Origin of the sequence: Enterococcus raffinosus, assembly GCF_019175485.1 — a bacterium.
Taxonomy (GTDB): Bacteria; Bacillota; Bacilli; order Lactobacillales; family Enterococcaceae; genus Enterococcus_A; species Enterococcus_A raffinosus.
In genome coordinates this window covers 1,037,041-1,152,383 of record NZ_CP072889.1, presented here as the reverse complement: position 1 = coordinate 1,152,383, position 115,343 = coordinate 1,037,041, and the positions used below count along the sequence as shown (strand labels likewise).

112 protein-coding genes, 5 pseudogenes and 2 riboswitches (2 of these 119 only partly in view) are annotated in these 115,343 nt (G+C 39.4%); of the genes and pseudogenes, 57 read left to right on the top strand and 60 right to left on the bottom strand.

The features are described from left to right. Positions 1-1,240, bottom strand: partial view of a metallophosphoesterase gene (locus J9537_RS20170; protein ID WP_218257534.1) — the 5' end (the start) only. 1,313 nt of this gene lie to the left of the window's left edge; the window shows 1,240 of its 2,553 coding nt (coding positions 1-1,240); the start codon lies at positions 1,238-1,240; its stop codon lies off the left edge, out of view. After that, positions 1,224-2,480 (bottom strand): class I SAM-dependent methyltransferase, encoded by a 1,257-nt coding sequence (locus J9537_RS20165; RefSeq protein ID WP_218257533.1) that lies wholly within the window; start codon positions 2,478-2,480, stop codon positions 1,224-1,226. Before J9537_RS20165 ends, J9537_RS20170 begins: the two co-directional genes overlap by 17 nt. Before the next feature lie 108 nt (positions 2,481-2,588). Between J9537_RS20165 and J9537_RS20160 the strand changes: the two genes are divergently transcribed. Further along, positions 2,589-3,791, top strand: coding sequence for a WYL domain-containing protein (locus J9537_RS20160; protein WP_218257532.1), 1,203 nt, complete (start codon positions 2,589-2,591; stop codon positions 3,789-3,791). 1 nt (position 3,792) lies between these two features. Beyond that, positions 3,793-4,746: a WYL domain-containing protein gene (locus J9537_RS20155; RefSeq protein WP_218257531.1), complete on the top strand. Its 954-nt coding sequence runs from the start codon at positions 3,793-3,795 to the stop codon at positions 4,744-4,746. 35 nt (positions 4,747-4,781) lie between these two features. Here the strand turns inward: J9537_RS20155 and J9537_RS20150 are convergent, their stop codons facing one another. Next, the gene (locus tag J9537_RS20150) at positions 4,782-5,726 is read right to left on the bottom strand and encodes a permease prefix domain 1-containing protein (RefSeq protein WP_218257530.1); all 945 of its coding nucleotides are present in this window, start codon (positions 5,724-5,726) and stop codon (positions 4,782-4,784) included. A 3-nt stretch (positions 5,727-5,729) separates the two neighbouring features. Beyond that, a complete protein-coding gene (locus J9537_RS20145) occupies positions 5,730-6,056 on the bottom strand; it encodes a PadR family transcriptional regulator (protein WP_218257529.1) in 327 nt (108 codons plus the stop codon). 196 nt (positions 6,057-6,252) lie between these two features. Here J9537_RS20145 and J9537_RS20140 point away from each other — a divergent pair, with 196 nt between their 5' ends. Beyond that, on the top strand, positions 6,253-7,362 hold the full coding sequence (locus J9537_RS20140; protein WP_218257528.1) for an NAD(P)/FAD-dependent oxidoreductase: 1,110 nt from the start codon (positions 6,253-6,255) through the stop codon (positions 7,360-7,362). A gap of 15 nt (positions 7,363-7,377) precedes the next feature. Here J9537_RS20140 and J9537_RS20135 read toward each other — a convergent pair whose 3' ends face one another. From J9537_RS20135 to J9537_RS20125, 3 genes are all read right to left on the bottom strand, one after another. Then, positions 7,378-7,941, bottom strand: a complete 564-nt coding sequence (locus J9537_RS20135; protein ID WP_218257527.1) for a YdeI/OmpD-associated family protein — start codon at positions 7,939-7,941, stop codon at positions 7,378-7,380. 1 nt (position 7,942) lies between these two features. Next, a complete protein-coding gene (deoC, locus tag J9537_RS20130; RefSeq protein WP_218257526.1) occupies positions 7,943-8,644 on the bottom strand; it encodes a deoxyribose-phosphate aldolase in 702 nt (233 codons plus the stop codon). Between the two features lie 145 nt (positions 8,645-8,789). Beyond that, positions 8,790-9,695, bottom strand: coding sequence for an AraC family transcriptional regulator (locus J9537_RS20125; protein ID WP_218257525.1), 906 nt, complete (start codon positions 9,693-9,695; stop codon positions 8,790-8,792). 305 nt (positions 9,696-10,000) lie between these two features. Here J9537_RS20125 and J9537_RS20120 point away from each other — a divergent pair, with 305 nt between their 5' ends. From J9537_RS20120 to rarD, 11 genes are all read left to right on the top strand, one after another. Beyond that, positions 10,001-11,032 (top strand): galactose-1-epimerase, encoded by a 1,032-nt coding sequence (locus tag J9537_RS20120; RefSeq protein ID WP_218257524.1) that lies wholly within the window; start codon positions 10,001-10,003, stop codon positions 11,030-11,032. 1 nt (position 11,033) lies between these two features. Continuing rightward, positions 11,034-12,203 carry a galactokinase gene (locus J9537_RS20115; RefSeq protein WP_218257523.1) on the top strand — a complete coding sequence of 390 codons (1,170 nt, stop codon included), beginning with the start codon at positions 11,034-11,036 and terminating at the stop codon, positions 12,201-12,203. A gap of 128 nt (positions 12,204-12,331) precedes the next feature. Further along, complete coding sequence (locus J9537_RS20110) at positions 12,332-12,544, top strand: DUF3955 domain-containing protein (RefSeq protein ID WP_245001340.1); 213 nt, start codon at positions 12,332-12,334, stop codon at positions 12,542-12,544. Between the two features lie 139 nt (positions 12,545-12,683). After that, on the top strand, positions 12,684-13,154 hold the full coding sequence (locus tag J9537_RS20105; protein ID WP_218257521.1) for a hypothetical protein: 471 nt from the start codon (positions 12,684-12,686) through the stop codon (positions 13,152-13,154). Positions 13,155-13,287: 133 nt separating this feature from the next. Continuing rightward, a complete protein-coding gene (locus tag J9537_RS20100) occupies positions 13,288-13,437 on the top strand; it encodes a hypothetical protein (protein ID WP_010743699.1) in 150 nt (49 codons plus the stop codon). A 155-nt stretch (positions 13,438-13,592) separates the two neighbouring features. After that, positions 13,593-13,850 carry a hypothetical protein gene (locus J9537_RS20095; protein ID WP_218257520.1) on the top strand — a complete coding sequence of 86 codons (258 nt, stop codon included), beginning with the start codon at positions 13,593-13,595 and terminating at the stop codon, positions 13,848-13,850. 157 nt (positions 13,851-14,007) lie between these two features. Continuing rightward, positions 14,008-14,187 carry a hypothetical protein gene (locus J9537_RS20090; protein ID WP_218257519.1) on the top strand — a complete coding sequence of 60 codons (180 nt, stop codon included), beginning with the start codon at positions 14,008-14,010 and terminating at the stop codon, positions 14,185-14,187. A 49-nt stretch (positions 14,188-14,236) separates the two neighbouring features. Continuing rightward, entirely contained in the window at positions 14,237-14,668 is a 432-nt protein-coding gene (locus tag J9537_RS20085; protein ID WP_218257518.1) for a GNAT family N-acetyltransferase, read from the top strand. 121 nt (positions 14,669-14,789) lie between these two features. Then, positions 14,790-14,966, top strand: coding sequence for a hypothetical protein (locus J9537_RS20080; RefSeq protein WP_218257517.1), 177 nt, complete (start codon positions 14,790-14,792; stop codon positions 14,964-14,966). 94 nt (positions 14,967-15,060) lie between these two features. Beyond that, a complete protein-coding gene (locus tag J9537_RS20075; RefSeq protein WP_218257516.1) occupies positions 15,061-15,579 on the top strand; it encodes an HdeD family acid-resistance protein in 519 nt (172 codons plus the stop codon). Between the two features lie 130 nt (positions 15,580-15,709). Then, complete coding sequence (gene rarD, locus J9537_RS20070; protein WP_218257515.1) at positions 15,710-16,600, top strand: EamA family transporter RarD; 891 nt, start codon at positions 15,710-15,712, stop codon at positions 16,598-16,600. A 42-nt stretch (positions 16,601-16,642) separates the two neighbouring features. Here rarD and J9537_RS20065 read toward each other — a convergent pair whose 3' ends face one another. The 7 genes from J9537_RS20065 to J9537_RS20035 form a co-directional block, all read right to left on the bottom strand. After that, positions 16,643-16,807, bottom strand: a complete 165-nt coding sequence (locus J9537_RS20065) for a hypothetical protein (RefSeq protein WP_218257514.1) — start codon at positions 16,805-16,807, stop codon at positions 16,643-16,645. A gap of 316 nt (positions 16,808-17,123) precedes the next feature. Beyond that, positions 17,124-18,023, bottom strand: coding sequence for an NAD(P)-dependent oxidoreductase (locus tag J9537_RS20060; RefSeq protein WP_218257513.1), 900 nt, complete (start codon positions 18,021-18,023; stop codon positions 17,124-17,126). Between the two features lie 183 nt (positions 18,024-18,206). Continuing rightward, on the bottom strand, positions 18,207-19,652 hold the full coding sequence (locus tag J9537_RS20055) for a PTS mannitol transporter subunit IIBC (RefSeq protein ID WP_218257512.1): 1,446 nt from the start codon (positions 19,650-19,652) through the stop codon (positions 18,207-18,209). 13 nt (positions 19,653-19,665) lie between these two features. After that, positions 19,666-20,097, bottom strand: coding sequence for a PTS sugar transporter subunit IIA (locus J9537_RS20050; RefSeq protein ID WP_218257511.1), 432 nt, complete (start codon positions 20,095-20,097; stop codon positions 19,666-19,668). Positions 20,098-20,106: 9 nt separating this feature from the next. Next, on the bottom strand, positions 20,107-21,252 hold the full coding sequence (locus tag J9537_RS20045) for a mannitol-1-phosphate 5-dehydrogenase (RefSeq protein WP_218257510.1): 1,146 nt from the start codon (positions 21,250-21,252) through the stop codon (positions 20,107-20,109). Positions 21,253-21,261: 9 nt separating this feature from the next. Beyond that, the gene (gene hxlB / locus J9537_RS20040; RefSeq protein WP_218257509.1) at positions 21,262-21,819 is read right to left on the bottom strand and encodes a 6-phospho-3-hexuloisomerase; all 558 of its coding nucleotides are present in this window, start codon (positions 21,817-21,819) and stop codon (positions 21,262-21,264) included. Between the two features lie 13 nt (positions 21,820-21,832). Further along, positions 21,833-22,528, bottom strand: coding sequence for a ribulose-phosphate 3-epimerase (locus tag J9537_RS20035; RefSeq protein ID WP_218257508.1), 696 nt, complete (start codon positions 22,526-22,528; stop codon positions 21,833-21,835). A 279-nt stretch (positions 22,529-22,807) separates the two neighbouring features. Between J9537_RS20035 and J9537_RS20030 the strand changes: the two genes are divergently transcribed. Further along, positions 22,808-23,557 (top strand): DeoR/GlpR family DNA-binding transcription regulator, encoded by a 750-nt coding sequence (locus J9537_RS20030; RefSeq protein WP_218257507.1) that lies wholly within the window; start codon positions 22,808-22,810, stop codon positions 23,555-23,557. A gap of 33 nt (positions 23,558-23,590) precedes the next feature. Here J9537_RS20030 and dapF read toward each other — a convergent pair whose 3' ends face one another. The 5 genes and pseudogenes from dapF to J9537_RS20005 all read right to left on the bottom strand — a co-directional run bounded on the left by dapF (position 23,591) and on the right by J9537_RS20005 (position 30,316). Next, positions 23,591-24,418, bottom strand: a complete 828-nt coding sequence (dapF, locus tag J9537_RS20025; protein WP_218257506.1) for a diaminopimelate epimerase — start codon at positions 24,416-24,418, stop codon at positions 23,591-23,593. A gap of 24 nt (positions 24,419-24,442) precedes the next feature. Beyond that, on the bottom strand, positions 24,443-25,741 hold the full coding sequence (lysA, locus tag J9537_RS20020) for a diaminopimelate decarboxylase (RefSeq protein WP_218257505.1): 1,299 nt from the start codon (positions 25,739-25,741) through the stop codon (positions 24,443-24,445). A 15-nt stretch (positions 25,742-25,756) separates the two neighbouring features. Then, on the bottom strand, positions 25,757-26,911 hold the full coding sequence (locus tag J9537_RS20015) for a M20 metallopeptidase family protein (protein ID WP_218257504.1): 1,155 nt from the start codon (positions 26,909-26,911) through the stop codon (positions 25,757-25,759). Between the two features lie 321 nt (positions 26,912-27,232). After that, a pseudogene (locus J9537_RS20010) lies at positions 27,233-28,777 on the bottom strand (IS1182 family transposase); the annotation flags it as partial. A 144-nt stretch (positions 28,778-28,921) separates the two neighbouring features. Then, positions 28,922-30,316: a glycoside hydrolase family 1 protein gene (locus J9537_RS20005; protein WP_218257502.1), complete on the bottom strand. Its 1,395-nt coding sequence runs from the start codon at positions 30,314-30,316 to the stop codon at positions 28,922-28,924. A 186-nt stretch (positions 30,317-30,502) separates the two neighbouring features. On the opposite strand from J9537_RS20005, the gene celB reads away from it, so the two are divergent. Together celB and J9537_RS19995 are read left to right on the top strand one after the other, a co-directional pair. Next, entirely contained in the window at positions 30,503-31,774 is a 1,272-nt protein-coding gene (gene celB / locus J9537_RS20000) for a PTS cellobiose transporter subunit IIC (RefSeq protein WP_218257501.1), read from the top strand. Positions 31,775-31,873: 99 nt separating this feature from the next. Then, the gene (locus J9537_RS19995) at positions 31,874-32,593 is read left to right on the top strand and encodes a GntR family transcriptional regulator (protein WP_218257500.1); all 720 of its coding nucleotides are present in this window, start codon (positions 31,874-31,876) and stop codon (positions 32,591-32,593) included. Between the two features lie 60 nt (positions 32,594-32,653). Here J9537_RS19995 and J9537_RS19990 read toward each other — a convergent pair whose 3' ends face one another. Genes J9537_RS19990 through J9537_RS19980 form a run of 3 tightly spaced genes read right to left on the bottom strand, consistent with a single transcriptional unit; the run spans position 32,654 to position 36,287 of the window. Then, positions 32,654-32,893: a hypothetical protein gene (locus J9537_RS19990; protein ID WP_010743720.1), complete on the bottom strand. Its 240-nt coding sequence runs from the start codon at positions 32,891-32,893 to the stop codon at positions 32,654-32,656. Continuing rightward, entirely contained in the window at positions 32,887-34,620 is a 1,734-nt protein-coding gene (locus J9537_RS19985) for a hypothetical protein (RefSeq protein ID WP_245001339.1), read from the bottom strand. The genes J9537_RS19990 and J9537_RS19985 overlap by 7 nt, the downstream gene beginning before the upstream one ends. Positions 34,621-34,634: 14 nt before the next feature. Continuing rightward, positions 34,635-36,287: an LPXTG cell wall anchor domain-containing protein gene (locus J9537_RS19980; protein WP_218257499.1), complete on the bottom strand. Its 1,653-nt coding sequence runs from the start codon at positions 36,285-36,287 to the stop codon at positions 34,635-34,637. Between the two features lie 623 nt (positions 36,288-36,910). On the opposite strand from J9537_RS19980, the gene J9537_RS19975 reads away from it, so the two are divergent. Together J9537_RS19975 and J9537_RS19970 are read left to right on the top strand one after the other, a co-directional pair. Then, complete coding sequence (locus J9537_RS19975; RefSeq protein WP_218257498.1) at positions 36,911-38,542, top strand: malolactic enzyme; 1,632 nt, start codon at positions 36,911-36,913, stop codon at positions 38,540-38,542. Positions 38,543-38,680: 138 nt separating this feature from the next. Then, on the top strand, positions 38,681-40,003 hold the full coding sequence (locus J9537_RS19970) for a 2-hydroxycarboxylate transporter family protein (protein ID WP_218257497.1): 1,323 nt from the start codon (positions 38,681-38,683) through the stop codon (positions 40,001-40,003). Between the two features lie 59 nt (positions 40,004-40,062). On the opposite strand, the gene J9537_RS19965 is transcribed toward J9537_RS19970, so the two are convergent. The 5 genes from J9537_RS19965 to J9537_RS19945 form a co-directional block, all read right to left on the bottom strand. After that, on the bottom strand, positions 40,063-41,355 hold the full coding sequence (locus J9537_RS19965) for an MATE family efflux transporter (protein WP_218257496.1): 1,293 nt from the start codon (positions 41,353-41,355) through the stop codon (positions 40,063-40,065). Positions 41,356-41,507: 152 nt separating this feature from the next. After that, positions 41,508-41,954, bottom strand: coding sequence for a GNAT family N-acetyltransferase (locus tag J9537_RS19960; RefSeq protein ID WP_218257495.1), 447 nt, complete (start codon positions 41,952-41,954; stop codon positions 41,508-41,510). Between the two features lie 120 nt (positions 41,955-42,074). After that, positions 42,075-43,610: an MFS transporter gene (locus J9537_RS19955; RefSeq protein WP_218257494.1), complete on the bottom strand. Its 1,536-nt coding sequence runs from the start codon at positions 43,608-43,610 to the stop codon at positions 42,075-42,077. Positions 43,611-43,663: 53 nt separating this feature from the next. After that, a complete protein-coding gene (locus J9537_RS19950) occupies positions 43,664-44,197 on the bottom strand; it encodes a PadR family transcriptional regulator (RefSeq protein WP_010743728.1) in 534 nt (177 codons plus the stop codon). Positions 44,198-44,425: 228 nt separating this feature from the next. After that, positions 44,426-46,105 (bottom strand): metallophosphoesterase family protein, encoded by a 1,680-nt coding sequence (locus tag J9537_RS19945; protein WP_218257493.1) that lies wholly within the window; start codon positions 46,103-46,105, stop codon positions 44,426-44,428. 262 nt (positions 46,106-46,367) lie between these two features. Here J9537_RS19945 and J9537_RS19940 point away from each other — a divergent pair, with 262 nt between their 5' ends. Next, entirely contained in the window at positions 46,368-46,520 is a 153-nt protein-coding gene (locus tag J9537_RS19940) for a hypothetical protein (protein WP_218257684.1), read from the top strand. Between the two features lie 61 nt (positions 46,521-46,581). Here the strand turns inward: J9537_RS19940 and J9537_RS19935 are convergent, their stop codons facing one another. The 9 genes and pseudogenes from J9537_RS19935 to J9537_RS19900 all read right to left on the bottom strand — a co-directional run bounded on the left by J9537_RS19935 (position 46,582) and on the right by J9537_RS19900 (position 57,017). Next, positions 46,582-49,314, bottom strand: coding sequence for a cation-translocating P-type ATPase (locus J9537_RS19935; protein WP_218257492.1), 2,733 nt, complete (start codon positions 49,312-49,314; stop codon positions 46,582-46,584). Positions 49,315-49,511: 197 nt separating this feature from the next. Next, a complete protein-coding gene (locus J9537_RS19930; protein WP_218257491.1) occupies positions 49,512-50,792 on the bottom strand; it encodes an SLC13 family permease in 1,281 nt (426 codons plus the stop codon). A 196-nt stretch (positions 50,793-50,988) separates the two neighbouring features. Beyond that, on the bottom strand, positions 50,989-52,155 hold the full coding sequence (locus tag J9537_RS19925) for a sialidase family protein (protein ID WP_218257490.1): 1,167 nt from the start codon (positions 52,153-52,155) through the stop codon (positions 50,989-50,991). Between the two features lie 14 nt (positions 52,156-52,169). Further along, positions 52,170-52,622: a NanQ anomerase/TabA/YiaL family protein gene (locus tag J9537_RS19920; RefSeq protein ID WP_218257489.1), complete on the bottom strand. Its 453-nt coding sequence runs from the start codon at positions 52,620-52,622 to the stop codon at positions 52,170-52,172. 12 nt (positions 52,623-52,634) lie between these two features. Next, the gene (gene pdxA, locus J9537_RS19915) at positions 52,635-53,636 is read right to left on the bottom strand and encodes a 4-hydroxythreonine-4-phosphate dehydrogenase PdxA (RefSeq protein WP_218257681.1); all 1,002 of its coding nucleotides are present in this window, start codon (positions 53,634-53,636) and stop codon (positions 52,635-52,637) included. A gap of 40 nt (positions 53,637-53,676) precedes the next feature. Next, positions 53,677-54,573 (bottom strand): 4-hydroxy-tetrahydrodipicolinate synthase, encoded by an 897-nt coding sequence (gene dapA / locus J9537_RS19910; protein WP_218257488.1) that lies wholly within the window; start codon positions 54,571-54,573, stop codon positions 53,677-53,679. 20 nt (positions 54,574-54,593) lie between these two features. Then, a pseudogene (locus tag J9537_RS20900) lies at positions 54,594-55,127 on the bottom strand (iron-containing alcohol dehydrogenase); the annotation flags it as partial. Between the two features lie 36 nt (positions 55,128-55,163). Beyond that, positions 55,164-55,727: pseudogene (locus J9537_RS20895) on the bottom strand (iron-containing alcohol dehydrogenase); the annotation flags it as partial. A 54-nt stretch (positions 55,728-55,781) separates the two neighbouring features. Beyond that, positions 55,782-57,017, bottom strand: coding sequence for a four-carbon acid sugar kinase family protein (locus J9537_RS19900; protein ID WP_218257486.1), 1,236 nt, complete (start codon positions 57,015-57,017; stop codon positions 55,782-55,784). A 168-nt stretch (positions 57,018-57,185) separates the two neighbouring features. Here J9537_RS19900 and J9537_RS19895 point away from each other — a divergent pair, with 168 nt between their 5' ends. Both J9537_RS19895 and J9537_RS19890 read left to right on the top strand, forming a co-directional pair. After that, positions 57,186-58,970: a sigma-54-dependent Fis family transcriptional regulator gene (locus J9537_RS19895; RefSeq protein ID WP_218257485.1), complete on the top strand. Its 1,785-nt coding sequence runs from the start codon at positions 57,186-57,188 to the stop codon at positions 58,968-58,970. 168 nt (positions 58,971-59,138) lie between these two features. Beyond that, positions 59,139-59,423, top strand: coding sequence for a porin (locus J9537_RS19890; protein WP_218257484.1), 285 nt, complete (start codon positions 59,139-59,141; stop codon positions 59,421-59,423). A 31-nt stretch (positions 59,424-59,454) separates the two neighbouring features. On the opposite strand, the gene J9537_RS19885 is transcribed toward J9537_RS19890, so the two are convergent. Then, positions 59,455-59,793: a hypothetical protein gene (locus J9537_RS19885; RefSeq protein WP_245001338.1), complete on the bottom strand. Its 339-nt coding sequence runs from the start codon at positions 59,791-59,793 to the stop codon at positions 59,455-59,457. A gap of 255 nt (positions 59,794-60,048) precedes the next feature. On the opposite strand from J9537_RS19885, the gene J9537_RS19880 reads away from it, so the two are divergent. The 4 genes from J9537_RS19880 to J9537_RS19865 are packed head-to-tail and all read left to right on the top strand — an operon-like array spanning position 60,049 to position 63,749. Continuing rightward, entirely contained in the window at positions 60,049-60,759 is a 711-nt protein-coding gene (locus J9537_RS19880) for an ABC transporter ATP-binding protein (RefSeq protein ID WP_218257482.1), read from the top strand. A gap of 17 nt (positions 60,760-60,776) precedes the next feature. Beyond that, the gene (locus J9537_RS19875) at positions 60,777-61,556 is read left to right on the top strand and encodes an ABC transporter permease (protein ID WP_218257481.1); all 780 of its coding nucleotides are present in this window, start codon (positions 60,777-60,779) and stop codon (positions 61,554-61,556) included. Positions 61,557-61,608: 52 nt separating this feature from the next. Further along, complete coding sequence (locus tag J9537_RS19870) at positions 61,609-62,298, top strand: response regulator transcription factor (protein ID WP_218257480.1); 690 nt, start codon at positions 61,609-61,611, stop codon at positions 62,296-62,298. Next, positions 62,295-63,749 (top strand): HAMP domain-containing sensor histidine kinase, encoded by a 1,455-nt coding sequence (locus J9537_RS19865; RefSeq protein WP_218257479.1) that lies wholly within the window; start codon positions 62,295-62,297, stop codon positions 63,747-63,749. Before J9537_RS19870 ends, J9537_RS19865 begins: the two co-directional genes overlap by 4 nt. Before the next feature lie 265 nt (positions 63,750-64,014). Here J9537_RS19865 and J9537_RS19860 read toward each other — a convergent pair whose 3' ends face one another. Continuing rightward, a complete protein-coding gene (locus J9537_RS19860) occupies positions 64,015-65,601 on the bottom strand; it encodes a C40 family peptidase (RefSeq protein ID WP_218257478.1) in 1,587 nt (528 codons plus the stop codon). A 295-nt stretch (positions 65,602-65,896) separates the two neighbouring features. Between J9537_RS19860 and J9537_RS19855 the strand changes: the two genes are divergently transcribed. Next, positions 65,897-66,811, top strand: a complete 915-nt coding sequence (locus J9537_RS19855; RefSeq protein WP_245001337.1) for a GIY-YIG nuclease family protein — start codon at positions 65,897-65,899, stop codon at positions 66,809-66,811. 70 nt (positions 66,812-66,881) lie between these two features. Continuing rightward, positions 66,882-67,376, top strand: a complete 495-nt coding sequence (locus J9537_RS19850; protein WP_028020873.1) for a GyrI-like domain-containing protein — start codon at positions 66,882-66,884, stop codon at positions 67,374-67,376. Positions 67,377-67,889: 513 nt separating this feature from the next. On the opposite strand, the gene J9537_RS19845 is transcribed toward J9537_RS19850, so the two are convergent. Continuing rightward, the gene (locus J9537_RS19845; RefSeq protein ID WP_218257476.1) at positions 67,890-68,504 is read right to left on the bottom strand and encodes a histidine phosphatase family protein; all 615 of its coding nucleotides are present in this window, start codon (positions 68,502-68,504) and stop codon (positions 67,890-67,892) included. Between the two features lie 356 nt (positions 68,505-68,860). On the opposite strand from J9537_RS19845, the gene J9537_RS19840 reads away from it, so the two are divergent. Further along, positions 68,861-69,121 carry a DUF6442 family protein gene (locus tag J9537_RS19840; RefSeq protein WP_010743741.1) on the top strand — a complete coding sequence of 87 codons (261 nt, stop codon included), beginning with the start codon at positions 68,861-68,863 and terminating at the stop codon, positions 69,119-69,121. A 99-nt stretch (positions 69,122-69,220) separates the two neighbouring features. Then, a complete protein-coding gene (locus tag J9537_RS19835) occupies positions 69,221-69,955 on the top strand; it encodes a YdcF family protein (RefSeq protein WP_218257475.1) in 735 nt (244 codons plus the stop codon). A gap of 31 nt (positions 69,956-69,986) precedes the next feature. Here the strand turns inward: J9537_RS19835 and J9537_RS19830 are convergent, their stop codons facing one another. After that, a complete protein-coding gene (locus J9537_RS19830; RefSeq protein WP_218257474.1) occupies positions 69,987-70,403 on the bottom strand; it encodes a hypothetical protein in 417 nt (138 codons plus the stop codon). A 189-nt stretch (positions 70,404-70,592) separates the two neighbouring features. Next, positions 70,593-70,847: a hypothetical protein gene (locus tag J9537_RS19825; protein WP_010743744.1), complete on the bottom strand. Its 255-nt coding sequence runs from the start codon at positions 70,845-70,847 to the stop codon at positions 70,593-70,595. 334 nt (positions 70,848-71,181) lie between these two features. Here J9537_RS19825 and aspD point away from each other — a divergent pair, with 334 nt between their 5' ends. The 3 genes from aspD (at position 71,182) to J9537_RS19810 (ending at position 74,293) form a co-directional block, all read left to right on the top strand. After that, the gene (aspD, locus tag J9537_RS19820; RefSeq protein ID WP_218257473.1) at positions 71,182-72,777 is read left to right on the top strand and encodes an aspartate 4-decarboxylase; all 1,596 of its coding nucleotides are present in this window, start codon (positions 71,182-71,184) and stop codon (positions 72,775-72,777) included. Positions 72,778-72,936: 159 nt separating this feature from the next. Next, complete coding sequence (thiD, locus tag J9537_RS19815) at positions 72,937-73,755, top strand: bifunctional hydroxymethylpyrimidine kinase/phosphomethylpyrimidine kinase (protein WP_218257472.1); 819 nt, start codon at positions 72,937-72,939, stop codon at positions 73,753-73,755. Next, complete coding sequence (locus J9537_RS19810) at positions 73,745-74,293, top strand: ECF transporter S component (RefSeq protein WP_218257471.1); 549 nt, start codon at positions 73,745-73,747, stop codon at positions 74,291-74,293. The genes thiD and J9537_RS19810 overlap by 11 nt, the downstream gene beginning before the upstream one ends. 118 nt (positions 74,294-74,411) lie before the next feature. Here J9537_RS19810 and J9537_RS19805 read toward each other — a convergent pair whose 3' ends face one another. After that, a complete protein-coding gene (locus J9537_RS19805; protein ID WP_218257470.1) occupies positions 74,412-74,804 on the bottom strand; it encodes a nuclear transport factor 2 family protein in 393 nt (130 codons plus the stop codon). A gap of 186 nt (positions 74,805-74,990) precedes the next feature. On the opposite strand from J9537_RS19805, the gene J9537_RS19800 reads away from it, so the two are divergent. From J9537_RS19800 to J9537_RS20845, 7 genes and pseudogenes are all read left to right on the top strand, one after another. Then, positions 74,991-75,731 (top strand): LytR/AlgR family response regulator transcription factor, encoded by a 741-nt coding sequence (locus J9537_RS19800; RefSeq protein ID WP_218257469.1) that lies wholly within the window; start codon positions 74,991-74,993, stop codon positions 75,729-75,731. 15 nt (positions 75,732-75,746) lie between these two features. Beyond that, on the top strand, positions 75,747-77,141 hold the full coding sequence (locus tag J9537_RS19795; protein ID WP_218257468.1) for a sensor histidine kinase: 1,395 nt from the start codon (positions 75,747-75,749) through the stop codon (positions 77,139-77,141). A gap of 110 nt (positions 77,142-77,251) precedes the next feature. Beyond that, positions 77,252-78,325, top strand: a complete 1,074-nt coding sequence (locus tag J9537_RS19790) for a CPBP family intramembrane glutamic endopeptidase (protein WP_218257467.1) — start codon at positions 77,252-77,254, stop codon at positions 78,323-78,325. A gap of 312 nt (positions 78,326-78,637) precedes the next feature. Next, positions 78,638-78,784, top strand: coding sequence for a hypothetical protein (locus J9537_RS19785; RefSeq protein WP_010743752.1), 147 nt, complete (start codon positions 78,638-78,640; stop codon positions 78,782-78,784). A gap of 516 nt (positions 78,785-79,300) precedes the next feature. Then, positions 79,301-80,830, top strand: coding sequence for an ABC-F family ATP-binding cassette domain-containing protein (locus J9537_RS19780; protein WP_218257466.1), 1,530 nt, complete (start codon positions 79,301-79,303; stop codon positions 80,828-80,830). 251 nt (positions 80,831-81,081) lie between these two features. Then, a pseudogene (locus J9537_RS20850) lies at positions 81,082-81,213 on the top strand (helix-turn-helix domain-containing protein); the annotation flags it as partial. A gap of 114 nt (positions 81,214-81,327) precedes the next feature. Continuing rightward, on the top strand, positions 81,328-81,672 hold the full coding sequence (locus tag J9537_RS20845) for a hypothetical protein (protein WP_311855567.1): 345 nt from the start codon (positions 81,328-81,330) through the stop codon (positions 81,670-81,672). Positions 81,673-81,715: 43 nt separating this feature from the next. Here J9537_RS20845 and J9537_RS19770 read toward each other — a convergent pair whose 3' ends face one another. Beyond that, on the bottom strand, positions 81,716-82,156 hold the full coding sequence (locus J9537_RS19770; protein ID WP_218257464.1) for a hypothetical protein: 441 nt from the start codon (positions 82,154-82,156) through the stop codon (positions 81,716-81,718). A 163-nt stretch (positions 82,157-82,319) separates the two neighbouring features. Between J9537_RS19770 and J9537_RS19765 the strand changes: the two genes are divergently transcribed. Next, positions 82,320-83,891, top strand: a complete 1,572-nt coding sequence (locus J9537_RS19765; protein ID WP_218257463.1) for an Nramp family divalent metal transporter — start codon at positions 82,320-82,322, stop codon at positions 83,889-83,891. Between the two features lie 40 nt (positions 83,892-83,931). Here the strand turns inward: J9537_RS19765 and J9537_RS19760 are convergent, their stop codons facing one another. Further along, on the bottom strand, positions 83,932-84,648 hold the full coding sequence (locus J9537_RS19760; protein ID WP_218257462.1) for a DUF5131 family protein: 717 nt from the start codon (positions 84,646-84,648) through the stop codon (positions 83,932-83,934). Between the two features lie 133 nt (positions 84,649-84,781). On the opposite strand from J9537_RS19760, the gene J9537_RS19755 reads away from it, so the two are divergent. The 3 genes from J9537_RS19755 to J9537_RS19745 all read left to right on the top strand — a co-directional run bounded on the left by J9537_RS19755 (position 84,782) and on the right by J9537_RS19745 (position 87,192). Further along, the gene (locus J9537_RS19755; RefSeq protein WP_010743760.1) at positions 84,782-85,051 is read left to right on the top strand and encodes a hypothetical protein; all 270 of its coding nucleotides are present in this window, start codon (positions 84,782-84,784) and stop codon (positions 85,049-85,051) included. Positions 85,052-85,093: 42 nt separating this feature from the next. Beyond that, a complete protein-coding gene (locus tag J9537_RS19750) occupies positions 85,094-86,014 on the top strand; it encodes a DNA/RNA non-specific endonuclease (RefSeq protein WP_218257461.1) in 921 nt (306 codons plus the stop codon). 161 nt (positions 86,015-86,175) lie between these two features. Beyond that, a complete protein-coding gene (locus tag J9537_RS19745) occupies positions 86,176-87,192 on the top strand; it encodes an LPXTG cell wall anchor domain-containing protein (RefSeq protein WP_218257460.1) in 1,017 nt (338 codons plus the stop codon). A gap of 39 nt (positions 87,193-87,231) precedes the next feature. On the opposite strand, the gene fsa is transcribed toward J9537_RS19745, so the two are convergent. Then, positions 87,232-87,879 (bottom strand): fructose-6-phosphate aldolase, encoded by a 648-nt coding sequence (gene fsa, locus J9537_RS19740; RefSeq protein ID WP_010743763.1) that lies wholly within the window; start codon positions 87,877-87,879, stop codon positions 87,232-87,234. 240 nt (positions 87,880-88,119) lie between these two features. Here fsa and J9537_RS19735 point away from each other — a divergent pair, with 240 nt between their 5' ends. Continuing rightward, positions 88,120-88,491, top strand: a complete 372-nt coding sequence (locus J9537_RS19735; RefSeq protein ID WP_010743764.1) for a YxeA family protein — start codon at positions 88,120-88,122, stop codon at positions 88,489-88,491. A gap of 76 nt (positions 88,492-88,567) precedes the next feature. Here J9537_RS19735 and J9537_RS19730 read toward each other — a convergent pair whose 3' ends face one another. Then, entirely contained in the window at positions 88,568-88,993 is a 426-nt protein-coding gene (locus J9537_RS19730) for a universal stress protein (protein ID WP_028020691.1), read from the bottom strand. Continuing rightward, positions 88,983-90,566 carry an Nramp family divalent metal transporter gene (locus J9537_RS19725; RefSeq protein ID WP_028020690.1) on the bottom strand — a complete coding sequence of 528 codons (1,584 nt, stop codon included), beginning with the start codon at positions 90,564-90,566 and terminating at the stop codon, positions 88,983-88,985. The genes J9537_RS19730 and J9537_RS19725 overlap by 11 nt, the downstream gene beginning before the upstream one ends. A gap of 463 nt (positions 90,567-91,029) precedes the next feature. Continuing rightward, positions 91,030-91,196: riboswitch (M-box (ykoK) riboswitch) on the top strand. 83 nt (positions 91,197-91,279) lie between these two features. Here J9537_RS19725 and J9537_RS19720 point away from each other — a divergent pair. From J9537_RS19720 to J9537_RS20740, 3 genes and pseudogenes are all read left to right on the top strand, one after another. After that, positions 91,280-92,403: pseudogene (locus J9537_RS19720) on the top strand (LCP family protein). 90 nt (positions 92,404-92,493) lie between these two features. Beyond that, a complete protein-coding gene (locus tag J9537_RS20745; RefSeq protein ID WP_060789657.1) occupies positions 92,494-93,177 on the top strand; it encodes a helix-turn-helix domain-containing protein in 684 nt (227 codons plus the stop codon). After that, positions 93,114-94,076 carry an IS3 family transposase gene (locus tag J9537_RS20740; protein ID WP_245001366.1) on the top strand — a complete coding sequence of 321 codons (963 nt, stop codon included), beginning with the start codon at positions 93,114-93,116 and terminating at the stop codon, positions 94,074-94,076. Before J9537_RS20745 ends, J9537_RS20740 begins: the two co-directional genes overlap by 64 nt. A 230-nt stretch (positions 94,077-94,306) precedes the next feature. Here J9537_RS20740 and J9537_RS19710 read toward each other — a convergent pair whose 3' ends face one another. Further along, complete coding sequence (locus J9537_RS19710; protein ID WP_028020855.1) at positions 94,307-95,197, bottom strand: LysR family transcriptional regulator; 891 nt, start codon at positions 95,195-95,197, stop codon at positions 94,307-94,309. 300 nt (positions 95,198-95,497) lie between these two features. After that, a riboswitch (M-box (ykoK) riboswitch) is annotated at positions 95,498-95,664 on the top strand. Positions 95,665-95,721: 57 nt separating this feature from the next. On the opposite strand from J9537_RS19710, the gene J9537_RS19705 reads away from it, so the two are divergent. Both J9537_RS19705 and J9537_RS19700 read left to right on the top strand, forming a co-directional pair. Next, the gene (locus J9537_RS19705) at positions 95,722-97,479 is read left to right on the top strand and encodes an ABC transporter permease subunit (RefSeq protein WP_028020854.1); all 1,758 of its coding nucleotides are present in this window, start codon (positions 95,722-95,724) and stop codon (positions 97,477-97,479) included. A gap of 79 nt (positions 97,480-97,558) precedes the next feature. Continuing rightward, complete coding sequence (locus tag J9537_RS19700) at positions 97,559-98,338, top strand: ABC transporter ATP-binding protein (protein WP_028020853.1); 780 nt, start codon at positions 97,559-97,561, stop codon at positions 98,336-98,338. Positions 98,339-98,416: 78 nt separating this feature from the next. On the opposite strand, the gene J9537_RS19695 is transcribed toward J9537_RS19700, so the two are convergent. The 4 genes from J9537_RS19695 to J9537_RS19680 form a co-directional block, all read right to left on the bottom strand. Continuing rightward, positions 98,417-100,975 carry an ABC transporter permease gene (locus J9537_RS19695; RefSeq protein WP_218257459.1) on the bottom strand — a complete coding sequence of 853 codons (2,559 nt, stop codon included), beginning with the start codon at positions 100,973-100,975 and terminating at the stop codon, positions 98,417-98,419. Then, on the bottom strand, positions 100,972-101,658 hold the full coding sequence (locus tag J9537_RS19690; RefSeq protein WP_028020851.1) for an ABC transporter ATP-binding protein: 687 nt from the start codon (positions 101,656-101,658) through the stop codon (positions 100,972-100,974). Before J9537_RS19690 ends, J9537_RS19695 begins: the two co-directional genes overlap by 4 nt. An 84-nt stretch (positions 101,659-101,742) precedes the next feature. Then, positions 101,743-102,732 (bottom strand): sensor histidine kinase, encoded by a 990-nt coding sequence (locus tag J9537_RS19685; RefSeq protein ID WP_028020850.1) that lies wholly within the window; start codon positions 102,730-102,732, stop codon positions 101,743-101,745. Then, positions 102,725-103,405, bottom strand: a complete 681-nt coding sequence (locus J9537_RS19680) for a response regulator transcription factor (protein ID WP_028020849.1) — start codon at positions 103,403-103,405, stop codon at positions 102,725-102,727. The genes J9537_RS19685 and J9537_RS19680 overlap by 8 nt, the downstream gene beginning before the upstream one ends. Before the next feature lie 116 nt (positions 103,406-103,521). On the opposite strand from J9537_RS19680, the gene J9537_RS19675 reads away from it, so the two are divergent. Further along, positions 103,522-103,710: a DUF6713 family protein gene (locus J9537_RS19675; RefSeq protein ID WP_035019681.1), complete on the top strand. Its 189-nt coding sequence runs from the start codon at positions 103,522-103,524 to the stop codon at positions 103,708-103,710. A gap of 125 nt (positions 103,711-103,835) precedes the next feature. On the opposite strand, the gene sstT is transcribed toward J9537_RS19675, so the two are convergent. Next, on the bottom strand, positions 103,836-105,071 hold the full coding sequence (sstT, locus tag J9537_RS19670; RefSeq protein WP_028020848.1) for a serine/threonine transporter SstT: 1,236 nt from the start codon (positions 105,069-105,071) through the stop codon (positions 103,836-103,838). Between the two features lie 457 nt (positions 105,072-105,528). Between sstT and J9537_RS19665 the strand changes: the two genes are divergently transcribed. From J9537_RS19665 to J9537_RS19640, 6 genes are all read left to right on the top strand, one after another. Then, positions 105,529-105,843: a PadR family transcriptional regulator gene (locus J9537_RS19665; RefSeq protein WP_010743767.1), complete on the top strand. Its 315-nt coding sequence runs from the start codon at positions 105,529-105,531 to the stop codon at positions 105,841-105,843. Further along, a complete protein-coding gene (locus J9537_RS19660; protein WP_028020847.1) occupies positions 105,840-106,424 on the top strand; it encodes a DUF1700 domain-containing protein in 585 nt (194 codons plus the stop codon). Before J9537_RS19665 ends, J9537_RS19660 begins: the two co-directional genes overlap by 4 nt. Continuing rightward, positions 106,421-106,588 carry a hypothetical protein gene (locus J9537_RS19655; RefSeq protein ID WP_010743769.1) on the top strand — a complete coding sequence of 56 codons (168 nt, stop codon included), beginning with the start codon at positions 106,421-106,423 and terminating at the stop codon, positions 106,586-106,588. Before J9537_RS19660 ends, J9537_RS19655 begins: the two co-directional genes overlap by 4 nt. Positions 106,589-106,754: 166 nt before the next feature. Next, positions 106,755-107,294 carry a GNAT family N-acetyltransferase gene (locus tag J9537_RS19650; protein ID WP_010743770.1) on the top strand — a complete coding sequence of 180 codons (540 nt, stop codon included), beginning with the start codon at positions 106,755-106,757 and terminating at the stop codon, positions 107,292-107,294. 64 nt (positions 107,295-107,358) lie between these two features. Further along, positions 107,359-107,991, top strand: coding sequence for a pentapeptide repeat-containing protein (locus J9537_RS19645; protein WP_218257458.1), 633 nt, complete (start codon positions 107,359-107,361; stop codon positions 107,989-107,991). 177 nt (positions 107,992-108,168) lie between these two features. Further along, positions 108,169-109,470 (top strand): ISL3 family transposase, encoded by a 1,302-nt coding sequence (locus J9537_RS19640; RefSeq protein WP_218257457.1) that lies wholly within the window; start codon positions 108,169-108,171, stop codon positions 109,468-109,470. Between the two features lie 83 nt (positions 109,471-109,553). On the opposite strand, the gene J9537_RS19635 is transcribed toward J9537_RS19640, so the two are convergent. The 7 genes from J9537_RS19635 to J9537_RS19605 form a co-directional block, all read right to left on the bottom strand. Further along, positions 109,554-110,165, bottom strand: coding sequence for a hypothetical protein (locus J9537_RS19635; RefSeq protein WP_028020648.1), 612 nt, complete (start codon positions 110,163-110,165; stop codon positions 109,554-109,556). A gap of 239 nt (positions 110,166-110,404) precedes the next feature. Then, positions 110,405-110,830 carry a transcriptional regulator Spx gene (gene spx, locus J9537_RS19630; RefSeq protein ID WP_028020649.1) on the bottom strand — a complete coding sequence of 142 codons (426 nt, stop codon included), beginning with the start codon at positions 110,828-110,830 and terminating at the stop codon, positions 110,405-110,407. A gap of 517 nt (positions 110,831-111,347) precedes the next feature. Further along, positions 111,348-112,214 carry an ROK family protein gene (locus J9537_RS19625; protein ID WP_028020650.1) on the bottom strand — a complete coding sequence of 289 codons (867 nt, stop codon included), beginning with the start codon at positions 112,212-112,214 and terminating at the stop codon, positions 111,348-111,350. Between the two features lie 188 nt (positions 112,215-112,402). After that, positions 112,403-112,714: a PTS lactose/cellobiose transporter subunit IIA gene (locus J9537_RS19620; RefSeq protein ID WP_028020651.1), complete on the bottom strand. Its 312-nt coding sequence runs from the start codon at positions 112,712-112,714 to the stop codon at positions 112,403-112,405. Positions 112,715-112,727: 13 nt separating this feature from the next. Then, complete coding sequence (locus J9537_RS19615; RefSeq protein WP_028020652.1) at positions 112,728-113,042, bottom strand: PTS sugar transporter subunit IIB; 315 nt, start codon at positions 113,040-113,042, stop codon at positions 112,728-112,730. A gap of 5 nt (positions 113,043-113,047) precedes the next feature. Further along, entirely contained in the window at positions 113,048-114,484 is a 1,437-nt protein-coding gene (locus J9537_RS19610) for a glycoside hydrolase family 1 protein (protein WP_028020653.1), read from the bottom strand. A gap of 3 nt (positions 114,485-114,487) precedes the next feature. Continuing rightward, positions 114,488-115,343, bottom strand: partial view of an ROK family protein gene (locus J9537_RS19605; RefSeq protein ID WP_218257456.1) — the 3' portion only. The gene runs 11 nt beyond the window's last position; only the last 856 of its 867 coding nucleotides appear in the window; its start codon lies beyond the right edge, outside the window; the stop codon is at positions 114,488-114,490.

Genomic DNA, 115,343 nt, shown 5'->3' with positions numbered 1-115,343 from the left:
TTCCATATACAGCTCCAGTATCGATCCCATATTTATTTTTTATTCGATAAATTCCATGAGACGCAATATGACCAAATACATGAACTGGTAAATTATACATGCTCTCTTCCTCTAACCATTGAAGCTGTTCCTGTACAGTTTTGTCTCGATTCAAACGAAAATTCCGCTGATTTCGCAATGAAACACTATCCATTTTCCCCAGATATTGCTGATGACAAGGGGCGTGTGTAACGATAAAAGATTGCTTTTCATTACCAATTCGCCGTAAAAATGGCTGACTTCGTTCAACTAATTGATTAAACTTTGCTAAAACTGTCGATTCTTTCATCAAATAACCGATTGAAGTGAAATGCTGATTGATTGTCTCCTGATCGGCTCCCTTGATTTCACCTTTTAAGTAATGGTAAACAAAATTTTCATGATTTCCTAATACAAACTGGAAATGTTGCTGATTATGATAAAGAAATTCAACCATTTCGGCTGTTTGATGTCCCTTATCAATCCAATCCCCTAGCAATATTAAGGATAACGGATTGTTTCCAGCGATAGTCATTTCATTTCCATTTACTCGATAGCCCAATTTTGAAACCAATTTTTTTAAATCTGCTACAGATTCGTGAACATCGCCGATCACAGCATAATCCTGTTCATTGGACAATAGGGTGCCTAGATAGTCTTCCTTCCTTTCTATCTCAACGCTAAATTCTTGAAAATCCTTTTGTTTGATCCGATGAACCGCTGCATAATTCTCCTTCGCCAGCTTTGGTAATACTTCGCGCTTTAAGCGGTCTACATGTTTGTTAATCAATACCTTGGAACGCTCTGATGCGTATAAATCTTCTCTAGGATAGTCAAAAATGATTACCTCAACACGATAGTGATTTTTATCCGCGATTGCCTTTACTTCCTGACGAAAATCTTCAGCTAGTCCGATGGTATCAACAATTATAAATTCCGCATTGATTGGATAGCTGGTTAAAAAATCCAACTTAGCCTTCAAATAAGGAAATGTTACACCTGATGCTTCTAACATACTTGCGGCATATTTGTCATAATCTCGTCCTAATAGTTCTCTACGCATATCATCGGAAGACAAATGATGAATATTGGTTTCAAAATTTTTCTGTTTATCCCGAAAAGCCAACTGAGGAATCAGTATATCCTTAGCGAAAGTTGTCTTTCCTGATTCTGTAGGTCCAATTAGCAAAAAGATCGTATGGACTTTAGTAGTGATTTTCATGATAAGTCTCCCTTCTTTCAATCATTGCGCCTTGAGTAGTAGCAATCCTGTTAACTTGGTCTCCTGTTGAAAAAAAATGAATCGTAAATTCATTACCAACAGTCTCTGTAAGCCACTTCTGAAAAACACTCGCTTCCAGTTCAAATTTATGATCTTCATGACGCATTTGATTATTAGATAATCCATAAAATACATTAAAACCTTTATTGGGTGTGGATAAAATCAGACGATGAAACGGATTTTTCAACAAACGCTGCAATAAATCTGTTGCTTCCTTTAAAGACATATGTTCAATAACCTCCATCAATAGAATATCCATCCCCTCTTGAAAAAGGACTTCATCTAATGAAGAGAACAGTTGAATATTTTCTAGTCCCATCCGCTCCTTGCGATCTGCGGCATAAGCCAAAACTTCAGAATCAATATCCACTCCTATATAGGACTCAACCTTATCTGCAAACCTGAAATATGCACCTTCCCCACAGCCAACATCCAAAATACTGTGCTTCATATCTAAAAGTTCCCTAACCTTTTCAATTCGTGAATAACCCGTCCCACGATAAGAAAAAACAATTTCTTCTCGACCATTTTTTTCAGTTGCTTCTTTGTATTTAAAAAAGGACTCTTTCTTATACAAAAATTTTCGAACAAACAAATTTCTCAAATAATACGGCGCTTTAATGCTTTGAAGCGCTTGAATACCACGCTGAATCAATGAGTCACTTTCATCTAAAAAAGTACTACTTTCCTTAGCTAACAGCAGCAAAACTAGATAGGTCCCTTGTAAAAGCTGGTAGAGTGAATCAGCTGTCACCTTCACTTGATAAAAGCCATCTATCACTACTTCTTCTGTGATTCTAAACTCTGGTAATATTCGACAGATTGATAGAAACATTTCGTATTTTTTTATTTCTATCATCGAAATAACTAATTGATTGTATGATTTTCCTGATTCTTGTATTTTCATTGCCGACTTCAAAAACTCCGTCATTAAGGATAAATAGACCTGTGGCGCCGAATACTGCTTCACATTTAGATAATGCTGCTGTTCCTCTCTCGTCGAACGAAACGACAGATTCGTTCCATAATCTTGAAAATACATGCAGTATGTTTCTAGAGATTCATACCAGCCGAAACCAGTTCCATTACGAATCCTCCTCAATTGCAAACCACCTTCCGGATGCTTCTTGATTAACTGTGTGAATTCCGGATGATCGGAAGTAAGAGTTAGAATTGCCATGATTGCTCCTCCTTATGTTTTCTTGTTTTTATCTTAACGAACTATTAAAAATAGTTCTTTTAAAAAAGGGTGCGAGCTTGATACAATAAGAGAAATAAGGAGAAAAAAATGGCAAAAAAATTTCAAGAATTGGTGAAGAATTTCACTACATTAAGAAACTACACTCGTGAATTCCTGATTTATGGCTTTAAAAGTCGTGAAGAAATCACACTCTCCAGTCCTCGTACCTATGACAATGAGCGACGCCGGTTAGAGAGCCTGCTTCATAACTATATCGAATCGGAAACCCTCAACAATAAAAAAATCTACCGCTTAGTATTGCCGGCAAACCAGGCTGATAATCCGCTGCATATTTTATGGCAAACAAAATCGTTTACCCGAAATGATATTTTTCTGCACTTTGTCATTTTGGATATTTTAACTCAAGAATCTGCCTTGACTGTCAATGAAATCGTTCAAGCGATTGATGACTATCTGTCTCTTTTTGATGACGACTACCTGATTGATAGCTTAACCATTCGTAACAAGCTGAATGAATATGCGGATTTAGAAATTTTACGGAGGCAAAAACAAGGAAAACAGTGGCTATATATAATAAATAAGAAGACTGAGCTTACGACTAAACAAATCCGAGCAATACAATTCTATAAAGAAATCGCTCCAGCTGGTGTGATTGGTGAGCTTCTACTGCAACGATATGATACTCCTCCTTCACCTTTTTGTTTTAAACATAAATATGATAGCCAAACATTGGATAGTGAGATTTTATTATTTCTTTTGCAAGCAATTAAACAAAGAAAAAGAGTGAAATTAATTAAGACTAATGGTGTGGAAATCAATTTGACACCCTTAAAAATCTATTCTAGCAGTGAGAGTGGTCGTCAATATTTAGCAGGAAGACACTCTGGAAGACTATACTCTCTGCGATTGGACTATTTGGAAAGTGGAAAATTATTAGGACCTGCTGAAAATTATTCCCAAGGGTTGGCAAAGTTGAACGAAGCCGAAGCAACTACTTGGAACTGCTCTTTTGCCTCTCGCAAACCTGTCACCTATAATATTTTGTTTCATTTACCAGAACACTATTTATACAAACGGTTGCTTCGAGAAAAAAGGCAAGGCATCGTGGAACAGGTTGGAGAAAATCTTTATCAGTTTTCAATTGATTTAGTAGATCCGAAAGGTATAGAGCCTTGGCTAAGAACTTGGATTGGTCGGATCGTACAAATTAATTCAACGAATCGTACTTGGGAAAATCAATTTTGGACAGATATTGAAAGTCTGAATAAGTTATACGGACTGGAGGAATAGAATGGAACTTTTTTCGGAAATAAATAGTTTATATTATCAGCTGATGACTAAAATCTTGCAGACCGTAAGTCTTGAACAACAACAACAATTACTGGAGCAAAATGGCTTTAAAGAAACACCATTTGAGATGGTTAACTATTTAAAAGATAGCGAGGAAGGCTGGCACTTACTAAAAGGGCATCAATCCATTCTAAAAAAGCGTCCTCAACCGTTCCCGTTGACAAAATTGGAAAAAGCTTGGTTAGCCGCAATCCAACAAGATCCGAAGTTTAATTGTTTAGGAGAGGCTTTTGATTTAGAAACAATTGAACCTCTTTTTGATTGGCAGGATTATCATTATTTTGATCAGTTTGTCAGTGAGGATCGATTTGAGAAAAACTATATAAAAATTATCCAGCAATTGTTAGAAAGCATTCAAGAAAAAAAGGTGGTGTCCTTAACCTACCAATCAGCAAAAAAAAGAACCACTACAGAACATCTATTTTTACCTCTAAAGCTTGAATATTCTACAAAAAACAATAAATTTCGGGTTTTAGGCAGGCGAAAATCAAATAGTAGCTGGAAGGAAGTTGTTTTTAATTGCTCGAATATCCAACACGTCAGTCCAACAAAAGAATCTTTTCCTAATGATATTGTTCAAATGAACACAGAACTTTGCTGCATCGTTTGCGAATTGAAGGATGAACGCAGTGCTCTTGAACGCGCAACCTTTCATTTTTCGAATTATCGAAAAATATTAGAACGTTTAGACAAATCGCTTTATCGTATGACTATTTTCTATGAAAAAAAAGATGAAACAGAGCTGTTGATCAACGTGTTATCCTTTGGCGCTCGTGTAAAGGTAATCAAACCGGATCAATTTGTGGATTTGATAAAACATAGACTACTTTTACAGCAGCAGCTTATCCAAAAGAAATCCCTTATAAACAAAAAAAACGTTCCAAACATTGAATAAATGCTTGGAACGTTTTTTTGTTATGAAAGCCTACGCTACTTTTTTACAAAGATAGCCTCCAATACACTGTAAAAAATTCCTGCCATCACAAAAATCATCCAGCTGAATCCCCATGAATGTGTCAAGAAAGACCACCCAAAATAGATCATTGCTACCAGCGGCCAATAGACTCTTGCCAACAAATGTTTAGTACGAGCAGATTCACCATATTTTTCATGCATCGCATTAGGACCCATTTCATCCTCATCTGCAATAAAATATTTTTCCTTGATAAATTTATCAAAGCTACTGTAGTTAATACTTCCGTAAATGATCAAAAATACTCCTATCGCTAAAAAGAAAAACATTACCGGGATACCATATTCTGCATATGTAAACATCTGAAAGAAGAAAATTGGAGAGACGCTTAGTACACATAAACAAATTCCGAAAACTAAACTAACTTGAAAGCTTTTTTGGTACCCTTGTTTTAATTTTTGTGCCTCTTTATTCAATTCAACCGGAATATAACGATCATTCAATACCACACTATTCTTTGAAAATTGCATGCCATTATAAATAATCACCCCAACACTAATGGCAATAAGAATGAAGAATAGTAAGAAGCCCATCATTTCCGCACCGCTGATACTTAACCCAATCAGTGTTCCGACAGCTAGCAAACACCCGCTGATCCCTAAACTCAGGCCTTTTGCGTCTTTTTTTCGTTCGGTTAAATAATGATACATTTCTTCTTCCTCAATGCCATTTTCAGGCTCTCGTTCACGCGTTGAAAATTCCAGTTCCTCACGTAGCTCATCCACCGAGCCAAACTCACTAATCACCTGACCGATGGCTTCGTGCTCACTTTTTCCTTCATCCAGTAAAGCTAAATAGTGATCTTCCATAATTGTTAAAATTTCTTGTTTTGCTCGCTGGACTTCCTTCGTATTTGGAAATTCGAGAAACAATGTCTCTACATAATTTTTGATCGTATCCATTTTTTACCCTTCTTTCATAAATCGGTTCACAACTTTTTTAGTCTGCTTCCATTCATCCCGCTTCTCTTCTAAAAAAGTCAAGCCTTTGTCTGTTATTTGGTAGTACGTTCGTTTCTTCCCATGAGTAATCTCTCCTGGGTAAGAAAGGATGTAGCCATTTTTCTCTAAACGGTTGAAGGCGGAATAAAGTGTCGTTTCTTTAATGACATATATTTCTTCACTTACTTCCCGAATCTTTTGAGAAACAGCGTAACCATAGGAATCGCCATCTTTTAGTACGGACAAAATGATGACATCATTGTACCCGCGAATTCCATCGCTCGAAATCATTTTGCCACCTCCTAAAATTACTTCATCTGTCGTTGTAATCATTGTACGACAATTACTACGACAGGTAAAGTAAAAATTTCCAGATCTGTTGAAAAATAATTTTCGTTATGGCAAAATCATCAGCAGAAGCTTCCAGTTTACTTAACTTATGGAATAGTATTTCGCAATTATCTAAAAAAAGAAAGAAGTCACATATATGCAGAAACTCGCTATTATTGGCGGCGGCATCATAGGTATGACGTTGGCAAATTATTTAGATCAAACAAAATATCAAGTCACTTTATTTGATGATCCTACAGGTCAAGCAACAAAGGCCAGTGCAGGGATTATCTCCCCTTGGTTATCAAAACGGCGAAACAAGCAATGGTACAATCTAGCAAGAGATGGCGCCGCCTTTTTTCCAAAGCTGATTCAGGATTTCCAATTGGATCAGAACATCTATCAACAATCTGGCACCTTGCTTCTGCGACCCGAAAAACAGCTTGCGGAGCTTTTGAAGTTGGCAGAAGGGCGAAAAAAAGAGGCGCCTGAAATTGGTACGATTAAATTGCTTACGGGGGTACAAACGCAAAAAGAATTACCGTTATTAGAACCTTTACCCTCAATCAAAATCAGCGGTGGCGGCCGATTAGATGGAAAGGCCTATTTGACTCATTTGCAAAAAAGAGCAGAAGAAAAAGGAGTTACTATTATTCAAGAGCATGTTCAGCTGACAGATGATCAGACCATTAGCTATGGCGAAAACAAAGATGTCTTTGACCAAATCGCCTTAACTGCCGGCCCGCATTTGAAAGAGCTGCTCGCTCCCTTAGACTATCGGGTAGATTTACGTCCACAAAAGGGGCAACTTTTGGTCTTCCAAACTGCACTCAAAAAAAGCGGAGATTTCCCAGTTGCCATGCTAGATGGTGAAGCGGATTTGATTCCCTTCTTAAACGGCAAAATTCTATTAGGCGCGACGCATGAAAATGAATCCGGCTGGAACTTAGATGAAACCACCACTGCTTTTGAACAGCTGACTGCTGGTGCTCGTAATTTTTTAGCTGAACCCGAAAAATTACTTGGCACACCGTTTCATTATCGCGTTGGTACACGTGCGTATACTTCTGATTTTGCGCCATTTTTTGGGCCGTTAAATGACCGGTTGATTGTTGCTAGCGGTTTGGGTTCCTCTGGTTTAACGACCGGTCCCTATATCGGCTATCTAATGGCTGACTATTTAAATACTGGAATTGCAAAGTGGCAGGAGTACCAAAAAGAGCTAACAACTTATATTCAACAAGAAGAAACGCTGAAACCTTATTAGGATTCCAGCGTTTTTTTACATCGGCTTTAAGTTTTTTTCTAGACGTTCCATCATCCAAGCCAAGCGGCTAGCTCTTCCAGCCTCTGTTTTCGCATCAAAGTAAGCACGCGTGTAGGTTTTTCTAACAGATGGAGACATGTTGGCAAAATTCTTTGCGGCTTCGGCATTTTCTGTTAGTAGTGCGGCGACTTCCGCAATCTGTTCATCCGTGACCGCTGAAGGACGTGTGGCGTTTTCCCACTGTCCATTTTCCTTCGCTTCCGCTATCTTTTCACGTCCCAAGTCAGTCATCCGTCCTTGTTCTTCCAGCTTTGCCACAATTTTTTTGTTTTTTTCTGACCACTTGCTGTTTTTGCGCCGTCTAGCAAAATATTTCAAGTAGGAATGCTCATCCACTTTTTTCATAACACCATCAATCCAGCCAAAACACAAAGCTTCCTCCAGCGCTTCCCCTGCCTTCAGAGTTTTTACTTGTTTCGTTTTTCCGAATATTAGCCAAACACCCTCGCTAGTCGTCGCATTTTCTGTTAGCCAGACACGAAATTCCTGACGTGTTTCAAATTGTAAGCAATTATCCATACTATTCCTCTATTCCCAAAACAACGGGCGTAGATTTAAAGCCGATTCCCATGCGATCAATCCCCATATCGATTAATTCTAAGAAATGTTCACGTGTTCGAATTCCCCCGCTGCCTTTGATTTTAATGCGGCCTTTGCATTGATCCATCATAATTTGAATCACTTCATTTGTCGCACCTTTGCTTTCATAACCGGTAATAAACCCCGTACTTGTCTTAACAAAGTCCGCATTTGCAGCAATCGCACATTCGCAGGCTTGACGGATTTGCTCTTCATTTAATGTGTCCGTTTCAAAAATTACTTTAACCGCTGTTCCATGAGCATGACAGGCTTCAACAATCACCAGAAGTTCTTTCGTCACCTCTTCATATTTTCCGCTGCGGATCCACCCAAAATTTGCAACGATATCGAGTTCATAAATATCCTCTCGTTGACAATACGTTTCTGCCTGAAGAACTTTGGAGGCCGTCGTACTAGTTCCAAATGGAAAATCACACACCACACAAATTTTTGTGTTTGTTCCCTTTGTCATCTCCGCCGCAATATCCAAAGAAGATGGATTGACACAAACAGTGGCACAATGATAATCGATCCCTTCTTGAATATACTTGCGAATCTCTGCTTCGGTAAAATCTGGCTTCAGTACAGATTGATCAATGTAGGCACCTAGTTCTTCCACTGTCATCTCGCTTGCTTTTTTCATGGTGAATCCCTCCTGCTTTTTTATTTGATTGCTTTCTCTGCACTTATCAATTTTATGCAAGAAAAATAACCATATATCTTATATTTTAAGTATAGAATATCCGCTATTCATTGTAAACGCTCACTTTGCTAAGTTTTTCACTTTATTAGGTAGCACGATTCACTACTGTTTGCTTTTCTAATTGGCTCTTTAATTCATTTAACGAAATATTTTTAAAATCCCCATTCTTCATTCGTTTTCGATAAGCCGAGGCTGTCTCCCCAGTTAATTTTTTAAACATTCGACTAAAAACAACCAGACTATTAAACCCAACTTGTTCTGCAATTGATTCGACAGATTCGTCAGTCATAGACAATAGAAATGCCCCGTGATTAATCCGTACTCCTAAAATATATTCTTTCATGCTAATAGCCATATGCGTGCGAAAGACTCGAGATAAATGGCTGCGATTCACCGATAAATGCTGCGCAATCTCTTCCACGGTCAATTGCTCTGCGTAATGTGCTTCAATATATTCCACGGCAGCTACAGCTAACGGTGAATAATTTTTTTCATCGCCTAAATGAATTTTTCCTCCATCAGATAATAGGTCCGCTAAAAAATGATATGTTAATCCATTCAACTGCAGCTCATTTTCTAGTGTTTCATCCGCATAAGACAAGCAGTCTAAGATTGTCTCACTATATTTTTGAATATCTGAAGAGATCATCGTATACTGGGCTTCTTTAAAATGAGATTGACGGATGATTTCATTTGCTGCAGAACCACCGAAAGAAAGCCAGCAATACATCCACGGCTCCTCTCCATCTGCTAAATAGAAAGTTGAATCCCCCGGACGAATTAAGAACAGATCTCCTTTTTTTAGATGATAATGATGATTTTTCACATGATAAGTTCCCTTGCCCTCCATCACGACATGCAAAATATAATTCTGCCGAACTGCTGGACCAAAAGAATGAAAAGGAAGTGTTTTAGAAATACCGCAAAAATCAAAATGCAAATCTGTTTGTATATAGTGCTGCTTCTTTTTCAAAAAAATCGTTTGTTCCATTGCCTGTTCCTCCATTTCAGCTTCCCCTTAAATTATACATGAAAAAGTTAAATCCATTCAAAATATTCTCTAAAATTGCTTTGATGGACCACTACTATCAACCTTCTATCTTTTTATTTCTTAAAAATATATGCAACAAAAAGTTAAATAGTCGTCACAGAAATACGTAACACAGAAAACGATTACTTGTTAAGATAGCTTTAGACTTAATAATAAAACTTCTAGTCCTTGTCACTTTCTCCATATATCGGTAAAATTACAAAGACACGTGAAATTGAATAATTCTTATGAAGAGAGGTTTTTTAATGCACATTACAGAAAAAGATTTTGGACAAGATTATCATTTGATTACCCTTAGAAATGAAGACGGTTTCCAAATGGCTGTGACTGATCTAGGAGCTCGAATTGTCAGTCTTGGCAAGGATAAGGAACTGATTTTAGGTTTTGACTCTGCTCAAGAATATTTAGAAAAGGATCCTTTTATTGGCGCAACAATCGGTCGAACAGCCGGACGAATCGAGAAAGGTCAATTTTCACTTGATGGAAAAGACTACCAAGTGTCCACAGACCCAGCAACTGGACATTCTCTTCATGGTGGAAAGCCGGGATTTGAGGAAAAAAAATGGGCCTATACGATCGAGAAGGACGAAAGTGAAGCCTCGGTTATTTTTACCATGCTCAGCCCTGATGGTGAACATGGGTTTCCAGGAAACTTAGAGGTTGAGGTACGCCATACGTTGACAAATGATAACATTTGGCGCGTAACAACTGCTGGAATTAGTGACCAGACAACACTGTTTAATCCAACCAACCATGTGTACTTTAATTTGACTGGCGACGTGACTCAAGCAATTGATGAACATAAGCTTTGGCTAAATAGCGACTCCTTTGCTTACCTTCGTCCAGATACCATTCCAACTGGTGAAAAAATGGATACAAAGGACACAGCCTTTGATTTTCAAACCGAAAAAGCATTGGCAGAGGTATTTGCCAGTGACTTTGAACAAAAGAATTTGTGTAACGGACTCGATCATCCTTTCTTCTTAAATGAAAGCAATTTGGATATCCCAGCAGCAAAATTAACGAGTCCCGATGGGAAGATCGAATTATCAGTGTCCACTGACTCATCCAGTGTTGTGATTTTCACCGCAAACTTTGGTGATGAAGGCCCAGAGATTCGTGGGAAGAAATTAGCAAATCATGGGGGAATTACGTTTGAGACACAAATCGCCCCTGGTGCGGAACAATATGCTGCCTTTGGTTCAATCGTCTTACCTGCCAATGAACCCTTTAAAACAATTACTGAATACAAAATAATTTTGAAAGAAGCGGATTGAAATGGAAATTAAACGCGAATTAAATATGAAATTTGCTGAAGTATTTGGTCCAAGAGAGACGACCCAATATTTTTCTCCTGGTCGAATCAATTTGATCGGTGAGCATACGGATTACAATGGCGGGCACGTCTTCCCCGCTTCAATCACTTATGGAACCTATGGCGTCGCAGCACCTCGTGAAGATAAAAAGGTGTTGGTTTATTCGACAAATTTTGATGATATCGGTGTGATTTCCTTCGATATTGACCATTTAGAGTACGATAAAAAAGACAATTGGGCGAATTATGTAAAAGGCATGGTCTTAAAACTAAAAGAAGCCGGACATACGATTGATCATGGCTTTGAACTGTTAGTCGAAGGAACGATTCCAAATGGTGCCGGCCTTTCTAGCAGTGCCTCACTAGAATTATTGGTTGGCGTGATGCTGGAGGACTTATTTAATTTGAAAACGGATCGACTTGAGTTGGTTCAAACAGGAAAAAAAGTCGAAAATGAATTTATTGGTGTAAACTCTGGCATCATGGATCAATTTGCCATTGGATTTGGTGACGTGGATCAGGCTATTTTATTAGATACCAACACATTGAAATATGAAATGGTCCCAGTAAAACTCGATGGGTACGCCGTTGTCATCATGAACACCAACAAACGCCGTGAACTTGCGGACTCTAAATACAATGAGCGCCGTAGCGAATGTGAGGAAGCTCTTGCTCGTCTACAAAGAAAATTAGACATCCAGTCTTTAGGTGAACTAGATGTGGCAACTTTTGAAGCGAATAGCTCTTTAATTGCCGACGATACTTTAACTCGCCGAGCACGTCACGCAGTAACTGAAAATCAACGAACCTTAGAAGCCAAGGCTGAATTGGAAAAAGGAAATCTAGCAGCTTTCGGAAAACTGCTCAATGACTCTCACCATTCTCTGCGTTATGACTACGAAGTTACTGGAATCGAACTGGATACACTCGTTGATGCCGCACAGGCACAAGAAGGTGTAATTGGTGCTCGCATGACTGGTGCAGGATTTGGAGGATGTGCAATCGCCTTAGTCAAAGAAAAAAATATTGCCACCTTCAAAAATAATGTCTATGACGCGTATCTAAAAATTGTCGGCTATGCCCCAGATTTTTATGTCGCCCATATTGGCAGCGGAACAACAAAAATTGGATAATTACTCCCCACAAAGAAACTCCCCCATCTATTTTAGGTAGGGGAGTTTCACCGTTTTTGAGGATATCACTTACATTTTTGTCATGCTTACCTTTTCTTAATTATTTTTTTATATGATATTAAAAAATTATGGAGGTATTTTTAGTGAAGAAGTATGGATTATCCTTCTTATTTCTTTTTTTAAGCATTTTATTATTTTCACTTTCTACCCTTATTGGTTCTTATATTGATTCCAATGGTATGCTGATTGAGCCCGCATTCTTTTGCATCCCTTTTGGTTTTTTCTTGCTTATACTATCTATTTTTACCGCGATTTACGCATTCACTAAGCAAAAATTTTAAAACGACGCTCTCACAAGACTGCAGTTTTGTAAGAGCGTCATTTTTTATCAGCGAAGCAGTTTCACTTGATTGCCTTTGAATGTGTGTCGCTGGATTTTCTTTTTTACTTAAGCTATCATTTCTTTAAAAAGGTGATATTATGGATTTTTTTATTGATTTATGCGGTCTTCTAGGTGTATGGCTTTTGTTTACGTTTCCTCTTTATCAAGCCTGTCTGGAGTTATCTGCTCAAGCTATTGCCTTTAAAAAGCAAGTAACTTCAAAAATAGCAAGTAAAAAAATCTCTCCCTTATACTGGATTTTCCCGCCTCTCAAAATCCACAAAGAGAAAAATAGAGCTGTGTGTATTTTTAAAAGCTTGCATCTAAGTGATGACACATTACGTCAAATGCTGCTTTATTTTGACAAAGCGACTGCTTGGTTTTATGTTTCTCTTGCAGGATTACTCAATAGTATTTATTTTTCCTATGACTTATTTGAAAAGTATCATCCAATGCATCCGAGTTTCTTCTTTCTATTTCTATTTTGCATGATAGTTTTTTGTATTTTGAACGTTATCTATCGAATGGATCAAAAACGGATTCAGAAAAAAATAGATGCTTTAAAATAAAAAAATTTTTCAATCTAACTTTATGAGCTTGCTTATTAGGGAAAATTTCTGATTTGTGGTATACTAAGTTTTGGAATTTCGTTATGAACGTTTTAGTTGCCTTTCGTCACTAAATGAGAAAGGAGAATGCTCTATGACATTCACTAACAACAAATTGGAATACCGCGTAACTTTAGATACTAACTTAAATCTATTTATCGTTTTCGACAAACAAGACGAAAACAAATTTGCGACAGGTACGACAATTGAAAATGCAGTACAAGAATTAGCAAAAATCGCATAAGGAGTGTAATTCTCTAATGGACAATTACTGTTCGTACTGAAAGCATCTACTGTAAACAACGGTAGGTGCTTATTTTTTGTTGTTTCTATCTTTCCTACTGATTTTGCTGAAATTATAAAGTGAGATAATGTATAATAAAATCGGAGGTGCTTATTATGTTAACGAAAGATATTGTTGCTTTTGCCCTTTGTGCACTAGGTGCTATTTTAGGCGCCTATACAATTGCTTTGTCGGAAAAAAGACCCTCTTTGTTTCAAATGCTCGCTGCGTGCTTCTTCTCTGGCGGATCATTGGTGTTTTATTACTATTACTTCGAAAGCTTCCAGTCGCCTTTCCTACCTGTTTTGTATTACACAATTGTAATTGGTTCTGCTATTTTATTTTCACGATTCAAAGACAAATCAAAATCGTAGTCATTCAAAAAACTGGATGGCTTCTTTACAACCTTTCTCGAATTTCATTCTAAAGTCCTATTTCTACCAATATTTTCAATATGTATACTTATATTAAGGAAAGTTGCTGAAACCACCAGCATCTTATCCTAACTATTTTAGTACAGGGGACGATTACATGAAATGTATGAACCAAGTAAAACCTAATGGCTTTTTTTACATCGGCATCATCATTATGATATTTACTGCCGTTTTTTGGGATTGCAACATTTTGCTGACGATGATTGGCTCTGCACTTGTCTTCTTTTCTGATACGATTACAAATTCAATGAATAGCTGCTTAAAAGCCAATGATTAATGATTGGCTTTTTTTGTTGTGCTATACTTGTTAAAAAACGGAGTTCTTTATGATTAAGAAATTTGAAAAATTACCTGCGGATGACCTTGATAAAATTGCTGACATTTGGCTGAAGAGTAATTTGTCCGCCCATCATTTTATTGATACAAGCTATTGGCTAGACAATTACGCCTATGTTAAGGAAGCCTTCCTAACTGCAGATATTTATTTGTATTATTACGAGAATGAAATTGTTGGATTTCTTGGAATCGTCGATCATTACATTGCAGGTATATTTCTGCTGGAAGAATTCCAGTCGCTTGGAATTGGGACGCAATTACTTAAAAAAGTACAGTCTGAATACACAAAACTTGGCTTACATGTCTACGAAAAAAATAGTCATGCGGTTCAATTTTATCTGAAAAATGGGTTTATCATTCAAAAAAAAGCGTTGGATACAAATACAAACGAGATTGAATTATTTATGGAATGGACGGCCTAATCTTGGATTAGCTGTCCATTTTTTCATTTTGCAATCTTCCCACAGATATAGTCAGTATTTGGAGCCTCTATTTTGACCTCAGGGAAATCTAGGAATATACTCCCAGAAAGAGGTGTTCACAATGAATTTGAGAGATTTCAACAATATGTACACTTATTTGGCGATTTCCTATTTTTTTGTCTCACTTTTTTTCGCCGTTCAAGATGGAAAAATACTTAAATTAGCAAGCTTCTTTTTTCTTATTTCTTTCGGTATCAATGCCTTTAAAGCAATAAAGGAAGCACAAAATCGACAATAATTTGAGGACTCTCCTTGAAATAGACTTTTATCTGATCATTTTCTTTTCATATTTTTTCAGAAAGTGATAAGATTTTCTCAAGGAGGTGAAGGAAATGGAAAGAAAATCTAGCTTTAGCTGGCCTTATTTTCTAATGGGCATCCTTTTTATTCTCGTTGCTTTAATCTCATTTAGAGATCCCCAAAGTAGCTTACTTGCAATCGTTTATATTTTTGCGGTTTCCGCAATTTTAAAAGGTGTCTTCGAATTATTCTTTAGACGGAAAATCCATGAATTTACAAATCAAAAATCAACACTTTTAATCGTTCTTGGTATCTTTGATTTATTGGTTGGTATTTTCTTCTTATTCAATATCTCTGCCGGATTAATCGCTTTGCCTTTTGTCTTTGCGATTTGGTTCTTAGTTGACTCTATCGTGGCTCTATTGACCGCAGGAATTTATAGGCTTGAGAGTACGGGTTATTACTGGTTCCACATCATTCTTAATGTCATCGGAGTTATTCTAGGTTTCATGCTTTTATTTAACCCAGTAACTTCAGCATTAACACTCGCTTTCTTAGTCGGCTTCTACTTTATGATGGCCGGGATATCACTGATCGCCTACGCATTTTAAGAACTTCAACTAGAGACGATATCGTCTCTAGTTTTTTATTGTTTTGAAGCGGCATAAATTCTTTATTTCTGAAAATTTCCTTAATGATTTGTGCTAAAATGATAAGACATTATTTATTTAGGAGGTTCCAATGAAAAAAGAATCTGGATTGACTTATGGGTTTGGCGCGTATATTATTTGGGGCATCCTGCCGCTTTATTGGAAATTATTAGGAAATGTCGGTGCTGTCGATATTTTATTTTACCGAATTATTTGGTCGTTGATTTTTATGACTCTCTACTTAGTCATATTACGAAAAATCCCCTTGTTTATCAAAGAGGTCACAGAGCTTCTGAAGAGCCGACGCAATACGTTAGCGATCATAATCGCCGCTATCTTTATTTCATTAAACTGGGGAATCTATATCTATACCGTGTCGATCGGCCAAGTGCAGCAGGCTAGTCTCGGGTACTATATTAATCCATTGATGAATGTACTGGCTGGTGCACTCTATCTAAAAGAACCACTATCTAAACAGGCAAAGCTTGCTAGTCTTTCCGCATTAACAGGGGTAGTGCTGCTGACGATTCAAACAGGTGTTTTTCCTTTCAACTCGATCTTCTTGGCCGCTAGCTTCTGCCTATATGGCCTAACAAAAAAACAACTGAAGTTAAGTGCAGCTACTAGTATTACTTTGGAAACCTTGATCATCGCGCCTTTTGGATTAATTTATTTATTCTTTCTTTCACCAACGGGCTTTATGAACTACTCGTTAAACACAAATTTATTATTGGTAGGTGCCGGCATCGTCACGGCGATTCCTTTACTGCTTTTTGCAACGGCCGTAAAAAAATTATCTTACATCACTCTTGGCTTCCTACAATATGTTAATCCTACCATTATGCTAGCAATGGCCATCTTTTTATTTCATGAACCGTATGCCTTACCCCAATTCATCGCTTTTGCCTTTATCTGGTTAGGTATTCTTATTTTTGTATTGGGCAATCTTATTGACTCACGAAAGAAAGGGATCCGCTTATAATAGGCGATCCCTTTCTTTTTACTCTGTTTTCAAGCAGATGTTTTAATAATTAAACTCATGCACGACTTCTCCTGATTTAAATACTTTGCTTGCTTTGACTATTCCATAATTCGTTGCATAACAGAGCGCTTCCCGATGTGTCTCAAACGTTTCCTCGATCATTTCCCCTACGATCGTTTTCACCTGAACTACATATTGATCCTCCATATTTCGTCCCCATTTCTTTTCAACCATCATCTACTTAAAACGTCAACTAGTTTATATTTTTATCATACCTAGCTTTTCTTAGAGATTCAATAACCTATGTTATATTTTATGACATAATAGTAAGGTTTTTTCAAAAAGAAGACAATAAACGTCACATTTAGTTACATGGTTATGACTTGTACTCAAAAAGGAGCTTGTGAGAGAAGTGGCCAGTTTCAAGAAATTTCGGCTTATTTCCGAAGAATTGGCTTATGGAACACCGTTTATTCAAAAAAAAGGTGTGACAGGTCTTTTGTCACACCTCCTCACAGAAGATTTAGTTATTCTTTTGAAATTCTTCGATATTTTGGATTACTTTTTGCGCTAAACGTACTTTTGCCATCGAGGTTAGACCTGCATTTGTTTTACCTGCAAAAACATTCGGCAACCCAATCACTTCCTCACCCAAACCAGCTTCAGTATCACTGAAAGCATAGTTTCCTGGCTGGTCTAACAATTTTCTTAGTGCAGATACCTCATGTGAGGGAGCAATCGAAACATTCATCAAAATTTTCCCATTGCCAAATTTTTGAAATGCTGCTTCATCTAATAACACGACATTTTTATTCAAACATGTAATTAAAATATCTACTTCGTCTAACAGCTGATCCAAAGGTAAGTACGCCATTCCGACTTCCTCTTCCATTTCAGGTTTACGCGTTCGACTATAGTAATTGACATCCATCCCAAAGAAATTCATTGTTCGCGCTAGTAAACTGCCGACGGTGCCCATTCCAACAATCCCGACTTTCACATCTGTCAGTTCCATAGGTTCATCTTTCCACATCGCTGATCCACGTCCTTGTAATAAACGAACCAATTCGCTGATCGCGTATTCTTTTACGCCTTCATCCCCGTAATCCCGTACACCTGTTACAACGATTCCTTTCTTCTCCGCATGACGAATATCAACATTTGCATTTTCTGGTGCATACAAACTTGCGCAAATACCGATATAGCGAATGTTGGGACAAGCATCCAAAACTTCCTTATCAATAAAACTTGTAAAGCTTAACATTACACAATCTGCATCACCGATACGGTCAATGATGACTGCGGACTCAGTTGGAATATCTTCATAAAAAATCGCTTCTTCCGCCAATTCCTTTAACTTTTCATCCCATTCCGGTAATAACTTGGTTGGCTCGATTGCCACCATCTTCTTAAATTTTATCATGTCAGCCTCCTAGATAATCGTATTCACTTCATGATACGACCTGTGAATTTTCACGTCAACGAAAATTAATTATCGAAAGGAATAGCGGCTTATTTGAGAACCTTTCTTGGTATTCTGCTTCGTTTAATAATGATTTTCTTCCTATAATAAAAACACCGATAAAATTTTACCGGTGTCATGCTTTTATTCTTTCGCTTTAGCTGCAACGATTTCATCGACTAATTGATCGATTGCTGGATCCTGCAAATAATTCTTCAACGTAACAATCATCATTTGTGGATGTGCCTTACGGGTCCGTTCTTCTAAGTCTCGATGAACGACCACCATGTCACTATCTTTCGGTACGTCTTCGATTCGATAATTTTTGACTTCGATATCGGTGATGCCCGCTTTTTGCAATTTTTTCTTGAAAGTTGTAGCCCCCATCGCACTGCTGCCCATTCCCGCATCACAAGCAAAGGAAACCTTTCTCAAGTTTGCGATTATACTGTTCGCAGACTTGCTGCTCTCACTATTTAGTAACTCTTTTCCTTCTGATTTCATTGCTTTTGATTTTTGAACAGATTCTTCAAAACTTTCATCCTCGTCAGAAGTCTTATCTGCCTTCAGAATCACCGAAGTGACTAAGAACGAAACAACTGTTGCGATAGCTACTCCTGCAATCACTCCAAAGAAATTGCCGCGAGGCGTCAAAGCGAGATAAGAAAAAATGGAGCCGGGACTTGGTCCAGCAACTAATCCCACATTCAACAATTGGAAAGTCAGCGTCCCAGCCATTCCCCCTGCAATCATTGCCAAAATAGTAATCGGTTTCATCAGTACGTACGGGAAATACATTTCGTGAATCCCACCGAAGAAATGGATGATGATCGCACCAGGAGCTGTTCGTTTCGCCACTTTCTTTCCGAAGAAAGAATAGGCTAAAAGTAAGCCCAAACCAGGCCCAGGGTTGGATGCCACCATAAAGTAAATGGACTTTCCAGCTTCTAAAGTCTGCTGCATTCCTAGTGGATAATAGACTCCTTGGTCGATTACATTGTTCAAAAACAACACTTTTGCCGGTTCATTGATCAACGAAAGCAACGGGAGGAACCCCGTCGAAACTAACGCTTCAATCGCGCTCGTTACAAATTGATTCGCCGATTGGATCGTTGGACCGATCACCAAATAAGACAAACACATCAAAATAAAACCAATAATACCAATCGAAAAATTGTTCACGACCATTTCAAAGCCTGCAGGAATTTTTCCCTCAAGAAAATCATCCGTTTTCTTCATAATCCAGCCACCTAAAGGGCCGATCACCATGGCTCCCATAAACATTGGAATATCTGACCCAATAATCAAGCCGATCGTTCCAATAGAACCCAATACTGCACCACGATGACCTCCGATCATCCGGCCGCCAGTATATGCTAGTAGTAATGGCAATAAGTAACTAACCGTCGGACTAACCAATTCATTCAACGATTCATTTGGAAACCAACCTGTTGGAATGAACAACGCGGTCGCGATCCCCCATGCAATAAATGCGCCGATGTTTGGTAACACCATATTCGTTAAAAATCCGCCAAATGCCTGGACTCTCGCCCGCATTGATACTTGTTTCCCTTCATTCGTTACATCCATTTCCTTCTCTCCTTTATTCCTTAACCAAATCCAACAACGCTTCTTCTGTCTCTACCTCAAATAATTTCTGATATAATTTCTCATCACTTAATAACTCGCCTAAGTTTGCGATTAACTCTAAATGTCCGTCCGGTGAATCTGACGAAAGGGTAAATAAAACTTTTACAGGTTCGTCTCCAGGAAATAGTACTGGCTGATCCAAATGTAAAAACGTCATTCCAATACCATTGCTGCCGGCTTCTGGTCGTGCATGCGGCATCGCCACTTGAGGTAATAGAATAATATAGTTGCCGTTGTCCAATACATTTTGGATCATCGCGTCTACATAGGCTTCTTCGATAATTTCTTGCGTTAAAAGCGGCTTAGCTCCTAATCGAATGGCTTCTTGCCAAGACCCAACCGTTTCAACAAATTTTGTATTCCCTGTTAATTGCTCTTTTAACATTTGTTCCTCCTATACCAGTGTTGCCGTCTCATAAGCGGCAATCACTTCATCAAGCAACGCTCCATCTAGTTTAGAAATCGTCTTGATCGTGGCTGCTAATCCCTCTTCTTCAATCATCTCAGCCAGCTTGTCAGCCTCTGGATCAGCAGCGTTTCGATAATGGTAACCTGCTGCGATTACTTTGACACCTGCTTCATGAGCGAGTTTCAAGTCTGCTAGCTTTGCCGTTGGAGCAACCAAACGATCAGTTGGACCCAATTTTCTGATGGGTGAACCGCCAACACGGGAAATCTCATCTGAAAGCTTCTGATTGCTCTGTCGCTTCAGTGTTTTTTCAATAAAACCTGTCAGCTCCTCCCGATCAAACGAATATTTCTGTACAAAATATTCCAGGTTCTCAGCTAGAAACTGATTGACCACCTGTAGAATAGCTTGATCTTGAATGGCTGTTTGAATCGTTTGATACTTTTTCAACGCTCCCAGATAGGCAATTGCGGCATGGGCGGCGTTGACAATATACAGTTTTCGTTCGATATACGGCTGCATCTCATCGACTAAAACCACTTTTTTAAGTTTATAGGAGGTTGCTGGATCAAGCTGTTGCCGATTGATTACCCATTCAAAGTACGGCTCTACAACAGCAATTGATTTTCCATCAACCGTTTTTCCAAGGGATTGCCGATCAATGGCCGTATTCACAAAATAAGCAAACTGGTTAAAGCTTATTTTTTCTTCTTCTGACAGCAACTCATAGACTTTATTTTTCAAGCTATCACTGGCATTGATGACATTTTCATTAGCCAAAATATTGATGCTGCGCCTCTGTTCAAAACGTTTCCTTAGCCCCTTTGTGATCAACGGTGCGATCTTTGCCAGATTATTCGCACCCACGGAAGTAGTTAAAATATCTGCTTCTTCAATCGCTGAAACCACTTTTTCTGTCTCAGTCAAACTATTCAACGCCGTCACCTGATCCACAAAATCCCTTGACGCCTTTTCATCAATGATCTCAACCAAATATCCATCGTCTTGATTCAATTGTTGAATCAGTTCTTCATTTGTATCAACGAAACAAACCTCAAAATCATTTTGATGTAAGAGCTGACCGATAAATCCCCGACCGATATTCCCTGCGCCAAAATGTACTGCTTTCATCCTCATCACCTACTCTAAATTGGCATGATACTGCCATAAACTATGCATATCAATCGCTTTTTCCTCCACCATCATCAAAGCGATACTATCCCCTAGTAAAAGAAGGCATTGTTCAAATAGACTCGTCATTGGTTGAACGGAAGGTATCTCACCTGGCAAAGCCAATTTTGTTTGAACCGGTATTCTTATAAACAAATCCGTGTACTCTTTCATTGAGCTATTTCCGTTCGATCCAATATGTGCCACCGCTGCCTTAAAGCTTTTCGCTTTTTTGGCAATCGCTAACGGAAATGAGCTCTCGCCACTGCCAGATCCAACAATTAATAGATCCTTTTCGGTGATTGCCGGCTCAGTAATTTGTCCTACCACCACCGTTTTGATACCTAGATGCGCCAAACGCTTCGCAATGCCTTCTAACGATAGCAATACACGACCGACACCAACGAAAAATACCCGATCGGCCTTTTCAATCTCCGCTACAAGTTCTTCAACCTCTTCTACGGCAATATTATCTAATGTCGCTGCAATCTCATCGACGATTTTCTGTTCCACACTTTTAAACCCCAACGTCGTTTCCTCCCTATCTGACTAATATCGATTTATTCACTGCTTCAGACAATAATTGACGATTTTCTGTCAACGTATTTCCTGCAATGAACAGGCTTGTACTTCCTAACACTAAGTTTGTCGCACCCGCATCTAACAAATCTGGAATTGTTACTAGTGAAACGCGCCCATCCACTTGAAGATCAACCGCTAATTCTTGCGTATCAATCAACTTACGAAGATCGGCAATTTTCTTTAAGGCGTAAGGAATCTGCTTCTCTGCCTTATTCGTCGCAAAGCCGGGATTAATCAACATTAAACACACACGATCAATCTCAGGTAAAATATAATCCAAAACATTTAGCGGTGTTGCCGGATTCAACGCTACCCCAACTTTTGTCCCTGTATTCTTGATTAATTGAATATAGCGATCAATATGCAAGCTCGTTTCCTGGTGGAAAGTGATTCCTTCAACACCAACCTTCAGCATCTCATTAATAAAAAATTCATTATCATTTGACATGATATGCACATCAAAGGCCATCGATGTGATTTCCCGCATTCGTTTAATCGTCTCGATTCCCAAAGGCATGCTTGGGCTAAACGACCCATCGATCACATCGATATGCAAAGTATCCATACCCACAGCTTCTAACTCACTGATACTTTTTTCTAGATTCACCAAATCGCCGCACATGATTGAAGGCGATAAAATGATTTTCTTTTCCATAAATGTTCTCCTCATTCATTTTAATGACACTACTATTCAATTGAACATTCTGCAGATTGTAATTGAAAGGTTTTGTAAACGTTGGTCGTTAGTAAAACAGTGTCCTTCATTTACAAGCTCATTGTAACCGCTTAACAAGTACAAGTCAACACAAACATGCAAATAAATTAATTCTATTTGCATGTTTGTGCACGTTAACTCGTATAACTATAGCTAACGTTGACATAAAAACGCATACATGGCATGATAAACAGGAGAAAACAAGAAGGAGTGCGCAAGATGTTAAAAGAAGAACGTCACCAGAAAATTGTCGATCTATTAAATATTGAACAAAAAGTTATCGCCAGCGATTTAAGCCAGCGATTCAACGTTTCAGAAGATACAATTCGTCGTGATTTGAAGGAATTAGATGGACAAGGTCTTTTAAAAAGAGTCCATAGCGGGGCTTTACGTGTAGGTCCTCCCATTACGGATTTTAATTATCGAGAAACTGTAGCTAGTGAACGAAAGAAAGAGTTAGCACAGAAAGCACTGCCCTTTCTAAAAGAAGACTCCGTGATCATTATTGATGGCAGTACAACAAACTTAGCTTTAGCCAAAGAAATCCCGCAAGACTTCCGGGCAACCATTATTACGAACAGCCCTCCGATCGCTATTGAATTAGCACAGCATCCGAATATTGAAATTATAAATATTGGTGGTGTTTTTTATAAGCAATCCATGATTAACATCGGTGTGCAAGCCTACAAGCAGCTGAGAAATATTCGCGCAGATCTTTACATTATGGGCATCTACAATCTAGATATAGATGCCGGGACCAGTGTTCCAACTACTCAGGAATCTGAAATAAAAAGAGAAATGATCCGTATCTCTACTGAAGTTCTTGGAATGATTACGAATGACAAATTTGGAACAATCAGCAACCATATTGTGGGACCGGTTGACGACCTCACTTATTTAATTTCTGAGGAAATTCCAGATAAGGTGCGTAAGGAATACAATAAGCAAAAAATTGTTCTGATCGATTAACTAAAAAAGATGACCAGATTCGGTCATCTTTTTTTACGCTAAGTCTTCATCCAATATTGTGCCTTCAGCCACGATATTGGTATCCCCTATTAAATAAAGTTCTTCGTTCACAACATTCACTTTTAGCTGTCCACCTAAAACCTCTATTACGACTGGATCCGTTGCAATTAAGCCTTTTTTTGTTAAGGCGTATGCCGTTGAACCTGTACCTGTTCCGCAAGCCAGCGTGAAATCCTCTACCCCTCGTTCATAGGTGCGCTCCACGACCGTTTGATCAGATAAAATATCATAGAAATTTACATTCGCTCCCTTTTCAAAAGCGGGATGATTTCTCAGCTTTTTAGCAAACTCAATAATTGTTTCTAATTCTGTCATTGCAAGATCCGGTATATGAACAACTAAATGAGGAATTCCTGGATTCCCCAATTCGACATAATCAATGCTGACCTCTTTTCCATCAACTAAAAGCTGCTTATCTGCTTCGAAAACAGTCGGAGAATTTAATTGTACACGATAGGTTCGAGTATCCAATCGTTCAGCGGGAACATTGCCAGCAATCGTTTCAATAACCATTTTATCTTTTGCTACTCCGGTCTCATAAGCCCAACGAGCAACACAACGAGCTCCGTTTCCACACATCTCTGCTTCAGACCCATCTGCATTAAAGAAGCGTGCATAAAAGTCGCCATCTTCACGAGCATTTTCAATTGCAATCAGTGTGTCTGCGCCAACTGAAATACGTCGAGTGCAAACACGCGCTGAAAAAATCGCTAATTGCTCACTAGAAAATTTTTGTTTTTGATTATCGATTAAAATAAAATCATTTCCAGCACCTTGCATTTTATAAAAAGGAACCTTCATGCTCTAGCCTCTCTTTCAGTGTTTCTAGTTTAAGAAACTTGGAATTTCTTCATTTTGAATAATTTGATCTAATGTTTGTCTTTTGACAATCAGTTCTGCCTTTCCTGCTTTTGTTAATACAACTGCTGGAATAGCAAGCTTATTGTAATTACTAGCCATTGAATACCCGTAAGCTCCTGTTGAGAAGGTAGCAAAAATATCTCCTGTCTCAACTATTGGCAACGCGATATCTTTCACTAAAATATCAGTATTTTCACAGGCTTTCCCTGAAACAGTCACTTTTTCGACAGCTTTTTCCTCAGCCTTATTCGCTAAAATCCCGGTGTATTCTGCTTCGTAAAGCCCTGGGCGGATATTATCTGTCATTCCACCGTCGATGCTGACATATTTCCGCAAACCAGGAAGCTCTTTGATCGCGCCAATTTTGTGCAAACTGATTCCTGCTTCTGCTACAATACTGCGTCCCGGCTCAATAACGACTGCGGGTTGAGAAAAATTCTCCTCCTCACAAAACGCTAAAACTTTCTCCATCATTGGATCAGTAAAATAGCTAAAAGGCTTCGGCTGATCCGCGTCTGTATAACGAACACCAAACCCACCACCAAAATTCAACTCTTTTACGGTATAAGCAAAGCGTTCTTTCACCATTTTAACCAAATCCAACGCGATAGCTACTGCAGCAAGGTGTGCTTGGTTATCAAATAATTGACTGCCGACATGAAAATGAAAGCCTAGAAAGTTCACTTCCGGTGTCTCAATCGCCTGTTGAATCTGCGGGAATAAAATCGCTTCATCAATCGGAATCCCGAATTTTGAATCCTTTTGCCCAGTCGAAATAAAGGAATGGGTCTGTACATTCACTTCCGGTGTAATTCGAAATAGAATGTCCACTGTTTTTTGTTTTTCTTTGGCAATCGCCGCAATCAGATCCACTTCCTGCAGACTATCAATGATGATTCGGCCAACACCATAATCAATCGCCATTTCCAGTTCTTCGATAGATTTATTATTACCATTCATTTCAATATGTTCAGCCGGAAAATCCCCTTTGATCGCTGTGTAGAGCTCTCCATCAGAGACAACGTCTAGAGAAAAGCCTTGCTGCTGAATAATTTTCAGCATCGCTAACGTAGAAAATGCCTTACTAGCAAATGCTACCCGAACATTTTCATACTTATCTACAAAATCTCGCTGCAGTTCTTGGCATTTTTCTTCAATCATCGTTTGCGAAAAAACATAAAGCGGTGTACCGAATTTTTCTGCCAAAGCAACTGTGTCACAGCCATCCCACATCAAATGTCCATTTTTTGTTTCAAATTCCATTGTAAGCCCCCTCAATTAGTTATCATTCAATCCAGCAATCAAATTTACATAGGTCTGAATTCCCAAAAGCAGATTTACTTCATCGAATTTCATCTTTCCACTATGTAGTGGATACGTATAGCCTTTTTCCTCATCTCGAATACCCAAGAAGAAAAACATCCCAGGAATTTCTTGCTGATACATCGAAAAATCTTCCGCAATCAAATATGGCGATGTTTCTACATAATAATCCGCCGCAACCTTTTCCAGCTTCTCAACCATTTTCGGATCATTATCCACCACCCGATACATATGGTTAAAATCAACTATTGCCTCGCAGCCATAGCCCTTCGCTATTTCTCCAGCCAACAGCTCCGTTCGACGAACCACCTCATCATAAACTTGATCATCAAAGGCTCTCATAGTTCCATGCAAAACGACTTCCTTCGCTACGATATTCATCGCTTCTCCGCCGTGAATCGTGCCGAAAGTCAAAACGACATTGTCTAAGGGACCAATATTTCTGGCTAAAATACTATTTAGCCCTGAAATGACGCCGCCTGCAGCAACAATCGCATCTTCTCCAAGCTGTGGCTGAGCACCATGAGTGCTGACTCCTTTGATCGTGATCGTCACCTCGGCATTACGAGCCATCATCGGTCCTGGCCGACAAGAAATTTTCCCCGCTGGCAAATCTGGAAAGACATGCAAACCAACGATTTCTTCTACACCTAATTTTTGCAAAATCCCCGTTTTCATAATCAATTCTGCGCCGCCAGGTCCTTCTTCAGCGGGTTGAAAGACAAAAACGAGTGTCCCCTGAACTTTTTCCGGGTGCTTATGCAAATAAGCGATAAACCCCAGTAACGTTGCCATATGACCATCATGCCCGCAAGCATGCATTTTCCCCGCTGTTTTTGAAGCAAACTCATAGCCTGTCTGTTCTTCGACCGGCAATGCATCAATATCTGAACGAAAAGCCAATGTTTTCCCTGGTTTTTCTCCTCGTAGGACTGCAATCGTACCTGTTTCAATGACTTCATACGTTTCACTGACACCATAGGATGCCAATTTTTTTCGAATATATGCAGCCGTTTGCTTTTCTTCCAAACCTAACTCAGGGATTTGGTGCAGCTCTCGACGCATGGTAGTAACTAACTCTTCTAGCTCTTTGACTTCCGTATCGATCATCGTCTCACTCATTTCCATAGAAATTCTTAGAATAATGCTCTTTAAATTAGAATCTCATTGATAGTTTCTCATATTATAGTATAGATTGCTTCTTTGGTCATCAATTTGTTTCGCAAATTTTCAGTATGTAGAAAGAAAACTTCTCAATTTTGTCTACTTAGAACGTTTGTGTTAAAACGCAATAAACTTTTCTTCTATTAATATAAAGAACTAGAGGCCGTGACATAAGTCATAGTCTTTAATAGGAAAAAATTGGCGTCCATAAATCAGTAAATGATTTATGGACGCCAATTTCTATGTACCCAAGGTGCCCAGCCGTTTCATTGCCGCTAACTTTCTCATATTCAATGCCATGATAAGGATGCCCGTTTCCTTTTTCATCTTTTCCATGCTTCGAACATGGTACCGAGTGAAATGCAAACAAGCCTTCATCCATCCAAAAACAGGTTCTACGTCAATTTTTCTTTGTGCGTAGATTTTTCCATTTTCAGGTTCTGAAAGCAAGGTGCGTTGTTTGGCTTTAAAATATTCTAACGAAGGATTGACCTTAATGATGCGTGTATTTCCCCCTTGGGTCAACGCTTCTTGAATCACTTCTTTGTTTTCTGTGTATTTCTCTGCTTTGTATTCTTTAAAATCTCGGACAAACCCATCGACTTTATCCGTCTCTGTTCTGTACGCATTGAAATTAAAACGAACACCTTTTGGATCAAGATAATAATCCTCTTGTTCGTTGTACGTCCAATTCATCACTTTTCGTTCGTCCGATTGCCACTTCTTACTCTGTTCTTTCAACATCGTTGAGTAAGGGATCAATGCAGTGTGGTTCGGTAGTTCATCTTCAAGGTACCGATAATTTTGTTCTGAACCATACCCTGCATCCGCGACAATATGCATTGGGAGGCGATTCGCCACGTTCAATTTTTTTATAAACGTGGGAAAGGTTTTGGTATCCGTTGGATTTTGATAGACATCATAACCCAAAATGAACTGATTACTGGTGGCTATTTGAAGATTGAACGCAGGTTTTAATTGCCCATTGCGCATAGGATCTTCTTTGACACGCATAAATGTGGCATCGTTATCTGTTTTTGAATAGCTATTGCGGGCACCACAAATAACTAAGCGCTGTTGATGATCGACCATTTTTTCACGCCGTTCATTTAGTTTTCGTGTTTGTGCTTTTAATAAACGGCGCTGCTGTTTGGCTGGATTTGGTGAAACCTTTCTGGTTTCAAGTACTTCTTGTTCCAATTCTTCTAGCCGTATTTCCAACCTCGTCAGTACTTCATCTATCATATCTAATGTGAGTGAGGTTCCTTCAGGAACGTGACTCGCTAAATGTGCCTCTTTCAGTTCAGACATCAAAGAGACGATCTGCTCACGATTCATTTTGTCATAGTTGAGCGTGGTCTTTTTCCAAACAAAACTGTATTTATTGGCATCTGCGAGGAGCTTCGTTCCATCGATAAAAATCGAATCATTAATCAATTGTCGCTCTCTTAAATAATGGACCAACGAATCCAACCCTTTTTCGATCAATGTTTCTAACTCATTGGAAACACGAAAGCGGGCAATGGTTCGATAGGTAGGCATCTGTTCTTGGGTCAACCAACGAGCCGGTAGGCTTTCTTCTGCCAACTGTTCAATTTTCCGACTGCTAAACACACTACGGGTATAGGCAAAAAGAACCAGTTTTAACATCGCACTCAAATCATAGTTCCGGGGACGACCAAAAAGATAGGAATCCGTGATTTCAAGAGATTCAACGAGTTCATTAATAAACCAAGCAGTGCTGTCTTTTTTTGGAATATAAGAAGTTGTGATATCTAAAGTGAGTTGATTCATGTTATAATTTGTATGCATGATTTTGATCCTTTCGGGGATTGAATGATTTAGAGTACGGGTGCTACCGTACTCTTTTATTTTACCCAAAAAGCACTAGAAAAGGACGTTTTTACGTCGTTTCTAGTGCTTTTTTTTGAGACTTATGTCACAGCCTCTAGTTCTTTATTCTGTAAAGCCATGATTATCCGCTACGGTTTTAAACCAGTGACCGGATTTTTTGATCGTTCGCTTGCCATCATTTTTTATATCCACCGAGATAAAGCCATATCGATTTTTATAGGCATTGGTCCATGACCAATTATCCATGCAAGTCCACATATGATAACCTAAACAATTGGTTCCTTCTTGAATCGCTTGATGAACATATCTCAAATGGTCTGAAACAAACTCAATGCGATAGTCATCCTCAATCTGACCATGCTCGTTAATGTAACGCTCTTCGCCTTCGACACCCATCCCATTTTCAGAGATGAAACAACGAATATTTCCGTAATTTTCTCGTACATTCGTCAAGATATCATAGATGCCTTTTTCATAAATTTCCCATCCACGATAAGGGTTGATTTTTTTATCTGGCATATCATAATAATCAAAATAATCATCAGGCATGGGGCCATGTGTAGGATCAACCAGTGTTTCCTTTGCTTTGATCCGTCTCGGTTGATAGTAATTAATTCCCAACAAATCAACCGTATTATTTTTGATGATTTCCAAATCTCCCTCCTGTATCTCTGGCACGATCCCTAAATCCTTCACCACTGCAATTAATTCTTTAGGAAACTCACCCTTCACTGCAGGATCTAGAAAAGAACGATTGAAAAAGGCATCTGCCATTTGAGCCGCTTTTACATCTGCTGAATTGTCCTCATCCCTTGGATAACTAGGAGTTAAATTCAAAATAATACCAATTTCTCCAGCTAGTCCCATTTCATGATAAGCATGTATCGCCTTTGCGCTGGCCAAATTTTCGTGATACCCCACCATCACGGCTTCCTCCATAATGACATGGTTCGGATAATGAAATTGATAAAGATATCCGCCTTCCACCGGAACAATTGGTTCATTATGCGTAAACCATTTTTTTACACGATCACCAAATAACTCAAAGCACGTTTTCGCATAAGCTACATAAGCATCAACCGTCTCTCGATTTGTCCATCCACCTTTTTCTTGAAGTGCTAAAGGCATGTCAAAGTGAAATAGATTTATAAAAGGTTCGATCCCGTTTGCTAAAAGCTCATCAATATAACGATTATAAAACCTAACCGCCTCTTGATTGACATCTCCCACCCCGTCTGGAATCAAACGACTCCATTGAATAGAGGTTCGGAATGAATTATGACCCGTCTGCTTCATCAGGTTCACATCTTCTTGAAATCGTTCATAAACTCGAGAGGCCTTATCAGGACCTACTCGATCAAAAAACTTCTCAGGCTCTATTTTGTACCAATGATCCCAAATATTTTCACCCTTACCATCTCCCTCGAATCTTCCCTCTGTCTGTGGTCCACTTGCTGACGATCCCCACCAAAATTTTTCTGGAAATGTATACTTCATCGTTTCTTCCTCCTAAATTTCAACATCTATTCTGCTTCGAAACAAAATGACTCTTTATTTCTCTTGTCAATCATAAACAAATTAAAAATAAAAATCAATCATTTTAAAACTATGACTAGACATAATTTCGTAATCGTGTTAAATTATACCTGTAATCGATTACAAAAAATTTAAGAGGTGAATAGAATGAATGGGTTTATGGATAAACTGGCGGAGAAAATCATGCCCCTCGCAAATAAGCTAGGACAAAATCGCTACTTAACGGTATTAAGAGACGCATTTATGTTGTCATTTCCACTGACCATGTTTGGTTCAATCGTGGTTGTTATTAACAACCTGCCCTTTTTTAACGACGCTACTAAAGGAATGTTATCTGAACTCTTTGGTAACGGTCAAAATGCGACGATGAGCATCATGTCTGTGTTTGTTACATTTGGGATTGGCTATTATTTATCAGAATCATATGAAGTAGAAGGAATTTTTGGTGGCGCTGTTTCTTTCGCCAGCTTTCTAATTTTGACACCTTTTGTAATGAGTCTAGAAAATGGTGAAGAACTCGGCGGTGTTCTTTCATTGGATCGGCTTGGTGCAAAAGGGATGTTTATTGGGATGATCGCCGCATTTATCGCAGCCGAAATCTACTGCCGAATTACTAAAAGAGGGTGGCAAATCAAGATGCCTGATGGCGTGCCGCCTGCAGTAACAAAATCATTTGCTGCTTTAATTCCTGCCGTTATGACACTTACTGTTTTCTTAATTGTCAATGCAATTATGACAGGCGTTTTCCATGCAAACTTACATGATGTTATTTACGAAGTGATCCAAAAGCCTTTGACAGGTCTTGGCAGCAGCCTACCCGCTACACTATTGGCTCTTTTCTTAGTACAATTTTTATGGTTCTTTGGTCTTCACGGACAAATTATTGTCAATTCAGTGATGGATCCAATTTGGAATACCTTAATGCTAGACAATCTGGAAGCTTATAAAGCGGGAGATCCGTTGCCTCACATCATCTCAAAACCATTTATGGAAACTTTTACTGTAGGACTGGGAGGTTCTGGTATGACCTTGGCTGTAGTTATTTTGATGGCCTTTGTCTTGAAGAAAAAACAATACCGTGATGTGGGTAGACTAGCTCTTGCCCCTGGGATTTTTAATGTGAATGAGCCGGCGATCTTTGGCTTGCCGATCGTATTAAATGCGACCATTTTGATTCCTTGGGTGTTGGCTCCTCTGGTCGTTACGACTATTAATTATCTAGTCATGGCTGCCGGTATCGTACCTCCACCAACCGGTGTTTCTGTTCCGTGGACTGTCCCTATCGTCGCCAGTGGTATTTTGGCTACAAATTCTTGGTTAGGAGGGGCATTACAAGTCCTTGATTTCATTATCGTCGGCTTTATTTGGTATCCTTTCCTACGCATTCTCGACAAGCAGCCGAATTTCGATATTGAATAATGAATAGTAAGTTAAGATAGACCTAAAAAGTTTGTCTTAACTTTTTTTATTTATTGTATAGACATTTAAACTTAGGTATAATCATATCGAGGTGATTACATGCCAAAATACGAAGAAATCGCTAATACATTACGAAACCGAATAAAAACCGAGACGTATCCTGCTGGCTCCTTATTACCAAAGCAAATCGAATTGGTGAAGGAATTTTCTGTCAGTCGCATGACTGTTCAAAAAGCCCTAGAGATTTTAACTCTAGAAGGATTGATTGCATCAAAAAAGGGAGTTGGGACAACCGTTCTACACCATCCTTTTTTAACAAAAGACACTTCAGCTTTATCCTACTATGAGGGGCTTAGCGCTGAAATGGAAAAAGCCAATCGAAAATTGGAAAGCCGTATCATCGAGTTTAATGTTGAGTTTCCCGATACAGCAATTCAAGAAAAATTGCATATATCTGAGGAAGAACCCGTCTATAATATCATTCGTCTAAGAGTATTAGATGATAATCCTTTCATTTTGGAACACACTTATATGCCGATCCAGGCTGTTCCTAACCTGAAAAAGGAGATTATTGAATCCTCAATTTATCAATACATCAAAAATGATCTTGGTATAAAAATTACCGGTGCTTACCGAACAATTCGAGCGGATAAAAGCTCTGAATACGATCAAAAGTATCTAGATTGCGCAGTAGACGATCCTGTTCTGGAAATTCGACAGATCGCCTATCAGCAAAATGGGGACCCCATCGAATATTCCCGCAGCCGAAATCGTTTTGATGTTCGCGATTATTCTTTCCTAGATATGAAAGGAAATTAGGCCGCAGCAAAAAGACCATAGGAGTAAGTTCCTAAGGTCTTTTTCTGCGAAAGCTTTTCTTTACCACCTTCCACGCTTAAGCCTCGCTTTATTCACATATCGCTTCGCGTTTTCAGGGATGCGTTCAGGAGAGTCGTCAGTATCAACCTCCCAAGGATAAAGTCCGGCTTCATTTTTTTCATAATTACTAAAGTCTAAAGAAGCTGGCTTTTTCTTATGTTCCTCTTTTTTTCGTAATCGTGTAATTAGATAGGAAACAGCGATCAAAGCTAAAGCAATAAAACGAATTGTTCCTACCATAGTTTCTTCTCCTCCATTTCATGAAGCCTAAAATTAATCAATCCCGACAAAAAATGTTCCGCATCATCAATTCTCATCCTAAATCGATCATGCCTTGCAAAAAAACCATAGCTGATTTTACTAGGTTTTTTGAAAAACTGAGCAAACTCTGGAAACATGACCCCAGTGGATAATTCATGCTGGACTCTTTTTTTCATCACAGCGTTTATTCGATCCTTTACCGCTAAAAACTCTTCCTCCTTTTGAAAAATCATTGGTTTCATTTCACTGACCGCAAGCTTGTTCACCATCTTTGAAGCAGCCACCAACAACTCCAACATAGTTGGGTAAGCAGTATCTCTTTTATCAATGAAGCGAATATTTCCTAATGCATTGTTTAATCCAAAACGATAATACTCCTTTTTTTCTTGATATTTTAAAAATTCGTTGGTGGCGTAGCTTAACCAATGATCGTGGTATTTTTGATAGTCATTTTCGATAAACTGCTTCATTAGTGCCTCGCAAGTTCTTAAAATCTTCTCTTCTCTAAATATCCCATATGCGCGAAGCAAAGCGAAAAGAATTTCACCATCATAATAAACAATTCTGAAAGTTTCTTTAATCGACAGATCTTCATTTAATACATGAATCGTTCGATTGTCCTTAGTCATAAATTTATCTTCAACAGACATAATCAATTTTTTCAAAAATGAATTAAACTGGGTGTCTCCTGTCACTTCAGTATATTTTGCAATTGCTAGAATTGCCGTTGCTTGAGCGCCTAGTTTATATTCAATCCTCGTATTTAAGGGCTCCCCTACCATTGTATAACCATGAATAGTTGACGTTAACTGTTGAATTCCCCAAAGAATTCCTTTGCTTAAATCGCTATATACACTTTCGGCCTTTAAGTATTGTGCAGCTTCACATAATGCATACAAAGAGGAAAAGTGACGGACCGAATTATAGCCTTTGATTTCCTGATCATAGCAAGGAAAATAACCATAAATGAATTGGCCGCTGGAGGTTAACTGATTTTTTAAATAATCTGTCCCATGATGAATCACTAAATCAGTCATTTCTGCTAAATTTGAATACGTAATTGCTCTGACACGATTACCATTTCCATAATCCTTTAGAGAATAAGCTTGATCGGCCTCAAAATAGAAGGCCTGAGTCTCAAATATGTAAATAACCGCTTGTTCTAGGTAACTTAAATCAGAGTCTCTTTCTCCATACTTTCTTTTCACATAGCCGCGATAATTTTGTTCATTAATTGATAGTTCAGGAAGATTTCGTCCCACTCTATGTTTTTTGCTTGGTTTTAAAATAGCATTTCCAGTTAATTCCTCCATTAAAAAACTACGCTGTTTTTTTCCTACGACTCGAAAATTGAAATCCCCGTAGTTATTTCTTTTAATACGACCTATCACTTCTTTCAACTCTTCAAAACTTACAAGCTTTTCCTTAGTCAGTATATCAACTCTGAAATAGCTTTTTTGATCGAGCTTCTTTTCATTATAATAAGCTAAAAAATCACTCCAAACATTTTCATGAGTTTCTCCATATATTTCATTAACTTGCCCTCGGTTATCAAATTCTCCCCAGCTTACAATAATCAAAGGTTCCACGTTTTCTTGTTTATTTTTTTCCAGAATATTTCTTACACTTTGAAATCGATTCTCAATTGTATAAATAGACAAACGATCACCCCATAATTGGTTGATGAAGAAGCGATACTTCTTCATCAACCGTCGATTAATTAGTTTTCTTTCTTATTTTTTCTAAATTTCCATATGCCTATACCAGTAACAAAGGTGGCCAGAGCACCTAAAGCTGTTAACGCGCCACTTTGCTCTTCACCAGTTGCAGGGTACTGTTTCGCACTGCTTGTATAGCCGGACCCTGTACCACCGCCACTGGAAATATAACCACTACCGCCAGAGCTACGTGGAGGTGTCCCAAGATTATCTGCTAATAGAGCCACTGCTCTATCCCGATCGGCATCAGCATCGGCGTCAGCATCAGCATCGGCGTCAGCATCGGCATCAGCGTCGGCATCAGCATCGGCGTCAGCATCGGCATCAGCGTCGGCATCAGTTTCATCATCATCCGGAATGATCGCTGGCGTTGGAAGACTAGGAATATTGTTTTGATCGTAAGCAATTAATTCGATTTCATCTAACGCATCAACATCGTCTGCAGAAACTAGAATCGTAAATCTACCCGTGCCATCTGTTTGACCTTCAGCTATTAATACATCGTCTTTGTAAATTCTAACTATAGTATTCGGATCTGCGTAACCAGTAACTTCATAACCAGTTGATGAACTTCCTGTAACTGCGACATCATAGGGAGCAGTTACAGTCGCGGCTCTATAATAGATTGGCGTGTAGCCATCATTTCCAGATGCGATATTAATAGAAAGTACATTCGACTTGACAATAGTAGCCAAGAAGCCAGCTTCATAAGGATTATTCATATCTATTCCTTGATTGACTAAATCTTGATAAACAGGATCTGTAATGGTTGTAGGAAGTATGATTGTTGTTTGTCCTAAAACGCTAGCATCCACAAGATCGCCTAGTAATGTTGACCCAACATTTACCAGTGCTTCTGCAGTCTCAAATGTCGCGTTAAAAACTGGTTTGATCGTTAGGTTTAATGTCTGATTCAAAAGTGCTGCGCCCGTTCCAGTTATCGTTAATGCCTGAACTGCATTGTCCAAATCCGTCAATACTTCAATTAAATCTTGTCTAATAATTGTTTCTAATACCCCATCTAGATCGGCATAAATGTATTGATCTCCTTGCGCTTGTAATTGCAAAGCGACATCTGCCGCTGTCAGGCTACTCAAACTTTGTAGTTGATTTAGCTGAGAATATACGTCATCCAAATTGATATTAAGCAATGGATTTGAATTGATCAATGCATTGATTGAATTGATCAGAGTGGTTGTCGCACCATTGACAATTGAAAATAATGGAGCCAAGCCATTTTCTGGAAGTAATATATTTGTTGAAAACGTTCCCGTACCATTTGGTGTTACGTGGCCTCTTAACCCTTCAGGGACGGCCAATACAGCACGTCTATTCCCAGGAATAAGACTTAGATCAATACCACTGTCTGCCGAGATAGTAAAATCTACATTTCTACTAGCATTCTCAATTGGAAAAGGGTTCGCAATGCTTGTTCCACTTGAATTAGAAGAGGTTAAGTTGCTAAACAATTGACCATCTATAAGCGCTGCATAGGCCTTAGTTGACTCGATTGAAAAAAACGGAGTTACTACAGAAACAGGTGCTAAACTTAATAAAACACCCGCTGCAACAGAAGTTCCTACATAGACATATTTTTTGGATCGTCGCCTCGCACGAGCTTTTTGATCCATCAGTTTTCGATAATCCTTTCTCATCGTAAATCCCCCTAAAAATTTGATGAATTGATTTCTTTGCTGGCGCCAGCAAAAAGAGCCTACTTAAGTTAAGTGAAATCTAACAACAAATTAAAAATCAACCTAGAAAAATGCTTTGCAACAAATAACACGTTTATCCTTTCTGTCAACAATTTTTAGGAGACCCTTATTATATTTTTTTGCATATCTGCGTTATGTTATTCTATTGTTTAGAATTAAATCTTCCAAAAGATGATTTAGTTAAAATATTATCTTTTATTATTAAACTATTTGCTTCTAATAAACGGTATTAAAAAAAGCTCCTTTTTATATTAGTTATTTTAAAATCCAACTTGCATCATATTTAAATAAAAAATCCTATTGGAACGGTGCTTTTCTTAAATTTCTACATAAAAGAAAAAATTGACGACTCATTTTATTTTTTTGCAAAGGTATTCAAAAATAATCTTTTATTTTTTTCAAATTCAGGATAAGCGAACAAATCTTTTCGTTTCCATACATTCATTAACAAGATAATCAAAACCTCTCATATAAACAATATTTATTGTTACCCAATATTTTGACTATAAACTTCCTCTCCTTTTATACTGCGCTAGCAATCAAATTTATAGGAGGATTTATTTATGCTTAAAGGTTTAAACCTATTGAATAATCCCTTTTTAAACAAAGGGACTGCTTTTACAAAAGAAGAACGGACAAAATATGGCATCACAGGGATGCTTCCTAGCACTGTTCAAACACTTGAACAACAATCTGTTCAAGCTTATGGACAATACCTAAGCAAACCATCTGATTTAGAAAAACGTATTTTCTTAATGAACATCTTCAACACAAACCGTACATTGTTCTACAAATTAATGGGGCAACATTTAGTTGAATTCATGCCAATCGTTTACGATCCAGTAGTTGCGGATTCCATCGAACAATACAACGAAATCTTCGTTGAACCACAAGACGCTGCTTTCTTATCAATCGATGATCCAGAAAGCATCAAAGACAGCCTAAAAAACGCTGCAGACGGCCGTGACATTCGCTTGATCGTTGTGACTGATGCAGAAGGCATTCTAGGAATGGGAGACTGGGGTGTTAACGGTGTAGATATCGCGATTGGTAAATTGATGGTCTATACTGCTGCAGCTGGTATCAATCCTGCACAAGTATTACCTGTTTCTATTGACGCTGGAACAAACAATGAAACATTATTGAATAATCCACTTTATTTAGGGAATCGTCATGCACGTGTTGAAGGCGATACTTACTATGACTTTATTGACCAATTTGTTGAAGCTGCAACAGATCTTTTCCCTGAACTGCTATTACACTGGGAAGACTTTGGTCGGGGCAATGCCGCTAACATTTTAGAAAAATATCAAGACAAGATCACCACTTTTAACGATGACATTCAAGGGACTGGTATTGTCGTACTTGCTGGTGTTCTAGGCGGATTGAATATTTCTGGCGAAGCATTGAAAGACCAAACAATCTTAACCTTTGGTGCTGGTACCGCAGGAGTTGGTATCGCAAATATTTTATTAAAAGAAATGGTTCGCCAAGGAACACCGGAAGAAGAAGCACGCAAACACTTCTACCAAGTCGACAAACAAGGACTATTGTTTGAAGATACTGAAGGCTTGACACCTGGTCAAATCCCATTTGCTAGAAAACGTGCTGAATTTACAAACAGCGAAGCATTAACAAACTTAGAAGCCGTGGTAAAAGAAATACATCCGACAATTATGATCGGTACATCTACGCAACCTGGAGCTTTCAGTGAAGCAATCATTAAAGATATGGCTGCCCACACTGCTCGTCCAATCATTATGCCTTTATCAAATCCAACAAAATTAGCTGAAGCGACAGCAAAAGATTTGATCGAATGGACAGATGGTAAAGCATTAATCGGAACTGGGATTCCTGCTGATGATGTTGAATACAATGGGGTTACTTATCAAATTGGTCAAGCAAACAATGCTCTAATGTACCCTGGCCTAGGTTTAGGCTTGATCGCTTCAACTTCTACTCGCGTAAACGATGAAATTATTTCTCAAGCAAGTCGTGCATTAGGCGGTATCGTTGATGTGACAAAACCAGGAGCATCTATCTTGCCTCCAGTAGCAAAAATTACTGAATTTTCACAAATCATTGCTGAAACAGTCGCAAAATCTGTTGTTGATCAACAATTAAACCGTGAGGAAATCACTGACGTCAAAGCCGCTGTCGAAGCTGCTAAATGGGTTCCTGAATACCAAGATTAATCCAAACCATTCACCCCTCTCTTATTGCTTGGTTTATTAGATAAATAGAAACACTCTCTGAATACGGGAGTAGATAAAATGCTACTCCCGTTTTTATAGGATTAAACATCGCTTTACTAAAGAAAGGATCTTTTATTAATGGCACAAAAAGAAACATCAACTGCAATGCCAGTTGAAGAAAAAAAGACCAGCTTCTGGTCAACAAAAATCTCCGGTGTTAGCCTGCCTATTTACTTGATCATGGTCGTTGTTTTGATCGTAGCCATGGCCTTAGGCAAATTACCAACGAATATGATTGGGCCAATCGCTATCTTAGTTATTTTTGGGAACTTATTTCATTTTATTGGGAACAAAATTCCTATCGTCAAGAGTTACTTAGGTGGTGGATCTGTTTTTGCGATCTTCGCCTCTGCAGCGATTGCAACCTTTGGTATCTTACCTGATGCTGTTGTTAAATCGACAGAAAACTTTGTAACCAATATGGGCTTTTTGGATTTTTACATTGCCGCTTTGATTACAGGTAGTATTCTTGGGATGAACCGTAAATTATTGATGAAAGCTTCTGTTCGTTTTATTCCTGTCGCTCTTATTTCAATGGTTGTTTCTTTCTTCGCCGTAGGAATCGTCGGCATGCTGATCGGTAATGGTTTTGCTAATTCTGTTTTATACATCTCATTACCCGCTATGGCTGGTGGTGTCGGTGCAGGTGCCGTTCCATTATCAACAATTTATGCACATGTTCTAGGAACGGATGCTTCATCCATTATTTCTCGTTTAATTCCTGCAACAGCGATGACGAATGTTTTAGCAATTATCGGTGCCGCTTTAGTTTCACGTGCAGGCCAGTCGTTACCAAAATTAAACGGTAATGGTAAATTAATGGAAAAAGGCGACCTTGGAGATGGTAAACCTCGAGAAGTAAAACCCGACATTGCTCAGCTTGGTGTTGGCTTGATGGTTGCGCTATCCTTCTTCATCTTAGGGCAAATCTGTAACTTCTTTGTTCCAAAAATTCATGCTTATGCCTTCATGATTATCATTGTCGTAATTTGTAAAATTACGAATATCCTACCTGAATATTATGAAGATGCAGCCATCATGTTCAACAACTTAATTGTTAAAAATCTTACTGCCGCAGTTCTTGCCGGTATCGGTATTGCTTTGCTGAACTTAAATGTTTTGGCCTCTGCTTTAACCTGGCAATTTGTTGTTTTATGTTTAACCAGTGTGGTTGTTATTTCACTTGTTTCTGGATTTGTAGGCCGTTTGTTTGGACTATACCCAATCGAATCAACAATCACCGCTGGCTTATGTAACAACTCGATGGGCGGAACAGGAAACGTAGCCGTATTATCTGCTGCAAACAGAATGGAATTAATCGCCTTTGCTCAAATGGGTAACCGTTTAGGTGGGGCTCTTGTATTGATTATTTCAGGATTCTTAATGCAACTGTTCTCATAAACACGCTCTCCACAAAAAAATCAGCGATAGCCTTATAAGGTTATCGCTGATTTTTTTGTTTACATTCTTGTAGGGCTAATGTTTGTTTTTCGATACTGCTGTAAAAAGTAAAAGGAAAATAGCAACGTCAGTCCTTCAGTGATTGGCAGGCTGACCCAAGCACCCGTCAGCCCCAAAATTCCCGCGAGTACAATTACCAATGGTACTAAGAAAAAGTATCCACGAAACAACGCTAGTGCAAAGGCTTGTTTGGCATGACCAATGGCAGAAAAGAAAATACTGAATACTAAATTTAATGACGAGCCAAATAAAGACAAGAAGAAAATTGGAATGCCGTACGCCGCTAACTGAATCAGCATCGGATCATTCTCACGGTTAAAGGCAGAGATGATTGGATACTTAAGGAAAAACAGAATCAGATAGAGTGCAACTGCCATCACAAAGCTGGTTCTTAAGCCAAAATTCAATGTATTTTGAACAGTCAGCGTCTCTTTTTTGCTTACGGCGCGGCTTATCAAGGGTTGAATTCCCTGTGCAACGCCAGTGAATAAGGACAGAGCTACAACGAGAATATTCGCTAGTACGCCGTAAGCAGCAATGGCGATATCCCCTCCTAAGCCAGTCAGTACTTGATTAAAAACCAAAATACTCACCCCAGTACTCATTTCTGCGAGAAAAGAAGAAAGCCCTAGTTGAATACTCTTGATGATTGTCATAAATTGAGGCCTCACCCAGCTCAGCGAAATTCGCCGTTTCGAAAAATTTCGATGGGTGCTTAAGATAGCCAAACTGAGCACAGGGGACAATACCGTTGCCAACGCGGCTCCAGCCATGCCCATATTCAGTGGAAAAACGAAAATGTAATCAAAAATCATGTTAAAAATACTGGAGCAAATCATGGCCTTCATAGCCAGTTGCGGATTTTGATCATTTCGAATAAATGCCAAACACAGATTATTGATGATAAAAAATGGTGCCATCATCAAAATGAAACGCATATACATCGTCGTCAAATCTACCGTTGCTCCGCTAGCTCCTAATAATAGCGCCAAGAATCGGCTAGAAAAGAGACCCATTAGCGTAAAAATCAGTCCAATGATCCCACCGACAATTAACAGTTGAGAAAAATAGTTCCCTTTTCCACCCTTTAACGCAAAAAGTGTCGCTCCGCCCATCCCCAGCAACAGACCAAGCCCAGTCAGCAGATTAAATAAAGGCATAGCGATATTCAAGGCAGCTAATCCCAGCACCCCTACTCCATTTGCGATAAAAAAAGTATCCGCTAAAATATACAACGACAAGCCCAACGTGCTTAACACACTGCGAGTAACGTACCCTTTGATCTCATTCATTTGATTCCCTCCACAAAAAAATAGCATCCTACCCTCCATTGGCCTAATGGGTAGACTGCTACTCAAAACAAAACCCGGCGATTTTGCTAAAAGTTCTTCATATTTTCCATTCATTTTAGCAACGAATCACTGAAAAGGCAATCATATATTTATTAAACCTCCAAATACATGATACGTTCCCCATTTTCAGGATCATATTGATGACTGTCAATAAAACCGAAACGCTGATAATAAGGAATTATTTTTTTATTTTCCTCATGAACACTTAAATAAATCCGCTTAATCAAATAATGTGCCTTCATATAATCAATCAGTAACGGTATAAAAAGACCACCATAACCATTTCTCTGAAAGCGCGCATCGATCATCAAGCGATCTAGCCACATGCTTTCATCTCGTTTGGCACCAATCATGGAAAAGCCAACAAGTTGGTTCTCATCATATAGCGCCAATGGTCGCCAATTTAGCGAAACATCGTACGCAGCCTCTAGCAAGGATTGCCCATTACTTTCGATAAACTCTTCCTGATTTTTCGCTACAGAGAGCGCCACAACTGCTCGCCAATTTGTCTCATCTATGTCTTTGATTATTAGATTCAACCTCTGTTCCCTCCTTCATAGATAGTTAATCTTATAAAACACAATAGCAAAAAAAAAGTAAGAACGTCAAAAAACAGCCTCCGATAAAATCGAAAGCTGTTTAAGACCACAATGAAATTTTTACTCAATAACTTCTTTACGCTCTCGCATAAAAATCGCCGCACCAACTGCACCGATCAAAACAATCGTTCCAGCAACATAACAAATTTGGATCAATCCTTTGTCAAAAGCATTGACTACAACCTTTTGCAATTCATGGGCAAACGGCGCCTTACTTAACGCATCAGAAAAAGCAAGTTCATGACCAGAAAATGGCCCTGCTTTGATTAAGGCGTTGGTTAGTTTTTCAGGCAAATGCATGGCTGTCGCATGTTGATTCACAACAGCCGCATAGCGATTGGCTTCGACTAATCCTAAAATCACTACCCCAAAACTGGTTCCGAATTGACGGAAGACATTCAATAACCCAGAAGCCATTCCCATCTCTTCAGGAGCCACCCCTTCTAATCCAGCAGAATTCAACACCGGATTAACAATTCCATTTGCGATTCCAATCATTACAAGCGTTGGCCACAATTGAGCATAGCCCATTGTTGGTGACAATTGACCAATCAAAAAGAGAAATCCAGCACCGCTGACTAATAGTCCTGCCACGATCATCCACTTTTTAGAAAATTTATTGCCGAGAATTCCAACGACTGGTCCTAAAATTAATGACCAAACAGACAAGGCTAATTGGCGGATACCTGTGTCAAAAGCGGACCAACCGATATAATTTTGCATAAGCACAGTCAGATACGTATTAAAAGCATAGATTCCTGAACCTAAGGCAAAAGCGACTAAAACAGAGCCAATGAAATTGATATTCTTGAACATCTTCAAGTTCATCATCGGATATTCAACTTTTGATTCAGCAAAAATGAATAGCGCTAAAAGAACAACGGCCAAAAGCAGCCAACCGCCTACTTTAGGGTTTGTCCAGTTCAAGCTGATATGGGTTTCTTTTTGAATCAATCCGTAGATCCCGCTGAATAATGCCGCTGCCGATAGAAGCATTCCGATAAAATCAATTTTATGGTCTCTTCCATAGCTGGGTGTTTCATTGACATAACGAATCGTCATTAAAACCGCAATAATTCCGATTGGCAAGTTAATGAAAAAGATCGATTCCCAGCCAAACGCGTCCACTAGCAATCCTCCCACTAAGGGACCGGAAGCAGAGGATAAGCCAATAACTGAACCTAGTATTCCTAAAGCTAGCCCACGCTGCTTGCCATCAAAGTTAGAAGCAACTAGAGCCATAGATAAGGACATCATCCCTGCTCCTCCAATCGCTTGCACACCACGACCAATATCTAAAATGAGTAATGACGGTGCAAAACCGTTCACTACAGAAGCAATGACAAATAAAATTAAACTAGCTAAAAAGACCTTTTTCCGGCCATACATGTCTCCCATTTTTGACACGATCAATAAAGTGACCGCAAAAACTAAGGTATACGCATTTAATACCCATTGCAATTGGGTAAAAGGTTCATTGAAGGCCTTTTGCATTGTTGGTAACGCCACATTCACTACGGTAACGTCCAAAAGTCCCATAAAGACGCCCAAAGACATCGCGACCAATGAAAACCATTTTTTTGAAGAATTTTCCATAATTGTTAACACTCCTACTAGCTATAAATATCCATTGCTTGATCGATCATCCTTTATTTCCGATCAGCAATTTGTTTCTTGATCCACGTTAATTTTGTCAAAGCGAGTTGAATATCTAGTTCATAAGCCTCTGCCAGAACTCGGAAGCGCTCCACATTTTCTGGAAAACGTGCTTGATACTCTACCATATCCGCTTGGGCTTTTTGATAGAAAGCCAAGTCCTTTTCAATAAATAATTGAAACTCCTCTAAAATATTCAGCTGTTCCGATCGTGTCACACTATCTAATGAGCGCAGCTTAAAATGAATCATGTCGTTGCGTTTCGCATCAGAAGGGATTTTTTCTTTCATCAGCTCAATAAAGCGATCGACGCCTTTTGTGGTAATATGCCACATTTTCATCTTTCTTCCGTCTTCATAGATGGTAGAAGTGACAAGGCCCTCCTTTTCTAATCTTTCTAATGAAGGATACAATACACCGCTGGAAACTTTACGCATTGGCTGTAAAGCAGAGCCCACGATTTTTTGTAGTTTATAGCCGGTCTTATCCCCTGAAATCAATGAACCCAAAAGTAGTAAATCGTACATGTAATCCTCCCTACCGATAAATATGTTTCAGTCTTTTAGATATATCAACGTGCTAATTATAGGTCTTTTAGACATATTGTCAACAGAAAAGTTTTCCCCTTGCAATCTTTAAAAATAATCTAGCCCCAACAAAAAAGCTCGCGCTTCTTTTCATTAAGAAGGCAAGCTTTTCTCAAATTAGGTTGAATCTAACTATTTAAGCAACAGACATTTGTGCTCTTTTTCATCCTAAAGTAAACTCATTAATTCAAATCCAGTATTCACTTTTGAATAAATCGAGCAAACCACAAACAGTTGTTTCCCAGCAAACTCAGTCTTTTTAAATCGACGTGAGGAAGCAGGAATGTGGTGATGTCCATGAATCACTCCGATAATCGGGTATTGTTCAAATAATTTCTCTATTTTCGGCTCTTCACAGCTGTAATCTTTATTGTAAGTATCGCTGGTTTCGGGAAGCAAACTCAGCTCATTGAATAACGGCGCGTGTGAGACAATTACTGTCGGAGTCTCTGAATCTTCTGCCAATAATTTTTCTAATGAATTTAGTATAAATTGCTGCTGCGCTTTTTTTCTCTTGACCAATGCTACAGGAATCGTAAGTCCGATATAACGAACGCCCTCATGAACAACACTTTGATTGTTCAGCACACTCATTTTAGGGAATCGTTCAGCCAGCTCAGCCTCGACCACTTCATAGAATGGATGTTCTCCTGTAGGTAATAAATACCACGCCTCATCTGGGTCCTGCAGCAGTTCTTTAAACCATTCATAATTGAAAAACGGGCGCCACTTCTCCCACTGTACATCCGTTTGATCCGTCGTTTCAGGCAGCACATCCACTAACTCATGCCCGCCGATAATATAAAGACCGGAAACTTCTTCGTCCCTCACATGTGAATCAGAAACATCCCCCGTTAAAATATTGAAGTGACGATTAAGAAACGGCAGCTTCCCGTCTTTGGCATGAATGTCAGAAACCACATTGATCAGATTACGATTTTCCGTTGAATGGACATTTTGAAAATATTTTTCAGCCTCGTCTGGATGAACACTGTGTGCAATATAATTTTCTCGCAGCCTAGATAATTCTTCGCCATATTCAGAGCGTAAAAGAGGTTGCGTGTTTATTACACCTGTGGCGTTTGCTGAAACGAGGGCATTTTCGATTCCCTGCTTGACTTCACTCGGCAATAGTGACAATGCGGATTCAATATCAGAATGAATGGATAAGGTTTGCTCGATTAACTGCTGATCCTGCCCTGCTTTTTCCAGCAACTGTACTTCTTTCCCGTCGATCATTAAAGGCAATGAATTCGCCACTTGCACAACAAAGTTCAAGTATTCAGAAATATAACCGGCGATTCCTGTTTTACTATTTTCACTAAAGAGAAATTTTCCTGCTAGATTGGCAGACAGCGGTCCAGTTTCATCATGCTGCATTAGCCGTCCAGCAATTTGAATTTCCAATAGCGGATTCTGTAAAATGGCATTGTAGGCCTGCTTTACTTCAAATGAATGTTCATCCACTCGCTTGCCGGTCACTTGAAAAATACTTAACGTCAAATATTTTTCCACAGTTGTTTGATGCAGTTCGATATAGCGGCGGATTTCTTCTGGATGAAGCAAATACTGAATCGCCGCTCGTTGAATATAGTTCCGAGCCGTATCATAAGGGATCGCTGAATAAACAAGATCCCCTTTTGAAGAAATAGCCATCGAATGGTTTCTTGTATTGTAGGTTAATTGAAAATAGTCATTTTTAAAGACTGTCTTATTCACAGGTCGGCGTTTATTTTCCGGATAACGCTCGATTCGTTCGGCCAGTGCCGGTTGCAACATTGTTTTTGTTGGTAAAGATGGCATACCTTTTCTGACCATCAATTCTTTCTCATTTTCCTTTGATTTCATCAAAGCACCTCTATATTTAAAGAGAATTAGTCTTCTCTATTTATATAAGTTTGTATAATATCTCCATTATAGCGTTTCTCTTTGTTCCAAGCTTCTGAAATTATCAAATCAATAAAATTTTTTAGGAAATGTCTGCTTCATTGGTTCAACTAATGAATAATAACAAGTAAAACGCACTATTAATTATTTCATTTCCTTATAAATTATTGAAGAGAATGTTTTAGCTTTCAATGTTAGCATAGCCACAGAGAGGGATGAGTAATTGATGGAATTAGTTATTGGAAATGAAATCACCACCTATGATTGCCATGGAGAAAAAGTAACAGGGATCATTGAACAAATTTACGTCAATACAATAATTGTCGGAACAAGTACAGCAAAATACGTATGTCTTAAAAAACAACTTACTGCATAAAAAGAAGGCAACGTACACTGAACAGTACGTTGCTTTCTTGCTTTATAGAAACTCTTAAAAATTACTCAATCACGGCTTCTTCAATTTTTTCGCTAGATAATTTTCGCTGAAGGACCTTCACAACTTCAATGATTGGAATAATTGAGAAGGAGGCTGTGGCAACCACACCCCATTGCATACCGTTTAATGAGGCTACTCGAAAAATATCATTGAGGCCAGGAACTAAGATGATTACTCCCATTAAGGCAAAGGACAGTAAAATTGCCCAATTAAAGGTTTTATTCTGGAAAGGTCCAACCTTGAAGATGGATTGTCTTACAGATTTCACATTAAATGCGTGGAACAGCTGCATAAAGCCAAGTGTCGCAAAGCACATGGTTAAGGCATCGGCGTGCTGCAGCTGATACAAAGCCTGAGCAGAAAGACCTAGCATGTTCAATGCTGTATGTGCAGGATTTTGGATAGCAAACCAATAAACGAATAGCGTAATTCCGCCTTCCAAAATACCTTGATAAATAATGCTGCTAAACACCCCGCCTGAGAATAGATTGGAGCTACGTCCTCTTGGCTTATGACTCATTAAATCTTTTTCAGCTGGCTCCATTCCTAACGCAATTGCTGGAAAAGTATCTGTGACCAAATTGATCCATAATAAGTGGATCGGCAGTAATGTATCCCACGCGAATAAAGTAGCAATAAACAACGTCAATACCTCGCCAAGATTAGCTGCTAGCAAATACTGAACTGTTTTTTGAATATTTGAGAATACTTTGCGCCCTTCTTCAACAGCGACAACGATCGTAGCAAAATTATCGTCTGCTAAAACCATGTCAGACGCCCCTTTGGATACTTCCGTCCCTGTTATTCCCATACCGATACCAATATCCGCTTGCTTAAGTGACGGAGCATCGTTGACACCATCACCAGTCATCGCCACCACTTTTCCTTCTTGCTGCCAGGCTTTTACGATGCGAACTTTATGCTCCGGTGACACGCGGGCATAAACAGAATAATTGTACACCTGTTTCGCGAATTCCTCATCGCTCATTTCATTTAGCTCAGCACCGGTCAAAACGGCATTAGAATTACCCGCGTGAATGATGCCTAAACGAACCGCGATTGCTTCAGCGGTGTCTTTGTGATCTCCGGTAATCATGATTGGACGAATGCCTGCTTCTTTCGCCATCCAAACAGCTTCCGCCGCTTCTTTTCGCTCAGGATCGATCATTCCCACTAATCCAGCGAAACATAACTCATTTTCCAGTACCTCTGAAGTTAGTTCTTGAGGGTAGTCATCAAGTACTTTAAAGCCCATCGCCAGAACTCGTAAAGCCTGCTTCGCCATATCGGTATTATTAAATAGAATCTCCTGTTTCTGCTTTTCCGTCAGCGGAATTTCTTGTTCATCTGCAAATGCGCGATTGGTTCGTTGAATAAGCACATCGGGTGCACCTTTTACCGCCACTAAATATTTTCCGTTAGCTAGTTGATGCACGGTACTCATCAATTTACGATCTGAATCAAAGGGCAATTCCCCTACGCGCGGTTCCTGTTCCAAACGTTCCTTAAGATCGAAGTGCTGATCGATTCCGAACTGGACCAAGGCCGTTTCTGTTGGATCACCGATCAACGTTCCATCTTGCGCAATTTTTGTGTCATTTGCGTAATTCATAATTTTTAATGTCAGATTATCTGCTTCAATTTTTTGTTTAGCAGCTTTTTGCTGAAAGTTGTCATACACTTTTTCTACAGTCATTTGATTCAGCGTCAGTGTTCCTGTTTTATCGGAAGCGATGATGTCGGTACTACCAAGCGTCTCAACTGCTGGTAGTTTACGAATAACAGAGTTTCGCTTAGCCATCACTTGTGTGCCTAAGGCTAAAATAATTGTAACAATTGCTGGTAATCCTTCCGGGATTGCCGCTACCGCTAAGGAAATAGATGTCAGAAGCATATCAACAAAAGAAGTCCCATTAATTAAGGTCCCTACAATAAACATAATAACCGCAATGGCAATAATCGCCATTGTCAAAAACTTGCCAAGATCATTCAAATTATTCTTTAATGGGGTTTCTGTTTCATCCGCTTGCGCCAGCATGTCAGCTATTTTTCCGACTTCAGTACTCATTCCCGTGTTTACTACTACTCCTTTACCACGACCATACGTGACATTACTGTTGGAAAACGCCATATTTATCCGATCGCCAATGCCGATATCACCAGCCGGCAATACGCCTGTTTCTTTTTCTACCGGCACTGATTCACCGGTTAAGGCAGCTTCTTCGATCTTCAATGAAGCTGCTTCCAACAAGCGAGTATCGGCTGGAACAACATCGCCGGCTTCCAATAGTACAATATCTCCAGGAACCAATTCATCACTTTTGATAGATAAGGTGTGCCCGTCTCTTAAAACATTGGCGTTTGGAGTAGACATTTGCTTCAATGCCTCGATTGCTTGCTCCGCTTTCGCCTCTTGAAAAACTCCCATTAGGGCATTAATTACTACAACCAATAAAATAATAATCGAATCCACGATTTCATGAGAAACAATCGCCGAAATGATCGCCGCTGCCAACAAAACTAAAATCATAAAGTCCTTAAACTGTTCGAAAAATTTCACGAGGATGCTTTTCTTTTTGCCCTCTGCCAGTTCATTTTTTCCATATTCCTGCAATCTTTTCTGAGCTTCTTCCCCACTCAATCCGACCATAGAAGATTGCACATCTTGCAAAACACGTTCCTCTGAACAAGCATAAAAGGCCATTGTACTTTGTTTTTTTGTTGATTCTGTCATAACTTCCTCCTTATGTTTTTATAAAAAAAGAAGACCTGCGTATGTTTCAGTCAACATACACAAGTCTCACCGTTTAAGACAGCACCAGAAATTTCTTTCAGGATTGGTGATGCTGCCACAACACTACATTGTCAGTTACTCCCTTATGTGGATTCATTTTTTAATAATTCATTTGGTAAAATAATCATTACGCCCGTTTAATTAAATGGGAACATAACAACAGCACCTACACACAAAGCAACGATTCGGATTAAATACATTGGAACAGAATACAACCAAAATTCAGGAAGTTTGTATTTTCCCATTCCTAAGATCATCGCAGGCATACCGTCAACCGGCATATAGCCGCCATTCCAACCAGAGATTACCACAGCTGTCGCTGCCGCTACTGGATTTATTCCTAAACTGATGCTAGTAGCAATCGCAATCGGTGCGAAAATATAGACCGATCCCATATTTGAACCTGTGAAGGTCGCACACGTACTCGTCAGTAAAGCAAAGATTAAAATCAAGAAGAAGGGATGGATATTCGTTCCCAAGGTTTCTGCTACAAGGTCCCCGATCATTGTGGTGAAACCCGTATTCGCTAATGCGTCCGCTACGCCAATAACTCCGGCCATCATCAAGATTACTGGTGCACCCATGCTGTCTCGTACTTCCTTGAAGTCTAAAACATTCATCACCAATAATATGGCGCCGGCTAGTCCAGGGATTACATAAGAAGCATCCCCAAGTGTGTTCATCATCATCATGCCAGCTACACTAAGAATAAATAAAGCAATCGTTGTGTTTTCTTTCCAAGCTGGCAATACTTCTGTAGCTGTAGTTTCAGTTTTATCTTCTTCACCTGGCTCTGTTATTTCATGATCAGGCAGTAAACGATAAGCAACCAAACTCCAGATCAGAAAGCCCATTGCCAAGATAAAATTGACTACCGCAAACTTCGGCATGGAGATCGTGTCCTTATAGCCTGCCGTTTCTAAAACACTGACCGTCACTCCATAAAAAAGCGCGCAGTTAAAGGGCACAAGCGGATGATTCGTCGCAAAACCTAAAGGCATCATCAATTTAGATGTAGGCATTTTTTTGTTATAAGGAATCATTGATACTAGGGATAAAATAAGTACATAGTAACCAGTAGAGCCTGAGCCAGTCAGACTGGCGCCTAACATCACAACAATTAATAAAAGCGCGTAGCTCTTATAACCGCCGCGATTCACCAGCGAAATCATCGCAGACTGCACGCGGCTGATCAGCGTGGTTTTCATCAACCCGGCCATGACTACCATAAATCCGGCAACCATAACGACACTCGAATTAATAAACCCGGCAAAAGCCTCTTGAACAGTCGATAAACCAGTAACTACCAATAATAGGCAAGCTAACAACGGGGGTGCGCCAAAGGCCAATTTGTCTGACATGATCAAAACAATCATGAAAATCAAAATACCCAGGGCGAGAATCATTTGTATTGTCATTTTTGTATTCTCCTTTAATAAAACTGTTTTTCACTTGTTGTTGCTCCACAAGGCAATGGCTTTTGTCTTATGGAGCCCCACTAAACGCAATTCTAAGTCCTGAGCAGCGGTCGCTCTGCAGCGCAACACACTGATGCTGGAATTTTACAACCTTAACTTGAAAAATCTTTCACTATATAACCACGAACACCTATTTCTAAACGCCTTCTCCTGAGGTTGGATTATAGACGCCTTCAGCTTCTCTCTTTTCACCAAACAACTCTTCAACTGTGAACCGTACATACTTCACACATAACCGATTTTTATAGGCATAAACCAAATGTAGAATTCCTTTGCTGTCTTGATACAAGGTCGGATATTCATGCTGAGAATTATTGGTTTTGTTTTCGATCCCAATATAGCCTTCCGCCGGTTCAAAAACTCGTCCTATCGGCCAAGTCTGTCCCTGATCTTCGGAAATAGAGATAGCGACGGGATTACGTAAGCCTGGCCAAGCAACTTTACCAAACTCGGCATTATTGGCAGCGTTCACATTATAAGCTAAAGCGGTTTCGCCTGATTGCAGCTTAATTGCACTTACACTGGCATTATTATTCGGTAAGACGGTCGCTTCAGGTACTGTCCAAGTATCTCCGTAGTCAAAGGATTCACTCTTATACACATGATCCGCGAAACGACTGCGCATAAAGGCGACTAAATGTCCTTCTTCCATCTCATTCAAATTGGCATGAACCCGCCCATTACTGTCAGGCATCCGAACCGCTTTCCAAGTTTTCCCCTGATCATCTGAAACTTGGAACTCTGTTGGATCGTTAGTCAAACCTTCAGGCGAGTCTTCACATAGCCAGGTACTGAAGATCCAGCGGCCGTTACTTAATATTTGAATCGCTTGCCGAGAAAAAGTTCCTTCCTTATTAAACAGAACTTCAGGTTCACCCCAGCTTTGACCTTCATCCGTTGATTTTTGAACCATGATGATAGAGGTGAACTGCATGTTGTCTTTCCCCTCTTGGCGACTCAACTGAGAAGTATAGATCAACCAAATATCGCCATCTGGCGCTCTGAAGAATGCAGGATTCTGTTCACTGCGATCTTCCCCGCGAGAAACAATTTCTGCTTCAGACCATTCTTGTGTTTCAGGGTCAAGCTTAGATACAGCGATAGAAATATCCCCGCTGCCTTCGAAACTTCCAGCAAACCAAGCACACAGCATGCCGCCATCCTTCGTTTCAATCAATGCAGGCGCATGAGCCGTCGCTTTTCCGCCTGTGGGAATCAATGCAAAATCGATATTCATAAATTCGTCCCGATAAACGACCCCATTCGGTTCAGATTGTCTCACTTTTGGTAGTTCTTTCGTCATTCTTTTTCCTCCTTTTATTTTGTATTAAGCTCCAACTTAATAACAGCTTTCGTAAAATGTAGCGGCTGATCCACATGAAAAACCGCCTGATGACCATCCCAAGGGAAACAAATATACGCCATGCCTTCCGAGATTTTCATCTTATGAGTATTTTGTCCTGTAAATTTCTGTACATCCTTCTCAGGGTCGTAGGGCAAAACCTCCGTTAAATCCGCTAGTCTATTCCAGGCAATATACTCCTCGCCCTTTAAGACAATTTGGAGATCTGCATATTTTTGATGTGCTTCAAATTGCGCTTCTTCGATAGGTTTGGTCACTCCTTCTTGAAAGAAGAAGTAACCACCCTTGAAGAAATATTTTTTGCCAAATTCCTGCTGTTGAATACTTTTCATCGCCTCCACGGCTTCAGGAATCGCCGGAAATAGCTTGTTATAGTGGGTTAAATTCGCTACAGCATCAATAATCATTTTCACACCCTCCTAAGAGTTTTCAGCTAAACGAATCGCGTAATCAATCGCATTTTCAAGACTGAATTCGCTGGCCGTCCATTTACCTGCCTGATCAAAGGCCGTTCCATGATCGACAGAAGTACGGATAATCGGTAATCCTAGCGTAATATTTACACCCTTAACAGCTTCCCAAGCGCCAGACTTCTGATCATAAACAAAGCCTAATGTCTTTAAAGGAATATGGCCTTGGTCATGATACATCGCTACAACAATGTCATACATTCCACCATTTGCTTTCGAGAAGACTGTATCTGCTGGCAGTGAACCGAATGCCTGTATCCCTTCTGCTTGAGCTGCCTCAACCGCTGGATTAATCTCATTGATTTCTTCTTGTCCAAACAAACCGTTTTCGCCGCAGTGTGGGTTTAGTCCCGCCACAGCAATTCTTGGTTCCTTGATTCCTAGATTCTTACAGGCCTGATCAGCGATTCGAATGACATCCAATACTCGTTCCTTGGTTGCCAAATCACACGCATCTCTTAAGGAAACATGGGTTGAAACGTGAACAACACGCAAATTGCCATCAGCCAGCATCATGGTATATTTTTCCGTATTCGTTAAGTCCGCATAGATTTCGGTATGACCGGCATAATGATGCCCCGCCGCATTCATTGCTTCTTTATTTAACGGATTGGTCACGGTGCCATCGACTTCTTTGGCCATCGCTAATTCAATGACTTTTTTTACATATTGAAACGCGGCATCGCCCCCAACCTCGGATACTTCACCTATTGAAAAATTCGACATGTCTACGATTGCCAAATCAATCAAGTCAATGGTTCCAAAGGAGAACTTCGCTTCACTTGGTTTTTCAACTACATGGATTGTCAGCTTCAACTCTGGATGCTTTGCTAAATAGTAAGCCAATACACTTTTGTCTCCAATCAATATTGGATGACAGCGGTCATATAATTCTGTCTTGTTAAAGGCCTTAATTGCGATTTCGGGCCCAATCCCAGCAGGGTCACCCATCGTAATGCCAATAATTTTTTTCACGTTGACTTCCCCCTTCTTATTTCATGCCCTTTGCTTTGTTTTCAGCAATTACTTTTTTCAAGGCTTCTGTCGCTTCATTTGACACTTGATTGAAAGGTGCACGGCATTTGCCTACCGGATACCCTAGTAAACCAACCGTATGCTTCACAATCGTATTAGGATTACCAAATTTAAAGCAATCTCTAAAGGAACGGACCGAATCTTGATAAGTTCTCGCTTCTTCGATGTTTCCCGTTAAGAACTGTTCATAAATTTGTGCCATCACGAATGGATAGATATTTGAGCAGCCTGCGATCCCACCTTGACCACCAGCGAACAAGGTCCATAAAATTAATGAATCATTGCCTGAGAGTACAGCAAAATCGGCGCGATCCCGTGTTTGTTCAATATACTGTAAAATATTATCGAAGTTCCCACTGCTATCTTTCACACCAACAATGTTTTTGATCTTGCTTAATTTTCCAACCGTGGCTGGTGCAAGTGCATTTCCTGTTCGAGCAGGAATATTATAGAGAACAATCGGCATATCAACATTCTCAGCGACTGTTTTAAAATGGGTGTACAATTCATCCTGCGAAGCTGCGGCAAAGGCCGGGGTAATAATAGAAAGTACGTCAACGCCAATTTCCTTTGCTTTTTGTGACAAGCGGATCGTATCCTGTGTCCCTATCAATCCAGTCGATGCGTAAACTAGAACTCGCCCATTGACCTCTTCTACCGCAACCTTCATAATTTCACCTTTTTCTTCTTCTGAAAGAATGTAGCCTTCGCCATTTGTTCCGAAAACGAAGATTCCATGTACGCCCCCGTCGATCAACCGATTGATTTGTACTCTAAACTCTTCATAATTTACACTTTCGTCGTCATGCATCGGTGTCAAAATCGGCGAAATGATTCCTTTGATTTCTGTCATTTTTTTCTGCTCCATTCCTACTATAAAATTTCCAAATAGATATTTTTTGCATCTTCTGGTGTTACTTCCCGTTTGTTATTGACTAATAATCGTGTGACTTCCATTCCCGCTGCTACCAGATCATCCAAATCCTCCGCAGGTACATCAAATTCCTTTAAGCTTGTTGGAATTTCTAACACCTTAACGATATCTTCCAGCTGCGCTAGCATATACGCTGATTTCTCCTCTATTGAAAGCTCCTTATTCCCGTCTTTGATCACACGGTCATAGGCTATTGCCAAGAGATCCTTGATTGCCGGCTGATTGAATTTCATTACCGGTGTCAACAGCATCGCGTTGGAAACACCATGAGCAATGTGGTATTTTCCTCCCAATGGATAAGACAACGCATGAACCGCAGTTGTACCAGAAGAAGTAATCGCTACACCTGCATAGAAGGAACCTAGCAACATCTTGCTTTTGGCTTCTAACGCTTCTGAATTTGTACAAGCTTCAACAATATTGTTCATAATCAAATCAAGTGCTTCGAGTGCGAAAGTATTGCTGATGGGATTGGCTTTCACTGAGGTAAAGCATTCAATCGCATGACATAAAGCATCCACACCTGTCGCAGCAGCAATTGGTTTTGGCAGATTCTTAATCATACGGCTCTCTAAAATGACATAGTCCGCAATCATTTCAGGATTTACGATGCCAATTTTTAGTTTTTTTTCTGGGACTCCGACAATACTGTTTGGTGTTGCTTCAGAGCCTGTTCCAGCTGTCGTTGGAATCATTAAGCTTTGGACCTGCTTCTTCGCTAATAAAGGATTATCTAAAAGCTCTTTGATCGTATAATCGTCCGTTGCTAAGATCGAAGCAAGTTTCGCCACATCCATCACGCTGCCGCCGCCAATAGCGATGATGAAATCTGCTTGCTCTTTTTTGAAGATATCCACCATCGCTTGTGCCTCATTGTAGTTAGGCTCTGCGGGAATTTCTGATATGACTACATACTTGATCCCGGCCTCTTCGATTAATGACTTAGTCTGTTCGGCTAAGCCTGCTCCTAAAATTCCTTTATCAGTAAAAATCACGATTTTTTTTACATCTTTAGCGATAATACATGCCAACTGTTCGATAGCATGTTCGCCAGCAATAATATTTTTCGGCATTTTTAAACTATAATCTATAAGCATTCCGATTCCTCCTAAATATTCTCTTTTTCTCTATTCTGTTAAGTGACAGATTTCTTCAAATAGTGCTTCATTTCCGAAGCCGCCTGATTTGGTAATCACCTGATTTTCTTTTTCTTGCCAAATAATTGTTGAAAGGACGACTCCGGGGCTGATTTCAGCGATTGGTTTTATCTGATTGATTCCTAAGACATTCATTGATTGAAACAGTGTATCTCCTCCGGTGAATAGGAAGGTATTCTCCGTATGCTCCGACCATAATGCCTGAGTAAGTTCCCCCAGCGCTTGTCCAATTCTAAACCGAAAATCCGTAACATCCTGTCCTTGCTCATTACTAACTAATTCAATTCCTCGACTAGTCTCTTCACTTAACGTTTCAAAAAGAATCAATGACTGGTCTTCAAGCAATGACAGATAGTCGGCAATTTCTTTTTTTCCTTCCTTGGACCAATAGTTCTGTTGCAATAACTGATGAGGTCTTAAGGAAATTCGAGGGTAATTTTTTTTTTCAATATAATCGACTTGCTTGCGGGTTACTGGATTAACACTTCCACAAATCACCACAAGCGGCTTCTTCAATGAATACTCGTGGGACTCCACTTTAGAAAAAAGCTTTGTCGCCAATACTTTTGCAAATCCTGCGCAGCCAATGGAGATAGATAGTAAGTTTGCCTTCTCTAATAGAGTGGCTTGCTTTTCTAAATCCTCGTCTCTTTCAGCATCAAAGACAAGAACACCCTTTAATGTATCTGGCAATAGTTGATTTTTTATCAACTGCCCCTCTATATTTGCCTCTTTCTTTAATCGTCGTAGCACATTACTTTCAATTACCGGTTCATAAGGATCTTTTGCAAAGACACTTTGCGAAACTAGTACCCGATCGATATATAAATTGCCATTAATCAATACCCGATTCATTTCGGGATAAGCTGGTAAAAACGGGATCGCAGTTGTTTGACTAGCATCTAAAACAGCTTTGATTTCAGCACTGATATTTCCTCTTAATGCTGAGTCTACCTTTTTGTAAATAAAAGGAATCTTCATTTTTTTAGCGCTTACAATTAAGTCGCGGATTATTTTGTAAGCCTCATCATTACTCAGGTAACGACTTTCTGTATCAATCACCAATACTTCTATGTCTTCATCTACTTCATTAGTATTGATTTCTGTATTCGTTGAGACGAGCGTCGAAATTCCCTGTTTCGAAAATTGAACTCCCGTATCCAGCGCCCCTGTAAAATCATCTGCGATCACTAGCAGCTTTATCATCCGTTCACCACCTTAAATTTCATGTTTTCATTTTAGCCTGCACACTCGATCAATGATATTCAAAAATAAAAAAAACCGTTTAACATTGAAACGTTTTCTCCCTATCAATATATTTTAGAGAAAAAGTCAGATATAATTGTTACTATATGAAACACTAGGAGGAATACGATGTCAGCAAAAATTAAAATTTTAGGGATTGCTCCTTACGAAGAGCTAAACAATTCAATGAGTGTTGTCAGCAAACAATTTAAAGAGGTAGCGTCGGATATCTATACTGCTGATCTGAAAGAAGGGCAGCAAATTGCGACAAAACTTTTTAACAACAACTACGATGCCATCATCTCCCGTGGTGGAACGGCTGATTTAATTCGACAGGTGGTCTCTATTCCAGTTATTGACGTATCTATTTCCATCTATGATATCCTTGGCACCATTCGGCTAGCTCGAAATTACACAGAAAATTTTGCCATTGTCGGCTATGCCAGCATCACTGAAATGGCTCACCTATTATGCGATATTTTGGGCTACAACATTAAAATCATCACACTGGACGATAAGACTGATGCGAGTATGACTTTGGATGTTTTAGCTGAAGAAAATTACGAAATGATTTTATGCGATGCAATTACAAACCGTTTAGCCTTGACAAAATCTATCAATACCATTTTGATCACATCAGGATTTGAAAGTGTTAAACATGCTTACCAAGAAGCTTTAACGATCGCAAAGCATTTAAAAAAGGTCCAACATAACAAATTAGTACTAGAGGAAAGTATGAAGCAACAAAAACAAGAATTAATCATTTATGATGCGACATTTCACGTCCATTACTCCAATGTTTCCAACGATTTATCGAACACCATCGCAAAATTTCTAAGCACAAAAAAAGACAGCATTGACGAAAATCAATACTATCATACCTATAAAAACAACGTCTATATGATTACCATCAAAAAAATTCGCGTTGATGATGCAACCTATTTTAGCTGTACCTTGAAGCTCTCGACACCACCAATCATCAATAATCGTTTTGGAATCTTTTATCAAAAGCCAGTAGAAGTTGCAGAGATGTTTACTAAAAAGCTGATGTTTACACAATTCATTCAGGAGGAAACAAAGCAGAAGCTGCAGCAAGTAAATAACTTCTATCACTCGCTTATTATTGCGGGTGAGACAGGTACAGCGAAATCTAGTATTGCCTATCAAGCCTTTCTAAATCAAGAAATTCATACGAACCAACTGATTTCAATTGACACCAAACTAATGAATGAGAAAATGTGGAAATTTCTCGTCAATCCAACGAATGGCCCTTTGGTAGATGAAAATAACACATTACTATTTCAAAATGTAGAACAGCTTTCTATTCGAGATGTAGAACAACTGATTACGATTGTAAAAAATACGAAGCTGCTGCAGCGAAACAATCTGCTGTTTACCTATAACACTAATAACGCCAGCGAAGAGAAAATTTATCATCGATTGCTTTTCGAGCTTAACTGTGCTAGCATCTACGCACCACCGATTAAAGAACGAAAACATGAGTTAAGTGTAATCACAACTCTGCTATTAAACAAAATGAATATTGAATGCAATAAAGACATCATTGGCTTTGACCCCAAGGCGATGAAGGAGTTTTTGGCTTTTGATTGGCCGGGGAATTTTAACCAATTGCAATCTGCTATAAAGGAATTGGTAATCACTTCCACTACTCACTATATTTCTGAGCACCAAGTTATTCAACTGCTTAGAAAAGAACGCTTGATTCAAAATTTTTCCATTGCTCATTCAGACAGCTTCCATCTACAAACAAAGGTGGAAAAGCCAACTTTGTTTGATTATTCAAAGGAAATCATTTTAAATGTCTTGGAGCAAAATAGCGGCAATCAAACCAAGACAGCTGCACAATTAGGAATCAGCCGCACCACTCTTTGGCGATATTTGAAAGATGAATAGCTTTCTATAAATATGAGCTCTTGTGGAAAGAATAGATTTGATTAACTATACATACCCAAGCATCGGTTTTCCCTAGTTTTTTAAAATGTTTAAAAAAATGGAACGTCCCTCCTTCACCTTTCTTTCGTATAATAAAAGAAGAAACGAAAGCCTTAAAGGAATCAGGTGATGATCTTGGAAAAATATGTATATTTAACTGTACTGTCCTTTTGTATTTTTCTACAGCGAATGTCATTCATCAGCTTTTCAGTCTTTTTACTATTATCTGGTATTATCTCTGGGATCGTCGCTGGTCGTGTGTTCCTTTTCCGTAAATACGAGCTATTTCTATTCTTTTATAAAGATACATTGCTGAGTGAAAACGGAAAGATTATCGTCTTATGTACAAGTGTTGTCCTATATATCCTTTCTCTATCTTTCATTGCTATAGGCTCCTGGCTGTGTGTCCAATAATCTTTCGTTTACTAAAAAGAGGAAGACTGTCTTAGTCTTCCTCTTTAATAGGTACTTCTTTTTTCTTGTACTCTCTCATATTTACCACAAGAACATCCTCTTTTGATAAACATAATTCTTTTATCAGCAACGACTGCATTTCCTCTTTAGTGATAACGGATTTCCCCTTAAAAACACCCTCACCATATACTTCCCAAGCTGCTGCTTGTTTTATTTTCGGATGTTGAAGGATATTAGGCGCGGGCGCTACCTTTATCGAAACAATCAAATCATAGGTGACAACGTCCGCCTCTGTTTTTTTTGATTGCTTAATAAACAGAACGATTATGACGATTGCAGCTATTAAACTAAAAATCAAAAATATCTTCATCGTTTCTCCCACCCCACGATACTCGTCCTTCACGCTTTATCTCAACCAACTATTTTTAAGAATCTGTAAAACCATACCCATGAATCACCTTAATTATACCAAAATAAGACTACAAATAATAAATTTCGCTTATTTCATTTTTCGAATTTTGTTTTTCCGTTACTTGTCATTTGTAAGGTTACTTTAAGGTTAAGTTTGGTTCTATGCAAGCTTGTCTCTTTATACTTCTTTTATCAAGTAATGGAGGGATAAAACATGACAACAACGATTTTAGAAATTAAAAATCTGCGGAAAAGCTATGGAACAAACGAGATTTTAAAAGGAATAGAGCTTCAGCTACTTCCTGGGAAAATCACGGGATTACTGGGGCGCAATGGTGCAGGAAAAACCACTTTAATGAAATGTGTATTGGGTCTTACCACAAATTATCATGGAAAAATGACTTTTAATGGAAAAGACTTAAATACTACGGATACCGAGACAAAAATGAAGATTGGTTCACTTGTCGATGTACAGTTTTATGAAGATTTGACTGCCTACGATAACTTACTACTTTCCCTTCGGTTAATTCAATCCCTTTCACGAAAAGAACGTAATCAATTGATTCAAGAAAGCTTGGAATTTGTAGAACTCAGTAATGCGGCGAAGAAAAAAGTCAAAAACTTCTCCTTTGGAATGAAACAACGGTTGGCCTTAGCCCTCTCATTAATCACAAAACCGGACCTGTTGATTTTGGACGAACCTTTTGTCGGCCTTGATCCTATTGGTGTCGAAGAAGTGAAGGAACTGCTGAAAAAGCTTTGTCAGGAGCGAGGAACGGCGATCCTCTTTTCCAGCCATCAGATGCAGGAAGTCTGTGAATTGACGGATAATATCTTGGTATTGAGCAATGGTGTAATTAGTTACTCTGAACATAATGAACATTTTGACAACCAACAAGCACAATTAATCGAGTTAATGAGATAAAAAAGGAGCAAGTAATTATGGAGATTTGGACAATATACAAAATGGAAATGATTAAAACATTGAAAAGAAAAAATAGTTTGATCCTGCTAATTCCGTCAATTTTGGTCGCTATTATGGCTTTTGGTATTTCAACTGGAGGGCTGACTTTTACTGGCGATGCCTTATCCGCTGATGGAAAATTTGCTTGCTTAGATTTTATTACCACCCTATGGCTCTTCTTTAGTGCCTTAGGTGTTTGGGGAATCCTATTGATCTTAATAACCGCCTTTCAGTTTTCGGGAGAAATCTCCAGCGGTCAAATAAAAATGACGCTATTACGTATCGGAAAACGAGGTCCAATTGTTTTTGCAAAATTTTTGGCGCTGCTAACAACTACTTTTGGTGCATTTACTTTGTTTACTCTCACAGCTGGTGGCGGTTACTATCTTTTTATAGCAAACACTGATGTTGGAAATGGGAATTTTTCTTCCTCCACGATTGATTTGCCAACAGTGATCGCCACGATTGGATTCATTTTTCTACATCTTGCTTTGTTTATGGCAGTTACGCTGCTGATAGGGTTGTTTTTGTCCCCTTTCATTGCATTTATCTTTTCATTAGTCAGCTTATTTGCCGTAAATTATTTGATCAATACGAATGCACTTGAGCTTTTGAAATATTCTGCTTTATCTGTAAGCAACAACCTGATTGCGGGCAAAGCTGAAAATGTAGTTCCCGCATTACTTATTTCTATCGTACTTATTATTTGTCTTTTACTTTTGACTTCCCTACTTTTTAAAAGAGTAGATATAAAATAGCCGATTAGAAAGGTATAATAGAAGGAACTATTTTGTAACGGGGGTGCATTTAATGGGGTTCTCAATTTTAGTAGCGGATGATGAACAAGGGATTATTGATTTTGTTACCTTATATTTAGAAAAAGACGGATATACGGTAGTATCGGCCACTAATGGTGAAGAGGCATGGACCTGTATCCAACAAGAGAAAATCGATCTCGCCATTTTAGATATCATGATGCCTAAACTCAACGGCTATCAATTAATCAAAAAAATTCGGGCAGAAAAAAATATCCCAATCATTTTTTTGACCGCGAAAGATGCCGGTGCGGATAAGGTTCTTGGTTTAGATATTGGTGCAGATGACTATGTGACGAAGCCTTTTGATCCCTTAGAATTAGTCGCGCGTGTCAGTGCTCAGCTTCGTCGCTTTTATTCATTAGGTTCGAGAGAAGTTCATCTGCCTAAAATTCTCAAACTTCATGATTTGACTCTTGATCTCGATCAATGTCTCCTTTTTAAAGAAGAAGAACAAATAAACTTAACTTCGATTGAGTTTAAAATCCTGCGTTTGTTGATGGCTTCTCCAGGAAGAGTATTCACAAAAAAGCAGATTTATGAGGCAGTTTGGGAAGATACTTATATCGTTGATGATAACAATATCATGGTCTATATTAGTCGACTCAGAGAAAAATTGGGAACTAGAAAGGAGGAATCTTATATTCAAACAATTCGCGGATTAGGATATAAGATAGTGCCATGAAAAAAAAGCCCAAGACACTAGGACGATTTTTGACGAAGAAGTATCTTACGACTTCGATTTTGTTACTGGGATTAATCTCACTCTTTGCTACGATTGCTCAATTTTTTGTTTCTGGGACAAATGATATAGTGAAGTCTTTGTGTGCACAAACAATTGTACGACCTGACTATAAAAATATCGATGTTTCTACTTTAAAAGATTTCGGTGGCTGGATTGAAATTCTCGATGAAAAAAATGAGGTCATCTACTTCAAAGGTGAAGTGGGTGAAAAGAAGACACATTACACGCAGAAGCAGTTACTTGAAATGGATGCACTTCAATCCATTCTTAGTCAAAAAGTCTATCAAATCGGCATTATTTCTTTTAAGCAAAACGACCGAAGCGTAAAATATATGGCGACCTATGCTCCTTTTAAAGCAACAGATGGACGAGAATACATCTGTATTTCCAAAATCCCGCAAAAAAGTATTCAAGGAAATTTAAGACCCGTTTTTAACAGCTTTTTATCCCCTACTGCTGTAACAATTTTTAAGAGTCTCTCTTTTCTAGTACTTCCGATCCTACTCATTTTTATTTTTTGTCTTAGACGTTACTCGAAATCGGTCAAAGAACACATCGTCGCACCAAATACCATTTTAATTGATGGGTTACGGACGATTAATGAAGGGGATTATAGTAAAAAAATCCATATGAACGCGGAATACGAATATATCGAAATCGAAAATTCCTTCAACCATATGGCGGATCAGCTAAAAAAAGCCGCCCAGCAGCGAACTTCTTACGAAAAAGAACGGCAGCTGCTTTTTGCCAATATGGCCCATGATTTACGTACTCCTCTTACTACAATTCAAGGAACTGCTAAAGCTGTAGCAGATGGGTTAGTCTCTGATGACAAGCTGACTCAAACGATGGAAACCATTATGTCAAAAACAGCGCATATGAATGAACTAGTCAATCGCTTATTGATTTTTTCTAAGCTGGATAGTCCTGACTATCAGCTCCACTGCCAAAATCTAGACTTAGTCGAATTGATCCGAGAAGTTTTATTAGAACAACTTGATGTCGCAGAAAAAAATAAGATCCACTTAAATTTCGACCTGCCAGAATCCGCGTTAGAGATTTCTGGAGATCCAACTGAATTAAGGCGTGTTTTTGATAACTTGATCGGAAACAGCATCCAGCATAATCCGCCTGAAACAACAGTACAACTCAAACTCTATACACTTGATAATCAAATTGTTTTTGAAATCAAGGATGATGGCACTCCCATCCCTAAAGAATTACAAACGCAATTATTTGATCCTTTTGTCAGCGGTGACAGCTCACGTTCTACTCAAAATGGTAGTGGACTAGGCTTAGCCATTAGTAAAAAAATTGTTGAGAAGCATGGTGGTAATATTTTATTTGTTGAAGTAAATAAGCAGGAGAAACTATTTCAAATATTTTTGTAGTTCTATTTTGATGGACTTTTTTATTGAATAGTGTGGTTTCTTCATTCTCTTGGTGCTTTTCAACTCTCTCCTTACCTTGTTGCGTTCATATAGAAATACTCTTCTTTCGGGGTTGACCCAGCTTTTCCGCAGGCAAAATCTCTGCTATCAAAAGAAAATGTCCTCTTTATAAATGAAATGACTATTATTTCTATAATTCAATAAAAAAATATCCAAGGAGACTTAGTCACTTTAAGCCTTCTTGGATATTATTTTTAAGTTAATTTTAGTATACGCGGACACCGAAGTCTGGTGCGTAATATTGAGTTGAACCATATTTCACGTTTTCACCTGGTTGTGGTGCGTGGATATATTGATCGCCCCCAGCTGAGATCGCTACGTGATAGCTTGATCCTTGGTCGCCCCAGAATAATAGGTCCCCTTGTTGTGCTTGACTAACATCGATTGTCGTACCTGATGATTCTTGTGCTACAGTCCAAACACCAATATCTTTACCCGTTACTTGCTTGTAAACATATTGAGTAAGACCAGAACAATCGAAACCGCTCGTGTCTTTTCCACCCCATACATATGGTGTGCCGATATATTTTTCCGCTTCATTCACGATTTGTTGACCGCGAGTTGTGTCGGTTGACTGATCAGTCGTTGTTTGTTGCTGATCTTGTTGTGTCTGCTGTTGCTGTTGATCCTGTTGTTGTGTTTGTTGTTCTTGCTGCACTTGTTCAGGTTGTTTTTCCGGCGTTGTTGTCGCTGGCGTCTCTGTTACAGGTGTTTGTACTGCTTGTTCCTCCTGTACAGGCGCTTCTTCCTGTTGAACCGGTGTGGTTTGTGCTACATCAGGAGTTACAACCGGCGTTTCTGGTGCTGGTGTTACTTCTGGTGTTGATGTAGAATCAACAATTGGCGGTTGATCTACGATTGGTTGTTGATCCACAATCGGTGTGGTATTTTCTAATTGGGTTGTTGGTGCAACTGTCGCTGGTTCTTCACTTACTGTACCGTTGCCCACAACAACGTTTTGACCAGCATAGATGTTATTGTCTTCAATATTGTTCCAATCATTAAACTCTTGTACACCAATTCCGAATTGATCCGTGATAGAATTAACCGTATCGCCAGATTGGACAGTATATTCAGTCGGTTGAGCTGGTGTTTCCACAGCAGGTTGAGCGACTGGCGGTGTAACTGGCTCTGTTGCGTCATAGCTAGTTAAATCATGTTCTTGAATAGTTGACACTAATTTTTGAACATAACTTTGATCATCATTGAAGCGTCCTTCTAAAGCTGCAGCGGCTGTTTGGTAGTCCTTTGCGTTACTGCGCCAAGTACCACTAAAGTAATTTTCGTTACCGTCACGAGAAGTTGTTTTGATGATTTCAATATAGTCCTGAATTGCTTCTTTATAAGAACCGTATTGTTTCATCTCTTTCTTTTCAGTTTGACCAGTTTCTGAATTTTTCTTATCCAGCATTGCTGATTTGCCTTTATACTGACCTTCTAATCCAAAAAGGTTGTAATAAGGGGCTTCCGCATAGTCGTTTTGTCCCCAGTCACTTTCGACGATGGCTTGAGCAATCATAATAGAAGCATACAGGTCATGTTTTTCAGCTAATGGCTTGATTTCATTTGAAATTTCATTGATAAACGCTTTTTTATCAATATTTGACGTAGTTGCAGTCGTTTTTCCTTCAACAGCTTCTACTTCATGTGTGTTTAGTAATGGTGCCGCTACCGAAACCGTTACTAAGGCAGTACCTACTACAGCAGACCCTTTTTTAAGATAGCGATAGTTCGTGGTCTTCTGGCGTTTCTGTTGACGTAGTTCACGTCGGGTTAAAACTTTATTTGACATTTAACATCTCTCCATTCTCTCTCTCATTGCTTTCTTAACAATATTAATTATAACACAATGGAAATGATAGGTCATTGTTAATGAACTGCATTTCTTGATATTTTAGATTATTTTTTAAGAGAATAGACCAAAAAGGCCTATTTTTCAATTATTTTCAAATTTGTTAAAAAAATGATTCTGAAACAGCTCGTTTAAAAGTTGTTTAAAAATCTTTTTTGTTAAATCGAACAAATGAGGTGAATATGTGCTAAAAGAGAAAATTAAGAATTTACCAAGAACTCCTGGAATTTATAGAATGAAAAACACTAGCGGGGAAGTAATCTACGTTGGAAAGGCGAAAAATTTGAGACAACGTGTGAGTTCCTATTTTGTTAAAAATAAGCAACACTCCCGTAAAGTTCAAGAAATGGTCCGCTTGATCGACGACTTTGATTATGAATTGGTGGCAACTGAATTTGATGCGCTCTTATTAGAATGCCATTTAATTCATCAACTTCGCCCAAGATATAATCGAATGATGAATTACTATGAAGGCTACGGCTACTTTCAATTTCTCAACAAACCACCCTACTTGAAAGTTCTGAGTGAGTGGTCAGAAGATGGGCTAGTCATTGGTCCCTTTTATAAGGAAAGTAAAATTCAAGAGCTGAAGGAAATAATTAATAGCACCTATCGTCTAGATGGTCCTTTAAAGTATGTTGCCGGTATCGTCAAGAGTTACAAAGAAATCTCTCCAGATGAGGAGTTTAAATTGCGGATGCAAGAAATCAAAGAGACCTTGCTTGGTCAGTCCACCGCTCTGCTTACTCGAATTGATCAGCGGGTCCAAGCAGCTAGTGAGCGACACGATTACGAAGCTTCTGCACAATGGTGGAACAATTACTTGACTGTTCAGAGGTTTCTGCGCCGCAATAAGCAGTTGATCCAAATCATGCAAAACCAAACCTTTGTAGGAATACTACCTGAAGATGATGGCTATTACTGTTACCTTTATGCTAAAGGAGAGCTCTTGAATCGAGTCGTCTATCAACGAAAGCCTTCCTTTAAACAAGCAAAAAAGAGATTAGCTCAAGGTGTCTCTGCTAAAACGTGGCAACGAATCAATGAAAAAGATCGGTTAGAAAAGGAAGACGTCGATCTCTTCCCTATTTTCTTTAACTATTTGAACCAGCACGGGCAAGTTCTAGGATTTTCTACTGAGGAAGAATAGCTCCTATTTGTATTCGATTTCATTCCTTGTTACAATCAGCGTAGGAGTTTATGAAATGAGGGATGGCTATATGCAAATTGAAAAAATCACTAAACCAGCACAAACAATCGTTTCGATGTCTACTCATATCTCACATGAGCATCTACCAGATTATATCGGAACTTCCTTTATGGATTTGTTAGAATATATTCAAAAACACGGAGCTGAGCTCGTAGGAACACCGTTTATTTCCTACTTAAACCTTGATGATACAGGGCAGCCTAAAGATGAATTATTAGATGTAGAGATTGGTTTTCCTATTGATAAAGAAATTCCTTCAACAGAAAAATTCCAAAGTTATGTACTTCCAGGATATCAAGCAGTTCGAACACTTTATGTTGGGGATTACGATGATTTAACAGCATCTTATAAAGAATTGATCGATGCGATTAAGCAAGAAAATGGCATCTTCACTTTCCGCAGCTATGAGTACTTTTTAACGGATGCTTCAGTCCCTTTAGAAGATCAAGAAACGATGATTGAATTAACTTATCGCTTAAAGCGAAAAGATCTATTTACAGAATGATCTCATCAACATTAGAATAAAATGAGAGCCCTTCGATTAAAAAATCGAAGGGTTTTTTTCTTGTTTCTTCTTTTCCAAAGTCTTTTTAATCAGGCGAACGACGTTTTTTTATTTTATCGGCATTCAATTACTTACATAATAAAAAAACAAAAACAGAAAAGACTTTAAGAAACCTTCTAAAAGTTATATATAAGTTACCTTTCTTTTTCAGTTTAACTCTAGACGAGTTTCGGTAAAAATTATCTTTTCTTCAATCACTTATAAGAAAAAAATAAGTGTATCTTAGAGAGTTGCCAAATTATTTAATGTCATTTTTTATTATTCAAGACAATCAAAAAACGCCCATAAATAACTAAAATAGTTATATGAGCGTTCTTTTCTAAATATGTTCAAATTAATATATAGTTCTTTTTAAAAATGTTAAGATTGTGTTAAAAACATTACAAATTGAATTTAACCGTCTATTTATAGATGGACAAGCAGTATTTTTTCATTATTTACTAATCTTCTTGATTAGAAGGTTTGTCCCCACGTCTCGATCACTGTTTTGTCTGTTGAATGAGTGAGAATCGTTAGGCTTGAATTCTCTAAGATTCCTCTCTCACGAATTTTTGCTAGTGGTACTCCATTCAAGGTATTCAATAGAGCCATTAGCAAAATTCCATGGCTAACGACCAATATTTTTTCTTTTGGATATTTTTCTGTCACGCTGTCAATCACTGCTTTACTTCTTTCGATTAAATGTGAATAAGATTCCGCGTGAAATTTCTCTGCGTCAAACAAATCTGGACGTGTGCGATAATTTTTTAAATCTTCCGGATAGGCTTCAGTAATCTGATCAATCTTCTCACCATCCCAATCGCCTAAACGCATTTCTCGTAAATCCTCAATAATCGTCAATTCAGGCGGCCGTTTATTTTCTGAAAGAATGATCTGCGCAGTTGTTTGCGCGCGCATTTGAGGTGAAGTCAATGCAACATCGAATGGAACATCCTTAAGATATTGCGCCATTCGCTTCGTTGCCTCAACTCCTGTTGGAATCAGTGGAGAATCAACGGTTCCCCCATTAAATCGTCCTGCTTCATTAATTTCTGTTTTTCCGTGTCGAACAAAATAGAATTGCGTCACACTCTCACTCCCTGTACTCATAATCCTCAAAATAGAGCAATCAGTCAAACTGGTTCAACAACCTGCAGCTTAACTTTTGCTTCAATGGATTTCTCCCACCCAGTATACACCAATAATCGGTGAAAACGATCAAAAAAAAGAAGTTCCTTGATAAATTCGACAAAAAATAACTGATTTATAAAACGGATGCGGTGAATACACGTGACATTGTAATCGGATTCATCTATAATTAAAAGCACAATGTATCCTATATCGCCTTGATTTTAATAAGGATATTTGTGATTAAGCAAGGAAGCTAAAATTTTTAATATGAAATTAAGAGCACAGAACTTATTTTACGAAATGGAGGGCATCGTATGGAAAAAAGAAAAGAACAGACCAGCACAGATTTGGCTTTGGCCACAGCGGGTATTTTCAGCTTGATTCTTTTTAGCATCTTAATGCTCGCACGTGTCGTGGAGCATCGCGAGGTTATGGATCTGTTTAGTCTCTTTACAGGTGCTGCCTCTGCCTTTTGTTACGGAAAGTTCCTATGGATGAAGCAAAAAAGTTGGTTGACATTATCGGTCATTCTTCTCATTTGTTGTCTTTTCTTCTTTGTTCGCTATTTATTTTAACTCTTCCCTGCCGATAATTTATCGGCAGTTTTTTTCTGTCTGAAAGTTTGCTACTATTATATAGAGTTATTCAGTGTATTTATTAATAAGGAGGCAACTATGTCTAATTTTGCGATACTCGTGGACTATCTAACGACCAGCCCGGAAAATCCAACTTTTCAATCTGATACATTATTGATTGCTGGAAACAGCTTACCTCAATTGATTATTTCCGCTGCACAATTTTGCCAAAGGGAAAATGCTGTAAAGCGTGTCATTTTTGTTGGAGGAATTGGTCATGGCACAGAACCTCTGATCACCAATTGCAAGAAATTTTATCCGGCGCTTGTTCGACCAGAATGGGACCAGCTTTCAGAGGCTGAAATTACCCAAGAGATATTTCTGCAGTTTTGTTCGCGCAAGCTTACTTTTCTATTAGAAAGAAAATCCACCAATACTGGGGAAAATGCCCGTTTTTCTTACGAGCTTTTTAACCAGAATGCACCAAAAAGCTTTTGGTTAGTTCAGGATCCCATGGTCCAAAAACGCAGCCATGTCACCTTCAGCAAAGAATGGCAATTGCCTCTATCAGCAATCCAGCCGCTCTTTTTTGAACAACCAGAGCTGATTGATTTTGATACACGCCCACATTTTAAAAATTCTGTAATGGATGACTGGTGGGCACCTGATTATTTCTTATCTCTCGTTGTTGGTGAAATCCGTCGATTGAATGATGATTCCGAAGGCTATGGACCAAAAGGCGCAAATTTCATTCCTCATGTAGAGGTTCCTGAGAACGTATTGGACAGCTATCGACGTTGTCGAAAATATTTGGAGAATATCGAACGGAAATAACCCGTTTTTTTTATTTACAAAAAGATCGTACTCATCTAACAGAATACGATCTTTCTTTATTCCTTACTTTTATTTTGCATCTCCTTTTCGCTGTAAAAGTGATCAGATAGTTTGGACTCTTCCTAATCCTCAGATCACCAAATTTTTTATTTTTAACATGTTCAGGCTCTTCGTATTCCGTCACAAACTGAATCAACCCGTCCTTTGCGCGAATGGCGATAATAGCAACTGTCGTCATTCGATTTTGCCATTTACGTGCCTGCAAACTAAAAAAATTTGCTTCAGGCTGGCCATTAAGACGTAGATTGATCTTTTCTACTTCATGAAAAAGGTCATAAACCGAGTGTAAAAACTGCGGTTTCCTCTTTTCTTCAGCATGCTTAAATTTTCCTCTTTTTTTCTTTTCAATCGTGACCCATTGTTCTGAGGCTTCTGAGGTCATTCCCATGGCCCATCCCTCCTGCTGTGCACTAACAAATTTTGCCTTTCACCTTAATTAGATTATAGCTGGAGTTTGCTGTTTAGCCTGAGACAATCTTTATTTCGTATAACTATTCTTTTTCAAAAGTTTAAATTTATTGGTTTTTTTCCAGAAAAAAAGACTGCAATCAACTTTGCAGCCTTCCATTTATTCTTTTTATTCGATCACAGTACCTACAAAGCCCGCTACCTTATCAAACAGATCTCCGAAGAAACCAGAAACACTTTGCCACAATCCGCCAAAATTAGGATTCGCAATAAAATTTTGAACCTGAGAGATCACTTGGTCCTTATACACATAAATGATAAAGAGCAAAAACAAGACGCCGGCGATACGCCATAATACAGAACCAACCTTCACGACAAAGAAAACCAATAATGCGATAAACGCAAGGGCGATTAATTGATCCATCTTCAAATCCTCCTTTACTAACTATCTATATACTTTAACCATCAATTGTCTTTACGATCAACTTATAGGTATAGTATGCCTCTTTTCTTACTATTTGGCATGGGTCGAAAGTCTGATATCTGATCATAAAATTCAAGAAAAAAGAATTCTAAGAGTTTTGTAATCGTTTTCTTTGTTGTTGTATCGCTCTTTTTAGTATTAAGTAAAAGAAAACGACTTTTATTTCTTTGTATTTTAACAGAAACTTTCTCATAAACTCTAAGCGTATTTACGCTATATTAAAAATTATTCTCGTTACTATGGAAGCAAATAAACCGTTGAAGGAGTCGTATTTGTGTCTACAATTACTGAACAAGCCTTAGAAGAATTAAGTCCTTTTGAATTAAGTCTCTTTTTGGAACAAAAGATCCACGAAAATAAAAAGGTTACCAACCTTTTGAACGCTGGACGAGGAAACCCTAACTGGACCGCTCCTACTCCGCGGGAAGCTTTCTTTTTGCTTGGTCAATTCGCTACGCAAGAAACGTTATATGGCACAGGGGAATTAACTGCGGGAATGATCCAATCTGATACAGGTCGCGGACAACGTTTCGTTGATTTTTTAGCAGCACATCCAGGTAAAGGTGCCGATTTTTTGAAGAAAATCTGGTTTTCTGACAATAATTATCTTGGAATGCCAAAAGAGGCCTGGTTGACTGATATGCTGGACCACATTATCGGGGACAATTATCCAAACCCCGTTCGTTGCTTGACTGCCTGCGAAGGACCTATTAAAGCTTATTTGAGTCAGGAATTATTTTCCGACAGCAGCATACCTTTCGATATTTTCGCTGTTGAAGGCGGAACTGCGGGGATCTGCTATATTTTTGACACCCTATTAAATAACTTCTTATTGAATCGTGGCGATAAGATCGCTTTGATGCTGCCGACATTCGCACCTTATTTAGAAATTCCAGAGTTACCAAAGTATTCCTTTGATATCGTTAAGGTTCAAGCGAAACAAACAATGATTGACGGAAAAATGACGTACCAATATCCAGACGAAGAAATCAATAAATTGCGAGATGCTGATATTAAAGCTGTTTTCGTCGTCAATCCAAGCAACCCGACAGCAAACGCACTAGCACAACCAACCATTGATTTACTAAAAGATGTTGTTGCAACAGATAATCCTGAGTTAATGATTTTGACAGATGATGTTTACGGTACATTTGTTCCAGTCTTTACTTCTCTATTTTCCGAACTTCCTTACAATACCGCCTGCATCTATTCTTATTCAAAATATTTTGGTGCAACTGGCTGGCGTGTAGGAACCATTGCTGTAGCTAAGCACAATCTTTTTGATGAATTGATCGCAAATCTACCGCAAGAAAAGATTGAGCTGCTAAATGAACGATATGCATCATTGACTGCTGATCCAACGACAATCACCTTTATTGATCGAATCGTGGCAGACAGTCGTGACGTGGCGTTGAACCATGCCTCCGGTCTTTCCGCACCGCAGCAGGTCATGATGGTGATGTTCAGCCTGTACAGTTTATTGGACGAAGGAAAAGCCTATAAAGCGGAAGTCATGGATATTTGCCGCCAGCGGGAAAAATTACTGTTCCATACTTTAGGTCTACAAGAACCATTAGAAGACTTAGATACTGCTTATTATTGTGAGATCAATTACGAAGAGTGGACGCGTAAACGATACGGCAACGCCTTCGCAGATTATTTGAAAAATAAATGGACCGTTACTAAGGTTCTAACCTCTTTAGCAGAAAAAGAACAATTGATGCTATTAAAAGCCAATGCTTTCGGCAGCAGTGAGTGGGCCGTGCGGGTTTCCTTGGCAAACTTAGCCACTAATCAATATCCTGAAGTTGGCAAACGAATCATTCGTTTGACGGATGAGATCCGTGATCAATGGATGAAAACGAAATAACTACCTTTAACCTTGAGCCTCGCTCAAGGTTTTTTCTTTTTCTTCTGCTAGTGGTACACTTTATTATGTAAATTGGATGAGGGAAAACAAATCCAATTGGCTGTTTTCAGCTGAGAATCAAAAAGCTATGCTATAAAAAAACAAATGGAGCGTTTCTATATGAAAAAAGTTGCAACCATCGCCGGCTCTGATGCTACAGGCGGAGGCGGTTTAGAAGCAGATTTAAAAACCTTTGAAGAATTTGGTACCTTTGGTTTGGCGGCAATCACTTCGATTGTTACCTTGGAACCAGAAACTGGTTCGCATCATTTACACACCCTTCCATTAGAGCTGATTCAAGAACAAATTGCCTCTATCTTTGCGGGACCGATTGACGCGATCAAAACTGGCCTGCTGCCATCGCAGGAAATCATAAGTCTTGTTAATGAGATTCTTCCGAAAGATATTCCACTGATCGTTGATCCCGTTATTGGCGGCAAAGGAACCCAAGACTTTATTAAAAATGACCAAGTTCAAGCATTACGGGAAAATTTATTGCCCCAAGCACTAATCACAACCCCTAATTTACGAGAGGCTGGTATTTTATCCGAATTGGGTGAGCTTACTTCGGAAGAACAAATGAAGAAAGCTGCAAAAAAAATTGCTTTGCTTGGGGTCAAGCATGTCGTAATCAAAGGTGGTGCACGTTTGGCTTCGAAAGAAACCTTAGACTTGCACTATGATGGCAGAAATTTCCAGCGCTATCCGCATCCAGTCATTGACACACCGTTTAATCATGGTGCCGGCTGTACTTTTGCCGCAGCCATCACTGCAGCAATCGCAAAAAACTATCCCGTTGAGGCTGCCATCAAGCAAGCGATTGATTTTGTACAGGCCGCGATCACAATGGGTGAACAAATCAATCCATATGTAGGACATGTTTGGCATGGCGCCTACACCCACGGAGAAAAACGATTGGAGTATTCAGATGAACAGTGATAAACGAATTCAAAACTTAGTCTTGGTCGCGCTCTTTGCGGCACTTACCTTGATGGGAACCATGATCAAGATTCCCTTGCCGACTGGCGCCTTCATTCATTTCGGCAACTCAGTGGTGCTTTTAGCTGTTTTATTAATTGGTTATTGGCAAGGCGCTTTAGCTGGCGGGATCGGTTTTTTTGTCTTTGATATTTTAAATGGCTTCGCCGCGGAGGCTCCTTACTTTTTAGTAGAAAGCTTTGTGGTAGGCGCTGCTGCTTACGTTGCCTTTTCTGTCTTTAAACGCAAGCCTACTCACATTTGGCAGGTTATCATTATCGGAATTTGTGCTGGTATTGCGAAATTCGTCATGTCGGTCATTAAAGCAACAGTGATGGCAATGATCGCTGGGGCACAGCTGAAGCCTGCCTTCTTCGCTGCATTAGCCACTATGCCCGCTACGGTCATAAATATTTTTTCAACGATTCTAATCGTAAGTCTCGTCTACTTCCCATTAAGACGGGCCATGCAGTTGATTTTTCATAATCAACCTGTCTAATTTATGCTATAATAGATGTCCTTGGCAGGGGCGAAAGCTAAAAATGCGACCTGAAATTTTCAATAATTTCAGGTCGCATTTTTAGCTTTTTTGTATGCAACTGGCTGAAAAACATATATCAATTTTTACATTTTGCAGAATCCTCCATCATCGAATCCAACTGCTTTTTTGAATCACAGAAAACTTGCCATGTTTTGATTTGCTGCCCTTTAGTTTCCACCTTCCATGCAGCTGGAAAAGCCCAATGATTCTCAGGTTTTCCTAAATAAGAGCCACTGGCCTTACCGATTATCATCGTAAATCTCTCATTCGCTGCATAATCATCAATTTCAATACGGTAGTCTGGAAACCACTCAAAATACCCTTGCCAGCCTAGCTTCATCGCTTCTTTTCCTTCTCGGTCACCATATGTATCAATGAATTGAAAATCCTCCGCCATCTTCTCAATGATCTGCGGAAGATTTTGCTCGTTGATCGCTGCAATAAATTCCTCAATTACCTTTTGTTCCATGCCTACTTCCTCCTATAACCTTTTATGCTTCTAGTATAGCAAGAAAGGCAACGTACTTTTGCTGAGCCCTTTAACGAATCTTCAATAATCATGATAAATATTTCATAAAAAGAGCATTTTTCTCATTTGAATTAGTGTATATTGTAAGTATTCTGTAAAAAATCTTTTAAAAAAAGGAGGATGTTTATGATCTCTATCCACATCTGTGAAGATGATCCAACTATATTGACTTTTTTACAGAAAAAAATTACCGATATTTGCATGATCGAGGACTACGATTTCACAGTAGAGACCGTCACTACCTCTCCTCAAGAAATAATAGCCGCACTCTCCTCGAATCCTAGACAAGGCATCTATTTTCTAGATGTTGATTTAAAAGATGAAACAATGAATGGGTTCGAATTAGGAAAACAGATTCGCTCACTGGATACTCGTGGTTTTATCGTATATGTCACGTCTCATTCGGAGCTTTTAACTGAGACGTTCAAATATCGGTTAGAGACGTTGGATTATATCCCCAAAGAAGATGAAAAGCATATGCTGGAAAGAATTGCTTTATGCCTTGCAGATATTAACGAACGCTGCAAAAATGACAAGCGTGAGAAAAAAGAATTTTTCGCTGTTCAGCGGATGAATGAAACCTCTTATGTTCCGCTGGAGGACATTGTCTATTTTGAAACTTCAACGAAAAAGCACGTTCTAAATCTCGTGGCGGAAGGGGCTTTTATTGAGTTTTACGGTAAGCTTGCAGATATTCAGGAGCAGCTAGGCGAAGCGTTCGTTCGCACCCATCGCTCCTATCTAGTTAATCGTTCGTTTATCTCAGGGATAAATAAACAAAAAAAATTGATTCATTTAACAAATGGCAATACTGTTTTGCTTTCACGTACTAAAAAGAATGAGATTTTAGCGCTTTTGGAAGAGTAAGGGAGGAATACACATATGACTGAATTTTTACTGTTTCTAAAATCAATTCCTTTTCATGCCCCACCCCTCTTGGCGACAGATCTTATCAGCTTTTTCTTTCTAATAAAGGTATTTAATTTACACGTTGAGGGTAGGAAACAGCGGGCAGTCAACCTGTTTACCATAGGCAGCTTTTCAATCGTTCAATCCGTTTTTGTTTTTCTATTGAGTGACAGCAGCTTAACGTTGTTAGCACGAATAGTAGTCTTTTCCATCTATTCTGCCTTTTTTGTTTTCGCTATGTCTCTATTGATTCATTTAAACACTAAACATTTTCCATTGTATAAAATCATGATGCTCTCCATTTTGATTTTGCATCTGAACATTCTGGTAGAAATGATTTCGGGCTTTTTCCTGCTTTTAATTGTTCTGATTACTAATCAGGGCGACATTCTACCAATCAGCAATGCATTTGCTCCACTATTTTTTTATCTATTTGACGCCCTTCTTCTTTTTGGGGCTTTTGTTATTCTTTTGCGTACTCGTTTTTCTAATTACCTGTATGAAATTTTTGAGCAACGCTCACTATGTATCAAGCTTTGCTGGGTGGCGGCGGTAATTCAAATTGCTTCTTACTCTCTTCTGCATGCTGCGAAAAATACGCTGTATTGGAGTCTTGCGATTTCTGGCATTATCGTGATCAGCTTCCTACTTTGTCTGTTTTTAATCGCGGTTTATTCAAGAAATTTAAGTAAAACATTGGAGCTTAAACAATCTCGTCTGTTGCTTTTGCAGCAGCAAGCCTATATGAAGCAGTTAGAAGCCATTCAAAATGAGTTGCGGACGATTCAGCATGATCATAAAAACCTTATCACCGGACTTTACCTCCACGCAAAAGACGGCGATACTAAGGAAATTCAGCGCTATATTGAGAAATTCTTGTTAAACATGGATGAAGGAATTCAAGAACAAATGAAATGGAGCAACCAATTAACCAGCATCGCTTCCCCAGAACTCAAGGGACTGCTGCTTTCTAAAATGCTTTTAGCACAGCAACACGATGTTTTCTTTAACTTGGAAGTCGCTACAACGGTAGAAGAGATCAAAATGGCCACCAATGATTTTATTCGTTGCATGGGTATTCTGTTGGACAACGCAGTGGAGGCGGCTCAATGTGAAGACGAAAACCGTCGAGTTGACATTCTTTTTTACAAAGAAGAGGACAAATTGACCCTTGTGGTGAAGAATCCCTGTCAAGAAAAGGTCAATCTCGCCAAAATTAGGAATCGTGGTGTCTCTACGAAAGGAAGCGGCCGCGGTTTAGGCCTGTCCATTTATCAAGAGGTTGTTCAAAAATACAACAATATCTTAAGTGAGACGAAGCAGCAAAATGGTGAGTTTATCCAAGAACTAGCGATATTTGACACTTAATAACCGTCGTTTAGGACAAAGAATCAACCGTTTAGGAAGAATGCATCGCTAAGGATGACTTTTCCTATATCCTTACTTTTGTAACATAATTTTTATGAAGGAGTGAAAAAATGTACGAGGATGAACAGAATGAAAAAAAGCAGTTGACCATTTTTTCTGCAATTGCTTTTGGCATGCCTGTCATTATGGGGTTGTTTATGTGGTATGGCTATAGCCAAGGGGAAAATATTGATTTATTTTCTATGACTCATATGTACTATCCTGCTGCTGGAGCGATGATCGCCTTGATGATTGGCGGAAGAGACAATAAGCTTTTGCCTAAACCTTTCTTTATTTGCTATTTATTGCAGACTGTCGTGATGATCGGCTTCAGCTTAATGGGGCTGTTTACCGATAGTAAGGCTCTCGTTCAACAAGCAAGTATCATTATGCTGGTGGGTGGCCTGCTATTGCTGATTTGCTTAGGAATCGCCAAAAAGGAACGACGTGCGGCTTATGGGTTGAGCCGAAAAAATTGGAAAGCAACGATAGGAATGGTCCTGCTGTATCTCATTTTATACGTTGCACGAATGCTGGTCGCTTTTCTTTTTGAAGGTGGGATAGACCCATTAATCAAGACCTTCTCAGATTCAATGACCTGGATCGCTCTTTTTTCAACATTGGCTTCTTATATTCTTTTATTCGTCCCTTATTTTGGCGAAGAATACGGTTGGCGCTATTTCTTCCAGCCAATCTTACAAAAAAGATATGGCTCGATTAAGGGCGTTTTACTTCTCGGACTTCTTTGGGGGTTGTGGCATTTACCATTGAATTTCTTCTTTTATACGTCGCCAGCGGACGGCATTATTTCAGTAACCAATCAGGTTGTTGTGTGTCTGGCATTGGGAATCTTTTACGCTTATGCCTACATGAAGACCGATAACATTTGGACAGTTGTTGCGATGCACTTCTTAAATAATAATTTAGTACCGATTTTTTCTGGCGATTTAACTGGAGAATCAATGAAGGGTTACAGCATAACTTGGAATGATGTAGCACTTATGGCCGTTATCATGACCCTCTTTTATGCTTGGCCAGCCTTGACAAAATTCTTTAGAGATCGCAGGAATCTCAATCCAACACCTGAACACCGAGCGGATCAGGTAGCCTATAGCTTAGAAAATGAAAAAGATATGATTGGGTAAAACATACATTCCATAAAATAGTAACCTTAAAAACGCACCTTCAAAAAGTTAGAGCGATGGTCTAATTGATTGAAGGTGCTATTTTTATTAAAAAAAGCCTTTCGATTTCACCTGATTTGTCCCCCCACCCATTCCTCCTTTCAACAAGTGACCTTCTACTAACCAACGACTTCACTATTGACTCTGTTCGTTCAAAATCTAAATAATTAAAATAATTTATGAATACAAAACTCTTTTATTATTATATTTTAATGTGTTATACTTTTAATTGTAATCTTGTTATTAAATAAAAGAAGGAGAGGAGGAAAAGACATGACCTTTTTCGAACAAGAAAAGCCTTACCGTGTCACATTTGATCTGGAAGAAAACATCTTCATTGTTTATTCTACTCTTACTGGTCAACAAGGAACTGGAATCACCATTGAACAAGCGATCTATGACTTAAAAAAATCTGCCTAAGGAGCGCATCTCTCAATGAATGAAGCCTATAATTAAAAGCCTCTGCTTATGAATGGAAAGCAGGGGCTTTTTTGTGTCTTCGTCTTACATAATTGTTCGTTCATGATAAGGTAAATCCATGTCTTCTTCTGCTTGATTCAAGCTATACTAAAGCAACAAAAAAATACGGAGGTTGAAAATCATGAAAAAAATGTTATTTCCATTCTTCGCAGTAAGTTATTTCTTGGCTCATATGACGTTGCATCTGACCCTTCATCCCATTCATTGGGTGGCTGGTTTGTTTAATTAGTGAGGAATCGATATGATTGAATTAATAATTGACTTTTTTATCAGCTTAATCAGCTGGAGCGTGGAATTTTTTGGACAAATGATTGATATCATTTCGGATATTATTGTCTATTTATTCTCTGCCCAGCTTTAAAAATTCCGGAGTCCTTAAAAAAAGGGCTCTTTTTTTCTTGACTATCCCCTTCTTTTGTTAGAAGATGAGAGTTTGAGTAAGAAAGTAGGAGAAACATGAGTATCTTAGATTTAACAGGCATCGCCCAACAATTTGGCGACAAAATCCTGTATGAGGATTTAGAATTACATTTGAATAAAGGGGAACACCTTGGGCTGATTGGACAAAATGGCGCAGGAAAAAGTACCTTGATTAAAATCATTACCGGAGAACAGTTGCCGGATGAAGGCACCATTTCCTGGCAAAAAAATATCCATGTAGGGTATTTAGACCAATACGTTGAAGTTGATCCAACCCTGTCTATCAAGGAGTTCTTGAAAACCGCCTATGCGGCAGATTTTGAAAAAGAAGCAAAAATCGGGTCGCTTTACATGGCCTACAGCGAATCTATGGATGATAAGCTGTTAGAAAAAGCGGGGCGCTTACAGACAGAGTTAGACCAAGGAGATTTCTATCAAATTGATACCTTGATCGCTGAAATGAGCAGCGGATTAGGCTTAGATGTTTTGGGTATGGACACCCCGCTGGAAGACTTGAGCGGCGGACAGCGTTCAAAACTGATTTTAGCAAAATTATTGTTGGAAAAACCAGATGTATTGATCTTGGATGAGCCGACAAACCATTTAGATGATGAGCATGTTGCATGGCTGAGTCAGTTTCTTCAAGATTTTGCCGGTACCTTTGTGGTGATTTCTCATGATCGTGATTTTTTGAATCAAATTACCACGCATATCGCCGACATTGAATTTGGGAAATTGACCAAGTATACAGGCAATTTGACGAAGGCTCTAAAACAAAAAGAACAATTCCAAGAAACCTATATGAAACAATACGCTGCACAAAAACGTCAGATTGAAAAAACAGAAGCCTATATTCGCAAGTACAAGGCCGGTTCACGTTCAACAATGGCGAAAAGCCGTCAAAAGCAATTGGATAAGGTGGAACGTTTGACTCCACCCTCTTCCAACGCAGTGGCTCACTTTGAATTTCCTTATGCGCCGATTGTAACAACACTAGCACTTGAAACTACTGATCTTGAGATCGGCTATCAAAAACCGCTGTTGGCTCCCATCAACATTACTTTACGTTATGGGGAAAAGGTCGCGATTCGTGGATTTAACGGAATTGGTAAGTCCACTCTGCTGAAAACATTGATTGGAGCAATCCCAAAAATAGCGGGTGAATTCCATTTTCCAGCCAATACAAAAATTAATTATTTTGAGCAGGACCTGCAATGGGAGAATCCGTACCAAACACCGCTGCAATATTTAAGCGAACATTTCCCAAAAGAAACCGTGAAAGAATTGCGGAAGCATCTTGCAAAAGCAGGGTTGCCAAATCAACTCGCTCAGGAACCACTTAGCACCTTAAGTGGTGGAGAACAAACCAAGGTCAAGCTATGTCAAATGACCATGCAAAAAGGCAACTTATTGATTCTCGATGAACCAACCAACCACATCGACCAAGCCACAAAAGATAGTCTGCGTGAAAGCTTGGCAAACTTTGCCGGCACCGTTATCGTCGTTTCCCATGAGGAAGGTTTTTATCAGGATTGGACCGATCGTGTGATCGAGATCAGTCAGTAAATAATCTACTAAATTAGCCTATAAGAATTGCTCCAGCAACTGCTCCTATTTCTAGGAAGAATTGCTGGAGTTTTTTTCGTAATTTGATTCAAGAAAAATTTTGAGAGAAGCTCCTCGTTTTTCTATCCACGATAAAACGGGATGTGATACTATTTAATTAGTAATACTAAGGCTCAACTGTTAGTTGAGGGCTTTTTTCACGCGTTCAATCAAAGGTTGATTGCCTATTGTATATCTTGGAGGATAAACTAATGGTAGAGATCGGAACAACTATCAAAGAATTGAGACAGGCTAAGAGAATGTCCCAAAAAGAGCTAGCAGAGCATCTGCACGTTACACCTCAAGCCGTGTCCAAGTGGGAGCTTGGCAAAAGCTATCCTGACCTAGACACTTTGCTTCAGCTGAGTGACTTTTTCCATATCTCGACAGATAAACTGCTGGGGAATGCTTCACCATCATTCCTCGAGGCCCTCTTTTCAAAGAAAGGAAACAGGACTATGAAAAAGAATGCCCCTGAATCAAAACCAGAGTATCCAAAAGGACCCGTTCCAAAAGCGATAAAGGTAGAGAATGCCGCTAATTATCTAATGATCACTTTTGATAATGGAGAAACGCGCTACTTAAGATCCCATTACCTTGATGACTACTTAGATGCCTATTCTCTAAAAAAAGGACGAGGTAAGAGACGTTTATTTTTCGGCGGTGGGCCATCAACGATGTGGCTTGGCACTGAAATTGAGATCTTAGAGGATGGTACAGTCCTTTTATTCGGCAAAGACCGTTATTCTCCTCAAGAACTGTGGTATGAAAGCCGGTCTAGAGCCATCGATCTATCAGAATAATGGAAAAAAGGGCTTCCCATTTCGAAGCCCTTTCATATTGTCTTTATAACCATTGAAGTTCTTTACATTCCTTTAACGTCAAGCCAAAACTTTCGTAATTCTCCATCACGTGCTGACGTAAACTTGGATCTTCCGTCCCCTCTTTGATCAGCACATCAATTCCTGCTGGTGTAACTAAAGACTTCTCAAACCGAATGACCAATAGATCTCCCTTCATCGTTACGACTTTCCAATGACTACTTAATAATCTCAACATACCGACTCCACGCCAGACAAACTGATCTCCCGCTAAACGATCGATTCCTCTAATCTGCTTCGTTTTTCCGTTGGCTTCATATTCCACCAGATCAAGTAGCTCTACTGTCTTTTTCTCCGTTCGTTTGTAAGTGATTCGCGGATGTTTTCTTTTCTCAGACAACCACATAGGAAACGTCGTACCTTTGATTGTCCAAGTGCCATCAAGCTGCGTCTGCCATTTTTTCATGCTTCCACCTCAGTTTCTTCTTTTTAGTGTAAAATACATTCGATTTTCACAAAAGAAATATGCTTTTTCGTAATTTTAGGCATGCCGAATCTTTTTCTTTTCATTTCCTGATTTTGGGTGTATGATTGCTTCGTAGAAAAGTTTATAGAAAGGTGGGAGCTTTTTGAGTAAAAACAAACATCCCATTTTAGAACATACAAACGGACTTTCTTTAGAGGAGGTCAATGGTACGATCAAGGTACCGAAAGGAAAAAGTTTCTGGCGGACATTGCTCGCCTATTCAGGACCGGGGGCACTCGTTGCTGTCGGGTATATGGATCCAGGAAACTGGTCAACTTCGATTACCGGTGGGCAAAACTTCCAATACCTTTTAATGTCAGTTATTTTGATTTCTAGTTTAGTGGCGATGCTTTTGCAATACATGGCGGCTAAACTAGGAATTGTTACTCGCATGGACTTAGCGCAAGCGATTCGCGCGCGAACCAGCAAATCATTGGGGCTTGTTCTTTGGATATTGACTGAGTTGGCGATTATGGCAACAGACATTGCGGAAGTAATCGGAGCTGCCATTGCCTTGTATCTCTTATTCAATATTCCGCTGGTCATCGCTGTCTTCATTACTGTTTTTGATGTCTTTTTACTACTGCTGCTGACAAAGGTCGGCTTTCGGAAGATCGAAGCGATTGTCGTTTGTTTGATTTTTGTGATTCTTTTCGTTTTTATTTATCAAGTGGCCTTGTCTGATCCTAACTGGGGGGATGTTTTAAAGGGCTTTATCCCGACAAGCGAAACATTCGCCAATGATCCTGCAATTGGTGGGCAAACCCCGTTAACAGGAGCCTTAGGAATTATCGGGGCAACGGTTATGCCCCATAATTTGTATCTTCACTCCGCGGTTTCACAAACTCGCGAAGTCGATCATGACGATGAAGAAGATGTTGCAAATGCGGTTCGTTTCACCACTTGGGATTCGAATATTCAATTGTCTTTAGCCTTTTTAGTCAATGCGCTCCTATTAATCATGGGGGTGGCAGTCTTTAAAACAGGCACTGTCAAGGACCCCTCATTCTTTGGTCTCTATGAAGCCTTGTCAAATCCAGCTACTATGAGCAACGGTATTTTAATGAGTGTCGCAAAAACTGGCGCACTTTCCACCTTGTTCGCCGTTGCATTACTAGCCTCAGGTCAAAATTCGACGATTACTGGTACCTTAACTGGACAAGTAATCATGGAAGGCTTCGTCCACATGCGGATGCCAATCTGGCTTCGTCGTTTGGTTACTCGTCTAATATCGGTCGTGCCTGTATTGATCTGCGTGCTGCTTACTCGTGGCGATACAGTGGTTGAAGAGCATGAAGCCTTGAACAATTTAATGAATAATTCGCAAGTCTTCTTGGCCTTTGCCTTGCCTTTTTCTATGCTGCCGTTGTTAATGATGACCAATAGTAAAGTCGAAATGGGCGAACGGTTTAAAAACAAACGAATCATTCAGTTCCTCGGTTGGGTCTCAGTGGTGGGTTTGACGTATCTGAACTTGATTGGCTTACCTAGCCAAATCGAAGGCTTCTTCGGTGACAATGCCACCGCAATGGAACTCGCAACTGCCGATACCATTGCCTATGTTTTGATTGCCGCAGTATTGGCTCTGCTAGTATGGACAGTCGTTGAACTACACAAAGGCAATAAACGTGTTGCATTGGCTGCTAAAGAATTAGATGAAGATTTATCGGAATAATAAAAAACAGAAATCCCTATTTAACAGGATTTCTGTTTTTTTATTTGCTTGGATACCAATTAATGTCGGCCTTTTTCGCTTGTGAGAAAAGTTGGCGATAGGTTAATTTATAGTCGTTTCCATCCTTGATGAAATGGGTGCCGCATTGACGAAATTCAAAGGGAATGTTCCGTGTAATGGCTTCCTCCCTCACCTTCAAAATCCAATCATAATTCAAGGGTCGAGCATTTCTATGGTACTCTCCGCCTGCCACCACTAATTCCACATCGTCGAGATAATCATTGATGGTCACTTCTTCAATCAAAGGTTGGCAGATAATATTTTTATGCTTAATCGGCAGCTGCTGCAGCAAGGACAATCGTTGATTTGCGCGCGTCTGGTTTTCTACAGATACACCGATGGTCACATTGTCATAGCCATCGCCCCAATCCTCAGGAATTACGTCCATTAACCGTTCAATGCGCTTCGTTAAGAAAATGAACTCTAAATCTTTCCGTTCTTTGATCATCTGCCAGCAGTCTTCACGCCACGGATCCGCTTCTTCAATCAAAAAATCACTGGAAAAGCAGACGTAAACCTTTTGCCCACCCTTCATTTTGTAGCCATTTTTCGTTTTTTTGATCGGCGCATCAAATTGAGCAGATTTTTCAATCTTGCTTGTATCAATCGCCCGTTTTTTGTCACCTTCATGAATAAAACAGTATTTACAGCCCTCGCTAACGCGGCGACAGCCTCGCCACGGGTTCCACATTGCCATGTGCTCACCTGCTTTTTTCTTTTATCTTATCAAATATACGTTTGAAAGTGCGAACTATTTCTTTATCAAAGCATTAATTGCCTAAAAATGCTAAAATCAAGCTATAGATTTTTATAAAAAAGGAAGTGATTTTTTGGAAGAATATCGCGGCTTATTAGAAAAAACGATTTTACTGCAAGAAAAGCCGATCATGATGTCTTTGTTGATTATGAGTGATGGCGAGAACAAAACAGAGGTCTTGATCAAAGACCGCTATTTATCAAGCTACGTTTTCCGTCTGCCGGAAAATAAATATAGAATTCATATCGAGGGGCGTCGGAATAAACGAAATCAGCTTGTTGCCAAGCACTTTGAGATCATGAATCCTGATGAATATATCAAGATTATCGGTGCACCAGAATAAATCGAGCAACGCAAAGATAGTAAAAGAATAGGAGCAATTCCCTTGTCAAAGAAAACTAAACTAGTTGCTGCAATCGTGATTGCGGCAGCTAGTTTCGCTGTGTATAGCGTAAAAGATCAGTTTCAAGATACAAAAACAACGTCACCTACTGCCTCTCAAACACATGTAATCTCTGGGCAGGAGGATTTAGCCAAACTTGAATACGAAGGCACTCAAACCATTGAGATTAACCAAAACAAACCAACATTTTCCAAAGAAGACCTTTCCACTGAAAAGGGGCCTTGGGAAAAATACGGAGATTTAGATTCTTTGAATCGAGCAACAGCTGCGGAAGCATTATTGAATAAAAAGTTAATGCCAACAGAAAAACGGGGAGAAATTTCCAGTGTGACGCCTACTGGATGGCACAGTAAAAAAATCAATGGCCAATATTTGTACAATCGTTCTCACCTGATCGGTTATCAGCTAAGCGGAGAAAATGCCAACTGGAAAAACTTGATTACTGGCACTCGCCAGTTAAATAGTCCCGAAATGCTGCGGTTTGAAATGGATATCAAATATTACCTCGAGAAAAGTACGAAAAATTATGTCCGCTACTCGGTTGTTCCCGTGTTCCGTGGAGATGAATTACTTGCTCGTGGCGTTCATATGATGGCGCAATCAGTTGGCAGTGACGCGATTCATTTTAACGTGTACATCTTTAATGTCCAAGAGGGCGTCACTTTGAACTATGCGGACGGAACCAGTACCCTTGCAAAAACAGTAAGCACCCATACTTCGTCCTCTGCCCCATCTTCAAGCAAGGAATATGTCGATAGTAACGGAAAAGGATTGATCAAAGGCTCAAAAAGCGGAGTCTATCATCTGCCAGGTAGTAAGTATTACGACAATACCACAAATCCCAAGGCATGGTTCAAAACCATTGAGGAGGCAAAAAAGGCGGGGTATCGGGCACCAAAATAAATTTTGAAAGAAAATTCACACTTTTACTTTACAGATACATTTCTTATGTTACAATATTGTTACGAAATAATTAAAGATATTCTTCAACTCCAGTATGCTCAGAAGTGAGTGGTTGAGTATCGCATAAGAAATGAGTTCACATCATTAAAGGAGTGAGATTTTTGAAAAAAACATTAGTAGCTTTATCATTACTCGTTCTATTCCCCATCAGTGCCTATGCAGAAACTGAAAGCTCCACTGTGTCAGACAACGCGGCTGTAGCTTCAACCGAACAATCAGCACCTGTCCAAGATCAAAGCGCCGACAATACTGTGGTTGACTCAAGTGCACCAGCTGATGCAACTATGGACAGCGGCACAGAAAACAGCGAAACAAAAGATGTTCAGAAAGCACAGGATAAAACCGTTGATCAAATTGAAAAGGAAACGGGCGTGAAAAAGAGCAGCGACCCTATCGGGAATGAACAGGATACCGATAAGATTCGTGAGATGCTGAAGGACGAATCAATGAAGAGTATCATTTCATCTAGCGAAGTGGATGGCTATACCGACCAGCAGTTATTAAATGCTATGACAGTTTGTGTTAGAATCAGCACAGACACCTATGGTTTAGATGTTGGCGGCTATGCTCGGATTCTTCAAGCACTTTACAAAGACAACACCCTATCTTGGGATAAAATCCAAAATATCTTAAATTACAATCCTAGTAATTACACCAACGCGATTGAAATGGCGGACCAAATTGACAGTTTGCAGGCATATTTAGCCGCGCTTTATCCAAGTAACAGCTCATTCATGCCGATTCGTCAAATGAGCAATCAGGAATTAACCAATGTTCTGAAACACATTTCACCAATTCAAGAAAAGATGATTGGTACGGACGGCGACTTTTTCCCAGGCATCATCGCTTGGATCGCACGTTATTCGAAAGATGACGCTATTCGCAATGGTACAGCTGCGAATACAACCACCAGCACCACGGAGGAATCTACGACAGCCTCAACGACTCAAAGTGCTGAAAATAAAGCACCAGTAAAAAATGATACTGACAAAAAAGACGACAAAGGCGGCTTCCTACCAAAAACCGGTGAAGAGAGAAGAACCTGGTTGACGGTTGCTGGGGTAATTATTTTGGCCCTTATCGCTTTTATTATGATCCGTCGCAATCGTAAAAAATAAAAAAATCAGTGAGCGGAAGTCCTTCGCTCACTGATTTTTTTATTTTGATTGAAACGCCTGCCAATCAGCTTCGAATTGAGCGATGCCATTGGTAGTCAAGGGATGGCTCCACAATTTCGGGAACAGGCTGCCTGGAATCGTTGCAATGTCTGACCCAGCTAACGCCGCTTCTTCCACGTGACCTAGATGCCGAACACTCGCCGCAATAATCTCTGTATCAAAATCATAAATATCAAAAATATCTCGTAAATCACTGACTAATTGGATTCCATCTGAAGCGATATCATCCAAACGTCCTAAAAAGGGACTGACATAAGTGGCGCCGGCTTTTGCTGCCATTAAGCCCTGCGCCGCTGAAAAAATCAACGTCACATTGGTTTTGATTCCTTCTTTTGAGAGGGTGTAGACCGCTTGTAGGCCTGCTTCGGTCATCGGGATTTTAACGACGATATTCTTCGCCCATTGACTGATTTCTCTCGCTTCGCGAATCATCCCTTCACTTTCCAGCGAAGTGACCTCCGCACTGACTGGTCCAGGTACCAACGCACAGATTTCTTTGATAACCGTCTCAAAGTCTCTGCCCTCTTTTGCGATAATCGTTGGGTTTGTTGTGACACCATCCACCAAACCCAGTCGATTGATCCGCTCAATTTCTTCAATATTTGCCGTATCTAGAAAAAACTTCATGTTCTCCTCCTATAATAGGTCGTTCCATCAGCAACAGTCACATTTGTACCTAGCTAACAACTAAAAAAATAAAGCGTTTTCTCTCCTATCTAGAGTATACCACTCTCCTCTCCTCCTTCAACTTTCAGCTTAACGTTGTGACAATTTTGTTCGTTTCAGATAGGTCCCTCGCCCGATTTTCGAAAGAACGTTTCTTGATACGCTATATGTATCAACAATGAAAGGAAGGTCATACTACTTATGATCAAAAAAATATTAGGCGTTATCGCCTTCATCACCATTTTACTCTTTGGATCGATGCTCTACTCAAAAAACTCATCCAGCGAGATCGCTGGGGTTATGGATCAGCTAAACCCATTAGTAAAGGAAAGTGAGCTCTATGTAAAGACAACAAAACCACAATCTGTCAATGAATATGGGACAGCCAGCTACCAGCAATTAGCAGCCAATAAAGAGGGAGAGACACGGACGATTCAATTTAACGGCCTCTCTGAATTAAAAACCGATCGTTACCTGAAGCTAACAAATAAAGGTGCTCATGTAGAAACTTACGAAGAAGTTCGCAGAGATCAAGTACCGGAAAAAGCTTTAAATGAAATTGATCCGCGATAAAAGAAAGGTTCGCCTGTTTTTAGTAACAAGCGAACCTTTTTTCTGAATTCTTGCCTTCTTGTGTAAAGCCTTCGGTCTAACGAATGATCATTGTTGAGACTTTTGCGTATCTGGCCATATAAGCGGCCTGACTTCCGAAAAAGTCTCTGATTTTACTCGTTGACTTTGAACCAATGACTAACAGATCCGGCTGATTTAATGGGATAAATTTATTAACGATCAATTCTCCGGGATTTCCTTTATTCACGATCGTGGTTACATGTACCACACCCGAAGTGAGCGCCTCCTGTTTGTATTTTTCACTTCGCTCTCTTAAATCATTTAGCTCCTTTTCCCAATAATTCTTATCTAAAGACTGATAAACATTGATAATTTTTTCCTCCAAAATAGAAACAATAATTAGTTCGGCCATCTCTTGACGTGCCTCCTGAATAGCAAAATGAAATGCTTTTAGCGCATCTGGACTCTCGTCTACGCCAACCATAATCTTCCTAAAGCTCATCGTCATGCCTCCTTTCCATACTTTTCCGCCTCAATTGCTGGGCATAACGCCTATCTCCTTTATATAGCTCAACAATGGTCCAAATAAGAACAAGAAGAACCGCGACAATGATTCCATACGCGAGATTGTCCGCGAACTTAAACTGCTCTTTTGTGGGTGTATCGCCAAAAAAGCCTTCAATTTGATTTGGAAGTCCCTTCATATTTAGAAAAATCAACCCAAGAACGGATAGCCAGCCTAGAAACTTTACTAGCCAAGAATTTTTGAACCGTTCTCCCATCTCTACATGACTGTCTGTAAATATCAATAAGGGCAACATGGAAAATGGCAAAGCAAACGCCAGAAAAACTTGTGAATTATTCATTAGATTATTAATCGCAAGGTGCTCTTCCACTTCACTTTTTCCACTTGTCATATACACACAGATTAATACAGGAATGACAGACAGTAATCGAGTGACTAGCCGCCGCAACCAGATAGGTACTCGCATATGAACGAATCCTTCCATAATAATTTGTCCTGTAAGCGTCCCAGTAATCGTTGAATTTTGACCAGAAGCCAATAAAGCAATTGCGAAAAGAATGGATAGTATTCCAGAGGTTGCTATGTGAGCCAAAATGGCATTATTCATGACATTGGGATCTGATAAGGCTTTAAACAAACCGAAAAATGAAGGATCCTTGACACTGCCCGTTTTGAAAACCGCTACGCCCATAATCAGGAGCAAAGAGTTGACAAAAAAGGCCATTATCAGCTGTATATTAGAGTCCCATTTTGAAAAACGCAAGGTACGGGCAATATCCTCTGGATCATCGTGATTAATCTTGCGACTTTGCACAATGGATGAATGCAGATAAAGATTATGCGGCATGACGGTTGCGCCAATGATTCCTAGAGCTCCTGTTAATGGCGTTTGTCCTGCGACTGCATGATTTGTAGAGAACGCTTCTGCACTTGGCACCAATCCTTTGATCACATCTCGCCAAACTGGTTTTGACAACGCTACCTGATAAGCAAAAATAATGAAAATGACGACAATCAACACCACAACGATCGCCTCGATTTTCCTAAATCCGATTTTTGTTAATAGCAGCAGTAACAAGACATCAAAAACGGTAATGAATACCGCAATGAATAATGGAATATGGAATAACAGATAAAGAGCAATGGCTCCACCAATAACCTCTGCGATATCCGTTGCCATAATGGCCAACTCCGTTAAAAGCCAGAGTACGATGCCCAACGGTTTGCTGGTTCGCGCCCGAATCGCCTGTGCCAAGTCCATTTGAGAGACGATCCCTAGCTTGGCAGACATGTATTGCAAAAGCATCGCGATCAAACTGGACATGAGAATGATTGACATCAATAGGTATTGAAAATTCTGGCCGCCAGTAATTGAAGTCGACCAGTTGCCGGGGTCCATATAGCCGACGGCAACAAGAGCTCCTGGTCCAGAATAGGCGAACAAGGTTCTCCAAAAATTCATGTTCTTAGGAACTTCAATGGTTCCATTAATTTCTTCAAGTGATGGTCCGTTTGCATACTCAACTAAATGATGTTTTGTGTGTGACACACTCCGTTTACTTTGCTGTGGATCATTCAATCAAATTCCTTCTTTCAAAAACGGCTTCTTAATTATTTTAGGCAACCCTAAAATATCGCAAGTGACGTGTTTTCGCAACAAGAAGATTTGTACAATGACCTTCTGTATCAGGCTTTTTTTAAAGGAGTTACGTTATCCCATGTCTATTCCTTTTCAGTGAAAATCATTTCTTTATGATTTGTTTCAACTCTTTTCGCTCCTAAAAGACGGCCTTCGCTAACACTCCTTCCTAAATACGAAATAATCGTTATTTTAAAAAATATTATTGTATATTCTTGTTCTTTTATCTTTCTCATTACGGATTTTTCGTAAAGACTTTTCACCTATTTAATAATGTTTATTTAATAATGTCTTTTATAAATATATTGTTAAGAAAAACGATTCAACTGTTTTATTTGATCTCTCCTCGTTATTATATGTTCAGTTGACAGCTTAATTATCTTGTTAGGTGAGGCTTCTATACAAACATAGGCTATTGCGCAAAAACATCGAAAGATGCCAATGTGTAAAACACGAATGGTCGAATTAAGGCTCTTCTAAAAATAGCTAAGAATTTTCTTTACGTTGTATAGTGCTAAAACTCAGACGATGAGAGGACATGAAAGGACAGCCTTCTTATTGTGTGTAAGAAGGCTGTCCTTTTTGTTAATATAAACAATTTTAAATTGAAAGGAAGATTTATCATGAAACGCGTGCAAAAAATAATTTTACTTTGTCTAACGGCTATCCTAATGTGTACCATTTCTGTCTCCGCCTATTTCTTATTAGCCAATCAGCATTTAAAAAAAGCTCTGGCTAACGGCTATCACCCCATAAAAAATGAGTATCAAACACAAAGCAAGCAAGATAGTGAAGCTTTTTTGATTATGGGCTTAGACAACACCATTGAAAGAAAGCTCGGCACCACTCGAACGGATGCCATGATGGTTATCACCATCAATAATAAAACGAAAAAGCTTACCTTCTGCAGTTTGCCGCGAGATAGCTTTGTACCTATTGAGGCCAAGAACTACCACGGCAATCAGCGGATCGAAGCCGCCTATACCTTTGGCGGGCCGACTGCATCTGTCAATACGGTAGAGAAGCTACTGAAGATTCCGATTGCTCATTATTGCGTGTTTAATTTCTTATCCTTTATTCAGTTTATTGATGCCATTGGCGGGATCGATATCAATGTTCAGCATTCCTTTGATGGTGTAACAAAAGACGGTCCAGGGGCCATCCACTTCGATGAAGGGAAACAGCACGTTGATGGAACAAAGGCTTTATCCTATGCACGAGAACGTCACAGCGATAACGATATCATGCGGGGCTTTCGCCAGCAAGAAATTATCCAGGCGGTGGGAAAGAAATTAAAGTCAAAGGATACCGTTAAAACCTTACAGGAATCATTGACTCGTTTGACAACAATATCCAAACCAATATTACTGGCAATCAGCTAATAACACTGATGAAAAATAGTTTGGCTTACAGCGATTATGACAAACAACGGCTCACCTTTGATTGGCGAACCTTCAGTAATCAGGGGCGTAGTATGGTGGAACTATACCCAGACAGCATTCGCTACGTCAGTCATGAATTGAGAGTAAGTCTTGGAATAGATAAAAAGAATGAACAAGATAAGAAGGACTTTGTCTTCCAAACAAATGGGAATTACCTCTATCAAAGCGACTATTCTGTTCAGGATGAAGCCTCTGAAGAGAAGGAATCTACCTCTCATAACGGCAACACTTATATTGGAACACCGGGAAATACTGAGACGGGTTCGCTTCCGACTGTTAAAACGAAAAATGGCTTTGTTCCTTGATAAGGTGTTAACTAAAAAGCGTATGCGTTCTGATATGCTACCCCTAACTAGGACAAAGAAATAATTAAGTCCTAGTTAGGGGTATTTATTATGGGAAAAAGACAGATGAAACTTACTGTGGAAAAACGAGTACAGTTTGTTAAGCAGTATTTGAATGGAGAACGAGGATCAGCTCGAACCGCTAAAGAAGCTGGAATTAGTTCCACTACGTTGAAACGATGGTGCGCAATTTATGAAAACGAAGGTCCTGCTGGGTTGATTGCCACAAGAAAGAATAAGGGATATTCAAAGGAACTAAAACTTGAAGCCGTTCTTGATTATCTGAATGGCTCAGACAGCCTATTGAGAGTAGCTAAAAGATACGAATTAAGAAGTACAACTCAACTTCGAGACTGGATTAAGAGATATAATACTCATGGAGACTTCAAATCAGAAAGTGGTGGAAGCAACGTGAGACAAACAAAAAAATTCAGTTTGGAAGAACGTGTAGAAATGGTCCTGTATTGTATCGCAAATGACTATGATTACAGCAGGACCGCAGTCAAATACCAAGTGAAATATGCCAATCTCTACAATTGGGTAAAGCGTTACGAAAAAAAAGGCAAGGCCGGTTTAGAAGATCGTCGTGGACAACGAAAAGCCAAACAAGAAAGTCGCACCCCAGAGGAAGACGCGCAAATCAGAATCGCTCAACTCGAAGAACAAGTAAAATACCAACAGATGGAGATCGACCTGTTAAAAAAAGTAAAGGAATTAGAAAGAAGGGATCGCTAGGACAAGTCAGAAAAGTAGTTGCTTACGAAGCAATCAAAGAACTTCACGAAGAAAAAGCCTATGCCATCTTACCCATGTGTAAAATCATGAGTGTCACTCGTTCGGCTTATTTGCGGTGGATCGAACATCCCTATAGTGAACGGACGCTAGAAAACATGGAATTGGCGAAAGTTATACGGATCATTCATAATGAACATCCTGAAAAAGGGTATCGCGGGATTAATAATGACTTGCTTCGAGAACACGATATTCATGTCAATGACAAACGCGTGTTGCGTATCTGCCGACATGAAGGGATTCAGTCGACCATCAAACACTCTGCCAACAGTATTACAAAAGGAGCGAATCATCCCTACCACACCGCCGAAAACATTTTAGATCGTAAGTTTACTGCCGAAGCGCCGAATCAAAAATGGCTAACGGATGTAACGGAATTCAAATATTATGAGGGACCAGAAATCCACAAGGTTTATTTAAGCGCGATTTTAGACCTCTATGATCGTCGGATTGTTTCTTACGTCATTAGTGATACCAATGACCTGAATATTGCCTTTGATACCTTCGATCAAGCAATCGAAACAGAACCTGATGCTCACCCGCTCTTTCATAGCGATCGTGGATTCCAATATACGCATCAGAATTTTTATAACAGAATCATTGAAGCTGAAATGACGCAAAGCATGTCTCGTGTTGGAAAATGTATCGATAATGGTCCGATGGAAGGGTTTTGGGGAATGATCAAACGAGAAAAATATTACGGCAAGAAATTTACGAGTCGTACAGAACTAGTCACGATGATTGCGAATTATATGGACTATTACAACAATGGGCGCTATCAACGGAAATTGCATGTGTTGACACCGATGGAGTATCACAATCTGTATTACGAAGCAGCCTAATCATTCGTGCGTTTCAAACATAAAACGTCCTTTGTTTTGTGTTTGAAACGCATGACCAACCAAGCGGCAGCGCGGTAGTTGTTTCTTAGAAAAGTTAAAAACTACTCTTCAAGAAGCGAAGAGTAGTTCTAAAAATCATTCATTATTTCATTGTCCTATTGACGGGTAGCCCACCATTCTTTGATTAAGAAACGTATACGCTTTTTGCTGTCCTTTGCTGGAGGTCAAATTTATTCAGACCGATTTCTTCCTTTCATCTCAATTTCTTTGAATATCTGCTTTAAGTCGTTTTCTACTTCTTCAATGTCAAAAGCAGGAGCGCTTGTTTTATTTTTGTATAAATAGAACTCTAAGTTTAATCCATTGGGCAATGACAGGAAGTGAATCGATTCCCTTGATAACAATTCTTTTTCAATCGCATGAATCACGAACACCCCTTTTTTCTCCTTCAACCACTTATGAATCCCCAAACTGTCTGGGCAATAGAGATACTCAGGTGTAATACTGAAGAAGTCCGCTGTCCGTTGTGTTAATTGCTGATGGCCAAGGTGATCGCTCAAAACGATGAAGGGTATTTTTTCTAGATCTTTGGCGTCAGCTTGATTTAATTCATTTTTTACTAGGGAGGTATTTGCGGCCAAAACTACTTTTGATCGAATCAATGCCGTTCGCTCAAATTGAGGATCTTCCACCAAACTGCTAGTAATCACCAAATCTACTTCCCTGTTTTTTAATTGATTGAATAACTCTAATGGAGCAGCATTCACATAACGAATCGTGTAATCCACCTCTTTGCATGCACATTCTCCAGCTTCAAAAATGAAAATAGATTCGCTGATGCCTACTTTAAAGATTGGTCGATCAATCATTTGATAGAGCGGAAATTGAATCTTCTTAGCTTCATCAATGATACGTTTGACTACAGGGAGGATTTTCTCTCCTTTTTCACTTAAAATCAATTTCTTTCCTTGACGAAGAAATAGATCATAGCCGAGTTCGTTTTCGAGACTTTTCAATGCTGAGCTTAATGAAGAAACTCCTACATAGAGTTCCTGAGAAGCTTTAGAAAGACTGCTATATTTAGCGATAATATAGAAATACTCTAATTTTTCGATTGACATTTTTTCACATCCAAACATGTAGTATTTTAGGTCAACCTAATTTTGCTCCTCTATAGGCCAAACAATCAAGAAAGAACATTAAATAACAGATATTCTTTAACAGAGGTTAACGTTTGATCGCTTTTTTTCTGAAATTTGAAGGAAAACGTCTTTCATGAATCTGGAATGCGATTCCTTAATAAACGAAAAGGTGTAGAAACCCTTTGTTCCCAATAGCTCACTCTTGCTGCTTATTCATCAATAAGCTTTTCTCGATTGCTTTCCCCTTTTTCACGAGTATGATGGGTTTGCACAATAAAATAAAAATCATATTAGGTGAGGTTACTCTGAAGAACATAGGTTATCGCTCGGAAATGTCGAGAGACAGTAACGAGTAAAGCAGGGATTGTCGAATGAAGGCTTTCTCAAGATAACTAGAAACTTTTCTTACGTCTCAGAAAGCCAAAGCTCAATGAACGTGATTTCCTGATAAAATTAGTTATTCGGTGACCTCCTTAATATGATTATTTAGGAGGTTTTTTACATTGAAAGTTTTACACGCTCCATCTCAAAAGAATACCACGCTAAAGAAAAGCATTGGAAATCTGACATTTGTGATAATCTTAGCGTTATTCGCATTTATTTTGGTCTTTTCCTTAATAAAAATGAATCGACCGCTAGATTCTCTACCCTCAGAAGAGGTTTTATCGACCCCTAGTAAAACACACGATTTCTTAGCCATCTCAAACCTGCTCTATTTTTCCATTCGAACGATGTTTCGAATGATCATCGGGATGATTTGGTCATTTCTTTTCTCCTTTGTGTTCGGTGTTCTAGCGGTAAGATATAAAACCGCTAGACGGATTATTTTACCGATGGTCAATTTTTTAGAGTCCGTTCCACTACTTGGCTTCTTGACTTTCACCACCGCTTGGCTGCTAGGGCTTTTCCCTGGAAATGTCTTAGGTGCCGAATGTGTGGCGATCTTCGCGATCTTTACCGGTCAAGCTTGGAACATCATGTTGACCCTTTACCAAATCATGGAGGTCATTCCTTCTGATTTATCGAATGTTACAGATCAGTTCAAATACAACCCTTGGGAAAAATTTTGGCGATTAGAATTTGTCTACGCGATTCCAGGATTGCTGTGGAACGTGATTATCTCCCAAACGGCGGCTTGGTTCGCCTTGGTGGCCAGTGAACAAGCTTCTGTTGCTCTTCCGAAAGACACGACACTTTTTTTGCCGGGAATTGGCTCCTATATTCAAATCGCGTTGGACCGTGCTGATTTTAAAGCATGCTTATGGGCTGTCTTAGCCTTACTACTGAATGTTATCATTCTGAACTTTCTAGTTTTTCAACCATTGGTTCGCGCAACCTATTACTTTAAGTATGAGACAGATGTTGAAAGTACTATCCCGCCACGATCTATTATTTATCGTTTGCTCAAAGAGGCAACATTGACGCACTATTGTTCTCATATTTTTTCACTATTTAGTCAATTTTGGATCTATCAACTACCGAAAATTTGGTATTTTTTGAAGCTTGATCGACTCTATAAACGAATCGCTAAACTGCGGAATTTCTTTAAAACCTTGTGGTATATCGGGCTGGGGGTCTTAATCATTGTCTGCTCTATCAAGCTGTATCATTTTTTGCCTCATCAGGATTTCGGAATGATTCCACGTTTAACACTTTACACCACCTTACGTGTAACCTTAGCAATGATTGTAGCTGGACTGATTTTTACCCCTCTGGCTATTTGGGTAGCTAGTGACAATCGTCGGTTAAATATCGTGCAACCTATTGGGCAAATTTTAGGTTCGATTCCTTCTAATGTTTATACGCCCTTTATTGTTATCTTTATAAGCATGGGGTTTGATAAATTGGAATGGTGGATTCTGCCTTTGATAATGGTCGGGTGTCAATGGTATTACTTCTTTAACGTGATTGCTGGATACTTAGCAATTCCAGATGATATTCGAGACGTGACAAAAATTTTCAAATTATCGAAATGGCATTGGTGGGTTAAATATCTCATCCCCTCGATCTTACCTTACATTATCACCGCGATTATTAATGCTGCCGGCGCTGCTTGGAACGCAGATATTGCTGCTGAAAGTATTCAATGGGGGAAAAAATCTATCAATGTGACTGGGTTGGGCCAATACATTTCGGTGAACGACGGTATCAAGGACAAATCGGCTCTAGGTACATTGGCAATGTGCTTTGTGGTAGGGCTTTGTATCGCCTTTGTTTGGCAACCTTTGTATCGTGTCGCAAAAGAAAAATTTCATTACTGATGCGTACAAGTATGCATAAAAGTTTAATCGGAAGGAGAAGTATGCTGGGACTAGATTTTCCGGTATACGAAATAAAAGCATGGAAAATATTGAATTATTAAACGTAAAATCCGTTTGCAAAGAATTTGAAATTGAAGGACATAAAGAGCATTTAAAGGTTTTAGAAAATATTGATTTGACTGTTAAAACCAACGAATTTGTGAGTATCATTGGACAATCAGGGACTGGAAAGTCCACTCTATTGAGAAGCATTGCCGGACTGCTCCAACCAACGAAGGGCGAAATCACCTTTGAAAATAAAATACTCACTGAGCCAGATGCCAACATCAGTATGGTATTCCAGCATTTCGCACTTTTTCCTTGGTTAACCGTAGAGAAAAATATCAGCTTTGGGCTAGAGAATCGCGAGGAACTATCACGGGAACAAATCAAAAAACGCGTGGGTAATCTGATTGAAATGATCGGGCTAGAGGGCTTTGAAAAGGCCTACCCTCGCGAGCTCTCCGGCGGTATGAAGCAACGAGTGGGCTTTGCTCGAGCATTGGCGATCGAGCCTAGCCTCTTATTGCTGGATGAACCCTTCTCCGCTTTGGACATTATTACCGCTAGTCAACTATCCAATGACCTACTATCCATCTGGCTCGGCAACCAAATTGCTACGAAGTCCATCGTTATGATTACTCATGATGTTCAGCAGGCTGTACAGCTTTCTGATCGCGTCGTTTTGATGGATGCAAATCCCGGTCGTGTAGCAAAAATTTACCCAATCGATGTCCCTAGAAATCAACGCACTCCAAAAACTATTATCAATATCGTTGAGCAAATTACTCAAGAAATGATTCGGCGGATGCAAGCATAAACTCCCTAAATTTACTATCTGACCATTGCATCCTCAAAAAAATCAGGTGTATTATCCACACCTGATTTTTTATTTTATTTAAGCCAAATCTCCCCGCAAAACATCAATGATATTTTCCTTTTTAATTTTCCCTACAGCATAGAACATCGTGATCGCTACAATGAGAAGTACGCCCAGCGTACTGATCAATAGGCTGCTCCACGGAAATTGATAAGCAATCTCCGCTCCACCTCTTACCATTCCTTGGTAAATCAACCAAGAGAAGAGCCCTGCGATTGGAATTCCCCATACTAATGAACGGAAGCCATAAAATATGCATTCATAAACCATCATTTTATTAAACTCATGATCAGTCATTCCTATCGAACGCAACATTGCCAACTCACGCCGCCGCAACTTAATGTTGGTAGAGATCGTATTGAAGACATTCGCAAGTGCGATCAATGCGATCATCCCAACAAAAACGTAGCTGAAAAGGTTCACTACAAAGAGAATATTACGATTCTGATCAAATATTTCATGTACATTGTAGAGCTCGTAAGGTATAGAAACTCCTTCTTTTTGAAGGATGTTCTGCATGTCAGCAGTTGAACGGGCTGCGTCTTTTGAAAGAAAGGTCAGACCACTAACTTGATCGATCCCTTCCGGTGAAAAGCGTGTTTTCAGCTGATACGGTGCGACGAGCATAAACACATAGGAGTGCTTTTCATTAGTCTGTCGTGGCAAAGTATCTAATGGATAGGTGTCGGCGAATTGTACATTGATAACCTGCTGTTGATTTGTATCCGTTCTTCCTCCAATTGTCGGTGCAATTCTAAGTGTCATTCGATCTTTTGGAAAAAGATCAACCAACTGTTCTTTCTCATGAGATAATTTCATCCGCTGTTTCGCGACAGCGATCACTCTAGCATTGTCACCAGTAAAATCTTTCACAGGAAGCTCAAGACTCTTGATAAAATTCACGTATTCCTTGTCTTCAATAAATTGGATATCTGCCTGAAATGTTGTTGTTTTGGTCGCGTCTATCTTCTCCAATTCGCGATAATGCTGAGAAAGTGTCTTATTTTCTATTTGGCTAGTGTACTGCAGAATGGATTGATAAGAGCTGCTAGTGATTCCTTCAACCTTTTGAAATTTTTCATACAATCGAAACAGCTCTTGCTCCTTCATCTCAGCACTAGAAAAGACGATGTCGTAATCTGAGTCAACCACCATCTGCTTAGCTGATTGCTGCAGGCCATTACCAAAAGCCTGAGCCGAAACGAAAAGAACTACACTAAAAGCCAGTGATAAAATAATCGATCGATAGCGCTTCTTATTGCGTTTGAAATTCTTTAAAGCCAGTAGCCCTTCCAGACCATAAAGCTTTTCTGAAAGCTTCGTGGTTTTAACATCCTTTGTTGAAATCTTTACTTCATTAGTTTGGCGGATATTCTCCATTATCGGTGTATTCGCCGCTTTTTTCGCGGGAAGATACGCCGATATCAAAATAGTGAGCAAGCTGACTCCAGCCGCTACCAACAATATAGGTAGGGAGACGGATAAAGCTAATGGCACATCGGCATAAAGAACATTTCTGAAATTTTTGGCAACAAGCATGATCACTAAAGAAAGACTGCCAAGTCCTAATAGAATGCCTAAGGGAATTCCTATTGTACCGATACATATCCCTTCAAATAAAACCGAATTTCGCAGCTGTTTAGGTGTCGCCCCTACCGATGACAGGATACCAAATTGTTGTGTCCGCTCATTCAAAGAAATCGTAAAGGCATTGTAAATCAGAAAAATAGATCCCAGCATTATCAAAACAACTAATATCGCGCCGATAGAATACAGCAATAAATTAAACAGTCGATCATTAGAAGCACCAGTAAAACGCAGCACTTCTTCATTGAAAGTATAGGATTGCTTTTTTCCAACAGCAGCGGCATAGGCCTGAGCCATCCGTGGTTTTTTGAGCGTCACAAAGGCACTAACATTCTCCCGAGGCCCTATCTTATCTTCACAAGTAATTAATGTATATCCTGGTGCATGCTGGCTTTCGAACCCCGGTCGCTCGCAAATACCCACAATTTTATAGTTTTTTTCGGCAGCTTTTTTCAATCCTTCTTGTTTCTTGTACGCATCCTGCTGATTAAGACGTCTGCCATCAGCCAAGCGCTCACCGACCGTTAACGCCAAAGTTTCCCCGACTGTATATTTTACACCGCCATTGGCTGCCACGTGAGCGGGTACTACTACTTCTTGACTATTTTTCGGCAATCTGCCATCGATGAGTTTAACTGGTAGTGTGTCAAAGGTCTGTTGATTGAAGCCAGCCACAAATAGATAGGGCTTATTGGGATTTTTCCCTCCCTCAAGCTGACCATAACCAATATTTGTATACGTCGTTGTTTTTAGAACATCCTTATCCTGAGTTTGCTTTTTAACGAAAGCAGCATTAGTATCCAAAAATGCCACCTGCCAATCGCCGTATTTCTGCTCAGCTCCCTTCACCATATACTGTTGAAGCGAAATGGCGAAACTGGCAACCGCGGTAATCATCGCCGCAGATAGGATGACTCCTAGAATCGTGACCAAGGTGCGCGTGCGGTTTTTTCTCATATTTTGCAGGGTGACTTTGTGGAAGATGTTCATGATTGGATCATCCTCTCATCTCGTGTCACGCGGCCATCGGAAATCCCGATGATCCGATCTGCCTGCAGCGCGATCTCCTCGTCATGAGTAACAACAATCAACGTCTGACCATACTTACGATTACTTGTTTTCAGCAGATGGATAATTTCATGGCCATTTTTACTATCCAAGCTGCCGGTTGGCTCATCTGCCAGTAAGACTGCCGGCGCGTTCATCAATGCCCGTCCAACGGAGACTCGCTGCTGCTGTCCGCCAGATAGTTGATTCGGTAAATGGCTCTTCCGTTGACTTAGTCTTAAGAGCGCCAATAATTCAGTGAGCCGCTCTTGATTAACCTTCCGTCTGTCCATCAACACCGGCAAGGTGATATTTTCCACCACATTCAACGTTGGAATCAAGTTGTGAAATTGATAGATCAATCCAACCTGACGGCGGCGAAAAAGCGCTAATTTATCATTGTTTTGTGCATACACATCTTGTCCATCTAACCAAACTTTTCCGCTAGTAGGTACATCCACCCCGCCAATCATATGCAGCAACGTTGATTTTCCAGAGCCGGATGCCCCGATGATTGCGACAAATTCTCCCTTTTCAATCGTTAAAGATACATCATCCAGTGCCACAACCTTGTTCTCATCTTTTCCATAGACTTTGCAAAGGTGTTCGATTTTTAACAGCTCCATTTTTATGAGCCCCCCTTCCTCATGGTTCTTCTCTATCATAGAAGCCACACCTTTCAGCTCGGTGACTTCTAGGTGAGAGATTCGTCACTTTGGAAAACGGATGATGAATATCGCCCCGCCAGCAGGATGATTTTTGGCCGTAATTGTCCCTCCCTGACGCTTGATAATCGATTGGCTGAGGGACATGCCGATGCCAAAGCCTGTTTGGCTGCCGGTTTCACCGCGATAAAAGCGGTCAAATAAGTGATGCAAATCTGCTGTCTCAAATCCCTTGCCACTATCATGGATCGTGATCGCGCAAAATAACGGATTGTCCTCTGCGTTAATAATGATTGTCCCTTGTTCCCCGATACTTTCGATACAGTTCTTCAAGATGTTTTGAAGCGCTTCAGATAGCCAATTGGCATCACCTTGGATCGTTAAAGTTGTAGGAATCTGCTTTTCTATCTGAATCTCATGCAACTCTAAGCTCACTAAAAAAGGACGCAAAGCCTCCTCGATCAGCTTAGAAACCGAAATTTGTTCATTTTGAAACGCTACTACATCCGCATCCAAGCGAGATAATTTCAGTAAAGCGGTGATTAGCTTGTCCATTCGCAAAAGCAAAGCTTCAATTTCACGAAGCGTCATTTTTCGCTCTTTTTCACTGGTTGTTTCACCCGCCAAGGACAAGAGTAGATTGACCGAAGTCAGCGGCGTCCGCAGTTGATGGGCGATGTCTGCTAAAGAATCTGCCAAGTTTTCCTTTTCCCTTTGCAACGCCGCGTTCTGTTCTCGAATCCGCAGAGTCATTTTGGCAATCTCACTTTGTAGGATCGACAGCTCTCCTTCGTCCAGCTCTTCGATGAACAAACGGTCTTCATTGTGTAAAACCAGATCAATCTGATCAGCGATTTGAGCAATCTGTCGGTATCTAGCTTGGGTAAAAAAACAAAATAAACCGCCAAAGATTACCGCCGCAACCATTGTAAGTAAGCCCGCAGCGGTGTTTTGACTAAATCCAACAATAGCCAGAATGAGCGTGACTAGCAGAAATACGAACGTAAACTTACGGAACTCTCGGTTTCTAACCATTACTACCTCCTAATCGATAGCCCATGCCGCGAACCGTTAGAATAATCGTTGGCTTAGTGGGAGCTTCTTCGATTTTCTCCCGGAGACGTTTGATATAAACAGTCAACGTATTGTCATTGACAAATTCCCCCGCCGCATCCCAGAGCTCGTCTAATAAACGCTCTCGGGTGATAATAATCTTTGGATTATTTACAAAAACGAGCAGTAGGCGATACTCCAAAGCAGACAAAAAGACCTCGCTGCCATTCTTTCGCACAATGCCACTAGTACTGTCGACAAAAAGTCCGTTAAATTCAAAGGTTGCTGGTGTCTGTCCGTTTTTTCGCAAGGCATTATTAATCCGCGCCAACAACTCCCGTGGTCTAAAGGGCTTCGTGATGTAATCCTCCGCCCCCATGTTCAGACCAGTAACAACACTAGATTCATCACCTGAAGCGGTCAAAAAAATGACTGGAATCTCCTGCTCCGCTTTAATCTCTGTACAAACCGTAAATCCGTTGCCATCAGGTAAAGAAATATCAACGAGCGCCAGATCAAATTTAGTTTTCGACAAAGTTTTCAAAGCCTCACTTTTACTTCCGGCATGGGTAACTAAAAAGCCCTCAGATCCAAGTAAGATCATCAGATTTTTTGCGATGGCTTGGTCATCTTCCACTAAGAATATATGTATCATCGGACAAACTCCTCTACTAATCTGCTATTTTATTTATTTTACCATCAAACAAATAATTCTGTTGGTCCCTCATTCAAATTCCTGTCTCATACTCTAGAATTAAAGTAAGAGAGAGCATGGAGATTTTTCTCACTCTACTTTTTGCTATCGAACTGGCGTTAATGATGACTCATGAAATAGGCGCCATTCGCTGTAAAGAATGGCGTCTGTTTATTGGATTGAAAGCTCTACCCGAAGAAACCGCCTATTGCGTCTTTACACTACCGCATATTTTTTATACTGTCGGAATCGTTTTTCTACTATAGAAAAAACCTTACTAAATGCAAGATACATTTAGTAAGGTTTTTAGCTTGTTCTTAAAACTTTTTTCGTTTTAATTTAGAACTGATGATCTATTACTGACCTCTCTACTAAAACAATAAGTTGTCGTTTATTTATCCGACAATCGTTCTTTTAAATCGACTTTTTCTCCCCGTTTACGCAGATCTGAGAATTCACCGATCGCAGTAAAAAATAAATCATTTGAGGAGTTAACGGCGGTCTCAACAGAATCCTGAATCACACCAATAATGAAACCAACACCCACAACTTGCATAGCAATATCATTAGATATGCCAAAAAGACTACAAGCTAACGGAATCAATAATAGCGAACCTCCAGCAATCCCTGATGCACCGCAAGCAGCCAAAGCTGATAATACACATAACATTAAGGTCAGACTAAAAGGGACATCAATTCCTAAAGTATGAACCGTCGCTAAAGTCATTATCGAGATGGTAATCGCAGCTCCCCCCATATTGATGGTTGCACCTAATGGCAACGAAATTGAGTAGGATTCTTTAGTTAACCCTAAACGCTTTGCCAACATCATGTTGATTGGAATATTCGCTGCAGAACTGCGAGTGAAAAATGCCGGAATCGCACTTTCTTTTAGGCAGAACCAAACAAGAGGATACGGATTTTGCCTAATCAGCACAAAAGCGACTAAAGGATATACAACCAAATCCACAACCAGCATGGTCCCTACCAATAGAAACAGGAGACGACCATATTGTGTTAATCCAGCTAGTCCCGTTGAAGCGACCGAATCAAAGACTAGTCCAGCAATACCAAAGGGCGCCATCGCGATGACTAACTGAACAACGCCAGTGATTGCTTGAGAGAATTCGTCAATAACTTCTTTTACCGAATTTTTTCGTGTTCGCAATGCAAACCCAATTAAAGCTGACCAAAATAAAACCCCCAAGTAATTTCCATCGATCATGGCCTGTAACGGATTTTGAACAATATTATTCAAAATTGTCGTCAATACATCGATCAGGGCTTTGGGTGCCTCTTGAGAACCAGAGACTTCCTGTAAAGAAATAGTCAAAGGAAAAATATAACTAGCCAATACGGCAACTGTTGCTGCTAATAAAGTAGTAAATAAGTACAAAGAAATGATGGGCTTAATAAAAGTTTGAGTGTTTGCTTGATGTTTTGATACCGAAGACATGATTAATACAAATACTAATAACGGTGCAATCCCTTTCAACGCCCCGACAAACAAACTACCTAGTATTGCAATGAAGCTCCATTGAGGTAGAAAAATCCCTAATACTGCCCCCACGACAATCCCAATGACAATTCGCTTGATTAACGAAAGTTGTTTAAAAAATTCTAACAAAACAAGTGTCCTCTTTTCCATTTTTAATTATCATACTAGCATATGATAATTAAATTCTAATTGAATAGGCAGATGTTTACAACCTAGAATATAGCTATTTTCTAATTACTATCATTCTTAGAATGGAGATAATCTATGAAAAAATTTATTAAAACTAAAAAGCTCGGTTATATGTTGCTACAAGTGTTTTAATAACCGAATTTTGCATCATCGAAATCTTTTTCCTTCTATATTACATAAACAATCCAATCTTTTTTCGATATCAATGATTTTCATGTACGGCGCTTGCTTGATCTTCTTCTTTTTCAGTATCCTCTTTATTATCAATGTCATGGGGATAATCGCTAAGGAGCATTTGATGTAGCTAATTTTTTGAATAATCGGAAAATACGCCTTAAGTCCTATAGTCCCTCTATACTATGTAATGTATAGTATAACGTATAAAGAGGTGTTGCTGATGGATAGTCAATTGAAAAAAGGGTTGATTGAGTATTGCGTGTTGGCCTCGTTAGTGGAGATCGATTCCTATGGCTATCAAATCGTCAAAGAAATCCATCCCCATCTTGAAATTACTGAGTCAACACTGTACCCGATCTTAAAAAGACTGGAGACCAATAAAAAAGTCTCCACCTATTCCAAAGTCCATAATGGGCGTTTGCGAAAGTACTATCATCTGACAGATTTAGGTGTTGCCAGTATTCAGAAATTTTTAAAGGAATGGAACGATGTAGAAGCCGTTCACAATTTTATTAAAAGGAGTGTTGAAGAATGAATCGAGTAGAGTTTATTAAGGAATTAAGTAATCATTTAGCTTACGAAGTCAGACCTAGCGAAGTCCATCGCTTGATTGAATATTACGATGAAATGATTCTAGATTTAATGGAGGACGGGTACTCTGAACGGGCCGCTGTTAAGAAATTAGGCGATCCAAAACAGTTGGCCTATGAGGCTGCAGGTATCCCAACAGAGGTGAAAGTGCCTCGCCGTTTCAGTTGGCTATGGATCACACTTTTAATCTTAGGGTTTCCTTTATGGGGCAGTTTGGCACTAGCGGCCTTTCTGGTATTGTTGAGTATTGACATCGTGATCTGGTGTATCCCTTTTACAGGCGCTTGTCTAGCTGCCGGAACGATCATTGGCGGCGTAGCTGCGGCCTTCACAAGTCCTTTTGTTCTATTTGATTCATTCTTTATGGGGGTTACACAGCTTGGTGCAGGCATGTTCTTATTCGGCTTCGGTCTTTTATGTATGTGGCTGACGTATAAATTCAGCGCGGTCTTCATGAATATGCACCGCAGCTTGATGGGAATTATTCGTCGCAATATTTTCCAACGAAAGGTGGTCCAAGTATGAAATCCAAACTTCTTTTACCAAAGCTCGCGACCTATTTGATCGGTGCCGGGGTGATTCTGATGATGCTGGGCTATGCCTTGTCTGGTTTTTCAACGGACCGCTATCATATGTATCAGGACGAGCGGCATTGGTACAATGTTGTCGGCTTCTATATCGATGATTAACAAAGAACGAATCCTTTTTTCCTAGATAAAAAGAGGATTCGTTCTTTTTATTTGTTCTCTATCCTTCAAATCCAAATGAAGAAACTCTTTTATGCGTATAAAAGAACTACTTCACTCAACAGAACCGTGCTAAACTAGCAGCAAGATAAAAAAAGAGGTGAATCCCATGGAAAAGATCTCACTTATTCCACCCCAAAAGAACCATGAAGCGGCAGTTCTAGAGTATATGCAGGAGCATTTCTCCTTAGGCGAAGATTCCTTACATGGCTCTTCCTTGCTGACAGAAATGGAAAGTTACAGCGATTGGCTGACTCATTTGATCAAGCAATCCAGCAAAACAACTGTAACGCCTGATTGGGTTGTTGCTACTACATTGCTGGCAGTACGGGAAAAGGATCAGAAAATCATCGGTACCATTGATATTCGGCATGAGCTGAATGAATTTTTACGGGAGTTTGGCGGACATATCGGCTTTGGCGTGCGACCTACTGAACGTGGAAACGGCTATGCTACGGAGATGCTGCGTTTAGGTTTAGAGTATTGTAAAATGCTGGGACTTGAAAAGGTCATGGTCGCCTGCTATGAAGAGAATGTTCCATCTGCTCGAACGATCCAAAAAAATGGTGGGGTTTTGGAAAAAACGTTTGTCCATGAGGATGGCCAAATAGTTCAGATTTATTGGATTGATTTAACAGATAAAAGATAGTTTCACGCCTGCTAGGATGCTAAAATAGTGATGAGAAGACTTCTGAGAAAGGATGCGATGTAAAATGACTGCCATCTTAAAAAATCATGATTATTCCTTTCGTCAGCTGCAGCAGGCAAATTTTCATGATATGACCTTTGAACGTGTGAATTTTTCAAATGCAGATTTAACTGGGGCGAATTTAAGCAACTGTCTATGTATTGATTGTGATTTTTCAGAGGCAATATTACGTGACGCTTCTTTGCAGGGAACCGACTTTCAGGGATGCAGCCTGGAAGGAGCAGATATTTCGGGGGCGAATTTATTTTTCGCAATGCTGGAGCACGCGGACTTGACGGACATTATTCATGACGACCGAACCCAATTTTTTGATCTTTATTGTCCTGCGGAAGGCCCTTTTATCGGCTACAAAAAATGCTTTGATTACCGGATCGTACAATTATTGATCCCAGCAGATGCCCGCAGAACCTCTGCGACGAATACCTGCTGCCGCTGTGATAAGGCGAAGGTTTTGACCATCAAGGATATGTACACCAATGAGGATTACGACGAAGCCGTTTCATACGTGGATGGGGATTTTGTGTACCGTGTAGGTGAATACGTTGTTGCGGAAAATTTCAATCCCAATCGCTGGGCAGACTCCACTGGCGGCATTCACTTTTGGCTGACGCGTAAAGAGGCTGAGGGATATATGTAACAAAAGCCCTGTATACTCCACTGTCTGAACTGGAGTGTACAGGGCTTTTAATGGCTCTATAATTTCTAGGACTGATAGAAAATCATTCTATCGGTCCTTTTTGAGCATGAAAAAACAAAACATACAGAAGCTCCGTTAGAATTGAATCACCACAACACAATCAAAGGAGCGTTCTGTATGCCTGATCTTCATCATATCAAACTACTACTTGGAATCAAAGATAAAAACATTCTCATCACAAATGTAGAATCGAAGAGGATTAAAAAGATTAAGAGTCTTGTTGTTTCTGCGACATTGAGTAAAGAAATTTACCGCTGTCCTTTGTGTAAACAGGTGAACCATGAAGGCATGATCGTCAAGAACGGAAAGAAAAAATCGCTCATTCAACTTAATAAATGTGCGAACCAACTGACTTATCTTGCTTTAGCGAAACAACGCTACCACTGTCGTGGCTGCCACACCTATTTTACGGCGAATACCTACATTGTTGATAGAAACTGCTTTATCGCTAAACAAGTGCGCTATAAAATTTTAGAAGAGCTAACGGAAAAACAAGCAATGACGACAATTGCTAAGCATTGCGGCGTTTCTTGGTCGACCGTTTCTCGGACACTCGCTTCTCTGATCCCCATGACAAAAGTAAAAAGAAATTGGTTACCGCGTTGTTTATTAATGGATGAATTTCGTTCACTGAAAAATCAAGTCGGTCCCTATTCCTTTTCTTGTATGGATGGCGATACTGGAAAATTACTGGATATTCTTCCTTCACGGAAGAAAAAAGCCCTCGTTTCTTATTTTATGCAATTTGAACGACGCGCACGATTGAAGGTAAAGGTCATCGTGACGGACATGAATGCTTCTTATGCCTCTCTGATAAAGGAATGTTTTCCAAAGGCAAAACTCGTTGTGGATCGTTTTCACATTGTCAAACATCTCATTCGCAAATTTGAGGATATACGCGTACGAATCATGAAAAGCTTTGATCGAAACGATCCAACACAAGCCAAACATTATCGACAATTAAAGGCGTTGTCTCGGCTTCTGATCAAACGACAGGACAAGCTTGTTTATGACAAATGGACCAAATGGCGCAATTTTGGTTGGGCGTATCTCACCGAAAGTGAAGTGGTGGATCGTCTGCTTTCAATCTCTGACGAATTACGAATCGCCTATTTTTACTATCAAGAAATTCTTCAAGCGTTTCACGACAAAGAGGCGGACACTTTCTTTAAACTTGTAAGAACGATGCCCAATTCCGTTCCAAAAGAACTACATCATATAAAAAAAGCTTTTATAACCTATGAATCCGGCATTCGTTTAGCCCTGGAATTGCCTTATTCAAATGCCAAAATAGAAAATCTGCATACCCACATCAAAGCATTAAAACGAGTCGCTTATGGCTTTCGAAGCTTTCGGAAAATGAAGACTAGAATTTTCTTACTAAATAATCTGATTACCTATGAATCAAAAAACATCTAAAGTAGAAAAGGAATTCTACCTTAGATGTACTTATCTCACTCTATCAGTCCTATTTGACAAAGAGCCCTTTTAATTCAAAAAATTTAGGAATTTTTTTTCTGAGATTTCTTTTTTTCTTCAAAAAAATCCAATGTCATGCCTTTAAGGTCTGTTAACCGCAGAATTTCCTTCAAGGATTCATAATCTTCATAAAGCTTTTTTTTCTTTTCATCCCGTTCATAGGTAGTCACGATACCTGATATGACTGGCGCATTGAACATCTTCGCAGCAATTGTACGGTGGGCGCCATTTTTTTGCAGAATATAGCAATCATCTTCTTTATAATAATTGAAACAAATAGGTCTATTCCCGTCAAGATTCTGCTTTCTAGCATAAGAGGTGTTTTGGCAATCAAGTCCGTATTTCATCAATGATGCTAAATGAGCCTTGAACGCTGCTTTGTCTTTTCCATCATTTGTTTTCCCCATAAAAAGATCATAAACCGACTTCCCCTCTACAGGCCATGTCGTTTGCATCGCGAGAATTTTATTCACCGGAATCTCTAAGTTAGGCTCTTCACTATTTTCAATTTCATTGTAATAATTGTCTACAGGCAACGTTTGGAAAAAAGTTCTTTTTTGTGCCTGAATATGTGCCATGCTGATTCCCGCCTGCAGCATCGTCTCGATGGCTCTTTCTTCAAAATCTGTCGTCATGATAGGCCTCCTTCAGTGTGTAACACCAATCTTCATCCTTTAGCTTGTTGATGAAACCTTGGCAGAAAAAGACACTGCACCGTCACCTTTTCTGGTGGGGATGCGGCTTAGCCGACTATTCAATCATTCGCTTTTTTGGCTGTATCTCTCCAATTGAGGGGCACAGTATTTTGATCAATCGGTTTTTACCTTCCGCTTGATTCATTCAAGCGGCTACTCTATTTCTCCAAAGCTCTCTGTTAAGCAAATTTTTGCTTTTTCATATCCATATAAAATAATGTTTCCGTCATTTTCTTCGAATAAACTTTTCGTACTTCTCGTGGAATAAATTGATGAATCTCATCTTCGTTATAACCAATCTGTAATTTCGTTTGATCGATAATAATCGGCCGTTTAAGCAACGTAGGATTCTCTTCAATAACTGCTACTAATTCATTAAACGTGAGGTCATTAAAATCAAAAGAAAACTTATTATATACTTTCGAACGTGTCGCAATGATTTCTTCCGTCCCATTTTCAGTCAACGCGAGAATTTCTTTAAGTTCTCTTTTGTTCAGTGGTTCAGCGATCATATTCCTTTCCTCAAAAGCCAGTCCTTGTTCCTCCAACCAAGCTTTTGCTTTCCTACACGAATTACAACTCGACGAGCCATATAATTTAATCATTATTAAAAACACCTTTCCTTAAATCGCTTTTTAAATATACGCTGTTATTCTACAAATATTACGATACAGGACATTTCCTCACTTGTTAATCTAATTTTTAAAAAGTGTTCTAAAAAAGTATTTTTATAGTTAAGGTAATCTATTTTTTTATAACTTAATGATTTCTTTGTTGTTCTTCATCATTCATGTGAATCTGATTAATACTTGGTTTGTTTATGCATACGCTTTTTCTACAAGCGAATTTAATAACACAAGATTTTTGCAAAAAAAGTGCACTTTGAGTCTTTATCAATTATTTCTATAGAAAGTAAAAATATGATTATCAAATAGTTATTCTCGTTATTCAGTGAATTTCTTTCTGTCCTACTTACTAGTTTAGTCAACATAGTCATGCGTTTCGCGCACGCATAAAAAGCGTGCCGATTTCCTTTTTTCAGGTATCGATCACGCTTGTCCTTAAGCAAATTATTTTACACTATTTAGTCATGTGAAAAGGAATTAATTTATCTTATTACGATCATTTGGTTGATTCCAGCATAAATTGATAAACAGCTCCAATTAAATTTGCCTCGTTGAAGTATTTACATGTCATAATTTCAGCAGTTAAATCTTGAGCTTTTTTAGTATTTAACAGCTCCTTGACCTCTTTTCTAAGACGTTCGATGACACCAGGTCTTCTCGAAATACCTCCACCGATTAACAATCGTTCAACATCAATACTCACTAGCACATTAAAAGCCCCTATTGCTAATGCGCGATAAAACTGATTGACATACTTTTGGGCTAGATCCTCTTGAACCGCATCAAATAGATGGACTGCGTCATAGCTTTCCCCCGTCCCCTTTTCAAGAGAATAGTTTCTAGCTAAAGTTACGGGACTAGCCAGTTCACTGAGTGTCTGCTGCTTCTCGTTTAAAATCATAAAGCCGAACTCTCCGCCGAATAAATGGGGTCCTGGAAATAATTTTTTATCTAAAACGATCGCGCCCCCTACTCCTGAGCCAATAATAAGAAAGGCACTATTGGATACCTCCGCGGCATTTCCTTTCCAAACCTCAGCTAAAGCCGCACAATTCGCATCGTTTTGAATAGAAACACGAAGGCCGAAAAGTGCCTCCAGTTCCTTTCTAATCTCAAATCGATGAATATACTCAATCGCACTCAAACCATAAATGATCCCAGTCTTTGTATCTACCGAACCAGGGGAGCTGATCGCCACGCCTGAAAACTTCCATGTAGATTTTTTTAGCTCCGAGACAAATTGCTGTTTCATGCCTTCCCATGTTTTAGGCGTGGGAAGACTCCTTTTGCCCTCTAATGTCTCGCCATTCCATTCCGCATACTTAATCGTTGAGCCGCCAATATCAATAACAAAAAGATTCATCTTCCATTCTCCTTTTAAATATGTTTGTAAAAATCTATCGTCTCCAACACACAACAGCTAAAAATGAATGGTTTGAGACAGGCTATTCATTTCGTTCTACGACTTTTAGCAAACGCTTACTATATCGATATAGTAAGAGGAACAAACCTCAAAGGTTCATCCCTCACTTTACCAACTGTTCTCTTTTGCTAACCAATTCTTTTATAGATATCAACTATCTCCTTCGCTAAATCAGTGAATGCGATGGCAGTCATCAGGTGATCTTGACTATGGACAGCTAAAAGTGTAATTGCCATGTTGTTTCCCTGAGCTTCTTGAGTCAGCAATCCTGTTTGCGCGTGATGAGCTTCTGTCAACGCCTTCTCTGCTGCCGTAATCTTCGCTTCCGACTCATTGAAATCCAGCTGCTTAGCAGCCTGTATCGCTTCAACCGCATCACTTTTGGCATTTCCTGAATGGACGATCAACCCCATAATCGCTTCCAAATTTTCTTGTTCCATTGCCTATCCCCCCTTATTGATTCATTAGTTGTTTTGCTTCTTGCAAGACCTTTTGACCATTCATCATTCCATAATCAGCCATATCAATGACCGCTACTGGAATATTTTTAGACGCAACCTTCTCCTCAAATTGTTTTAACATGAAGCGCACTTGCGGACCCAATAACAGAACATCCACATTCTTTTCAGCTAAAACACCGTTAGCTTCCGTAGCGGAAACCGCGAAAATATCTGCATCAAAATTCTCATCTTTAGCTGCCGCCTCCATCTTTGTCACCAATAAACTTGTACTCATCCCTGCCGAACAAACTAACATAATTGTTTTCATCTTTCCTAATCCTCCTGTTTAGTTAAAATTTTAACGATATCTTTTTCAAGCGCCACCTTATTAGTAGCCGCAACCGTTTTAAACCAATACCCCGATTTCTTTATGGTTTTTTTCTGTGTTCTGATATCTGTAGAAATAAAACCATAGCGGTTGCGATAAGCATTTTTCCAGGACCAGCAATCGATTGGTGTCCATAAATGATACCCGAAGCAATTAGAGCCTTCTTCCATTCCCTTATGTAGCCAATAAAGATGCTCTTGGATAAATTGAATGCGATAATCATCTTCAATCATTCCCTGGCTGTTCAAATAGCGTTCCTCTCGAGAAACCCCCATGCCATTCTCTGAAACAAACCATTCAATATTGTTATAGTTGTCACGAATATTGATGGCAATATCATAAAGCGCTTTAGGATAAATTTCCCAGCCCTTATCCACATTCATCCGTCTTCCCGGCATTTCGTACTCTTCAAAATATTTTTCAGGCAGCCAATCCACTGCGAGACTGTCGGGCGAAACCTCTGGTGCCTTTACACGATGTGGATGATAAAAATTTACCCCTAAATAGTCAATCGTGTTGTTTCTTATGACAGCCAGCTCTTCGTCGCTAGTCTCCCAAAGAACACCGTCTTTTTCCAGTGTCTCAGTCAATTCCGCTGGAAATTCTCCCAAAGTCGAAGCATTCATATACAGTTGGTTGAGCCATAAATCCGCAAATTTTGCGGCTGCTAGATCAGAGTTTTTTTGCGTCGCTGGATAAGCTGGAGTTAAATTCAAAATGATCCCAATCCGTCCTGCTTTGTTCTGATTTATTTTTCTAAAACTAGCAATTGCCTTAGACGAAGCTAACTGAATATTATAGGCAACTTGAACAGCTTTTTTACCATCCACTAGATTGGGATAATGAAACTGGTGCAAGTACTCCCCTTCTACAATCACCATTGGTTCATTGAATGTAAACCAATCTGTTACCCGATCACTAAATAATTTGAAGCATTGTTCAGCGAACTTTACAAACAAATCCACAACATGCTTGGACTCCCATCCCCCATACTTATGATAGAGCTCCACTGGCAAGTCGAAATGATGCAGGTTGATTATCGGCTTGATCCCATATTTTAAGCATTCGTCGATCACGTTGTTATAGAATTGAACATTTTCTTCGTTTAACGTAGCGGTTTCGAAATCATCAATCAAGCGTGTCCACTGAATAGACGTCCGAATAGAGTTCAATCCGATCTCCTTCATTAATCGTATGTCTTTTTCATAGTCATTAAAAAAGTTAGATGCAAGATTAGGACCTACTTGATCATAAAAAGCTTCTGGTTCTGTATCATACCAATAGTCAAACATATTGGCATGTTCCTTGTTAAAGCGTCCTTCTGATTGGGGTCCTGAGGTAGCGGCTCCCCACCAAAAGTTCGTTGGAAATTTGATATCCATCAATTATTCGCCTCCTAAAATTTTCTTGGCTAACGCTAATCCGCCAATCATTCCTGCCCGATTATTCAACTTGCTGGGAACAATAAACTGTTCGATGTCTTTTGTTGGTAAATACTCATTCATAAGTTGGGCATAGTACTTATGAATAAGCGGAAATAAATGTTTTTGATGCATCACGCCACCACCCAAAACAATTCGTTCAGGAGCAAAGGACAAGGCATAATTCACACAGGATTCAGTAAGATAATACGCCACCGTATCCCAAACAGATGCCTCTTGGTTCAATTCTTCCCCATTCTTGCCCGATCTTTGATAGATCGCTGGTCCCGAAATGAGTCCCTCCAAACAATTTTCGTGGTAGGGACATACGCCCTTAAAGTGATCCCCTTTTTTTCTAGCAACAGAGATGTGCCCGATTTCAAGATGCTTCTTGCCAGGTAAGAGCTCCTTATTTAAAATTACTCCGCCGCCGACACCAGTTCCAACAGTAAGATAAACTGAATTATTAGTCCGTCTAGCCGCGCCATAACACATTTCACCGAACGCCGCAGCATTGACATCAGTCGTCCAATAAATTGGGCTTTCCAAGTCTTTTAAAGCTCCTAAGAAATCGACGTTTTTCCATGCTGTTTTGGGCGTATTGGTGATATACCCATATGTCTTTGAGTCGCGATCGACATCTATTGGGCCAAAAGACCCGACACCAATTGCATCTACCGGATGCTCCGGAAAAAATCGAATAATTTGTTCGATATTGTTTACTGGGTCACCCGTTTTGACTATCTGCTCAGCAATGATTTCGGTTACATTATTCTCTTCTGCGATCCCACAAATTATTTTTGTTCCACCTGCTTCAATT

Bases quoted from the DNA above. Each gene is read 5' to 3' on its own strand.
- J9537_RS19980 (WP_218257499.1), bottom strand. From the start codon at position 36,287: ATGAGAAAGGATTATCGAAAACTGATGGATCAAAAAGCTCGTGCGAGG.
- J9537_RS19920 (WP_218257489.1), bottom strand. From the start codon at position 52,622: ATGATTATTGATGCTGTAGCGAATTTAACCCACTATAACAAGCTATTT.
- J9537_RS19835 (WP_218257475.1), top strand. From the start codon at position 69,221: ATGTCTAATTTTGCGATACTCGTGGACTATCTAACGACCAGCCCGGAA.
- J9537_RS20165 (WP_218257533.1), bottom strand. From the start codon at position 2,480: ATGGCAATTCTAACTCTTACTTCCGATCATCCGGAATTCACACAGTTA.
- J9537_RS19760 (WP_218257462.1), bottom strand. From the start codon at position 84,648: ATGGCAATGTGGAACCCGTGGCGAGGCTGTCGCCGCGTTAGCGAGGGC.
- J9537_RS20045 (WP_218257510.1), bottom strand. From the start codon at position 21,252: ATGAAAGCAGTACATTTTGGCGCAGGGAATATCGGTCGGGGATTTATC.
- thiD (WP_218257472.1), top strand. From the start codon at position 72,937: ATGAAAAAAGTTGCAACCATCGCCGGCTCTGATGCTACAGGCGGAGGC.
- J9537_RS19955 (WP_218257494.1), bottom strand. From the start codon at position 43,610: ATGGAAAATTCTTCAAAAAAATGGTTTTCATTGGTCGCGATGTCTTTG.
- J9537_RS20155 (WP_218257531.1), top strand. From the start codon at position 3,793: ATGGAACTTTTTTCGGAAATAAATAGTTTATATTATCAGCTGATGACT.
- J9537_RS20110 (WP_245001340.1), top strand. From the start codon at position 12,332: ATGGAGGTATTTTTAGTGAAGAAGTATGGATTATCCTTCTTATTTCTT.
- J9537_RS19780 (WP_218257466.1), top strand. From the start codon at position 79,301: ATGAGTATCTTAGATTTAACAGGCATCGCCCAACAATTTGGCGACAAA.
- J9537_RS19840 (WP_010743741.1), top strand. From the start codon at position 68,861: ATGGAAAAAAGAAAAGAACAGACCAGCACAGATTTGGCTTTGGCCACA.
- J9537_RS19935 (WP_218257492.1), bottom strand. From the start codon at position 49,314: ATGACAGAATCAACAAAAAAACAAAGTACAATGGCCTTTTATGCTTGT.
- J9537_RS19620 (WP_028020651.1), bottom strand. From the start codon at position 112,714: ATGGAACAAGAAAATTTGGAAGCGATTATGGGGTTGATCGTCCATTCA.
- J9537_RS19975 (WP_218257498.1), top strand. From the start codon at position 36,911: ATGCTTAAAGGTTTAAACCTATTGAATAATCCCTTTTTAAACAAAGGG.
- dapF (WP_218257506.1), bottom strand. From the start codon at position 24,418: ATGAAGGTTCCTTTTTATAAAATGCAAGGTGCTGGAAATGATTTTATT.
- J9537_RS19880 (WP_218257482.1), top strand. From the start codon at position 60,049: ATGACAACAACGATTTTAGAAATTAAAAATCTGCGGAAAAGCTATGGA.
- J9537_RS19985 (WP_245001339.1), bottom strand. From the start codon at position 34,620: ATGAAGAAGTATCGCTTCTTCATCAACCAATTATGGGGTGATCGTTTG.
- J9537_RS19925 (WP_218257490.1), bottom strand. From the start codon at position 52,155: ATGACGAAAGAACTACCAAAAGTGAGACAATCTGAACCGAATGGGGTC.
- J9537_RS19730 (WP_028020691.1), bottom strand. From the start codon at position 88,993: ATGAGCTTTAGGAAGATTATGGTTGGCGTAGACGAGAGTCCAGATGCG.
- J9537_RS19890 (WP_218257484.1), top strand. From the start codon at position 59,139: ATGATCTTGGAAAAATATGTATATTTAACTGTACTGTCCTTTTGTATT.
- J9537_RS20120 (WP_218257524.1), top strand. From the start codon at position 10,001: ATGCACATTACAGAAAAAGATTTTGGACAAGATTATCATTTGATTACC.
- J9537_RS19665 (WP_010743767.1), top strand. From the start codon at position 105,529: ATGGATAGTCAATTGAAAAAAGGGTTGATTGAGTATTGCGTGTTGGCC.
- J9537_RS20105 (WP_218257521.1), top strand. From the start codon at position 12,684: ATGGATTTTTTTATTGATTTATGCGGTCTTCTAGGTGTATGGCTTTTG.
- J9537_RS19695 (WP_218257459.1), bottom strand. From the start codon at position 100,975: ATGAACATCTTCCACAAAGTCACCCTGCAAAATATGAGAAAAAACCGC.
- J9537_RS20160 (WP_218257532.1), top strand. From the start codon at position 2,589: ATGGCAAAAAAATTTCAAGAATTGGTGAAGAATTTCACTACATTAAGA.
- J9537_RS20080 (WP_218257517.1), top strand. From the start codon at position 14,790: ATGAATTTGAGAGATTTCAACAATATGTACACTTATTTGGCGATTTCC.
- J9537_RS19800 (WP_218257469.1), top strand. From the start codon at position 74,991: ATGATCTCTATCCACATCTGTGAAGATGATCCAACTATATTGACTTTT.
- dapA (WP_218257488.1), bottom strand. From the start codon at position 54,573: ATGACAGAAATCAAAGGAATCATTTCGCCGATTTTGACACCGATGCAT.
- J9537_RS20035 (WP_218257508.1), bottom strand. From the start codon at position 22,528: ATGGAAAAGAAAATCATTTTATCGCCTTCAATCATGTGCGGCGATTTG.
- J9537_RS20050 (WP_218257511.1), bottom strand. From the start codon at position 20,097: ATGTTAAAAGAGCAATTAACAGGGAATACAAAATTTGTTGAAACGGTT.
- J9537_RS20140 (WP_218257528.1), top strand. From the start codon at position 6,253: ATGCAGAAACTCGCTATTATTGGCGGCGGCATCATAGGTATGACGTTG.
- J9537_RS19830 (WP_218257474.1), bottom strand. From the start codon at position 70,403: ATGGGAATGACCTCAGAAGCCTCAGAACAATGGGTCACGATTGAAAAG.
- J9537_RS20015 (WP_218257504.1), bottom strand. From the start codon at position 26,911: ATGATCGATACGGAAGTCAAAGAGCTAGAAGAGTTAGTTACTACCATG.
- J9537_RS19990 (WP_010743720.1), bottom strand. From the start codon at position 32,893: ATGGTAGGAACAATTCGTTTTATTGCTTTAGCTTTGATCGCTGTTTCC.
- J9537_RS20100 (WP_010743699.1), top strand. From the start codon at position 13,288: ATGACATTCACTAACAACAAATTGGAATACCGCGTAACTTTAGATACT.
- J9537_RS20745 (WP_060789657.1), top strand. From the start codon at position 92,494: ATGGGAAAAAGACAGATGAAACTTACTGTGGAAAAACGAGTACAGTTT.
- J9537_RS20125 (WP_218257525.1), bottom strand. From the start codon at position 9,695: ATGGAACAAACGATTTTTTTGAAAAAGAAGCAGCACTATATACAAACA.
- celB (WP_218257501.1), top strand. From the start codon at position 30,503: ATGAATGGGTTTATGGATAAACTGGCGGAGAAAATCATGCCCCTCGCA.
- J9537_RS19870 (WP_218257480.1), top strand. From the start codon at position 61,609: ATGGGGTTCTCAATTTTAGTAGCGGATGATGAACAAGGGATTATTGAT.
- spx (WP_028020649.1), bottom strand. From the start codon at position 110,830: ATGATTAAATTATATGGCTCGTCGAGTTGTAATTCGTGTAGGAAAGCA.
- J9537_RS19660 (WP_028020847.1), top strand. From the start codon at position 105,840: ATGAATCGAGTAGAGTTTATTAAGGAATTAAGTAATCATTTAGCTTAC.
- J9537_RS19970 (WP_218257497.1), top strand. From the start codon at position 38,681: ATGGCACAAAAAGAAACATCAACTGCAATGCCAGTTGAAGAAAAAAAG.
- J9537_RS20115 (WP_218257523.1), top strand. From the start codon at position 11,034: ATGGAAATTAAACGCGAATTAAATATGAAATTTGCTGAAGTATTTGGT.
- J9537_RS19860 (WP_218257478.1), bottom strand. From the start codon at position 65,601: ATGTCAAATAAAGTTTTAACCCGACGTGAACTACGTCAACAGAAACGC.
- J9537_RS20090 (WP_218257519.1), top strand. From the start codon at position 14,008: ATGAAATGTATGAACCAAGTAAAACCTAATGGCTTTTTTTACATCGGC.
- J9537_RS19895 (WP_218257485.1), top strand. From the start codon at position 57,186: ATGTCAGCAAAAATTAAAATTTTAGGGATTGCTCCTTACGAAGAGCTA.
- pdxA (WP_218257681.1), bottom strand. From the start codon at position 53,636: ATGGGTGACCCTGCTGGGATTGGGCCCGAAATCGCAATTAAGGCCTTT.
- J9537_RS19790 (WP_218257467.1), top strand. From the start codon at position 77,252: ATGTACGAGGATGAACAGAATGAAAAAAAGCAGTTGACCATTTTTTCT.
- J9537_RS19645 (WP_218257458.1), top strand. From the start codon at position 107,359: ATGACTGCCATCTTAAAAAATCATGATTATTCCTTTCGTCAGCTGCAG.
- deoC (WP_218257526.1), bottom strand. From the start codon at position 8,644: ATGAAAAAAGCAAGCGAGATGACAGTGGAAGAACTAGGTGCCTACATT.
- J9537_RS19680 (WP_028020849.1), bottom strand. From the start codon at position 103,405: ATGATACATATATTCTTAGTGGAAGATGACCAAGCCATCGCAAAAAAT.
- J9537_RS19690 (WP_028020851.1), bottom strand. From the start codon at position 101,658: ATGGAGCTGTTAAAAATCGAACACCTTTGCAAAGTCTATGGAAAAGAT.
- J9537_RS19995 (WP_218257500.1), top strand. From the start codon at position 31,874: ATGCCAAAATACGAAGAAATCGCTAATACATTACGAAACCGAATAAAA.
- J9537_RS20135 (WP_218257527.1), bottom strand. From the start codon at position 7,941: ATGGATAATTGCTTACAATTTGAAACACGTCAGGAATTTCGTGTCTGG.
- J9537_RS19875 (WP_218257481.1), top strand. From the start codon at position 60,777: ATGGAGATTTGGACAATATACAAAATGGAAATGATTAAAACATTGAAA.
- J9537_RS19945 (WP_218257493.1), bottom strand. From the start codon at position 46,105: ATGAAATCAAAGGAAAATGAGAAAGAATTGATGGTCAGAAAAGGTATG.
- J9537_RS19795 (WP_218257468.1), top strand. From the start codon at position 75,747: ATGACTGAATTTTTACTGTTTCTAAAATCAATTCCTTTTCATGCCCCA.
- J9537_RS19615 (WP_028020652.1), bottom strand. From the start codon at position 113,042: ATGAAAACAATTATGTTAGTTTGTTCGGCAGGGATGAGTACAAGTTTA.
- J9537_RS20095 (WP_218257520.1), top strand. From the start codon at position 13,593: ATGTTAACGAAAGATATTGTTGCTTTTGCCCTTTGTGCACTAGGTGCT.
- J9537_RS20005 (WP_218257502.1), bottom strand. From the start codon at position 30,316: ATGAAGTATACATTTCCAGAAAAATTTTGGTGGGGATCGTCAGCAAGT.
- lysA (WP_218257505.1), bottom strand. From the start codon at position 25,741: ATGGAATTTGAAACAAAAAATGGACATTTGATGTGGGATGGCTGTGAC.
- J9537_RS20150 (WP_218257530.1), bottom strand. From the start codon at position 5,726: ATGGATACGATCAAAAATTATGTAGAGACATTGTTTCTCGAATTTCCA.
- J9537_RS19950 (WP_010743728.1), bottom strand. From the start codon at position 44,197: ATGTACGATTTACTACTTTTGGGTTCATTGATTTCAGGGGATAAGACC.
- J9537_RS20075 (WP_218257516.1), top strand. From the start codon at position 15,061: ATGGAAAGAAAATCTAGCTTTAGCTGGCCTTATTTTCTAATGGGCATC.
- J9537_RS20060 (WP_218257513.1), bottom strand. From the start codon at position 18,023: ATGATAAAATTTAAGAAGATGGTGGCAATCGAGCCAACCAAGTTATTA.
- J9537_RS19635 (WP_028020648.1), bottom strand. From the start codon at position 110,165: ATGACGACAGATTTTGAAGAAAGAGCCATCGAGACGATGCTGCAGGCG.
- J9537_RS19965 (WP_218257496.1), bottom strand. From the start codon at position 41,355: ATGAATGAGATCAAAGGGTACGTTACTCGCAGTGTGTTAAGCACGTTG.
- J9537_RS19610 (WP_028020653.1), bottom strand. From the start codon at position 114,484: ATGGATATCAAATTTCCAACGAACTTTTGGTGGGGAGCCGCTACCTCA.
- J9537_RS19625 (WP_028020650.1), bottom strand. From the start codon at position 112,214: ATGAATCTTTTTGTTATTGATATTGGCGGCTCAACGATTAAGTATGCG.
- J9537_RS19900 (WP_218257486.1), bottom strand. From the start codon at position 57,017: ATGATAAAGCTGCTAGTGATCGCAGATGATTTTACAGGGGCGCTGGAT.
- J9537_RS19855 (WP_245001337.1), top strand. From the start codon at position 65,897: ATGAAAAACACTAGCGGGGAAGTAATCTACGTTGGAAAGGCGAAAAAT.
- J9537_RS19850 (WP_028020873.1), top strand. From the start codon at position 66,882: ATGCAAATTGAAAAAATCACTAAACCAGCACAAACAATCGTTTCGATG.
- J9537_RS19930 (WP_218257491.1), bottom strand. From the start codon at position 50,792: ATGACAATACAAATGATTCTCGCCCTGGGTATTTTGATTTTCATGATT.
- J9537_RS19805 (WP_218257470.1), bottom strand. From the start codon at position 74,804: ATGGAACAAAAGGTAATTGAGGAATTTATTGCAGCGATCAACGAGCAA.
- J9537_RS19770 (WP_218257464.1), bottom strand. From the start codon at position 82,156: ATGAAAAAATGGCAGACGCAGCTTGATGGCACTTGGACAATCAAAGGT.
- J9537_RS19735 (WP_010743764.1), top strand. From the start codon at position 88,120: ATGATCAAAAAAATATTAGGCGTTATCGCCTTCATCACCATTTTACTC.
- J9537_RS20145 (WP_218257529.1), bottom strand. From the start codon at position 6,056: ATGATTTCGAGCGATGGAATTCGCGGGTACAATGATGTCATCATTTTG.
- J9537_RS19700 (WP_028020853.1), top strand. From the start codon at position 97,559: ATGGAAAATATTGAATTATTAAACGTAAAATCCGTTTGCAAAGAATTT.
- J9537_RS19655 (WP_010743769.1), top strand. From the start codon at position 106,421: ATGAAATCCAAACTTCTTTTACCAAAGCTCGCGACCTATTTGATCGGT.
- J9537_RS19675 (WP_035019681.1), top strand. From the start codon at position 103,522: ATGGAGATTTTTCTCACTCTACTTTTTGCTATCGAACTGGCGTTAATG.
- J9537_RS19865 (WP_218257479.1), top strand. From the start codon at position 62,295: ATGAAAAAAAAGCCCAAGACACTAGGACGATTTTTGACGAAGAAGTAT.
- J9537_RS20085 (WP_218257518.1), top strand. From the start codon at position 14,237: ATGATTAAGAAATTTGAAAAATTACCTGCGGATGACCTTGATAAAATT.
- J9537_RS19885 (WP_245001338.1), bottom strand. From the start codon at position 59,793: ATGAAGATATTTTTGATTTTTAGTTTAATAGCTGCAATCGTCATAATC.
- J9537_RS19685 (WP_028020850.1), bottom strand. From the start codon at position 102,732: ATGGTTAGAAACCGAGAGTTCCGTAAGTTTACGTTCGTATTTCTGCTA.
- J9537_RS20065 (WP_218257514.1), bottom strand. From the start codon at position 16,807: ATGGAGGATCAATATGTAGTTCAGGTGAAAACGATCGTAGGGGAAATG.
- J9537_RS20055 (WP_218257512.1), bottom strand. From the start codon at position 19,652: ATGGATGTAACGAATGAAGGGAAACAAGTATCAATGCGGGCGAGAGTC.
- J9537_RS19710 (WP_028020855.1), bottom strand. From the start codon at position 95,197: ATGTCAATCGAAAAATTAGAGTATTTCTATATTATCGCTAAATATAGC.
- rarD (WP_218257515.1), top strand. From the start codon at position 15,710: ATGAAAAAAGAATCTGGATTGACTTATGGGTTTGGCGCGTATATTATT.
- J9537_RS19650 (WP_010743770.1), top strand. From the start codon at position 106,755: ATGGAAAAGATCTCACTTATTCCACCCCAAAAGAACCATGAAGCGGCA.
- J9537_RS19810 (WP_218257471.1), top strand. From the start codon at position 73,745: ATGAACAGTGATAAACGAATTCAAAACTTAGTCTTGGTCGCGCTCTTT.
- fsa (WP_010743763.1), bottom strand. From the start codon at position 87,879: ATGAAGTTTTTTCTAGATACGGCAAATATTGAAGAAATTGAGCGGATC.
- J9537_RS19785 (WP_010743752.1), top strand. From the start codon at position 78,638: ATGACCTTTTTCGAACAAGAAAAGCCTTACCGTGTCACATTTGATCTG.
- J9537_RS20030 (WP_218257507.1), top strand. From the start codon at position 22,808: ATGTTAAAAGAAGAACGTCACCAGAAAATTGTCGATCTATTAAATATT.
- J9537_RS20845 (WP_311855567.1), top strand. From the start codon at position 81,328: ATGAAAAAGAATGCCCCTGAATCAAAACCAGAGTATCCAAAAGGACCC.
- J9537_RS19825 (WP_010743744.1), bottom strand. From the start codon at position 70,847: ATGGATCAATTAATCGCCCTTGCGTTTATCGCATTATTGGTTTTCTTT.
- J9537_RS19640 (WP_218257457.1), top strand. From the start codon at position 108,169: ATGCCTGATCTTCATCATATCAAACTACTACTTGGAATCAAAGATAAA.